Source organism: Lactiplantibacillus sp. 3062 (assembly GCF_055413545.1).
Window position 1 is genome coordinate 1 of the sequence record NZ_JBVAYE010000002.1, and the last position, 115,343, is coordinate 115,343.

General features: G+C 44.9%; 113 protein-coding genes and 1 riboswitch. Of the genes, 96 read left to right on the forward strand and 17 right to left on the reverse strand.

What is annotated here, in order from left to right; translation table 11 throughout:
* The first annotated feature begins 410 nt into the window (after positions 1-410).
* From ACWQAU_RS02985 to ACWQAU_RS03005, 5 genes are all read left to right on the forward strand, one after another.
* Entirely contained in the window at positions 411-1,622 is a 1,212-nt protein-coding gene (locus ACWQAU_RS02985) for an FtsW/RodA/SpoVE family cell cycle protein (RefSeq protein ID WP_003644508.1), read from the forward strand.
* 214 nt (positions 1,623-1,836) lie between these two features.
* Positions 1,837-2,000: riboswitch (M-box (ykoK) riboswitch) on the forward strand.
* 100 nt (positions 2,001-2,100) lie between these two features.
* The gene (locus ACWQAU_RS02990) at positions 2,101-3,843 is read left to right on the forward strand and encodes an ABC transporter permease subunit (protein ID WP_079111800.1); all 1,743 of its coding nucleotides are present in this window, start codon (positions 2,101-2,103) and stop codon (positions 3,841-3,843) included.
* 18 nt (positions 3,844-3,861) lie between these two features.
* A complete protein-coding gene (locus ACWQAU_RS02995) occupies positions 3,862-4,653 on the forward strand; it encodes an ABC transporter ATP-binding protein (RefSeq protein ID WP_003645638.1) in 792 nt (263 codons plus the stop codon).
* Positions 4,654-4,657: 4 nt separating this feature from the next.
* A complete protein-coding gene (locus tag ACWQAU_RS03000; RefSeq protein WP_033098963.1) occupies positions 4,658-5,818 on the forward strand; it encodes an LCP family protein in 1,161 nt (386 codons plus the stop codon).
* 151 nt (positions 5,819-5,969) lie between these two features.
* The gene (locus ACWQAU_RS03005) at positions 5,970-6,542 is read left to right on the forward strand and encodes a helix-turn-helix domain containing protein (RefSeq protein WP_003645636.1); all 573 of its coding nucleotides are present in this window, start codon (positions 5,970-5,972) and stop codon (positions 6,540-6,542) included.
* A gap of 751 nt (positions 6,543-7,293) precedes the next feature.
* On the opposite strand, the gene ACWQAU_RS03010 is transcribed toward ACWQAU_RS03005, so the two are convergent.
* The gene (locus ACWQAU_RS03010) at positions 7,294-8,235 is read right to left on the reverse strand and encodes a glycosyltransferase family 2 protein (protein WP_003640752.1); all 942 of its coding nucleotides are present in this window, start codon (positions 8,233-8,235) and stop codon (positions 7,294-7,296) included.
* Positions 8,236-8,680: 445 nt separating this feature from the next.
* The gene (locus ACWQAU_RS03015) at positions 8,681-9,073 is read right to left on the reverse strand and encodes a hypothetical protein (RefSeq protein ID WP_003644503.1); all 393 of its coding nucleotides are present in this window, start codon (positions 9,071-9,073) and stop codon (positions 8,681-8,683) included.
* A gap of 163 nt (positions 9,074-9,236) precedes the next feature.
* Between ACWQAU_RS03015 and ACWQAU_RS03020 the strand changes: the two genes are divergently transcribed.
* Together ACWQAU_RS03020 and ACWQAU_RS03025 are read left to right on the forward strand one after the other, a co-directional pair.
* Positions 9,237-9,629: a hypothetical protein gene (locus tag ACWQAU_RS03020; protein WP_003640750.1), complete on the forward strand. Its 393-nt coding sequence runs from the start codon at positions 9,237-9,239 to the stop codon at positions 9,627-9,629.
* A gap of 35 nt (positions 9,630-9,664) precedes the next feature.
* A complete protein-coding gene (locus ACWQAU_RS03025; RefSeq protein ID WP_013355614.1) occupies positions 9,665-10,834 on the forward strand; it encodes a hydroxymethylglutaryl-CoA synthase in 1,170 nt (389 codons plus the stop codon).
* 49 nt (positions 10,835-10,883) lie between these two features.
* Here ACWQAU_RS03025 and ACWQAU_RS03030 read toward each other — a convergent pair whose 3' ends face one another.
* The gene (locus tag ACWQAU_RS03030; protein WP_003645631.1) at positions 10,884-11,513 is read right to left on the reverse strand and encodes a hypothetical protein; all 630 of its coding nucleotides are present in this window, start codon (positions 11,511-11,513) and stop codon (positions 10,884-10,886) included.
* A gap of 397 nt (positions 11,514-11,910) precedes the next feature.
* On the opposite strand from ACWQAU_RS03030, the gene ACWQAU_RS03035 reads away from it, so the two are divergent.
* The gene (locus ACWQAU_RS03035) at positions 11,911-12,048 is read left to right on the forward strand and encodes a DNA alkylation repair protein (RefSeq protein WP_228403051.1); all 138 of its coding nucleotides are present in this window, start codon (positions 11,911-11,913) and stop codon (positions 12,046-12,048) included.
* Positions 12,049-12,137: 89 nt separating this feature from the next.
* Here ACWQAU_RS03035 and lexA read toward each other — a convergent pair whose 3' ends face one another.
* Positions 12,138-12,770, reverse strand: a complete 633-nt coding sequence (gene lexA, locus ACWQAU_RS03040) for a transcriptional repressor LexA (RefSeq protein WP_003640747.1) — start codon at positions 12,768-12,770, stop codon at positions 12,138-12,140.
* A gap of 151 nt (positions 12,771-12,921) precedes the next feature.
* On the opposite strand from lexA, the gene ACWQAU_RS03045 reads away from it, so the two are divergent.
* Positions 12,922-13,161 carry a DUF896 domain-containing protein gene (locus tag ACWQAU_RS03045; protein ID WP_003644501.1) on the forward strand — a complete coding sequence of 80 codons (240 nt, stop codon included), beginning with the start codon at positions 12,922-12,924 and terminating at the stop codon, positions 13,159-13,161.
* A gap of 97 nt (positions 13,162-13,258) precedes the next feature.
* Positions 13,259-13,495 (forward strand): YneF family protein, encoded by a 237-nt coding sequence (locus ACWQAU_RS03050; protein ID WP_003640745.1) that lies wholly within the window; start codon positions 13,259-13,261, stop codon positions 13,493-13,495.
* A 56-nt stretch (positions 13,496-13,551) separates the two neighbouring features.
* On the opposite strand, the gene ACWQAU_RS03055 is transcribed toward ACWQAU_RS03050, so the two are convergent.
* Entirely contained in the window at positions 13,552-14,187 is a 636-nt protein-coding gene (locus ACWQAU_RS03055) for a lysophospholipid acyltransferase family protein (protein ID WP_003645630.1), read from the reverse strand.
* Positions 14,188-14,298: 111 nt separating this feature from the next.
* Between ACWQAU_RS03055 and ACWQAU_RS03060 the strand changes: the two genes are divergently transcribed.
* From ACWQAU_RS03060 to ACWQAU_RS03070, 3 genes are all read left to right on the forward strand, one after another.
* The gene (locus ACWQAU_RS03060) at positions 14,299-15,057 is read left to right on the forward strand and encodes a tRNA1(Val) (adenine(37)-N6)-methyltransferase (RefSeq protein ID WP_003644499.1); all 759 of its coding nucleotides are present in this window, start codon (positions 14,299-14,301) and stop codon (positions 15,055-15,057) included.
* Positions 15,041-15,346, forward strand: a complete 306-nt coding sequence (locus ACWQAU_RS03065) for a GIY-YIG nuclease family protein (RefSeq protein WP_003640742.1) — start codon at positions 15,041-15,043, stop codon at positions 15,344-15,346. The genes ACWQAU_RS03060 and ACWQAU_RS03065 overlap by 17 nt, the downstream gene beginning before the upstream one ends.
* 84 nt (positions 15,347-15,430) lie before the next feature.
* Positions 15,431-16,429, forward strand: a complete 999-nt coding sequence (locus tag ACWQAU_RS03070; RefSeq protein ID WP_003640741.1) for a D-2-hydroxyacid dehydrogenase — start codon at positions 15,431-15,433, stop codon at positions 16,427-16,429.
* A 288-nt stretch (positions 16,430-16,717) separates the two neighbouring features.
* Here the strand turns inward: ACWQAU_RS03070 and ACWQAU_RS03075 are convergent, their stop codons facing one another.
* Positions 16,718-17,440 carry an HAD family hydrolase gene (locus tag ACWQAU_RS03075; protein ID WP_003640740.1) on the reverse strand — a complete coding sequence of 241 codons (723 nt, stop codon included), beginning with the start codon at positions 17,438-17,440 and terminating at the stop codon, positions 16,718-16,720.
* A gap of 224 nt (positions 17,441-17,664) precedes the next feature.
* On the opposite strand from ACWQAU_RS03075, the gene rpsB reads away from it, so the two are divergent.
* The 35 genes from rpsB (at position 17,665) to lepA (ending at position 59,313) form a co-directional block, all read left to right on the forward strand.
* Entirely contained in the window at positions 17,665-18,468 is an 804-nt protein-coding gene (gene rpsB, locus ACWQAU_RS03080; RefSeq protein ID WP_003640739.1) for a 30S ribosomal protein S2, read from the forward strand.
* Positions 18,469-18,570: 102 nt separating this feature from the next.
* Complete coding sequence (gene tsf / locus ACWQAU_RS03085) at positions 18,571-19,449, forward strand: translation elongation factor Ts (RefSeq protein ID WP_003644498.1); 879 nt, start codon at positions 18,571-18,573, stop codon at positions 19,447-19,449.
* A gap of 200 nt (positions 19,450-19,649) precedes the next feature.
* Positions 19,650-20,372 carry a UMP kinase gene (gene pyrH / locus ACWQAU_RS03090; RefSeq protein WP_079111798.1) on the forward strand — a complete coding sequence of 241 codons (723 nt, stop codon included), beginning with the start codon at positions 19,650-19,652 and terminating at the stop codon, positions 20,370-20,372.
* 1 nt (position 20,373) lies between these two features.
* Positions 20,374-20,937, forward strand: a complete 564-nt coding sequence (frr, locus tag ACWQAU_RS03095; RefSeq protein WP_003640736.1) for a ribosome recycling factor — start codon at positions 20,374-20,376, stop codon at positions 20,935-20,937.
* Between the two features lie 119 nt (positions 20,938-21,056).
* Complete coding sequence (locus tag ACWQAU_RS03100) at positions 21,057-21,836, forward strand: isoprenyl transferase (protein WP_003640735.1); 780 nt, start codon at positions 21,057-21,059, stop codon at positions 21,834-21,836.
* A 15-nt stretch (positions 21,837-21,851) separates the two neighbouring features.
* A complete protein-coding gene (locus ACWQAU_RS03105; RefSeq protein ID WP_003640734.1) occupies positions 21,852-22,637 on the forward strand; it encodes a phosphatidate cytidylyltransferase in 786 nt (261 codons plus the stop codon).
* 37 nt (positions 22,638-22,674) lie between these two features.
* A complete protein-coding gene (gene rseP / locus ACWQAU_RS03110) occupies positions 22,675-23,952 on the forward strand; it encodes an RIP metalloprotease RseP (protein ID WP_003640733.1) in 1,278 nt (425 codons plus the stop codon).
* Between the two features lie 39 nt (positions 23,953-23,991).
* Positions 23,992-25,701: a proline--tRNA ligase gene (locus ACWQAU_RS03115; RefSeq protein ID WP_003640732.1), complete on the forward strand. Its 1,710-nt coding sequence runs from the start codon at positions 23,992-23,994 to the stop codon at positions 25,699-25,701.
* 493 nt (positions 25,702-26,194) lie between these two features.
* Entirely contained in the window at positions 26,195-30,508 is a 4,314-nt protein-coding gene (locus ACWQAU_RS03120; RefSeq protein WP_003640729.1) for a PolC-type DNA polymerase III, read from the forward strand.
* A 295-nt stretch (positions 30,509-30,803) separates the two neighbouring features.
* Positions 30,804-31,280 (forward strand): ribosome maturation factor RimP, encoded by a 477-nt coding sequence (gene rimP, locus ACWQAU_RS03125; protein ID WP_003640728.1) that lies wholly within the window; start codon positions 30,804-30,806, stop codon positions 31,278-31,280.
* Between the two features lie 20 nt (positions 31,281-31,300).
* Positions 31,301-32,518 (forward strand): transcription termination factor NusA, encoded by a 1,218-nt coding sequence (nusA, locus tag ACWQAU_RS03130; RefSeq protein WP_079111797.1) that lies wholly within the window; start codon positions 31,301-31,303, stop codon positions 32,516-32,518.
* A 44-nt stretch (positions 32,519-32,562) separates the two neighbouring features.
* Positions 32,563-32,862, forward strand: coding sequence for an RNase P modulator RnpM (gene rnpM, locus ACWQAU_RS03135; protein WP_003640726.1), 300 nt, complete (start codon positions 32,563-32,565; stop codon positions 32,860-32,862).
* Positions 32,852-33,157: a L7Ae/L30e/S12e/Gadd45 family ribosomal protein gene (locus tag ACWQAU_RS03140; protein ID WP_003640725.1), complete on the forward strand. Its 306-nt coding sequence runs from the start codon at positions 32,852-32,854 to the stop codon at positions 33,155-33,157. The genes rnpM and ACWQAU_RS03140 overlap by 11 nt, the downstream gene beginning before the upstream one ends.
* A 14-nt stretch (positions 33,158-33,171) precedes the next feature.
* Positions 33,172-35,748 carry a translation initiation factor IF-2 gene (gene infB / locus ACWQAU_RS03145; protein WP_003645962.1) on the forward strand — a complete coding sequence of 859 codons (2,577 nt, stop codon included), beginning with the start codon at positions 33,172-33,174 and terminating at the stop codon, positions 35,746-35,748.
* Positions 35,749-35,770: 22 nt separating this feature from the next.
* Positions 35,771-36,124, forward strand: a complete 354-nt coding sequence (rbfA, locus tag ACWQAU_RS03150; protein ID WP_003640723.1) for a 30S ribosome-binding factor RbfA — start codon at positions 35,771-35,773, stop codon at positions 36,122-36,124.
* A 648-nt stretch (positions 36,125-36,772) separates the two neighbouring features.
* Positions 36,773-38,227, forward strand: coding sequence for an MFS transporter (locus ACWQAU_RS03155; protein WP_003645963.1), 1,455 nt, complete (start codon positions 36,773-36,775; stop codon positions 38,225-38,227).
* Positions 38,220-39,389: a chorismate synthase gene (gene aroC / locus ACWQAU_RS03160; RefSeq protein WP_013355607.1), complete on the forward strand. Its 1,170-nt coding sequence runs from the start codon at positions 38,220-38,222 to the stop codon at positions 39,387-39,389. Before ACWQAU_RS03155 ends, aroC begins: the two co-directional genes overlap by 8 nt.
* A gap of 8 nt (positions 39,390-39,397) precedes the next feature.
* Complete coding sequence (locus tag ACWQAU_RS03165; RefSeq protein ID WP_027821258.1) at positions 39,398-39,925, forward strand: hypothetical protein; 528 nt, start codon at positions 39,398-39,400, stop codon at positions 39,923-39,925.
* Between the two features lie 13 nt (positions 39,926-39,938).
* Positions 39,939-41,237 carry a 3-phosphoshikimate 1-carboxyvinyltransferase gene (gene aroA / locus ACWQAU_RS03170; protein WP_015825651.1) on the forward strand — a complete coding sequence of 433 codons (1,299 nt, stop codon included), beginning with the start codon at positions 39,939-39,941 and terminating at the stop codon, positions 41,235-41,237.
* A gap of 2 nt (positions 41,238-41,239) precedes the next feature.
* Complete coding sequence (locus tag ACWQAU_RS03175) at positions 41,240-42,337, forward strand: prephenate dehydrogenase (protein WP_015825650.1); 1,098 nt, start codon at positions 41,240-41,242, stop codon at positions 42,335-42,337.
* Between the two features lie 2 nt (positions 42,338-42,339).
* A complete protein-coding gene (locus ACWQAU_RS03180) occupies positions 42,340-42,861 on the forward strand; it encodes a shikimate kinase (RefSeq protein ID WP_027821257.1) in 522 nt (173 codons plus the stop codon).
* A gap of 484 nt (positions 42,862-43,345) precedes the next feature.
* Positions 43,346-44,269, forward strand: coding sequence for a tRNA pseudouridine(55) synthase TruB (gene truB / locus ACWQAU_RS03185; RefSeq protein WP_027821256.1), 924 nt, complete (start codon positions 43,346-43,348; stop codon positions 44,267-44,269).
* 12 nt (positions 44,270-44,281) lie between these two features.
* A complete protein-coding gene (gene ribF, locus ACWQAU_RS03190; RefSeq protein WP_003645969.1) occupies positions 44,282-45,283 on the forward strand; it encodes a riboflavin biosynthesis protein RibF in 1,002 nt (333 codons plus the stop codon).
* Positions 45,284-45,994, forward strand: a complete 711-nt coding sequence (gene budA / locus ACWQAU_RS03195; RefSeq protein WP_003640714.1) for an acetolactate decarboxylase — start codon at positions 45,284-45,286, stop codon at positions 45,992-45,994.
* Positions 45,995-46,384: 390 nt separating this feature from the next.
* Positions 46,385-47,428: a heat-inducible transcriptional repressor HrcA gene (hrcA, locus tag ACWQAU_RS03200; RefSeq protein WP_003640713.1), complete on the forward strand. Its 1,044-nt coding sequence runs from the start codon at positions 46,385-46,387 to the stop codon at positions 47,426-47,428.
* Positions 47,429-47,448: 20 nt separating this feature from the next.
* Positions 47,449-48,048 carry a nucleotide exchange factor GrpE gene (gene grpE / locus ACWQAU_RS03205; protein ID WP_003645970.1) on the forward strand — a complete coding sequence of 200 codons (600 nt, stop codon included), beginning with the start codon at positions 47,449-47,451 and terminating at the stop codon, positions 48,046-48,048.
* Between the two features lie 43 nt (positions 48,049-48,091).
* Positions 48,092-49,960 (forward strand): molecular chaperone DnaK, encoded by a 1,869-nt coding sequence (gene dnaK / locus ACWQAU_RS03210; RefSeq protein ID WP_003640711.1) that lies wholly within the window; start codon positions 48,092-48,094, stop codon positions 49,958-49,960.
* A 101-nt stretch (positions 49,961-50,061) separates the two neighbouring features.
* Complete coding sequence (gene dnaJ / locus ACWQAU_RS03215; RefSeq protein WP_003640710.1) at positions 50,062-51,204, forward strand: molecular chaperone DnaJ; 1,143 nt, start codon at positions 50,062-50,064, stop codon at positions 51,202-51,204.
* A 415-nt stretch (positions 51,205-51,619) separates the two neighbouring features.
* Positions 51,620-52,813: a serine hydrolase domain-containing protein gene (locus ACWQAU_RS03220; RefSeq protein ID WP_033607970.1), complete on the forward strand. Its 1,194-nt coding sequence runs from the start codon at positions 51,620-51,622 to the stop codon at positions 52,811-52,813.
* Positions 52,814-52,844: 31 nt separating this feature from the next.
* Positions 52,845-52,994, forward strand: coding sequence for a teichoic acid D-Ala incorporation-associated protein DltX (locus ACWQAU_RS03225; protein WP_003640708.1), 150 nt, complete (start codon positions 52,845-52,847; stop codon positions 52,992-52,994).
* 42 nt (positions 52,995-53,036) lie between these two features.
* Positions 53,037-54,563, forward strand: coding sequence for a D-alanine--poly(phosphoribitol) ligase subunit DltA (dltA, locus tag ACWQAU_RS03230; RefSeq protein WP_003640707.1), 1,527 nt, complete (start codon positions 53,037-53,039; stop codon positions 54,561-54,563).
* On the forward strand, positions 54,560-55,774 hold the full coding sequence (gene dltB / locus ACWQAU_RS03235) for a D-alanyl-lipoteichoic acid biosynthesis protein DltB (RefSeq protein ID WP_003640706.1): 1,215 nt from the start codon (positions 54,560-54,562) through the stop codon (positions 55,772-55,774). Before dltA ends, dltB begins: the two co-directional genes overlap by 4 nt.
* A gap of 23 nt (positions 55,775-55,797) precedes the next feature.
* Positions 55,798-56,040: a D-alanine--poly(phosphoribitol) ligase subunit DltC gene (dltC, locus tag ACWQAU_RS03240; RefSeq protein WP_003640705.1), complete on the forward strand. Its 243-nt coding sequence runs from the start codon at positions 55,798-55,800 to the stop codon at positions 56,038-56,040.
* Positions 56,037-57,314 carry a D-alanyl-lipoteichoic acid biosynthesis protein DltD gene (dltD, locus tag ACWQAU_RS03245; RefSeq protein WP_027821254.1) on the forward strand — a complete coding sequence of 426 codons (1,278 nt, stop codon included), beginning with the start codon at positions 56,037-56,039 and terminating at the stop codon, positions 57,312-57,314. Before dltC ends, dltD begins: the two co-directional genes overlap by 4 nt.
* Before the next feature lie 163 nt (positions 57,315-57,477).
* Positions 57,478-59,313, forward strand: coding sequence for a translation elongation factor 4 (lepA, locus tag ACWQAU_RS03250; protein WP_003640703.1), 1,836 nt, complete (start codon positions 57,478-57,480; stop codon positions 59,311-59,313).
* Positions 59,314-59,418: 105 nt separating this feature from the next.
* On the opposite strand, the gene ACWQAU_RS03255 is transcribed toward lepA, so the two are convergent.
* On the reverse strand, positions 59,419-59,709 hold the full coding sequence (locus ACWQAU_RS03255) for a hypothetical protein (protein ID WP_027821253.1): 291 nt from the start codon (positions 59,707-59,709) through the stop codon (positions 59,419-59,421).
* A 254-nt stretch (positions 59,710-59,963) separates the two neighbouring features.
* Here ACWQAU_RS03255 and ACWQAU_RS03260 point away from each other — a divergent pair, with 254 nt between their 5' ends.
* From ACWQAU_RS03260 to ACWQAU_RS03295, 8 genes are all read left to right on the forward strand, one after another.
* A complete protein-coding gene (locus ACWQAU_RS03260; RefSeq protein ID WP_003640701.1) occupies positions 59,964-60,254 on the forward strand; it encodes a hypothetical protein in 291 nt (96 codons plus the stop codon).
* Between the two features lie 66 nt (positions 60,255-60,320).
* Positions 60,321-60,950: a DNA-3-methyladenine glycosylase gene (locus ACWQAU_RS03265; protein ID WP_003640700.1), complete on the forward strand. Its 630-nt coding sequence runs from the start codon at positions 60,321-60,323 to the stop codon at positions 60,948-60,950.
* 108 nt (positions 60,951-61,058) lie between these two features.
* Positions 61,059-62,009, forward strand: coding sequence for a 50S ribosomal protein L11 methyltransferase (gene prmA, locus ACWQAU_RS03270; protein ID WP_003644481.1), 951 nt, complete (start codon positions 61,059-61,061; stop codon positions 62,007-62,009).
* Between the two features lie 12 nt (positions 62,010-62,021).
* Positions 62,022-62,774, forward strand: a complete 753-nt coding sequence (locus ACWQAU_RS03275; protein ID WP_003640698.1) for a 16S rRNA (uracil(1498)-N(3))-methyltransferase — start codon at positions 62,022-62,024, stop codon at positions 62,772-62,774.
* A gap of 70 nt (positions 62,775-62,844) precedes the next feature.
* Positions 62,845-63,180, forward strand: coding sequence for a hypothetical protein (locus tag ACWQAU_RS03280; RefSeq protein ID WP_003640697.1), 336 nt, complete (start codon positions 62,845-62,847; stop codon positions 63,178-63,180).
* A gap of 80 nt (positions 63,181-63,260) precedes the next feature.
* Entirely contained in the window at positions 63,261-65,528 is a 2,268-nt protein-coding gene (locus ACWQAU_RS03285) for a RelA/SpoT family protein (RefSeq protein ID WP_003640696.1), read from the forward strand.
* 9 nt (positions 65,529-65,537) lie between these two features.
* Positions 65,538-65,984, forward strand: a complete 447-nt coding sequence (gene dtd, locus ACWQAU_RS03290) for a D-aminoacyl-tRNA deacylase (protein ID WP_003640695.1) — start codon at positions 65,538-65,540, stop codon at positions 65,982-65,984.
* A gap of 72 nt (positions 65,985-66,056) precedes the next feature.
* On the forward strand, positions 66,057-66,680 hold the full coding sequence (locus tag ACWQAU_RS03295) for an HAD family hydrolase (protein WP_003640694.1): 624 nt from the start codon (positions 66,057-66,059) through the stop codon (positions 66,678-66,680).
* Positions 66,681-66,787: 107 nt separating this feature from the next.
* Here ACWQAU_RS03295 and ACWQAU_RS03300 read toward each other — a convergent pair whose 3' ends face one another.
* A complete protein-coding gene (locus ACWQAU_RS03300) occupies positions 66,788-67,630 on the reverse strand; it encodes a fructosamine kinase family protein (protein ID WP_003644479.1) in 843 nt (280 codons plus the stop codon).
* 268 nt (positions 67,631-67,898) lie between these two features.
* On the reverse strand, positions 67,899-68,747 hold the full coding sequence (locus tag ACWQAU_RS03305) for an N-acetylmuramoyl-L-alanine amidase (protein ID WP_003640692.1): 849 nt from the start codon (positions 68,745-68,747) through the stop codon (positions 67,899-67,901).
* 390 nt (positions 68,748-69,137) lie between these two features.
* Between ACWQAU_RS03305 and hisS the strand changes: the two genes are divergently transcribed.
* The 7 genes from hisS (at position 69,138) to ACWQAU_RS03340 (ending at position 77,271) form a co-directional block, all read left to right on the forward strand.
* Positions 69,138-70,418: a histidine--tRNA ligase gene (gene hisS / locus ACWQAU_RS03310; protein WP_003640691.1), complete on the forward strand. Its 1,281-nt coding sequence runs from the start codon at positions 69,138-69,140 to the stop codon at positions 70,416-70,418.
* Between the two features lie 41 nt (positions 70,419-70,459).
* Entirely contained in the window at positions 70,460-72,256 is a 1,797-nt protein-coding gene (gene aspS, locus ACWQAU_RS03315) for an aspartate--tRNA ligase (protein WP_003640690.1), read from the forward strand.
* Between the two features lie 80 nt (positions 72,257-72,336).
* A complete protein-coding gene (gene msrA, locus ACWQAU_RS03320) occupies positions 72,337-72,867 on the forward strand; it encodes a peptide-methionine (S)-S-oxide reductase MsrA (protein ID WP_027821984.1) in 531 nt (176 codons plus the stop codon).
* A 202-nt stretch (positions 72,868-73,069) separates the two neighbouring features.
* Positions 73,070-73,945 (forward strand): YitT family protein, encoded by an 876-nt coding sequence (locus ACWQAU_RS03325; protein WP_003640688.1) that lies wholly within the window; start codon positions 73,070-73,072, stop codon positions 73,943-73,945.
* Between the two features lie 373 nt (positions 73,946-74,318).
* The gene (locus ACWQAU_RS03330; protein WP_003640687.1) at positions 74,319-75,479 is read left to right on the forward strand and encodes a CDP-glycerol glycerophosphotransferase family protein; all 1,161 of its coding nucleotides are present in this window, start codon (positions 74,319-74,321) and stop codon (positions 75,477-75,479) included.
* 112 nt (positions 75,480-75,591) lie between these two features.
* A complete protein-coding gene (locus tag ACWQAU_RS03335) occupies positions 75,592-76,488 on the forward strand; it encodes a deoxyribonuclease IV (protein ID WP_011101610.1) in 897 nt (298 codons plus the stop codon).
* A 57-nt stretch (positions 76,489-76,545) separates the two neighbouring features.
* Positions 76,546-77,271: an SDR family oxidoreductase gene (locus ACWQAU_RS03340; protein WP_003640685.1), complete on the forward strand. Its 726-nt coding sequence runs from the start codon at positions 76,546-76,548 to the stop codon at positions 77,269-77,271.
* Positions 77,272-77,413: 142 nt separating this feature from the next.
* Here the strand turns inward: ACWQAU_RS03340 and ACWQAU_RS03345 are convergent, their stop codons facing one another.
* Entirely contained in the window at positions 77,414-78,232 is an 819-nt protein-coding gene (locus ACWQAU_RS03345; RefSeq protein WP_003640684.1) for a pyruvate, water dikinase regulatory protein, read from the reverse strand.
* 232 nt (positions 78,233-78,464) lie between these two features.
* On the opposite strand from ACWQAU_RS03345, the gene rpsU reads away from it, so the two are divergent.
* From rpsU to ACWQAU_RS03420, 15 genes are all read left to right on the forward strand, one after another.
* Positions 78,465-78,653, forward strand: a complete 189-nt coding sequence (rpsU, locus tag ACWQAU_RS03350) for a 30S ribosomal protein S21 (protein WP_003638914.1) — start codon at positions 78,465-78,467, stop codon at positions 78,651-78,653.
* A gap of 41 nt (positions 78,654-78,694) precedes the next feature.
* Positions 78,695-79,138, forward strand: coding sequence for a GatB/YqeY domain-containing protein (locus tag ACWQAU_RS03355; RefSeq protein ID WP_003640683.1), 444 nt, complete (start codon positions 78,695-78,697; stop codon positions 79,136-79,138).
* A gap of 332 nt (positions 79,139-79,470) precedes the next feature.
* Positions 79,471-80,448, forward strand: a complete 978-nt coding sequence (locus ACWQAU_RS03360; protein WP_003644473.1) for a PhoH family protein — start codon at positions 79,471-79,473, stop codon at positions 80,446-80,448.
* 9 nt (positions 80,449-80,457) lie between these two features.
* The gene (ybeY, locus tag ACWQAU_RS03365; protein WP_003640681.1) at positions 80,458-80,937 is read left to right on the forward strand and encodes an rRNA maturation RNase YbeY; all 480 of its coding nucleotides are present in this window, start codon (positions 80,458-80,460) and stop codon (positions 80,935-80,937) included.
* Positions 80,921-81,337: a diacylglycerol kinase family protein gene (locus ACWQAU_RS03370; protein WP_003640680.1), complete on the forward strand. Its 417-nt coding sequence runs from the start codon at positions 80,921-80,923 to the stop codon at positions 81,335-81,337. The genes ybeY and ACWQAU_RS03370 overlap by 17 nt, the downstream gene beginning before the upstream one ends.
* A gap of 40 nt (positions 81,338-81,377) precedes the next feature.
* Positions 81,378-82,286 (forward strand): GTPase Era, encoded by a 909-nt coding sequence (gene era, locus ACWQAU_RS03375; protein ID WP_003640679.1) that lies wholly within the window; start codon positions 81,378-81,380, stop codon positions 82,284-82,286.
* Between the two features lie 30 nt (positions 82,287-82,316).
* A complete protein-coding gene (recO, locus tag ACWQAU_RS03380; RefSeq protein WP_003644472.1) occupies positions 82,317-83,093 on the forward strand; it encodes a DNA repair protein RecO in 777 nt (258 codons plus the stop codon).
* Between the two features lie 322 nt (positions 83,094-83,415).
* A complete protein-coding gene (gene glyQ, locus ACWQAU_RS03385; RefSeq protein WP_003640677.1) occupies positions 83,416-84,315 on the forward strand; it encodes a glycine--tRNA ligase subunit alpha in 900 nt (299 codons plus the stop codon).
* Positions 84,315-86,399 carry a glycine--tRNA ligase subunit beta gene (gene glyS, locus ACWQAU_RS03390; protein ID WP_027821983.1) on the forward strand — a complete coding sequence of 695 codons (2,085 nt, stop codon included), beginning with the start codon at positions 84,315-84,317 and terminating at the stop codon, positions 86,397-86,399. The genes glyQ and glyS overlap by 1 nt, the downstream gene beginning before the upstream one ends.
* Before the next feature lie 256 nt (positions 86,400-86,655).
* Complete coding sequence (gene dnaG, locus ACWQAU_RS03395) at positions 86,656-88,536, forward strand: DNA primase (RefSeq protein ID WP_027821982.1); 1,881 nt, start codon at positions 86,656-86,658, stop codon at positions 88,534-88,536.
* Positions 88,537-88,617: 81 nt separating this feature from the next.
* Positions 88,618-89,724, forward strand: a complete 1,107-nt coding sequence (gene rpoD, locus ACWQAU_RS03400; protein ID WP_003640674.1) for an RNA polymerase sigma factor RpoD — start codon at positions 88,618-88,620, stop codon at positions 89,722-89,724.
* 757 nt (positions 89,725-90,481) lie between these two features.
* Positions 90,482-90,871 carry a GntR family transcriptional regulator gene (locus tag ACWQAU_RS03405; RefSeq protein WP_003645984.1) on the forward strand — a complete coding sequence of 130 codons (390 nt, stop codon included), beginning with the start codon at positions 90,482-90,484 and terminating at the stop codon, positions 90,869-90,871.
* Entirely contained in the window at positions 90,855-91,748 is an 894-nt protein-coding gene (locus ACWQAU_RS03410) for an ATP-binding cassette domain-containing protein (protein ID WP_003640669.1), read from the forward strand. Before ACWQAU_RS03405 ends, ACWQAU_RS03410 begins: the two co-directional genes overlap by 17 nt.
* A gap of 1 nt (position 91,749) precedes the next feature.
* Positions 91,750-92,820, forward strand: coding sequence for a hypothetical protein (locus tag ACWQAU_RS03415; protein WP_013355596.1), 1,071 nt, complete (start codon positions 91,750-91,752; stop codon positions 92,818-92,820).
* Positions 92,817-93,875 (forward strand): hypothetical protein, encoded by a 1,059-nt coding sequence (locus ACWQAU_RS03420; protein ID WP_027821981.1) that lies wholly within the window; start codon positions 92,817-92,819, stop codon positions 93,873-93,875. The genes ACWQAU_RS03415 and ACWQAU_RS03420 overlap by 4 nt, the downstream gene beginning before the upstream one ends.
* Positions 93,876-93,947: 72 nt before the next feature.
* Here the strand turns inward: ACWQAU_RS03420 and ACWQAU_RS03425 are convergent, their stop codons facing one another.
* Together ACWQAU_RS03425 and ACWQAU_RS03430 are read right to left on the reverse strand one after the other, a co-directional pair.
* Positions 93,948-94,700, reverse strand: a complete 753-nt coding sequence (locus ACWQAU_RS03425; RefSeq protein WP_003640666.1) for an ABC transporter permease — start codon at positions 94,698-94,700, stop codon at positions 93,948-93,950.
* Positions 94,701-94,713: 13 nt separating this feature from the next.
* Entirely contained in the window at positions 94,714-95,613 is a 900-nt protein-coding gene (locus ACWQAU_RS03430; RefSeq protein ID WP_003640665.1) for an ABC transporter ATP-binding protein, read from the reverse strand.
* A 580-nt stretch (positions 95,614-96,193) separates the two neighbouring features.
* Here ACWQAU_RS03430 and ACWQAU_RS03435 point away from each other — a divergent pair.
* The 3 genes from ACWQAU_RS03435 (at position 96,194) to ACWQAU_RS03445 (ending at position 97,026) form a co-directional block, all read left to right on the forward strand.
* Positions 96,194-96,607, forward strand: a complete 414-nt coding sequence (locus ACWQAU_RS03435; protein ID WP_003640664.1) for a YjdF family protein — start codon at positions 96,194-96,196, stop codon at positions 96,605-96,607.
* 101 nt (positions 96,608-96,708) lie between these two features.
* Positions 96,709-96,846 (forward strand): hypothetical protein, encoded by a 138-nt coding sequence (locus ACWQAU_RS03440; RefSeq protein ID WP_015380425.1) that lies wholly within the window; start codon positions 96,709-96,711, stop codon positions 96,844-96,846.
* 12 nt (positions 96,847-96,858) lie between these two features.
* Positions 96,859-97,026, forward strand: a complete 168-nt coding sequence (locus ACWQAU_RS03445; protein ID WP_003640662.1) for a hypothetical protein — start codon at positions 96,859-96,861, stop codon at positions 97,024-97,026.
* Between the two features lie 331 nt (positions 97,027-97,357).
* On the opposite strand, the gene ACWQAU_RS03450 is transcribed toward ACWQAU_RS03445, so the two are convergent.
* From ACWQAU_RS03450 to ACWQAU_RS03460, 3 genes are read right to left on the reverse strand one after another with little or no spacing between them, the layout of a single operon-like run.
* Positions 97,358-98,026: a YczE/YyaS/YitT family protein gene (locus ACWQAU_RS03450; protein ID WP_003640660.1), complete on the reverse strand. Its 669-nt coding sequence runs from the start codon at positions 98,024-98,026 to the stop codon at positions 97,358-97,360.
* Entirely contained in the window at positions 98,023-98,460 is a 438-nt protein-coding gene (locus ACWQAU_RS03455) for a MarR family winged helix-turn-helix transcriptional regulator (protein ID WP_027821980.1), read from the reverse strand. Before ACWQAU_RS03455 ends, ACWQAU_RS03450 begins: the two co-directional genes overlap by 4 nt.
* A gap of 58 nt (positions 98,461-98,518) precedes the next feature.
* The gene (locus tag ACWQAU_RS03460; protein WP_003640658.1) at positions 98,519-98,986 is read right to left on the reverse strand and encodes a GNAT family N-acetyltransferase; all 468 of its coding nucleotides are present in this window, start codon (positions 98,984-98,986) and stop codon (positions 98,519-98,521) included.
* A 293-nt stretch (positions 98,987-99,279) separates the two neighbouring features.
* Between ACWQAU_RS03460 and ACWQAU_RS03465 the strand changes: the two genes are divergently transcribed.
* The 7 genes from ACWQAU_RS03465 to ACWQAU_RS03495 all read left to right on the forward strand — a co-directional run bounded on the left by ACWQAU_RS03465 (position 99,280) and on the right by ACWQAU_RS03495 (position 104,978).
* Entirely contained in the window at positions 99,280-99,429 is a 150-nt protein-coding gene (locus ACWQAU_RS03465) for a hypothetical protein (protein ID WP_162854876.1), read from the forward strand.
* Between the two features lie 203 nt (positions 99,430-99,632).
* Positions 99,633-100,520 (forward strand): ABC transporter ATP-binding protein, encoded by an 888-nt coding sequence (locus ACWQAU_RS03470; RefSeq protein WP_003645994.1) that lies wholly within the window; start codon positions 99,633-99,635, stop codon positions 100,518-100,520.
* On the forward strand, positions 100,517-101,287 hold the full coding sequence (locus ACWQAU_RS03475; protein ID WP_027821979.1) for an ABC transporter permease: 771 nt from the start codon (positions 100,517-100,519) through the stop codon (positions 101,285-101,287). Before ACWQAU_RS03470 ends, ACWQAU_RS03475 begins: the two co-directional genes overlap by 4 nt.
* Positions 101,265-102,374 (forward strand): sensor histidine kinase, encoded by a 1,110-nt coding sequence (locus tag ACWQAU_RS03480; protein WP_045351369.1) that lies wholly within the window; start codon positions 101,265-101,267, stop codon positions 102,372-102,374. Before ACWQAU_RS03475 ends, ACWQAU_RS03480 begins: the two co-directional genes overlap by 23 nt.
* A 9-nt stretch (positions 102,375-102,383) precedes the next feature.
* A complete protein-coding gene (locus tag ACWQAU_RS03485) occupies positions 102,384-102,989 on the forward strand; it encodes a response regulator transcription factor (protein ID WP_003640653.1) in 606 nt (201 codons plus the stop codon).
* A 154-nt stretch (positions 102,990-103,143) separates the two neighbouring features.
* Positions 103,144-104,550, forward strand: coding sequence for an FAD-dependent oxidoreductase (locus tag ACWQAU_RS03490; RefSeq protein ID WP_024002753.1), 1,407 nt, complete (start codon positions 103,144-103,146; stop codon positions 104,548-104,550).
* Between the two features lie 179 nt (positions 104,551-104,729).
* A complete protein-coding gene (locus tag ACWQAU_RS03495; RefSeq protein ID WP_003640651.1) occupies positions 104,730-104,978 on the forward strand; it encodes a hypothetical protein in 249 nt (82 codons plus the stop codon).
* A gap of 94 nt (positions 104,979-105,072) precedes the next feature.
* Here ACWQAU_RS03495 and ACWQAU_RS03500 read toward each other — a convergent pair whose 3' ends face one another.
* Both ACWQAU_RS03500 and ACWQAU_RS03505 read right to left on the reverse strand, forming a co-directional pair.
* A complete protein-coding gene (locus ACWQAU_RS03500) occupies positions 105,073-106,017 on the reverse strand; it encodes an NADP-dependent oxidoreductase (protein WP_027821977.1) in 945 nt (314 codons plus the stop codon).
* A gap of 163 nt (positions 106,018-106,180) precedes the next feature.
* Complete coding sequence (locus ACWQAU_RS03505; RefSeq protein WP_027821976.1) at positions 106,181-107,071, reverse strand: LysR family transcriptional regulator; 891 nt, start codon at positions 107,069-107,071, stop codon at positions 106,181-106,183.
* 215 nt (positions 107,072-107,286) lie between these two features.
* On the opposite strand from ACWQAU_RS03505, the gene ACWQAU_RS03510 reads away from it, so the two are divergent.
* The 8 genes from ACWQAU_RS03510 to ACWQAU_RS03545 all read left to right on the forward strand — a co-directional run bounded on the left by ACWQAU_RS03510 (position 107,287) and on the right by ACWQAU_RS03545 (position 114,812).
* Positions 107,287-107,721: a DUF2255 family protein gene (locus ACWQAU_RS03510; protein WP_027821975.1), complete on the forward strand. Its 435-nt coding sequence runs from the start codon at positions 107,287-107,289 to the stop codon at positions 107,719-107,721.
* A 2-nt stretch (positions 107,722-107,723) separates the two neighbouring features.
* Positions 107,724-108,365, forward strand: a complete 642-nt coding sequence (locus ACWQAU_RS03515) for an NAD(P)H-binding protein (protein ID WP_027821974.1) — start codon at positions 107,724-107,726, stop codon at positions 108,363-108,365.
* 138 nt (positions 108,366-108,503) lie between these two features.
* Entirely contained in the window at positions 108,504-109,358 is an 855-nt protein-coding gene (locus tag ACWQAU_RS03520) for an alpha/beta hydrolase (RefSeq protein WP_027821973.1), read from the forward strand.
* Between the two features lie 331 nt (positions 109,359-109,689).
* On the forward strand, positions 109,690-110,403 hold the full coding sequence (locus ACWQAU_RS03525) for a MurR/RpiR family transcriptional regulator (protein WP_027821972.1): 714 nt from the start codon (positions 109,690-109,692) through the stop codon (positions 110,401-110,403).
* 70 nt (positions 110,404-110,473) lie between these two features.
* Complete coding sequence (locus tag ACWQAU_RS03530) at positions 110,474-111,082, forward strand: sugar O-acetyltransferase (RefSeq protein WP_003640644.1); 609 nt, start codon at positions 110,474-110,476, stop codon at positions 111,080-111,082.
* Entirely contained in the window at positions 111,075-111,707 is a 633-nt protein-coding gene (locus tag ACWQAU_RS03535; RefSeq protein ID WP_027821971.1) for an HAD family hydrolase, read from the forward strand. Before ACWQAU_RS03530 ends, ACWQAU_RS03535 begins: the two co-directional genes overlap by 8 nt.
* A gap of 963 nt (positions 111,708-112,670) precedes the next feature.
* On the forward strand, positions 112,671-113,951 hold the full coding sequence (locus tag ACWQAU_RS03540) for a PTS sugar transporter subunit IIC (protein ID WP_027821970.1): 1,281 nt from the start codon (positions 112,671-112,673) through the stop codon (positions 113,949-113,951).
* A 36-nt stretch (positions 113,952-113,987) separates the two neighbouring features.
* A complete protein-coding gene (locus ACWQAU_RS03545) occupies positions 113,988-114,812 on the forward strand; it encodes an alpha/beta hydrolase (protein ID WP_225868065.1) in 825 nt (274 codons plus the stop codon).
* Positions 114,813-115,343 lie beyond the last annotated feature (531 nt).

Consider the following 115,343-nt stretch of genomic DNA (forward strand, 5'->3'; position numbering starts at 1 on the left):
GATTTGAACCTGCGCGCCGGTATTAGCCGGTTCGCCGGATTTCGAGTCCGGTGCATTACCACTCTGCCAACTCTCCATATGGTACTTAATAAGTATAGCATAATTTTCTGCTGGAATAAATATTTATTCAAAAGATTTAAAGGTAGCGTCAAATATTAGATTGACGCTAAGATTTTAAGACGATTAGTCAACAACGTGCAAAATATTAACCGTAATAATGATCAAATGTTGTATCAATTAATTTATCGTGGCTAGCAAGAGGCTTAGCCACGATTATTAAGATTTTAATGCAATATTTAGAATCCGGTTAAATCGATTAATTAAGCATAAAAAAGCCACTTAAAATATAAAATACTTGTATTTACCGCTATACTAAGCCCGGTATAAATTTTATTTATGGGGGGTAACAAATGAATAATAGAGAACTTGGTCGGTGGCAAGAGCATAAACATATTGGCGACTATGGCTGGGGGATTATATTATGTGTCATCATACTCTGTTGTATTGGTATGTGGGCTGTTTACTATGCTTGTCTGCATGATTTAAAAGTGATTGATCCTGTTCGGACGACAATGATGCAGTGTCTCTGGTACCTTGTGGGTGCATTGATAGCGACAACGATGCTTCACCTAAGTGAAAAACAATTGATGCAGTGGGCCCCGATTGGCTATTCAATTGGCATGCTGTTATTGATACTTTTATTGGTCTTCTATAGTCGAGAATATTATGTTCAAACAGGGGCTAAAAGTTGGTTTGCAATTGGTACACTGACTTTTCAACCAGTTGAAGTTATGAAACCGCTCTATATTTTAATGATGGGCCGGTTAATCGTTCAAGATCAACAGTGGGGACCCCACAATAATTTTAATGCGGATTGGCGGTTGACACGTCGCTTAGTTATTTACACTTTTCCAATTATTGTTGCGTTGAAAATCATCAATGATTTTGGAACGACGTTAGTTTTTCTGACAATTTTTATTGGTATGCTCATTGTTTCACCATGCCGGTTTAGTTTTTTGTGGCGTGTGTTATTGGTGGCCGGATCCATTGGGGTTGTTTTAATTTTGTTAGCGACATCGAGCACGGGCCAATCTCTGTTATCTCATATCGGATTTAAATTGTACCAGTTTGATCGCATCAATACGTGGCTTAACCCAAGCAATGGCGTCTCGGATCAAAGCTATCAATTGTGGCAAAGTATGCGAGCGGTTGGGGTGGGTGGATTAACTGGGAATGGTGTAACTCATAACGCTGTTTATGTGCCAGTTAGGGAATCAGATATGATTTTTTCGGTTGTTGGTGAGACAACTGGGTTCATTGGCTGTAGTGTCTTACTTATCGTTTACATGTACTTGTTTTATCTAATTTTTCGCTCAGCATTCGCTAGTCGACGCCGATTTTATGTCTATGTTTCCACTGGAGTAGCCGTAATGCTAGCTTTCCATATGTTTGAAAACATTGGCATGACGATTGGGCTGTTACCTTTAACGGGAATTCCGTTACCTTTTGTTAGTCAGGGAGGTTCGGCCATAATTGGCGATTTTATGGGGGTTGGCTTGGTTCTTGCGACACAGTATCCTAACGTGCGCTCCATTTTTTCGGTACCGAGAATTTTTCACTAAGTAACAGGATTTTTGTGGCAATTAAAGTCCAAATTTCAAGCTAGACAGTACGAGTAATTTGTTTAGAGATAAATAGTTAAGAAAAAGTTACGATTATAAAGGAAACCTAAAAAGTATAAATAATCACTTGTTAATGATTATCATTAGCTGGTTTCTATTGACGGTTAAAGATCTTGAAACTATGATAGCATTGTTGATTACATCAGCAATAAAAATCAGTTGCAATTAGGTGAGGTTACTTTAAGAATATAGGTTATCGCCCAGAAATGTCGAGAGACAGGAATGAGTAAAGCAGAATTTGCCGAATTAAGGCTCTTTCAAGATAACTAGACTAGTTCTTACGTCTTAAAGTGCTAAAACTCAATGAATGCGTCGATGCAAAAATCGTTATCCATTTTAGTTTTTTACCCCATTAGCTGCAATTTGCTAATGGGGTTTTATTTGCCTAAAAACAACTTGAACATGGAAAGGAGTCACCATGACAAGTTTAAAAAGAGGGATTAAAGTACGTTCTGTGGTGGGAACGATGATGTGGCTTGGACTAAGTATTGGAATATTGCTTATGATTGGCTGGTGCATTGCCAAGATGAACCTGCCGCTCAGTCGATTACCCACTCAGGGTTATTTAGATACTACGGGAGGTAAAGACTACTTAACAATGTCACATTTAGTAGCGGCTGCGTTACGAACAACAACGAGACTATTCATTGGAATGGGCTACTCAATATTGTTTTCTTTGATTTTTGGCATATTAGCAGCGCGCTATCGAAGTGCACGCTATGTTATTTTGCCGATTGTTAATTTATTGGAGTCAGTGCCGTTATTGGGATTTTTAACGTTTACAACTGCATGGTTCATGGGATTGTTTCCCAATAATGTGCTGGGTGTTGAGGCCGTTGCTATTTTCGGCGTTTTCACTGCACAGGCCTGGAATATTATGTTGGCTCTCTATCAGTCACTTCGGGTTACGCCCGAAGACTTGATGACAGTGGCTAAGCAATTTGGCTGTAATAGCTGGCAACGATTCTGGCGCTTAGAATTTCTTTATGCGACGCCAAGCATTCTATGGAATATTGTCATTTCTCAATCGGCCGCTTGGTTTGCCCTAGTCGCTTGTGAACAAGCGACGATCGTGGTTCCTAAAAATGAAACATTAGTGCTACCAGGAATTGGATCATACATCCAGATTGCGCTTGATACAGCTAATTTTGGTGCTGTTATTAATGCAGTGATTGCGCTAGTTATCTGTGTGTTATTGGTCAATGTGTTTATTTTTCAACCGCTGATTAAAGGAACGGCACATTATAAATACGGTACGAGTACCGATAGCCAACTACCACAGCAATCGCAAGTCTATGATTTGATGGTTATGGCTAAAGTGCCGCTGTTAGTTAAGCGATTACATCGTCATATCCGGTATTGGTGGTTATATGGTGCTCCAATGCAATGGCAAAAACTGGGCTTTTCACGGATTATACGAATATTAAAAAAATATACGGTATATTGGCGTATTGCATGGTGGCTAGTAATAGCTGTTGGTCTATATCGCTTGGGTGTATTACTAATAAAATATCTTGATTGGATTAATTTGAGTGTTTTGTTTAAATGGACCTTCCTAACAACTAGTCGTGTGTTGATAGCTGTTTTACTTTCGGCGCTTATTTTTATTCCACTTGCCGTATGGGTTGCTAGTAATGCGCGGCGGTTAAAACTGATTCAACCGGTTGGACAAGTTTTAGGATCAATTCCCGCGGATATTTATATTCCAATTGTTGCATTAATGATTACGTTGACAGGGACGACACAGCATTGGTGGGTCATTCCATTGATAATGACTGGAACTCAATGGTACTTTTTTTTCAACATTATCGCGGGGTATCTGGCAATTCCCAGTGATATCAAAGATGTTGTTAATATTTTTCACCTGTCAGGGTGGCGTTGGTGGACACACTTTTTAATTCCATCACTGTTTCCATCGTTCATTACCGCAATTATTAATGCTGCTGGGGCAGCCTGGAATGCTGATATTGCGGCTGAATTGATTAGCTGGGGTACCCACCAGTATGCGGTTACTGGACTTGGTGCTTACATTGCCCAAAATATCAATAATAAGCCTGCAGAAGCAACTGGAGTACTGATTATTTGTGTCATTGTTGGGTTATGCGTTGTGTTGATTTGGCAACCATTATATCGATTTGCTGAACGTCGCTTTCATTATTAATACGAGGAGGAGTTTAAGTTGAAAAAAGCAGTTTTATTAGATGTTGATCACGTTTCAAAGTCATTTATACTTTCAAAACAACGGCAGTCTGAACTGATTTTGGAAGCGGTTAGTTTGCAGGTTCAAACCCACCAGTTTATTAGTATTATTGGTTCGTCTGGTGTCGGAAAATCAACACTATTACGAATGATTGCGGGGATTATTCGGCCCAGCTATGGCGCCATTACTTTTGATGGTAATTTAGTCACGGCTCCTAATCGCCGTATGAGTATGGTATTTCAGAACTTTGCGCTATTTCCATGGTTGACAGTACGTCAAAATATCATGTTTGGCTTAGAAAGTCAGCTTAATTCTGACTGTCAATATGTTGACAATCAAATTGACAATTTAATTAATTTGATTGGTTTAAAAGGGTTGAAAAATGCGTACCCCTATGAACTATCTGGAGGGATGAAACAACGCGTTGGTTTTGCGCGTGCACTTGCTGTTGAGCCAGAACTGCTCCTTTTGGATGAACCGTTTTCAGCACTGGATGTTTTAACAGGGCAGCGGTTAGGGCAAGATTTGATCACATTATGGGAACGCAGGAAATTTAAAATGCAAGCGATTGTTTTGATAACGCACAATATTTCTGAAGCGGTTCGTCTTTCAGACGTCATTTATGTTCTAGGAGGGAAACCTGCACAAATTATGAACACTTATCAGATTAAGACGCCTAGAAATCAACGTACTGAGCAACAAATTTGGGCCAAGACAATGGCAATTACTGATCAGTTTAAGCGCGATATGAATGAAATGCGGGGGGACTGAGTTTATGAGAAGGCGGCAACTACCTAAATGGCAAAGAAAACGACTAATTGTACTAGTAACGAGTTGTATAACCTTTATGTTAGTAGCTTTCACAATTCAAGGTATTCGGTTATTTGACATGTTGCACTCGTTCCATGAGTCACGAGTTATTAAGTCGCATCATAATTTGACCCAGCAACCGGTCAGTACTTTTTTATTGATGGGGTTAGATAATAGTGGCAAGCGCAAATTATCGACAACGCGCACGGATGGAATGATGGTAGTCATTGTAAACCATAAAACTAAAACAATGACCTTATGTAGTTTATTACGGGATACTTTTGTTAAGATCCATTCGCAGCAATATCATGGTTATCAGCGCATTGAATCGGCGTATACCTATGGTGGTGATGCAGCGGCGATAGCGACCGTTGAACATTATTTGAATTTACCAATTGATTATTATCTAACTGTTAATTGGGATGGTTTTATTAGGGCAATCGATGATATTGGTCCCGTTGAAGTTAATGTTGATCGTGATTTTATCGGACAAGATTACTGGGGAAAACCAGAAAAATTTAAAGCAGGTTTGCAATCGATGTCTGGTGCACGTGCATTAGCCTATGCACGCGAAAGACATATTGACAACGATCAACACCGTGGTTTTCGGCAGCAAGCCGTCTTTTACGCAATGGTCAAGCGCTTGAATCAGGAAGGGCTTTCGTCTAAAGGGGCCAAAGTTGTCGGTGATTTGAAAGATCAAATGAGGACTAATTTGACGAATCACGATATGTTAACACTGTTTAAAAGTCGTAAAACTTTTAAGCGATATCGAGTAAAACGATTGACATTTCAGTGGCGAACGTTTGATGTTGCTGGCCGTAGTATGGTAGAGGTTTATCCGGACAGTCGCGTACAGGTGAGTCGGCAACTACAAGCCGCCGCTGGGCTACGGCCAGACTTGCCTTCGCAGACCTTTACAACCAATGGACATTATCGGTATGCCAGCGATGAAAGCGTTGAAAGTAAGGCTGATGAAGCTAAGGCTGATACGCATTATGGCCAATCGCATGTGTACGTAGGTCATGCTGGTAATACTACTATTGGTAAATTACCAGCAGCGGTGCCGTTGAAAAATGGTTTCCGAGTTTCAGATAGGACTGAAACGATGTACACGGTACATTAGATTCCGATAATCGTTAGCAAGTGGACACTATTCAGTAACCAAAACGAGCCAGACAGTTTTAAGTGCTATAGTCCCCTTAAGGTTGATAGATGAAATGATATACTTCATCTATCAATTTTAAGGAGATTTTATTATATCTAGAACCAATTTTATGGTCACAGAAAAATTAGCTATTATTCTGGGTCTTGAAAAAACTAACCTGACTAAATCAACGTGTTTTAAAGCGTGTGGTATCGCTCGAAGTACTTTCATCAGATGTCAAAATTTTTATATGCAGGATGGTCTGGAAGGATTAAAAGAACAGCACAATTGGATTCGATATATCTCAGAGATTAAGCGGCAGGCCATATCAGCGTACTTGAATGATGAAAGTAGTTTGTGGGATATTCAAATCAGATTTGGCCTTAGAAGTACTAGACGGCTGGAGGACCGGATCAGTGAATTGCTGGTCCACATTATGAGTAGAAAAATAACTTTTGAAGAACGCATTAGAATCGTTGAATACATTACGGTGAGTGAACATGCATATTCCCGAGCAGCGAAACATTACAATGTATCTTATCAGCAAATCCGTTTCTGGATGCTCAAAACCACCACCAATGGTTACATCGCACTTAAAGACCGGCTTGGATGGACGAAACCAATTGAAAAAATGACTGAGGTTGAACGACTAAGGCTCAAGAAACGTCAACTTAAGATTCAAATCAAGGAGCAGGAGGTTTGACTTCTTTTTAAAAAAGTCCAAAAAATACAGCACAAAGATTGAATGCACAACATAAATTAGCCTATCAAGGAATCAAAACCGTCGGCTCGGATATTCATGGTGTTCAGGACACCTTGTTTAGCAAGCCAGGTTTGTCGCGCTCAGTCTATAATAAGTGGCTTCATCATGAATCGATTGGTTTTGGGTTTTCAGTTAAACACTTGATATCTGTATCTGTACTCCATCTAAAATGTTAAAGTTGTATTAAGCGGCCTCAACGCATCAAACAAACTAAGTAAGAAATTAAATCAAGTAACTCAGTCTAACCAAGTAGGATTATCCGATTCCACCGAAGTCGTTTATGGGCTAATAACAAGCACAAAGCCCGATTTACGGCTTAAGTCCAGCCAACCAGCGAGGCGGTGGTTGGCGCCTTTACCCAGGCTTTTAAGAACGCTGGTGATGTCCAACTGATGGCTCATACTGATCGTGGGTTAACTTACACGTTTAAGACTTTTGATACTTTAATGAAATCATACGAATAGTACAAAGAAACGGCTCTACCGCATTTGAATACCGCGATGAAGCCGTTTGAAAAGTAATTAAAAATCATATTATTTCATTCATCAACTTGACAAGGACTGATGTCCCCAAAAGAGCTTTTAAATAATAATTTCATTCATAACCTTTAACTTCATCCAGATGCCGAAACGCACACGACCATACCAGTTTCCCGATATGGTCGTATGCGTCTCAGTTTAGGTTGAAAAGTTTACTTCTTTTCCTGCACGATGTAGTGGGGCCGGTGTTTTGATTCGATATAAATCTTACCAATGTAATTGCCGATAATCCCCAGACAGAACAGCTGAATGCCACCGATTAAGAGCATAATCGTGATGGTTGAGGCCCAACCACTGACACTGTTATCAAATAATATTTTACGAATAATAACGACAAATATACTGATAATGGAGATTAGTGAGAGCAAGCCGCCGGTGAAGGTCGCAATCTTCAGGGGTACATCTGAGAAGTCGACGATGGCATCCATTGAATAATTGAATAATTGCCAAATTGACCAGTGTGTCTCGCCAGCGGAACGGGGCTGATTTTCGAACTTCAAATAAGTTGTTCGGAAACCGACCCAGTTGAAGATGCCTTTTGAAAATCGGTTATATTCAGGCAATTCCAAAATAGCATCAACCATCTGACGTGTCATTAACCGGTAATCGCGGGCGTTTGGAATAATTTGTACTTTTGAAATTTTGTTGACAACTGAGTAAAACGAGCGTGATAAGAATGACCGGATCATTGGTTCACCAACGCGATTTTCCCGCATTGTACCGATACAGTCATAGTCACCGGTTTGAAGCATTGCCAGCATTTTAGGCAATAAAGTCGGTGGATCTTGTAGATCAACGTCCATGACGGCGACGTAATCGCCAATGGTGTGCTCCAAACCGGCTAATAAACCAGCCTCCTTACCAAAATTTCGCGAAAAGGAGACATAGTGGACAGTGTCAGGATGGGCGGCGTTTAAAGTTCGTAGTACGTTCAAAGTGTCGTCAGATGAGCCATCATTAACGAAAACATATTCAGTAGTGATATCCTTGAACGACTCTGGATTATCTGCCAAGACTTTTTCAACGGTGTTATAAAATATTTCAATCGTTGGTTCCTCGTTATAGCATGGAACAACAAGACTCATGGTTTTCATAATAATTGTATCCGACCTTTTTATAATTTTTAGATTGATCTATTAATTAGGGCTCCTACTGATTAATAAAGAAAGGAATTTTAAACCAGTATGAATATCATAGCTTGAATTAAGGTATAAAGCAATCAAATATCAAACCACAAAAATTGTAATGATGTCACGATAGCTTGTCAATTACACCACCAATCAATTATGTCGACAGCGATGCGCCATGTTATTTCAAACTTCACACCTGGCAGTGTTGAGTAGTTTGCAAAAAAACAACTCCAACTGGGCACAGTAGCATGGCCCGTTGAAGCTGTTGGAAAAGTGATTATTGTGATTTATCTTTTTGAGATTGGGCGATGGGTGTCAAGGTGGACTTAGAAATATTCACAACCGTCAAATTTATATTTTGACAACCGAAATGCCCAATTAGCGGATATGAATCTATAGCCGTAAACAGCTAATTATTTGCGAGCGAAACCCAATTAGTGGCCTGAATGGTATCAATTCGATAGACAGCAATGGTGACGTCTTTTAAGGATCCATAAAGTGTCCCTACAATTGTTAATGGTGAAACGGAATCGCCCACGCGTACTTGCCAGGTACACTTGTTGTGGAAGTTCGGCCGGTCGATACGCAGTTCAATATGTTGATTGCTCAGCGAATTGATAACGAGACGCGAGGGTGACAGGCTAATGATATCACCATCAATCGGGGCATTAATCACCGGACTGGTCGGTTGTATGGCTAATAGCCCGATTTGTTGGGGTGATGTGGCAGTGGGAATCACCGTATAAGTACCGGCGACGGGTGCCTGAAGACTATTTCGTTTTTGATGATGTGAGAACCACATGTTTACCGCGCTCCTTACTGGGTGCTTGTCTTAATCGCCTTATTTAATAACAGCATAAATTATGGAACCCGTCCCAGGTCAAGCAATTGCGGGCAGTATTTTTGTCGTGAAATGCTATAATAGTTAAGAAATCTTAGGATGGTTAACGAACGGGGTGGTCAAGATGGATTTTGTAGAATTGACACCGATCGCATTGGGGCATACACCGCTTGGCACACGCGGACCGAATCCCCATATTCATGATTGGCAACTCGATTGGCAAAAACTAAGTAGTTTGATTGCTGATAATCAAGACGTGATGATGCAGGTGGACGCCGGACTTGCTGAAGATTGGTTGAATACGCACGGCACCATTTGGGACAATGTACAAGGCTATCACCGCTACCCGAATGACAACCGGGCGTTTGATGACACCGTTTTTTGGGCGGCGTCTACTTGGGCGACACCGGCAATTGTTGTGACTTTTCATAATGAAATTAGTCGGGCTTTCAGCTGCTATCGGGTCGGAACTGACCCTGATTTTCATTACTTAGGGCCACGCGGACGTGCATATTAATCCCTTATTGTCATTAACAAATTGGAGGAAAAGACGTGAAAGTTGGAATCGACAAGTTGCATTTTGCAACTTCACATTTATACGTAGACATGGCGGAACTGGCGACAGCTCGCCAGGCAGAACCTGATAAGTATTTGATTGGTATTGGTCAGTCTAAAATGGCGGTGATTCCGCCGAGTCAGGATGTAGTGACGTTAGCTGCTAATGCTGCCGCACCGATGCTGACAGCGACTGACATTGCGGCTATTGATTTATTAGTCGTCGGTACCGAGTCGGGGATCGACAATTCCAAAGCGAGTGCGATTTACGTCGCTAAGTTGCTCGGTTTGAGTCAGCGGGTTCGAACAATTGAAATGAAAGAAGCCTGCTATGCGGCGACGGCTGGTGTCCAACTGGCCCAAGATCACGTGCGTGTTCATCCAGATAAAAAGGCGCTGGTCATTGGTAGTGACGTGGCACGCTACGGATTGAACACACCGGGCGAGCCAACTCAAGGTGGTGGGGCGGTTGCTATGTTAATTAGTGCGGATCCTAAAGTATTAGTACTGGGTACTGAGTCAAGTCTACTGAGCGAAGATGTGATGGACTTTTGGCGACCGTTGTATCATACAGAAGCCCTAGTTGACGGCAAATACTCGTCTAATATCTATATTGATTATTTTCAAGATGTGTTTAAGAATTACCTGCAAACGACTCAAACTAGTCCAGACGCACTGACGGCCTTGGTTTTTCATTTGCCATATACAAAGATGGGACTTAAAGCGCTTCGAAGCGTGTTACCATTAGTTGATGCCGAGAAACAAGCCCAGTGGTTGGCGCACTTCGAACATGCGCGTCAGCTAAATCGACAAGTTGGTAACTTGTATACTGGTTCACTCTATTTGAGCTTGTTATCGCAGTTACTGACTGATCCTCAGTTACAACCAGGGAATCGACTCGGATTATTCAGTTATGGCTCGGGTGCCGAGGGTGAATTTTATACCGGGGTTATTCAGCCGGATTATCAGACCGGTTTAGATCATGGCCTACCACAACGGTTGGCTCGTCGTCGCCGAGTTAGTGTGGCGGAGTATGAAGCCTTATTCAGTCATCAATTGCAATGGCGGGCCGATGATCAGTCGGTCAGCTATGCTGATGATCCCCATCGATTCGTATTGACCGGTCAAAAGAACGAACAACGTCAATATTTAGATCAACAAGTTTAAACAAAAAAGTCACTTGTTACTAGCAAATTTGCTAGACAAGTGACTTTTCCTATTTGAAGTTATTGGTCATAATTTGACCATCTTGGACACTCAACAGCGTCTTGTCAGTGGTATCTGGTTGTAGCAACTGAATCGTGTAACCAGCGGCAAGATTCTTTTGGAGCGATTTTGACAACGATTTAAAATTCGAAGTAATCGTGGTGATTGCTTTTTGGTTTTGAGATGGATATGATTTAATCGTCTTCAAAGATTTAACGTACTTTTTATTGGTTGGCGTAATCGTATATGTTTTCGTTGACTTGGTGAATGCAACGGTACCAATCGATTGATAGTTAGATTGTAATTGTTTAAGGATATTTTCTTCATTCAACTTAGTCGTTGCGGCCGCGCGTTTGGTGCTGGCTTCGTTAAAAACGACTTGTGAGGAACTCAAGCTCGTTGATTTGGACTTGCTGGTACTAGCGCTAGTACTCGTGCTAGATGATGCTTTGCGCGCCGATTGCTGTGACTGGTTGTATGGCCAGTAAGGCAATTTAACGACCGCGTAGATGGTGACCAGGGCGCTGAGGACCGTAATTAGTGTTAGAAATTTCCAACCACCACCGGTTTGACGTGCGTAAATCACGGAAAATAATGCTAATAGAAAAACAATCAAGCCCATAATGGCTAGGAACAACATGTAACCAACTCCCAATGTTTAAAATAGTATAATCATTATACCATTGAACTATTGGCTGTTCGTCACAGATTTGAAATATTTTGAAAAGAGATCCGACTAATAACCAATTTGACGCCAGCACTTTTTCTGTCGATACATCGGGAGAATCAGGCGCCGCTGATTCAATAGCAATGGTGCTACCACCAAATCACAGTAACGCCACAGTGGGATAGTGTTGATGCCTGGCGCAAGGTTCTTGCAGCGTATCTCTCAGCGCACGGTTGTTTACAACAAGCGGGTGGTATATTTACGAGCTACCGATAAATAGGTGCGACGAGTAGGTATCGCGCTTCGATTAGGCTTGAAAGAGGACGGATTGCCAATTTACAAACGGCGATACTAACGAATCGGGGTGATGATGACTTTTTTTATTCAGAAGGCAATCGGTTGGGCACTACGGGATTATGGCAAGGTGAATCCGGAATGGGGGCGTGCTTTTGTCGCAAATAACGTGCTCTCGTCCCTGGCACGGCGGGAAGGGTGTAAATATTTGTGAGTGGAATCTGTAGGCATGCCATCAACCTGCTCTAAAAACTGGCGAATAAAAAAGATGACAAATTGAATTGTCATCTTGTGGGTGATAGTTTACTGAAACAGCATGTCGCGATATAAACCGACAACTTTGCCTAATACAGAGACGTTGTTCAAGATAATTGGCGCCATCGTGTCGTTCTCAGGTTGTAGTCGGTAGTGATCGGCCTCTTTGAAGAATCGCTTGCAAGTCGCTTCATTTTCATCGGTCATGGCAATGATGATATCACCATTGTCAGCGGAACTTTGACGCCGAACAATGACTTGATCACCATTCATGATACCGATATTGATCATACTTTCGCCACGGATGGTGAGCATGAAAAGGTCGCCACCGAATGATTCAAGTTCCTTAGGAATTGGAAAATAATCCGTCGCTTCCTGTACGGCAAGAATTGGTTGGCCGGCGGTTACCGTTCCAAGTACCGGAATTTGATGTGGCGTAGTTTCGACGCCCAGTGCTTCGAAACCGGCTGGCGTTACCTCAATGGCACGTGGCTTAGTTGGGTCTTTTTGGATGTAACCTTTTTTTTCTAGCCGTGAAATGTGGCCGTGAACGGTCGAAGTCGAAGATAAGTCAACGGCTTCACCAATCTCACGAACGGTTGGCGGGTATCCTTTTTCATTGACACGTTCATAAATAAAGCGAAGAACGGCCATTTGTTTGCTTTCCGATGTTTTACTCATCTTGGCACCTCATTTTTTATTTTCATTATTGGTTAAACCAATTGTAGCATAGCGTTTCATAGCTTTCAAACAAATGTTCGGTTGACAAACACTATTAATTGATTTAGGGTCTAATTTCGTGTATATTTCAAGAGTGAAAGGGGCTGCTGATTTGATTTCAAAAGAATTGCTTGCTCGGATCAATGAGTTAGCTCATAAGGCGAAAGCCGAGGGGCTCACCGAGCTAGAAGAAGCCGAACGTCAAGAGTTGCGGCAAAAATACTTGAAGGAATTTCGCGCCGGTTTTCGGCAACAAGTTGAAATGCTTCAGGTTTATGATAAAGATGGTAAAGAGGTTACGCCAGAAAAGGTCCGTCAAGTGCAACGCGATCGCGGTCTTCGAGATGATTAACCGATTTCAGGAAAATTTGTCAACTGACAAATTTTCCTTTTCTTTTATTGTTAATTTGTGTAGACTAGTTTAATGAAGACTGTAATAAGGGAGGGGAATGACTGTGTCTACAGGAATTTGGATTTTAATCGTCGTTATCGGCGTATTGGTTGGGTTAACTGGTGGTTTCTTCGGTGCCCGGCACTATATGCAAAATTACTTGAAGCAAAATCCACCAATTAGTGAAGAGATGCTTCGTAGTATGATGATGCAAATGGGTCAACGCCCATCCGAAAAGAAGTTACATCAGATGTTGAATTCGATGAAAGCTGCATCTAAAAACGATAACAAGTAGTAAAAAGTGTCGGCTCGCTTTAAATTGCGATCACCGACACTTTTTTATTATCGAACTTAATGTTTCTGACGGGTTGTAGCAGGATCAACGTATTTGAACGTTGGGTCGATTTGACGATCCAAGTCGTCAAAAGCGTGCAACATTTTAGTCTCAATTTGTTTTTGACCAGCTTCATCCAATTTCAGTTTACGATCAATATCAATCGGTTGACCGAAACGGACGGTAACCCGCTGACGGCTAAAGAGTTGTTTGAAGGTCAATGGGCCTTGGTAAACGGTTGGGACTAGTGGAACACCGGCCATCTTAGCGATGACGGTTGCACCGCCCTTAAGTTCTTGTGAGTGGCGCGTTCCTGATGGAAACATGATTAGTGAAAGCTTACCGCTGCGCAAAAATTTGACGGGGGTCTTGATTGCTGAAGGTCCTGGATGTTGCCGATTGACAGGAAAGGCGTTCGCATGAACGAGAATGAACCGCAGAACGGGATTCTTAAATAGTTCTTCCTTGGCCATAAAGCTAAATTTCATTGGGCTGCCAGCCAGTGCATAGTACAACGGGTCAAACCACGTGCGGTGTGGCCCAACTAAGATATAGGCCCCCTCTGGTAGGTTTTCCCGTCCTTGATAGCGGGGCCGACCGTTAATAATGGTGATGATTAGCCGGACTAGTCCGCGCATAAATGAATAAAACATCACGATCTTCCTTTCGTTTAATAACTGCTCACAGTATGACGAAATTTGGCAAATTCTGCAAGTTAATTGTATGATAGCTGTGCGACGAATTGAATGGAGAGGTGGCCGAATATGGCAGACGTCACGTTACACGCCGATGAGCGTATTGATCAATTATATAGTCAAGATATTCAAATCATTCAAAGTTCCCAAGTCTTTGCGTTCTCACTGGACGCGGTTTTATTGGGTGACTTTGCCCAGGTTGCGAAGGGTGCTAAGAGCCAGATTGTGGATCTCTGTGCTGGCAATGGCGCAGTAGGTCTATTCGCCAGTGCCAAAACTCAAGGTCATATTACGGCGGTCGAAATCCAGCCCCGGTTGGCTGAGATGGCCCAACGCAGTGTTATTTTGAACGATTTAACCCAGCAAATGACAGTTCTGAACGAAGACTTATTGGCAATTACGCACCAATTACCGAAGGATTCGGTGGATACCGTCTTGTGTAACCCGCCGTATTTTAAAGATCAACCGCAGAGTGTCAAAAATCCAAATCCTCATTTGGCGATTGCCCGCCATGAATTGTCCGCTAATTTAGATCAGATTCTAGCGGTAACTAGTGATTTGTTGAAAATGAATGGTAAAGCCTATTTTGTGCACCGTCCTGAACGTTTGGATGATTTATTCAGTGCGATGGCGGCCAATCGGTTGGCACCCAAACGGATGCGGTTCGTCCACCCGAAAGCACAACGGGAAGCGAACATGGTTCTAATCGAAATGATCAAGGACGGGAAACGCAACGGTGTTCGAATCATGCCGCCGCTTGTCGTTTATCGTGATGATGGTGAATACGGGGAAGAGGTGCACACGTTACTCTATGGCAAGCACAAGTAAGCCGGCTGCGTCCACGACGGCAATCAAAAAATATTATTTTTATGTACTATTATGTGCTGATCAAACGTTGTATGGTGGTTTTACGGATAACTTGCAGCGACGATTAGCAACGCACAATGCGGGCAAAGGGGCTAAATATACGCGGGTCAGATCACGGCGGCCTTTGCAATTAATTTATCATGAAACTTTCACTGACAAATCAAGTGCGTTAAAGGCTGAATATGCCTTCAAACACCAATCGCGAGCTGCCAAGCTAAAATACTTGTCAGCTCACGATGTGAAAATTTAGCGAAGTTTTCACAATTTATGATTCTATTTCTCGCATTTACTGTTATAATATTTACTGTATCAATATATAGGAGGAATTTTTGTAATGAAAATTATTGCATATGCTGTACGTGATGACGAACGTCCATTCTTCGATACTTGGATGAAAGAAAACCCAGATGTTGAAGTTAAATTAGTTCCAGAATTACTTACTGAAGACAACGTTGACTTAGCTAAAGGCTTCGACGGTGCCGATGTATACCAACAAAAGGACTATACTGCTGAAGTATTGAACAAGTTAGCCGACGAAGGGGTTAAGAACATCTCTCTTCGTAACGTTGGTGTTGATAACTTGGACGTTCCTACTGTTAAAGCACGTGGCTTAAACATTTCTAACGTACCTGCATACTCACCAAATGCGATTGCTGAATTATCAGTAACGCAATTGATGCAATTATTACGTCAAACCCCATTGTTCAACAAGAAGTTAGCTAAGCAAGACTTCCGTTGGGCACCAGATATTGCCAAGGAATTAAACACCATGACTGTTGGTGTTATCGGTACTGGTCGGATTGGCCGTGCTGCCATCGATATTTTCAAAGGCTTCGGCGCTAAGGTTATCGGTTACGATGTTTACCGGAATGCTGAACTTGAAAAGGAAGGCATGTACGTTGACACCTTGGACGAATTATACGCCCAAGCTGATGTTATCACGTTACACGTTCCTGCATTGAAGGATAACTACCACATGTTGAATGCGGATGCCTTCAGCAAGATGAAAGATGGCGCCTACATCTTGAACTTTGCTCGTGGGACACTCATCGATTCAGAAGACTTGATCAAAGCCTTAGACAGTGGCAAAGTTGCCGGTGCCGCTCTTGATACGTATGAATACGAAACTAAGATCTTCAACAAAGACCTTGAAGGTCAAACGATTGATGACAAGGTCTTCATGAACTTGTTCAACCGCGACAATGTTTTGATTACACCACATACGGCTTTCTACACTGAAACTGCCGTTCACAACATGGTGCACGTTTCAATGAACAGTAACAAACAATTCATCGAAACTGGTAAAGCTGATACGCAAGTTAAGTTTGACTAATCTCGATTATCACTGAAAATGGCGTCACTCATCTGAGTGACGCCATTTTTTATACTTTCATCTAATGGGGCCTTTTCGAAGCGTTAACCCCAAGCGTACTTTCAATGCTGTTATTATCCATAACAAAAAGCCCACAATCGAGCTGGTTGCACGACTGTGGGCTTCACAAGTAAGCGATTTTGTTAGCGATAACACAATTAAGTGTTGCTAGGTAAAGGTCTTGCTAGCACGTACTTACCGTGGTTGTTACCAGCATAAGTTGCTCGTAGCTTTAACGCCAGTATGCGTCTATGAAGCGCTGGCGGCTTGAAGAAGTGCTAGCAATAGTTCATTTAGTTCCGCTGGACTCTGGATGATTTGATCAGGAATTACGCTCGGTGTCACCTGGTCATTGCGCCGGTGATTAAACCAAAAAGTTTGCCACCCAGCGTGTTTGGCACTGGTCATGTCGAGTGCTGCATTGTCACCAACGTAAACGGCTTCGTTGGCCTTGATGCCAACCTGATGGGCCCACGTCGTGAAAATCGATGGGTCGGGTTTAGCAATACCCAATTCTTCTGAGATAAAGATGTTATCCGGATGCACGAAATGTTCAATTTGTAATTGATGTAACTTTTGATGCTGAATCGGCGCTGGCCCGTTGGTAATGATACCAATTTTAAATGCGTGACTGAGCTTGGTCAGCGTCGCACTCAGCCCATCGAAAAGGCAAATCTGATTTAGTTCCTGCTGATAGGCCATTTCAAATTGGATAGCCCGATCAGTGCTGATGTGGACTTTGCTGGGTGCTAACGCGTGTCGAATACGGGCGGTTTGCCACGCTTCCAGCGTCATAGTCGTATCAGTGACCTGGTTAAAGGTACGGTCATTAAAATCATGGAACCGGTTAAAAATTTGTGCCAATTCAGTGCTGCTCAAAGCCTGGTTAAAAGTTTTAGTTAAGGCAGCAGTGAACGGTGATTTTTGATCATACAACGTATCGTCAAGGTCAAAAATGATGGCTTTTATCATTATTAAGTGAGCCCCCTATGCGAGATTGTATTTTAACACACTTTCAGGAATTCACAAATTCTTGATGAAATTGCTTGCAAGCACTAGTAATTTTCGGTATACTAATTTTCGGTGTTAAAACCAATTCACACCTACTGCGATAATCATGGCGGTGCTCGGGAGAGTGCCATGATTAGTTGAACGGTGGGGAGGAATAAAACAAATTTTTTGGAGGCACATTTATTATGGCTGTTATTTCTATGAAACAATTGCTTGAAGCCGGTGTCCATTTCGGTCACCAAACTCGTCGTTGGAACCCAAAGATGAAACCATACATCTTTACGGAACGGAACGGCATCTACATCATTGACTTACAAAAGACGGTCAAGATGATCGACTCAGCTTACAACTTCGTTAAGGATGCTGCGGCTGATGATGGTGTTATCTTGTTTGTTGGGACTAAGAAACAAGCCCAAGATTCAATCGAAGAAGAAGCAACCCGTGCAGGTCAATACTACGTTAACCATCGTTGGTTAGGTGGGACTTTGACTAACTGGAACACCATCCAAACACGGATCAAGCGTCTTAAAGACTTGAAGAAGATGGAAGCTGATGGCACCTTCGAACGGTTACCTAAGAAGGAAGTTTCATTATTAATGAAGCAACGTGCCAAGCTTGAAAAGTTCTTGGGCGGTATCGAAGACATGCCTCGGATTCCAGATGTAATCTTCATCGTTGATCCTCGTAAGGAACAAATCGCCGTTAAGGAAGCTCAAAAATTGAACATTCCGATCGTTGCGATGGTTGATACGAACACTGATCCAGATGACATCGACGTTATTATTCCTTCAAACGATGACGCAATCCGTGCCGTTCGTTTGATCACTTCTAAGATGGCTGATGCTGTCATTGAAGGTCGTCAAGGTGAAGACGAAGATGTTACTGAAGATTCTTTCAAGGACAACAAGGACGCTAAGAAGTCCGTTGACTCATTGGAAGACATCGTTGAAGCTGTTGAAGGCGACAACGACGCCAAGTCTGACAAATAATTAATTGAAATAATTAGGCTGCCTAAAAATCGCGGACCATTACGGCCTGATTTTGCGGGCAGCTTTTTATCTAAAATCAAGATACTCAAAGGAGAGTAAACTATGGCAAAGATTTCTGCAGCACAAGTTAAAGAACTTCGTGATAAAACCGGTGTTGGTATGATGGACGCTAAAAAGGCGTTAGTTGAAACTGAAGGCGACATGGAAAAAGCCGTTGACGTTTTACGTGAAAAAGGGGTTGCTAAGGCCGAAAAGAAGAGTGGCCGGGTTGCTGCCGAAGGGATTGCTGCTGTTGCAATCAAGGACAACAAAGCTGCCATTGTTGAAATCAACTGTGAAACTGATTCAGTTGCTTCAACTGACAAGTTCAAAAACTTGGTAACTGAAGTTGCCGACAAGATCGCTGAAGAAGAACCAGCTTCCGTTGACGACGCCTTAGCTTTGAAGACGGCTAACGGGACGGTTAAAGATGACGTCATCGAAACGACTCAAGTAACTGGTGAAAAGATCAGTCTTCGTCGTTTCCAAGTTGTTGAAAAGGGTGCTGACCAAAGTTTTGGTTCATACATCCACAACGGTGGCCAAATTGCAGCCTTAGTTGTCTTAGACGGTGCTGACAGTGCTACTGCTAAGGACGTTGCCATGCACGTCGCTGCTATCAATCCTGAGTATGTTAACCGTGAACAAGTTCCTGCTGACCGGTTAGCTCATGAAAAAGACGTGCTTGTTAAGGAAGCCTTGAATGAAGGTAAACCTGAAAAGATCGTTGAAAAGATGGTTGAAGGCCGTTTAAACAAGTGGCTTTCAGAAATCAGCTTGGATGACCAAGAATTCGTTAAGGATTCTGATCAAACTGTTGCGCACTTTGTCGAATCAAAGGGTGGCAAGGTTAGCTCATTCATTCGTTTTGAAGTTGGCGAAGGAATCGAAAAGAAGGCTGATAACTTCATCGATGAAGTTATGAACCAAATTAAAGACTAATTACTGACTAAGGGATTAGCTAATTGGGGATTACGACGGAAAGCAATTTTCGGCGTAGTCCCTTTTTGTAAAGTAACGGGTTGAAGCCGCTTTAAAAAGAGAATTCGGTTAATTTTTGCGCCGGATTACGGCTGGATACCAAACGCTTATTGAAATATATGGTAAAATGATAGACAGATAATTTCGAGGAGGACAAAACGATGTCGGAAGTTAAATATAAGCGTGTAATCCTAAAACTGAGTGGGGAAGCCTTAGCTGGTGAGAAGGGCTTTGGAATCAATCCCCCCGTCATTAAAACGGTGGCAGAGGAACTTAAGGACGTCTATGACATGGGCGTACAAATTGCAATCGTCGTTGGTGGTGGCAATATGTGGCGTGGCGAAGCTGGTGCCCAGATGGGTATGGAACGGGCCCAAGCTGATTATATCGGCATGTTAGCCACGATTATGAATGCCTTGGCACTCCAGGATAATCTCGAATCAATGGGTGTGCCGACCCGGGTTCAAACATCCATTGAAATGCGACAAATCGCGGAACCATACATTCGGCGGAAGGCAATGCGCCATCTTGAAAAACGCCGGATCGTTATTTTTGCCGGTGGTACCGGGAGTCCATACTTCTCAACGGATACGACCGCCGCATTACGGGCCGCTGAAATTAATGCGGATGCGATTTTGATGGCCAAAAATGGCGTCGATGGTGTTTACTCGGCTGATCCTAACAAGGATGCTAGTGCAGTTAAATTTGATACGCTTACCCATCTCGACATTATCAACAAAGGGTTACAAGTGATGGATACTACGGCAAGTTCCTTATCGATGGATAATGACATTCCTGTCGTGGTCTTTAACTTGAATGAACCTGGAAACATTCGGAAAGTCGTCGCCGGTGAACACATCGGGACAACAGTCAGGGGGAAATAATATGGCAATTACGGAACCAATTTTAAAAGAAGCACAGGAACGGATGAAGAAGGCGGAAGCTGCTTTACAACGCGAGCTCGGTAATATTCGGGCTGGCCGGGCTAACGCATCATTATTGAATCGGATTTCTGCAGATTATTACGGTGCGCAAACACCACTTAATCAGATGGCGGCAATTACGGTACCCGAACCACGGGTCTTAATGGTGACCCCATTTGATAAGAGTGCCCTTAAAGAAATCGAAAAGGCTATTTTAGCGTCAGACCTCGGTATTAGCCCAGCTAACGACGGTTCTGCGATTCGGTTAGTTATTCCACAATTAACGGAAGAACGGCGTAAAGAACTTGCCAAGGACGTTAAGGCGGAAGGTGAACGTGCCAAGGTCGCCGTTCGAAACGTGCGTCGTGATGCAATGGAAGCCTTGAAGAAGGGCCATAAAGATGGTCAATTCACTGACGACCAGTTACATCAGTTAGAAGACCAAGCCCAAAAGTTAACGGATCAAGCGGGTAAGGACGTCGACGCGATCGTTGCGGACAAAGAAAAAGAAATTTTGGAAGGTTAATGACCGACCAATTTATTAAGGCTTGGAGAAATTCAAGCCTTTTTTTGTTGACGAATAGTTAATTAGTGCTTTTTTTGGTAAAATAGTGCATAGTTAAGCTATTTTTATGGAGGTGCGCCTTGTTCGCTTTTTTTAATAAGAATGATCCTGCAGATAACACCGACGTGCAATTGGATCCTGAACGTATTCCAGCCCATGTCGCCATTATTATGGATGGCAATGGGCGTTGGGCCAAAGCACGGCATTTACCACGGGTTGCTGGCCATAAGGAAGGTATGAACACGGTCAAAAAGATTACGATTGCCGCAAGTGATTTGGGCGTTAAAGTCCTGACGCTTTACGCGTTTTCAACTGAAAATTGGAAGCGGCCAACTGATGAGGTTAATTACCTCATGCAACTGCCAGTGAGTTTCTTTGATACTTTCGTACCGGACTTGATAAAAAATAATGTGCGGGTGCAAGTCATGGGCTACGTTGATCACTTGCCAGAAGCAACGCAAAAAGCAGTCCAAAATGCGATTGCAGATACCAAAGATTGTGATGGGATGGTGCTGAACTTTGCTCTCAACTATGGTTCACGGGCCGAAATCGTGACCGGGGTGCAAAAAATTGCCCAGCAAGTGCAAGATGGTCAATTGGCGGTTGGTGATATCGATGATGCAACCATCGACGCAGCACTGATGACGGCACCACTTGCGCCATACAATGATCCAGATTTGCTGATTCGCACGAGTGGTGAAGAACGCATTTCAAATTTCTTAATGTGGCAGATTGCCTACAGTGAACTGGTCTTTACTGATGTGAAGTGGCCGGATTTCACAGCGGCGACCCTTCAAGCCTGTATCGCGGATTTTCAGAGCCGTGATCGGCGCTTTGGTGGGTTGTCGGATCATAAATAAAAGGGAGTTTTTGGTATGAGACAACGAGTCATTACGGCTGTCGTTGCGTTAATTTTATTTATCCCAGTCATTTTTGTGGGCGGGGTAACCTTAGATATTGTGGCCATGCTGTTAGGGGCCGTTGCGATGAGCGAGTTACTCGTGATGCGTAAAAAATTATTGATTTCATTTGAAGCAATCGTAAGCATGCTTGCAGTTATGATTCAAATTGCACCGAATAACTGGTTCAATGGCTTACCAGACCAATTAAACAAGGAGTACGTGGTTTACTTCTTAGTTATCTTGCTACTGTTACACACTGTGTGGTCGCGGAATCGCTTTTCATTTGATGATGCCGGAATGTTGACGTTAGGCGTCCTGTACATCGGGATGGGCTTCAACTACTTCACGGCTGCGCGGGGTGTCAGTGTTTACATGTTACTCTTCCTGATGTTCATTGTCTGGCTGACAGATAGTGGGGCTTACATGGTCGGACGCAAACTGGGTCGGCATAAAGTCACACCGATCAGCCCCAATAAAACATGGGAAGGTTGTATTGGGGGTAGCGTGATTGGTGTGATCGTTGCCAGTGCCTTTGCAATTGGGTTTCACGTCGGCTATGCTAGCGTCATCAGTATGGTACTGATTACTTTAGTCTTATCAGTAGTTGGCCAGTTTGGCGATTTAGTAGAATCCGCGTTGAAGCGTTACTATGGTGTTAAGGATTCTGGTAAGATCTTGCCGGGACATGGCGGTATCCTAGATCGATTTGATAGTATGTTATTAGTTTTTCCAATTGCACATTTATTCGGCCTCTTTTAAGCTGAGTACCCGAAACGCGGGAGAAAGGAGCGCTTAATTGATCGTTACAATTATTACGTTCATTATCGTTTTCGGAATCTTGGTCATCGTCCATGAATTTGGGCACTTTTACTTTGCCAAAAAGGCTGGGATTCTAGTGCGTGAATTTTCTGTCGGGATGGGGCCCAAGGCGGTCGCGTTTCGTCGTAATGCAACAACTTATACGTTACGGTTTCTGCCAATCGGTGGTTACGTACGGATGGCCGGGGTTGCCGATGATGAAGATGAAGAACTCAAGCCCGGAACGCCAGTTAGTTTGCAAATTGGTCCGGATGGTATTGTTCATTCAATCAATGCTAGTAAGAAGACAACGTTGTTCAATGGAATTCCACTGTCAGTGACGGCGACTGATCTCGAAAAAGAACTCTGGATCGAAGGTTATGAGAACGGGGACGAAAGTGAAGTTAAACACTACGCCGTCGATCATGACGCTACGATCGTTGAAAGCGATGGTACCGAAGTTCAAATTGCACCGGTCGACGTCCAATTTCAATCGGCCAAGTTATGGCAACGAATGTTGACGAATTTTGCCGGACCGATGAATAACTTCATTTTGGCCATCATTACATTTGCAATTCTTGCCTTTATGCAGGGTGGTGTTACGAGTACAACGACCCACGTAGCGGCGACGACAGCAGACTCAGTTGCCCGTACGGCCGGTATTCAAAAGGGCGATCAAATCGTGGCGGTTAACGGTAAAAAAATGACGAGTGCCCAATCGATTTCGCTGTTGATTCAAGACAGCCCGAAGCAACGGTTGACTTTGACCATCAACCGGGCCGGTCAGACTAAAAAAATTGCGGTTACCCCTGCTGCCAAGACGGTCTCTGGTAATCGAATCGGTCAAATCGGGGTCCAATGGGCGACTAAGACCGACACGAGCCTGGGGGCCAAGTTAGCATACGGCTTTACTGGTTCGTGGGGAATTACCAAACAAATTTTTCAAGTGCTTGGTCGGATGGTCACTCACGGGTTCAGTTTGAACGATTTAGGTGGGCCGGTGGCAATCTTTGCCACGACCTCGCAAGCCGCTAAGTCCGGGGTGCGCACGGTGATATATTTGCTCGCCGTGCTGTCGATCAACCTTGGAATTGTTAATTTATTACCGATTCCAGCACTTGATGGTGGTAAACTATTATTAAACATTGTTGAAGGCATTCGGGGTAAACCACTACGGGTGGAAACGGAAAGTGTCATTACCTTGATTGGTTTTGGCCTCCTGATGTTATTAATGATTCTAGTAACTTGGAATGATATTCAGCGATATTTCTTCTAAGTGATATTTAATTTGGAACAATAAGGAGAAGATTTGTAGATGAAACAGTCGAAATTGTTAATCCCAACACTCAAGGAAGTGCCTAATGATGCCGAAGCCTTGAGTCATCAAATGATGTTACGGGCGGGCTATATCCGACAAATTTCAGCCGGAATGTACGCTTATTTGCCATTGGCTTACCGCGTATTGACGAATATTGAAAAAATCATTCGGCAAGAAATGGAAAAAATTGATGCAGCGGAAATGCTGGTACCAGCAGTCATTCCAGCTGAGTTGTGGAAAGCAACTGGGCGTTATGAGACATACGGTCCAGAACTATTCAAGCTGAAGAACCGCCATGACCGAGAATTTATCCTTGGCCCCACGCACGAAGAAACGTTTACGTCAATTGTTCGCGATGAAATCAAATCGTATAAACGGTTGCCATTGACTTTGTATCAAATCCAGGCTAAGTATCGTGATGAAGATCGGCCACGTTATGGGTTACTTCGTGGGCGTGAGTTCATCATGAAGGATGCCTATTCATTTCACGCGGATGAGGCCTCATTAGATGACACGTTCCAAGATATGGCGCAAGCTTATCAGAATATTTTTGAGCGGGTCGGCTTGAAGTTTCGTTCAATCATTGGTGATGGTGGGGCGATGGGTGGAAAGGATTCCCGTGAATATTCGGCCATCGCACCGGTTGGTGAAGATACAATTGTTTATTCGGATGCGAGTGATTATGCGGCTAATCTTGAAATGGCTCGGAGTTTATACGTCCCAAAGAAGTCACATGCTTCGTTAAAGGATATGGAAAAGATCGATACTCCCGGAGTGGGCACGATCGACGAACTGGCTGAGTTCTTAAAAGTTGGTGCTGACCAACTGGTTAAGAGTATTCTGTTTATTGCAGACGATCAGCCAGTAATGGCACTGGTTCGTGGCGATCATGAAGTCAACGATGTTAAGTTGAAGAATTACCTTGGTGCGGATTTCTTGGAAATGGCTACGCCAGAACAAGCCCAACAATATTTGGGCGCTAGCTTTGGTTCACTCGGCCCAGTTAACGTTCATGATGACGTTAAAATTGTCGCTGACCAGTATGTGAAGGACATGGTCAACATTACGGTCGGGGCTAACGAAGACGGTCATCACTTCACGAACGTCAACCCTGAACGTGATTTCCACGCGGAAGCTTACGTTGACATTCGCTTTGTTCAGGAAGGTGAGTTATCACCAGATGGTGCGGGCGTCTTGAAGTTCACCAAGGGTATCGAAATTGGACATATTTTCAAACTTGGCACCCGTTATTCTAAAGACTTGCACGCAGAAGTCTTGGATGCCAATGGACGTAATATTCCGGTAATTATGGGCTGCTATGGGATTGGTGTCTCACGGTTGTTGTCTGCCATCGCTGAACAACGCGCTGATGAAAATGGGTTGATTTGGCCAAAAGCAATTGCACCATTTGATGTGCACGTGATTCCGGTTAACCCGAAGAAAGCGGACCAGGTTGAGGTTGCCGACCAAGTTGAAGCACAATTAGAAGCCGCTGGGTACAACGTTTTGTATGATGATCGGAAGGAACGTCCTGGTGTGAAGTTTGCTGATTCCGACTTAATGGGCATTCCTGCTCGGATTACCATTGGGAAAAAGGCCAGCGAAGGAATCGTCGAGATCAAGCTTCGCCAGACTGGTGAGACTTTGGAAGTTAAACAGGAAGAAATCGCCAACAACTTGGCCGTTCTGCTCAAGAATATCGATTAAAATGCTGCAAAACTAAGTTAATAAAAATATGGCAACTACCCGTTGATAGTCGCCAACAACAATCACCTGGTTAGATTCCGTTGACTGGGTGATTTTTGTTTGCCGATTAATCACGTGGCTCAACGGTCAGACTGTGATAAAATAGTAACGTTTCAAGTGAACGATTTGTGCGTTCACTGAAGATTATTTCAGATGCCGTTAATCGCCGAGGCATCACGGTCTCGGTTAAGCAAACTGACAAAGTAGTGCCAACTGTGGACCGCGGCCCTGAGCACTTAATTGGGGTTCTAGTTAATATTAAAAGTCTTGCTTGGCGTTGGGTTAGTTGTTAGCGACTAAGTCATCGTTGAAACGGGATTCTGTTTCTAGTGGGTCACGGTTAGCAGCTTTTGATTTTAAGATTGGATTTGCTTTAATATATATGCAAGCGCAAATTAACAAGTACGGTGCGTGTCTTACTAACTGATTGTAATCAACAAAAGGAGGACCACTGGTGAGTTTAAACCAACAAGAAATGTTCGAGAAGTTACTCGAACAAATTGAAATGCCAACGGGTCCTGAATTTACAGAAGCAGCGATCGATAAATTGACCGTTCATCAAGCTTCCAAGGTTTGGGAATTTCATTTGCATTTCCAACATGTTTTACCTTATACACAATTTATGACTTTTCAAAACAAACTCCAAATCGCCTTTAAAGAAATTGCACGCGTGACCTTTACGATCGTGACTGATGATACCGAGGTCAATGGTCGTGAACTAGCTGAATACTGGGAATGGATCGTTCAGCACAGTGGGATCAAGTCGCCCCTGGTCCAATCATTGTGTAACAGCAACGTGCCGACTTATGAAGATGGTCGGGTCATTTTGTTGGCTGAAAATGAAGTTATTCAAAATTTTCTAACTAACCAAGCATTAGGGCCGATTGAGAGTACCTATCATCGCTTGGGCTTCCCGAAGTTCTCCGTCCACACGATGATTGATGAGAGTGCTTCACAGGCGAAGATCAAGGAATTTCATGAACAAAAAGCGAAGTCTGATCAAGCGTTGGCTCAAAAAGCGGAAGCGGCTATCAAAAAGGCCAATGAGAAACGGCAAAAGCAGGCGGATGCACCAGCACCAATTGATGGTCCTGTCCAATTAGGCAAGCAGATCAACCCGCAAGAGCCGGCTAAACAGATGGTCCAAATTACTGAAGAAGAACGGTCGGTCGTCGTGGAAGGCTATGTCTTCGATATGGAAGTGCGGACGTTGCGTTCCCAGCGGCAGTTATTGATTCTAAAGGTGACCGACTATAGTTCGTCAATGGTCGTCAAGAAGTTCTCACGGAATGCTGATGACGAGGCACAATTCGCGGCACTGAAGCCTGGAATGTGGGTACGTGTACGTGGTTCTGTGCAGGAAGATAGTTTTATGCGCGATTTAACGATCAATGCGTATGATATTAACGAAACGTCGCATGCCAGTCGGCAAGACACGGCGCCGGCAGATGAGAAGCGGGTTGAATTGCACTTGCATTCTAATATGAGTCAGATGGATGCAACCAACAGTGTCAGTGATTATGTCAAACAAGCCGCTAAATGGGGCCATCCGGCGATTGCGATTACGGATCATTCGGGGGCACAGGCGTTCCCAGAAGCGTTTGCGGCTGGTGAAAAAAATAATATCAAAATTTTATACGGTGTCGAAGCTAACATGGTTGATGACGGGGTGCCGATTGCTTATAATGACGCCCACGTTGATTTGAAAGAGTCCACCTACGTTATTTTTGATACTGAAACAACGGGGTTGTCCGCCATTTATGACCGGGTCATCGAATTGTCAGCGGTTAAGATGGTCAAGGGGAACGTCGTTGATCAGTTTGAGGAATTTATTGACCCTGGTTTTCACTTGTCGGAAACAACCACTAATTTGACGAGTATCACCGATGATATGGTGCGGGGCTCTAAATCGGAAGAAGAAGTGTTTAAACTTTTCCGCGAATTTTATGGTGATGCAATCGTGGTCGGTCATAACGTCACCTTTGATATTGGCTTTATGAATACGGGCTATGCCCGGCATCACATGGGGCCGATTACAAATCCAATTATTGATACGTTGACGCTGGCGCGGTGGCTGTATCCGAATTTACGCGGGTACCGCTTAAACACCCTAGCCAAAAAATTCAACGTTAATTTGGAGCACCATCACCGTGCCATCTATGATGCTGAGACGACTGGTCATTTGAACCACCTGTTTTTGAAAGATGCGGAGGACCGTTATCAGGTTCAATTCCACGATCAGCTGAATGATCATATGAATGAAAATGCGGCTTACCGCCATGCCCGGCCATTTCATGCGACATTGTATGCGCAAACCCAAGCGGGGTTGAAAAATCTCTTCCGAATTATTTCCTTGTCGAATGTTGAGTACTATTACCGCGTGCCCCGTGTACCCCGCAGTGTTTTAAACAAATATCGGGATGGCATCCTGGTCGGTTCGGCTTGTTCTAGTGGTGAAGTCTTTACTGCAATGATGCAAAAGGGGAAGGAAGAGGCCCGACAAAAGGCCGGCTACTATGACTTCCTGGAAGTACAACCGAAACCGGCATATTCGGCGCTGATCGAGAGTGGTTTGATTGCTGATACGGATCATTTGGAAGAAATTATCAGCAACATGGTGGAACTAGGCCATGAGATGAATATCCCGGTTGCTGCTACGGGGGATGTGCATTATCTGAATCCTGAGGATAAGATTTATCGTAAGATTTTGATTCATTCACAGCCCGGTAACCCGTTAAATCGGACTGAACGGCCAGACGTGCATTTTCGCTCAACGGATGAGATGCTTAAAGATTTCGATTTCTTAGGTACGGAGACGGCACATGAGGTCGTGGTTGACACGCCCCGCGCGCTTGCTGACCAATTTGAAATCGTGCGACCGGTCAAGGATAAGTTGTATACTCCGCGGATGAAGGGTGCCGAAGCGGAAATCGAAAAACTGACGATGGACCGTGCCCATGCGTGGTACGGTAATCCGTTGCCAGAAATCGTCCAAAAACGGGTGGATAAAGAGCTGAAGAGTATCATCGGTAACGGGTTCTCGGTCATTTACTTAATTGCCCAACGCCTAGTGTTTAAGAGTAATAAAGATGGTTACTTGGTTGGGTCTCGGGGGTCAGTCGGTTCGAGTATCGTAGCGACGCTGTCTGGGATTACTGAAGTGAACCCGATGCCACCGCATTATCGGTGTCCAAATTGTCAGTACTCGCACTTTTATACGAATAACGAGTATGGATCGGGCTATGATTTACCACCTAAGGATTGCCCTGAATGTGGGACTGACATGGTGCGTGATGGGCAAAACATTCCCTTCGAAACGTTCTTAGGATTTTATGGGAACAAGGTGCCAGATATTGATCTGAACTTCTCTGGGGACTACCAACCTATTGCCCATAATTACACCAAAGTCTTGTTCGGTGAGAAAAATGTGTACCGAGCCGGGACAATTGGAACGGTCGCTGATAAGACTGGTTATGGTTATGTCAAGGCGTATGAACGGGATACGAATCAAACACTTCGTTCGGCGGAAGTTGACCGATTAGCAAAGGGAACGACTGGCGTTAAACGGACGACTGGGCAACATCCGGCCGGTATTATTGTTGTGCCGGATTACATGGATATTTATGATTTCACGCCCGTCCAGTATCCGGCTGATGATCAGAGTGCGGCCTGGCAAACGACCCACTTTGATTTCCATTCGATTCATGATAATATTTTGAAAATTGATATTCTGGGACATGATGATCCGACGATGATTCGGATGTTACAAGATTTGTCGGGTGTCCAACCTGAGAGTATTCCACCAGTTGATCCGCACGTCATGAAGATTTTCTCCAGTCCTGAAGTTTTAGGAGTCACAGAAGACCAGATTTTCTCGAAAACGGGGACGCTTGGAATTCCAGAATTTGGGACGCGGTTTGTCCGTGGGATGCTCGAAGAGACTCACCCATCCACGTTTAACGAATTACTTCAGATTTCAGGACTTTCACACGGGACTGACGTGTGGTTAGGAAATGCTGAAGAATTGATCAAGGATGGCACGGTTACGCTGGCCGAAGTTATTGGTTGTCGTGATAACATCATGACCGACTTGATTCACTACGGCATGGAATCTGATATGTCTTTCCAAATTATGGAACACGTGCGGAAGGGTCGGGGGATCCCGGATGAATGGCAACAAGCAATGAAGGATGCCAACGTTCCCGACTGGTACATTGAATCTTGTCTAAAGATCAAGTATATGTTCCCGCGGGCCCATGCGGCAGCCTATATCTTAATGGCGTTGCGGGTGGCTTACTTTAAAGTGTACTTCCCGTTGATTTATTACACGGCTTATTTCTCAGTCCGTGCTGACGATTTTGACCTGGTTGCGATGGCCCATGGTAAAGATGCTGTCAAAGCGTCGATGAAGGCGATCACTGACAAAGGGATGGATGCTAGCGCCAAGGAGAAAAACTTACTGACCGTTTTAGAGTTAGCCAACGAAATGTTGGAGCGGGGCTTTAAATTCTCCATGGTCGACCTTGACAAATCTGATGCTTCGGATTGGCTGATCGATGGTGATACGTTGATTGCGCCATTCCGAGCAGTTCCGGGGTTAGGGTTGAACGTTGCCAAGCAAATCGTTGCTGCCCGAGCGGACAAGCCGTTCCTGTCGAAGGAAGACCTGTCTAAGCGTGGAAAAGTGTCGAAGAGTTTGATCGACTTTATGACTGAAAATGGTGTGTTAAGTGATTTGCCAGATGAAAACCAACTCTCGTTGTTCTAGAAAACACGACAATTGTTAAAGTTTGATGAATTTTTGCGGTGGTTGATGCATTTAACAGCACTCAGACAGATTTATCTGATTTAGGGCCTGTAATGTTGATACACCGGCAATTGTCAGGCTGTTGAAGCGGAAGTTTACCGTGACTTGAAAGCTAACGGCTAAATGCTATAAATGGCGTAAACTTGCGGTTTCAACATAATTGTGCTAATATATGGGTTGTAGTTTAAAACTCGTTAACGAGTGAGCAGCGATGCTCACTCTTTTTATTGGACTAATCTGAATAGGAGGCGCAGCCTTGAGTAGTAATGTTGTTGAAACCATTCAGCCAGTGGCCGCAGCCATTGTCAGTGCTCACCAGTTTGAACTCGTGGATCTTGAATTTGTTCGCGAGGGTCAAAGCTGGTATTTGCGATTATACATTGACAAACCGGGCGGCATTAATATTGAAGAATGTGCAATGGTTAGTGATGAACTTAGTGAAAAGCTAGATGCGATGGAGCCTGATCCCATTCCCCAAGCTTACTTTTTGGAAGTTTCTTCTCCTGGTGCGGAACGCCCATTGAAGAAGGAAGCAGATTTTCAAAATGCTATTGGTAAGTACGTGCACGTTGGCTTATACCAGAAGTTGGATGGCAAGAAAATTTTTGAAGGTGATTTGACGGCGGTGACGCCGACCACTTTGACCATCGATTACTTGGATAAGACACGTCACAAGACGGTGACGATCAACCGAGAACAAATCTCACAAGCCCGCTTAGCGGTAAAGTTCTAAATAAGTAAAGGAGTCTACACATGAGCAAGGAATTATTAGGGGCCTTAGACACCCTCGAATCAGAAAAGGGCATTAAAAAAGAAGTTGTCATCGAAGCCTTAGAAGCGGCACTCGTTTCAGCCTATAAGCGTAATTATGGCCAGGCTCAAAACGTTGAAGTTGACTTTGACCAAATTAAGGGTAATATTCACGTTTATGCCGTTAAAGAAGTGGTTGAAGACGTCTTTGATTCACGTTTAGAAGTTAGTTTGCAAGATGCATTGGCTATCAACCGAGCCTACGAAATCGGTGATGATATTCGATTTGAAGTAACACCGAAGAACTTCGGCCGAATTGCAGCGCAGACGGCTAAGCAGGTCATCATGCAACGAGTTCGTGAAGCAGAACGTGGCATTATTTATGACGAATACAGCCAGTATGAAAATGAAATCGTCACTGGTGAAGTTGAGCGCCAAGATAACCGATTTGTCTACGTTAGTTTGGGCAAAGTAGAAGCGGTCATGGGTCGTTCTGATCAGTTACCTGGTGAAGTTTATCGGATTCATGACAAAATTAAGGTTTACGTCTCGAAAGTTGAAAACGCAACGAAGGGCCCCCAAGTATTCGTTTCGCGGACTGCACCAGATTTGTTGAAACGTTTGTTTGAACAAGAAGTTCCTGAAATTTTCGATGGCATCGTTGAAATCGTTTTGATTGCACGTGAAGCCGGTGATCGGGCGAAAGTTGCTGTTCGTTCAAACAATCCTAACGTTGATCCAGTCGGTACCTGCGTCGGTCCCAAGGGACAACGGGTTCAAACGATCGTCAATGAATTACACGGCGAAAATATGGACATCGTGGAATGGACGGATGATCAAGCCGTATTTATCGCGAATGCATTGAACCCAGCGGAAGTTTTGGATGTTATTTTTGATCCTGAAAATGAGCGGGGTTGTACCGTGGTCGTTCCAGATTATCAATTATCATTGGCAATCGGTAAGCGTGGTCAAAATGCTCGTTTAGCTGCTAAATTGACCGGGTTCAAGATCGATATTAAATCGGAAACCGAAGCTTCTGATATAATGGATGCAAACCCTGATGATGTTGCAGTTGCCGAAACGGAAACGACTGAAGCAGCATCAGACGCGGCAGTGCAGTCCGATACCGGCGAAGATGAGGAACCAGCAACGTCCGACGCAGCCGTGGCGACGCCTGCCTCAGAAACTGCTGTGGATGAATCAGCAAGTGACGCTGAATAAGTTCGTCACTAAGTGAGTGAAGTAACTAAAGGAGGTCTGGGATTATGAAAAAAAGAAAAGTGCCGTTACGAAAGGACATTGTGACGGGTGAAATGCATCCCAAAAAAGACTTAGTCCGGGTCGTTAAGAATAAGCAGGATGAAGTGTCCGTTGATCCGACTGGTAAAAAGCCGGGACGCGGCGCCTACATTGCCTTAGACGTACAAGTTGCACAACGTGCCAAGCAAGAAAAGACTTTTGATAAGGCGTTTGGTATCAAAGTGGGTGCAGACTTTTACGATGAGTTAGTGGCTTATGTTGATCATCAACAAGCCCGAAAGGAACTCTTCGGAAATGACGCCTAAGCAAGCTTGTTTAAACCTACTGGGCCTTTCACGGCGTGCCAGCAAGCAAATTGCAGGCGAAGGGCTAGCCCTGGCTGCAATTCGTAATCAGACGGCTAAACTGGTCTTTATTGCCAGCGATGCCGGTCCCACGACTGCCAAAAAGTTTCATGATAAGGCCCAATCTTATGATGTTCCAGTGATCGATACCTTTACTAAAGCAGAATTAAATACGGCTACTGGTAATAAGCGCACTGTTTATGCAATTACCGATGCCGGATTTGCCAAGAAAATGGTGGCGATCATGACACAGTAAAGGAGGGTGAAGATATGGGGAAAAAGCGAATTTATGAGTTAGCGAAGGAGCTCAACGTCCCAAGTAAACAGCTGATTGCGCAAGCACAGCAGTTGGGATTCTCCGTCAAAAATCATATGTCGACACTCGGTGACAGTGAGGCGCGCCAGTTACAAGGCACGACCACAGTTACCCATCCTAAATCTCAACCGGCTCCAGCTAAAACGAGTCGGGCTACGCAAGCCGTAGCAAAAAATGTGACACGAACTGCTAATCAGCAGCAATCCAACTCGCGTCATCAACAGAGTGGTGATTCTTTGAATAATAATCGTAATAATAACCAAAATAATAGTCAAAGTCGTAATAGTAACGGTAATCGAAGCAATAATGGCGGTAACCGTACTAACAGTAATAACGGCAATCGTTCGGCCAATGCTTCACGGAGCAACAGCGCTCGTAATAACGGTGGGAGCAATACGAACCGGTCTAACAACAATAATAATAATAACCGGTCTAATAATAACAATCGCTCAAATACGAGTAACAACCGTACCAACAGTACCGGTAATCGCACCAATAATGGTGGTCAGAACCGGAACAACAACCGGACTACGACGAACAACAATAATAACAACAGTAACCGGAGCAATGGGTCGAATAATAGTTCGCGTAATGGCAGCGGTCGCTTTGGTGGTAGTTTGAATAGCAACAATAACGGTGGTGGTCGTTATCGTGGCGGTAACAATAATAACCGTCGGCGTAACAACCGGAACAATAAGAGCCGGAACAATAAGAATCAACGGATCCGCCAGGTCAATAATAAGCCAGCGCCAGTTCGTAAGGACAAGCCGTTGCCAGAAACACTGGTTTACACGGTCGGCATGAATGCCCAGGATTTGGGTAAATTATTGCACCGTGAGCCTGCTGAAATTATCAAGAAGTTATTCATGTTAGGTGTTGCAGTTAACCAAAATCAGTCCTTGGATAAAGATACGATTGAAATCTTAGCCACTGATTACGGGATCAATGCGCAAGAAAAGGTCCAAGTTGATGTGACCGATTTGGACAAGTTCTTTGATGATGAAGTTAATAATACCGACAATTTGGCGCCACGGGCACCGGTTGTTACGGTCATGGGACACGTTGACCATGGGAAGACGACCCTATTGGACCAATTGCGGCATACTCACGTTACAGAGGGCGAAGCCGGTGGGATCACTCAGGCTATTGGGGCTTACCAAGTTAAGCATGATGGTAAGGTTATTACATTCCTGGATACGCCAGGACACGCGGCCTTTACTGAAATGCGGGCGCGTGGTGCTGACATCACTGACATCACAGTGTTAGTAGTTGCTGCTGATGATGGGGTCATGCCACAAACAATCGAAGCCATCAACCATGCTAAGGCTGCTAAAGTACCAATCATCGTTGCCGTTAACAAGATTGATAAGCCGGGTGCCAACCCTAACCACGTGATGGAACAATTGACTGAATATGGTCTGATTCCTGAAGATTGGGGTGGCGATACAATCTTTGTTCAGATTTCAGCGAAGTTCGGTAAGAACCTAGATGAATTGTTGGATATGATTTTACTTCAGTCAGAAGTGCTTGAATTAACGGCCAACCCTAAGCAAAATGCTGCGGGATCTGTATTGGAAGCTAGTCTTGACCGTGGAAAAGGTTCTACCGCAACGTTACTTGTTCAACAAGGGACCATGCATGTTGGTGATCCAATTGTTGTGGGGAATACTTACGGAAAAGTCCGGACGATGACCAATGACCATGGTAAGCGGATCAAGGAAGCCGTGCCATCGACGCCAATTGAAATCACTGGTTTGAATGATGTGCCGGATGCTGGTGATCGCTTCGTGGTCTTTGATGATGAAAAGACGGCCCGTGATGCTGGTGAACAACGTGCTAAGCAGGCATTGATGGAAGAACGGAAGCAAACTGCTCACGTCACCTTGGATAACTTGTTTGATTCAATGAAACAAGGTGAACTTAAGGAAGTTGACGTGATTATTAAGGCTGATGTTCAAGGTTCTGTTGAAGCTTTAGCTGGTAGTTTACGTAAAATCGACGTTGAAGGTGTGCGGGTCAATATCATCCATACAGCGGTTGGGGCAATCAACGAAAGTGACGTGGCCTTGGCGGAAGCAAGTAACGCGATTATTATCGGGTTCAATGTGCGGCCAACACCACAAGCCAAAGCCCAAGCCGATACTGACGATGTTGATATTCGCTTGCATCAAGTTATCTACAACGCGATCGATGAAATCGAGAGCGCGATGAAGGGAATGCTCGAACCAACTTATAAAGAAGAAATCACTGGTCAAGCCGAAATCCGTGAAATCTATAAGGTTTCTAAGATCGGTACGATTGGTGGTGGGATGGTCACTGATGGTGTCATCCACCGGGATTCTGGTGTGCGGGTCATTCGTGATGGTGTCGTTATTTATGATGGCAAGTTAGCTAGCTTACGGCGTTTCAAGGACGACGTTAAGGAAGTTAAACAAGGCTTTGAACTTGGGCTTCGAATCGAAGATTACAACGATATTAAAGTCAACGATGTTATTGAAGCTTACGTGATGAAGGAAGTTCCAGTTGAATAACCTTTAAAAGGGGGATTAGCAGATGGCACAACATTATCGAGTTGGTCGTTTGGAACAGGAAATCGAACGCGAAGTTAATGATATTTTGTTAAAACGGGTTCGTGATCCACGGGTTGCGGGTGTAACCATTACCGGTGTAACGGTAACTGGCGACCTTCAACAAGCGACCATCTACTACAGTATTTTGTCAGATAAGGCATCCGATGGTGAAAAGACGGCGGCTGGATTGACTAAGGCGACGGGATTAATTCGTAGTGAATTAGGCTCACGACTTAGCATCTATAAAACGCCGGAATTAACTTTTGAACGCGACAACTCGGTTCAATACGGTAGCCGGATTGATGAATTAATTAATAACTTAAAGCGTCAAGATTAGGCGCTGGAAAAATAGTCGTTGTGAATCCAGATGGATTGACAGCGACTATTTTTGTGTTCAAATTGAATGGAGCCGTTCGCTGTCAATCACTGAGGTTAAGCGGTTTAGATGGTGCTGATTGTAGGGTCACACTAGTCATTCACACACTGCTTGAACGTTGTCGGTAGACTGACTAATCAAGGTAGCCTGCTCGCGACCGTCGCAAACAATTGGTTTAATGAGTAGTCGTACTGAAGACGATTTTTGTAAATAGTAGTAGGATGAGGCGAATTACGCATCGTGGCGCTTTTACAAGCGAAAATGATTTCTTAATTGCAAAATTAAAATGAAATTAGGGTTGACGAATCAAAATGAGAATGTTTTAATATAAACAATCAATGAAACGGAAAGGATAGATGATTATGACGACGTTAGCATTCAACGCAACTTATTATTATGGCTTTGCTTATTTTAGGTAGCGCCCGTGTTGGAACCTTAGATACGGACGGCACCTACGTTCGTGTCTAAGCGAAGTCAATTCATCTTGGCCAGCTAGACACCGTGAGTCTAGCTGGAATAATATCATCAATTAGGATTAAATTTTGATGAGCCGGCTAGATTTTCATAATCTAGCCGGCTTTTTTTATTTCCACGAAGGAGTTGTTATTCATGCGTCAGCACCAATTATCAATCAGTCTTTACTTAAACTACTTTATTCATGGTATTGGCTTAATTATTTTAACGCAAAACATGCAAGCGTTAAGTCAACACTGGCAGACCCCGTTAGCGACGGTTTCCTATGTCATTTCTGGGATTGGCATTGGGCGCTTACTGGCCTACTTTATTCTGGGAAATTTATCAGATCGTTTTGGCCGTAAAGTCTTCGTCAATCTTGGTATGGCTTGCTACTTCACGTTCTTTGTGGGGATGGCATTGGTCACTAATATTCAGCTGGCATACGGTTTGGCGATTTTGGCCGGTATTGCGAACTCCGCGTTGGATGCGGGAACCTACACGACGTTTATTGAAATGGGTGGGCGGCAAGGCTCAGCCAATGTCTTGTTAAAGGCCTTCATGTCTGCCGGTGAATTCTTATTACCACTGCTCGTTGCCAACTTTGAAGCACAACGAATCTGGTATGGCTGGTCATTTATCCTGGCCGCGGCAATCCTAGTGGTCAACAGTATCCTGTTGAACCGGCAGCAGTTTCCACTAAAAAATCAAGTTGCTCAAGCCGGAACGGGCGTATCCCAGCAACCACTTAAGAACCGGCGCTGGTTGGCGACAGTTGGTTTAGCTGGTTATGGGTATACTTCGATGGCACTTATGATCCTCTACACGCAGTGGGTCAGCTTGTTTGCCACTACGACGTTGCATTTTTCGTCAGTGTTAGCGCACTGGTTGCTTTCACTTTACAGCATTGGGTCAATCACCGGCGTTATTGTGATTTTCTGGTTGTTACGTCGTGGGGTGGCAGAAACCAAATTGTTGTTGGCAATGAATGGCGGCTCGCTGCTGGCGTTAGCGGTTATCTGTTATAGTCCAGCGGCTGGGCTGTCCATGCTGGCGGCTTTCGGGTTTGGGTTTACTGCTGCGGGTGGCGTGATGCAGGTCGGCCTCAATTTATTTATCAAAGGCTATCCCCACATCAAGGGCCGAATCACAGGAATTTATTTCACGTTTGGCAGTATTGCTTCCTTCACGATTCCGCTCGTGACTGGGTGGCTGTCAAAGCAAAATATTGCGACCGCGATGCGCTTTGATTTAGTTATTGCTGTCAGTGGTCTCGCCTTTGTCGGCCTAGCTGTATGGGCGCTACATGTCCCAACCACACTTAGTCAAGAACGCCAACGTATCAATCATATTGACCAGCAAATCGTCCGATTACTCAATCAACGTTTTGAGACGGTTACAGCCATCGGGGAGTTGAAGCAACAACAGCAACTTCCGGTATTAGACCAGCAACGTGAACAACGGGTGTTACAACAAGTTGCGGTGAAGAGTACCCAGACCGCGCATACCCCTTATTTACAAGCTATTTATCAAGCAATTATGCATAACTCACGCGCATATCAGACGGATTTACACACGAATTTACACAAGGAGGATATTGATCATGATTAATTACGTTACGGCAGGCGAATCGCACGGGCCTCAATTGACAGGGGTGCTGACCGGTATTCCGGCTGGCTTACAGCTAGACATTGATGCCATTAATACAGGCCTCGCAGCCCGGCAAGGTGGGTTTGGCCGCGGCAATCGCCAGCAGATCGAACATGACACCGTCCAAATCACTGGTGGCGTGCGGCACGGTGTTACGCTAGGTTCCCCGATTGCATTAACGATTATGAATCGCGATCACGCGCACTGGGCAGCAATCATGGATCCGGTAAGTCCAGCTACGGCAACCAATACGTTGCGGCAAGTCACTCGTCCACGTCCGGGGCATGCTGACTTAGTAGGCGGAATGAAGTATGGTCATCGCGATCTACGAAACGTGCTAGAACGTTCCTCAGCTCGTGAGACAGCCATGCGAGTGGCTATCGGTCAGATTTGTAAGCAATTATTGGCGCAGCTAGATATTCACCTAGTTGGCTACGTTCAACAAATTGGCCCTAAGCAAGTGACGGCCGATTTAACACTATCCGTTGATCAATTACAAGCCCAAATCGCGCAAAATGATTTGCGATTACCAGATGCGGCCTTGGTTCCCGAAATCCATGAGCTGATCACAGCAACGAAGAAGGCCGGGGATACCTTGGGTGGTGTTATCCGGGTCGTTGCCGAAAATGTGCCGGCTGGTTTGGGCAGTTACACGAACTGGGATACCAAATTAGATGGACAGTTAGCCGCAGCAGTGATGGGAGTCAATGCCATGAAAGGTGTTGAAATTGGTGATGGATTTGCGGCTGCCAGCCATTATGGTAGCCAAGTAATGGATGAGATTAGTTGGGATGAACACGCCGGCTGGTCACGGCTGACCAATCATTTGGGCGGCTTTGAAGGTGGCATGACTAACGGAATGCCGATTGTTGTTAAGGCCGCCATGAAGCCGATTCCAACACTTTACAAACCATTACAAAGTGTGGATATCGCGACCAAAGTCAGCCAAAAGGCAAGCGTAGAGCGTTCAGATACGACGGCCATCGTCCCTGCCTCGATTGTGGTTGAAAGTGTGGTAGCGATTGAATTAACGCGAGCATTGACGGCAACGTTTGACGGGAGTAACTTAGCTCGCCTCCAGCAAACAGTGACGGCATACCGCGAAGAACTCCGGCAATATTAGGAGGGCCTATGCAGATTCATACTTTAGGCCCGACCGCCACGGATAGTTACGCGGCCGCGCAAGTTTATAATCATCGCAACTGGCAGGACCAAGCGGTGATTGTCGAACACCCGAGCTTTGAAGCCATTTTAACTGATTTAACGGCCTATTCTGGTGACCAACTGGTGATACCAGCTGCTTTCAAATCAGACACACTGAATGCCAGTTGGGGGGATATACATTACGCATTATTGTCCCAATTAACGTTGACCAGTTGTTTTATGACCCAGCTCGATCCACTCGTCGTGCTCCAACGAGTAAATGCCGATAATCAAATTGGTTACACGCATGCAGCGACCGCCCAATTGTTGACGAGGGTCGTGCATCAGGTCGTGGTGCAAACAGTCGCCAGTAAGTATTTAGCGTATCAGGTTTATCAACGTAATCAGGCGGCCTACGTGCTAACTAATGAGAAAAACGTGACACTGACGACTCATGAACGTGAACTTGCACGTTTGACACCTTCGATGGTGTGGTGCGTCTATCAAATAAATTAGGTGATGATGATTAATGATAAAAAAACTAAGTATTCAACCAGCTAGTGGGTTACAAGGTGACTTAAGTGTACCAGGCGATAAAAGTGTCTCACATCGAGGCTTGATTTTAGGGGCAATTAGTCAAGGGACGACGACCTTGCACCACTTTTTGCCAGCCGCCGATTGCTTATCGACTTTAACGGCGCTGCAAAAGTTAGGGGTGCCAATCAAGCGTGTCGATACGACCGTTACTATCAGTGGCCGCGGCTTACGTGGGTTGACCCAACCACAACAACCATTAGACATGGGGAATGCGGGGACGGCCACTCGCTTATTAACTGGGTTGTTAGCCGGTCAACCGTTTGAGACGACCTTGGTCGGTGATACGTCCCTTAGTCAACGGCCGATGGAGCGAGTGCGTCAACCATTACAAGCCATGGGGGCGCAGGTACAATTAACAGCCGGGCACTTACCGATGACGATCACTGGTCGGACTTTACATGGTAGTTGTACCGAGATGCAGGTCGCTAGTGCACAAGTTAAGAGCGCCTTGATTTTAGCAGCCCTGCAAGCCGATCAGGCAAGTACGATTATTGAAAAATTACCGACTCGTGACCACACTGAACGGTTGTTGCAACAATTTGGTGGTCAAATTGAAACGGCGCCTGATCAACGAACAATCACGGTCCAACCGCAGCCAGCCTTGGTTGGTCAGTCACTAACGATTCCTGGCGATTTTTCCTCGGCTGCGTTTTTCGTGACAGCCGCGACGATTATTCCAAATTCACATGTCCGGTTAACGAACGTGGGACTGAATCCGACACGAACGGGTTTCTTAAACATTTTACGACGGATGGGTGGTCAAGTGACGGTCGATCATGAACACCGGATGGGCGAACCAGTTGGCACGCTTGACGTGCGGTTTGCACAACTGCATCCGGTCCAAGTCACTGCTACTGAAATTCCTGCCGTAATCGATGAACTGCCACTAGTTGCATTGTTGGCTGCGACTGCGAATGGTATTAGCACAATCAGTGGGGCTGCTGAATTACGAGTCAAGGAAACCGATCGCATTGCAACGATTGTGACCGAGCTTCGAAAACTTGGTGTGCAGATCACTTCGCAACCGGATGGCTTCGTGATTGATGGTCGCAAGTCTTGGCGGCAGCCGACCGAGCCATTAGCCAGCCATGGCGATCACCGAATCGGTATGATGATGGCAATTGCAGCGTTGCGATTAGCCGCTCCCGCCGAACTAGAGTCCGCCGAAGCTGTGAACATTTCATACCCGACGTTCTTTGAAGATTTAGCACGTTTAAGCCAGGGGGTGTGAAGATGACAACTGTATTGATCAAAGGTTTGGGGCTAATTGGCAGTTCGTTGGCACTAAGCATTAAGCAGGCCCATCCCACGGTGCACATTATTGGGATTGATCGTGACGATGTCAGCCTGAGTTATGCGCGTCAACAGGGTATGATCGATGCTAGTGGCACTGATTTGGCCGCGGTCGCGAGCGACGCTGATGTGATTATTTTAGCGGGGCCAGTTGATGTGATCGTTGCTGATTTGCACCGACTGGCTATGATGCCACTCAAGGCAGGGGTGCTTGTGACGGATGTCGGGAGTACTAAACAAGTGGTGATGCATGCCGCGCTTGCCATACAACAGCACGGTGTGACTTTCATCGGCGGTCATCCAATGGCGGGTTCACATAAATCGGGTGTGACGGCTGGCCGCGCCAACTTATTCGAGAACGCCTTTTACTTGTTAGTGCCGGGCCGGACTAATCGAGCAGCCGTTCAACGGCTGCAAGCATTGTTACAAGCGACTCACGTCAAATGGTTGACGGTCACTGCAATACAGCATGACCGGATTGTAGGACAGTTAAGTCATTTGCCACATATTGTCGCTGCGGCATTAGTTGATCAGACTCAGGTGGCTTTGGCAGATTCAGCACTCGGGTTGCGATTAGCGGCTGGTGGGTTTAAAAGTATTACTCGGATTGCCAGTTCGGACCCCACGATGTGGGCGGCCATCCTGATGACTAATGCTGAACTAATAACCAATCAATTGCAGGATTATATTGAACAACTGTTGCGCATCAAGACAGCTATTAGGGTGCATGATCAAGCAACATTGTACGAATTTTTTGCGACAGCTAAGGTGACGCGTGATCACTTGGGACCGGAACAGTTGGGAGGACTACCAAACTTTTATGATTTGTTTTTGAACGTCCCCGACCGTGTTGGTGCTCTCGCGGATGTCACTCAGCGGCTCGCACAGGCTCAGCTGAGCTTAGTCAATATTCATATTTTAGAGATTCGCGAAGAGATTGATGGTGTCTTGCAACTGACATTTAGTGATCTAAAGACGAGAACGCAAGCATCGTCGTTGTTAGCTGATGCGGGTTATCAGATTGTAAGGAGGAATTAAGAATGCGAGCAATTTTAATTGGATTTATGGGTAGTGGGAAAACAACGGTCGGTCGGCTTTTGGCGGCCGGGTTAGCAACTAAACATGCTGATTTAGATGATTTGATTGTTCAGCGGGCGGGACGGTCGATTACGACTATTTTTGCGGAGCAAGGAGAGGGGTACTTCCGGCAATTGGAGCATCAGACTTTGCTCCAAGCACTCGAAACACCCGGGATTTTATCGACCGGTGGTGGTACTCCGACCATTGCAATGAATGCAATTAGCCTGAAACAAAGCGCGGTGCCAGTTATCTGGTTGACGGCTAGTGATCAAACCACTATTAACCGTGTTAAAAATGATACTAGCCGACCACTTGTCAATGAATTGGATACAGGGGCACTGATTGCGTTGAAGCAGCGGCGCCAAGCCTTATATGCTGATGCGGCCGATTTGACGATCGCAACCGATCAACTGACACCCCATCAGATTGCCCGTCAAATTCAGCAGTGGTTGAATCAGCAGCCAGTTGCGCTCCAAGCTTGAAGAACCATGTAGCTGTCAACTGCGGTTAGCGTGCCGGTTGCATTTTAAGACGATAACATTGAATAAGCGTACATCAGCCACACTAAGGCCGTTGCACGCTTTTTTGATGGCAGCATATGTTGAAAGTCATCGGCGTAATTAGGGACGGTCCCGCGCGGTATCCTTTTGATAAGGGGACTAATTTGTGCGATTCTTGTTTTTCAGTCGTTTTATTTGACTAATAGGGATTAAGCTCACGGTTTTCTGGATCAATGAGTTAAATACAGCTTTGCCAGGCACATACGTGGTCGTCAGTGGCACCGGACCAGCGTGTCGATTTGGGGTATCTTAGTTGCGGTGCTCAGGGCCTTGAATTCTGTGATAATCCGCTTACATATTTGTGAGGTGTGGTATACTGAAAACCGTCGATTAAGAACGATCGAATCCGTGGCACGGCGATTGGCTGCCACTAGAAACCGAATTTAAATGATTGAAGGCGTTTTTTATGTTGAACGGGATTCTACCATTATATAAACCTCGTGGGATGACGAGCTTTGACTGTGTCGCTAAAATCCGACGACTCTATCAGACCCGCAAAGTAGGTCATTCAGGGACACTGGACCCAAATGTGGATGGCGTTTTACCGATTTGTATTGGGAATGCGACTAAAGTTGTGCAATTTTTAGTGGCTTCTGGCAAAGAATACCAAGGGAGCATTACCCTCGGATTTGCAACGACTACTGAAGATTTAGATGGTGAGGAGATTGCGCGCCAAGCGGTCACAGAGCCGTTCACAAGTGACCAAGTTGATGCTGCGCTGGCACAGATGACGGGGGCCATTACGCAAATTCCACCGATGTTTTCAGCAGTAAAAGTAAATGGGCGGCGTTTATATGACTATGCGCGCAGTGGTGAAACTGTCGAGCGCCCAGAACGGCATGTCACAATTAGCAGCTTCAAGCAACGGCAGGCATCTACCTATGACTCGGCAACCCAGACTCAGACGATCTATTTTACGGTCGCTTGTAGTAAAGGGACTTATGTTCGCACGCTAGCGGTGGATGTCGGCAAAGTGCTCGGGATACCCGCTGTGATGAGTGATTTGACCCGATTAAAGAGTGGCGGCTTTACTTTAGATGAAACCGTGACCTTTGAGGAAATCGCGGCCCACGTCGATGCTGGAACGGCCGGAGCATTATTGGCGCCAATTGATAAAGCTTTAAGTCAGTACCCGCGAGTCACGTTAACGGATGAGCAGTGGCAACGGGTCAAGAATGGGGCCTTTATTACGGCGGCAGAAGGGCAACAAACTGATCCAGATGCGAACACGATGGTTGCGTTAGTTTACCAAAACAGCCTAAAATGTCTATATAGTTATCGACCGGACGAACAGCGGTACAAGCCGTTCAAAATGTTTGCGGTCAATTAAGGAGTTTTTGTCATGCAGGTGATTAATTTAAAGTATCCCGTGGCGTTTAGTCAGATTCCCGAAGGACCAATCGTATTGGCCTTAGGATTTTTTGACGGCGTTCACCGTGGACATCAGCAAGTCGTTGCAACGGCACGCCAGGCCGCTCAGGCGCAACACGCCAAACTAGCGGTGATGACGTTTGACCAGCATCCGTCAGTTGTTTTTAAACACACTGATCCGCAGCAAGTCCGTTATTTAACGACAATTGATCAAAAAACGGCATTGATGAGTGAGCTCGGCGTTGACATCTTATATGTACTTCACTTTGATGCCACGGTCGGTGCCATGCCACCCCAAACGTTTGTCGATCAGTTAATTGTTGGATTACACGCACAAACGGTGGTTGCTGGTTTTGATTACACGTACGGGCCAGCTGAAATTGCAAATATGCAGCGTTTGAATGACTATGGTCATAACCGGTTTGAAATCATTGAAGTTCCTAAGGCGGAATTAGATGCTGAAAAGATCAGTTCCACGCGGATTCGCCGCGCTTTGGACGCGGGAGATATCGATACGGCTAACCGGTTACTGGGCTATCAATATGAAACTGCCGGCGAAGTAGTTCATGGTGAAGCGCGGGGCCGAACGCTCGGCTTTCCAACGGCCAACGTTGCTCACGGGCCCAATACCCGGGTTCCCGGAATTGGCATTTACGCGACGATGGTGCAGATTGGGACACGCTGGGTTATGGGAATGGCCTCAGTTGGACGAAATGTCACGTTTGGTGATCACCGACCAATCACGGTTGAAATATACTTATTAGGTTTCCAAGGAGATCTTTATGGCCACAATTTAACGGTGCGTTGGGGGCACCGGATGCGCGGTGAAATTAAATTTGCTGGGGCGGATGCCTTGGTTGCGCAATTAAAGCGGGATGAACAAAACACCCGTGACTATTATGTGGCGCATCCCTTTGTGGTCACACCCCGGATTCAAGTTGCACAACAATCAAATCGTTTGGAGGCACAATGAATGGACACAACAACAATTTTTCAACACGGCACATTAGGCTTACTTGTTCCCGGATTATTTGACGGGACGATTACGGCTGGTGAACTCTTAACCCATGGTGATACGGGTATTGGGACGTTAGACGGTCTCAATGGTGAAGTGATTATTCTAGGAGGTCACGCCTATCAAGCACGTGAGGATGGTCAAATTCGGGAAATTCAGCCCGAAGAGACGTTACCATTTGCATCGGTGCACTTTGAAAAGCCTGATATTAGTGCGCAATTAGCTGCAATCACACAAACTGATTTCGAGCAACAAGTGGTTCATGACTATCGTTTGACCAACGTGTTTGCGGCTATTCGCGTCGATGGGACCTTTGCAAAAGTCAAGACGCGAGTCGCGCCTCGTCAGGAGCCACCGTACAAAACATTAGTCGCGGCAACGGCAACACAACCGGAATTCACCGGTGAACATGTTGACGGAACGATTATTGGCTACTACGCACCGCATTTGTTCCAAGGCGCTACGGTCGGTGGCTTTCACTTACACTTTCTAAGTAAAGACCATCAATTAGGTGGACACTTGCTGGGGTTTGAAGTCGAACAAGCGACGCTGAAAGTTCAACATTTTGCTGACTTTCATGTGCACTTGCCAATCGACAATGAAGCGTACTTACAAGAACAATTTGATAATGAAACCATTGATCATGCCATTAATAAAGCTGAACGTTGATTAGTTTGAAAGCTGATTACCGTTAAGGCCAGGTTTCACTAGAATGTCTGTTGGCAATGTACATCAGGCTAGTCAAAAATCTCGAGAGTCTGTAACTCTTGAGATTTTTTTGTTGTGGCTGGTGTGCTGAGTAATGGCAGCAGAAAAGCGAGTAGTCTGCTAGGCACCATGCTTGCATTGTGAAGGGTGAGGGTGTATATTAGCACTCGTAAGTAAGGAGTGCTAATTGGGGGCGACGGTCAAATAAGTCCAGTCATAGTGGGACTGGGGTCCTAATAATTTAAGCATTCTTTTCTAGAAATACTTTGTCTTTCCTTGACTTTCATCAGGGTGGTTGTTATATTAGTAATTGTGTTAGCACTCCATTAAGTTAAGTGCTAAAAAGAGGTGATGATCACGTTAACTGAACGACAAAGCCTAATTTTAAAGGCCATTGTCCGTGACTATACCGAGGGCGGTAATCCAGTTGGATCCAAATCGCTAGTTCAAGAACTACCGATCAAGGTCAGTTCAGCGACAATTCGTAATGAAATGGCCCGACTAGAAGATTTAGGATTAATCGTCAAAACGCATTTGTCTTCAGGGCGAATTCCATCGATTAAGGGGTATCGGTACTATGTTGACCATATCCTAAAGCCTGAAAAGGTGGACGGCAAAGACTTGAAGGTGATTCAACATTCATTAGGCGGTGAATTTCACAAGATCGATGAGATCGTTGCTCAGTCGGCGGATATCTTGTCGCAACTGACAAGTTACACGACCTTTACATTGCGACCTGAACTTAAAGATAGTCGGTTGAGTGGTTTCAGACTCGTTCCGTTGGGGAATCATCAAGTAATGGCGATTCTAGTGACGAATAATGGTGACGTTGAAAACCAGACGTTTACTATTCCTAGTGACATTACCGGCGATGAGCTGGAACCGGTCGTTCGTTTCATCGACGATCAACTGGTTGGCCTGCCGTTACAAGACGTCCTCCGCCAATTAACGCATGAGATTCCGTTAAAACTTGCACAGTATTTGCAAGATCCAGATGGTTTCTTAGATATTTTTGGCAGTGTGTTGTCCAAGGCAGCTTCCGAGCGCTTTTATGTTGGTGGTAAGTTGAATTTGTTCAACTATACGGACCAGCAGAGCCCTAAAGAGTTACAGTCATTGTACTCGTTACTCGACCAAACGGACCGGTTAGCTAACGTGATTGGTCCACCCGGTCAACGGATTCAAGTCCGAATCGGTAATGAGATCACCAACGATTTGTTGAAGAACTACAGTTTAATTACCGCGACTTACGATGTTGATCAACACGGACAAGGTGTGATTGCCTTGCTCGGGCCGACCGCCATGCCGTATTCACGGATGATTGGACTGATGGGTGCGTTCCAACGAGAATTAGCCCGCAAATTATTAGATTATTACCGGTACTTTGACGAGTGACGGACAGGGAGATGAAAACATTGGCAAAGAAATCAACGCGGACGACGCCGGAAGATTCACAAGCGTCAACAACTGATTCAGCAGCAATGTCAACTGCCAGTGAAGCGACACAGGCAGCGACGAGTGCGACTGATGATCAAGCTGAGCAAACGACAGCGGTCGATCCGACACAACAAATTACTGATCTCAAAGCGCAATTAGATGCGAAAGATGACCAGTTATTGCGTGCACAGGCGGAGATCGTCAACATGCAAAACCGCAACAAAAAAGAACAAGCGGCGCTGTTGAAATATGACGGTCAAGCACTTGCAAAGGATGTCTTACCAGTTCTGGATAACTTGGAACGGGCTTTGGCAACGCCAGCTGACGATGAAGCGGCCCAACAGTTGAAGAAGGGTGTCGAAATGGTCTATGGCCATTTACAGGATGCTTTGAAAAAACATGGGGTCACCGAAATTGCGGCTGCGGGCGAAAAGTTTGATCCCAATATTCACCAAGCTGTTCAAACGGTGCCAGTTGATGATGATCATCCAGCTGATACGGTAGTACAAGTCTTACAACGGGGTTACCTATTGAAAGACCGGACCCTCCGTCCAGCAATGGTTGTTGTGGCACAGTAATTAATCAATAAAAATACTAAATTAAAAAGAGGTTTGTTAATTTATGGCAAGTAATAAAATTATCGGGATTGACCTCGGGACTACTAACTCTGCGGTAGCGGTTCTTGAAGGTAATGAACCTAAGATTATCACCACTCCTGAAGGTGGCCGGACGGTTCCTTCAGTTGTGGCATTCAAAGATGGCGAAACTCAAGTTGGTGAAGTTGCCAAGCGGCAAGCAATCACTAACCCGAATACGGTAGCTTCAATCAAGCGTCACATGGGTGAAGCTGGTTACAAAGTTAGCATCGAAGGTAAGGACTACACCCCACAACAAATCTCAGCAATGATTTTGCAATATATCAAGGGCTTTGCTGAAGATTACTTGGGTGACACGGTTGAAAAGGCCGTTGTGACTGTTCCAGCTTACTTTAATGATGCCCAACGGCAAGCAACTAAGGATGCTGGTAAGATTGCCGGCTTAAACATTGAACGGATTATTAACGAACCAACGGCGGCAGCTTTAGCCTATGGTTTGGATAAGACCGACAAAGATGAAAAGATTTTAGTCTATGACCTTGGTGGTGGGACTTTTGATGTTTCCATCTTGGAATTAGGCGACGGGGTCTTCGAAGTATTATCCACAAATGGTGATACCCACCTTGGTGGTGATGACTTTGACCAAAAGATTATCGACTGGTTAGTTGATGGCTTTAAAGCTGACAACGGTGTTGATTTATCAAAAGACAAGATGGCCTTACAACGGTTAAAGGATGCTGCTGAAAAGGCTAAGAAGGACCTTTCAGGTGTTTCTGAAGCTCAAATTAGTTTGCCATTTATTTCCGCTGGTGCTAGTGGCCCATTGCACTTGGAAACCACGTTAACACGTGCTAAGTTCAATGAATTAACTGCTGACCTAGTTGAAAAGACGCGCATTCCTGTTGAAAATGCCTTGAAGGATGCTGATTTATCGGCTAGTGACTTAGACGTTGTCATCTTGAATGGTGGGTCAACTCGGATTCCAGCTGTTCAAGAAGCTGTTGAAAAGTGGACTGGCAAAGAATCTAACCATTCTATCAACCCTGACGAAGCGGTTGCTTTAGGGGCCGCTGTTCAAGGTGGTGTGATCACTGGTGATGTTAAAGACGTTGTTTTGCTCGATGTTACGCCACTTTCACTTGGTATTGAAACCATGGGTGGGGTCTTCACTAAGTTGATTGACCGTAACACGACGATTCCAACCAGCAAGTCGCAAGTATTTAGTACGGCGGCTGATAACCAACCAGCTGTTGACATTCACGTGCTCCAAGGTGAACGGCCAATGGCAGCGGATAACAAGACGTTAGGTCGCTTCCAATTAACGGATATTCCGGCTGCACCTCGTGGTGTTCCTCAAATCGAAGTTAAGTTTGACATCGATAAGAACGGGATCGTTAACGTATCTGCTAAGGATATGGGAACTAATAAAGAACAAAAGATTACCATCAAGAGTTCATCGGGTCTTTCTGACGACGAAATTGATCAAATGGTCAAGGAAGCCAAGGAAAACGAAGAAGCCGATAAGAAACGTAAAGAAGAAGTTGACTTGAAGAACGAAGTTGACCAATTGATCTTTACTACCGACAAGACTTTGAAAGATCTTGAAGGCAAGGTTTCAGAAGATGAAGTTAAGAAAGCCAAAGATGCTCGTGATGCTTTGAAGAAAGCTCAAGATGATAACAACATTGACGAAATGAAGGCCAAGAAGGACGATTTGAACAAGATCGTTCAGGACTTATCAGTTAAGTTGTATCAACAAGCTCAAGAAGCTCAGGGTGCACAAGGCGGTGCCGACAGTAATGCTGCTGGCAATGCCGACTCAGCCAAGGGCAGTGATGACAACACGGTTGACGGTGATTTCGAAGACTTGGATAAAGACAAGGATAAGAAGTAGCACCGGCAGAACAAAAAGGCCAAGGCCACGTGGCTTTGGCCTTTTTGCTTTAAATATGCTAGTATTAATGAGACTTAATTAAGGTTCATTAGGAGGTTACAATGGCAGAGCAAGACTTATATAAGGTTCTGGGTGTTGAAAAGGATGCCAGTCAGGACGAAATCAAGAAGGCGTACCGCAAGCTTTCGAAGAAGTATCATCCTGATTTGAATCATGAACCTGGCGCGGAAGAAAAGTTTAAAGCTGTCAATGAAGCGTACGAAACGTTAGGCGATGCCCAGAAGCGGGCACAGTATGATCAATTCGGATCGACTGGTGGCCAACAAGGCTTCGGTGGCGCCGGCGGTTTCGGCGGTCAAGACTTTGGTGGCTTCGGCGGCGGTGGCGGCTTTGAAGATATTTTCAGTTCCTTCTTCGGTGGTGGCGCTGGTGGTTCACGGCGTTCTAACCCAACGGCCCCGCAACAAGGCCGAGACTTACAGTATGAGATGACACTGAAGTTTGAAGATGCGATCTTTGGTAAGAAGACGACCATCACCTACAATCGTGAGGAACAGTGTGAGACTTGTGGTGGCTCTGGTGCCAAGCCAGGAACGTCACCAGTGACCTGTTCGAAATGTCATGGTGCTGGCTATATTCAGGTACAGACTAATACGCCACTCGGTCGAATGATGAGCCAACAAGTTTGTGACGTTTGTCATGGAACTGGTAAAGAAATCAAGGACAAGTGTGCCACTTGTGGTGGCTCTGGTCATACTGAACAAAGTCATTCCATCAAAGTGACGGTTCCTGCTGGAGTTGAAGAAGGCCAACAAATGCGGCTTCAAAATCAAGGTGAAGCGGGAACGAATGGTGGCCCTTATGGTGATTTATTCATTATCTTCAGAGTTGAGCCAAGTAAGGACTTTGAACGGGATGGCGCGACGATTTACTTCAAGTTGCCGATCGACTTCGTTCAGGCCGCTCTTGGTGATGAAGTTCAAGTTAAAACGGTTCACGGGGACGTTAAGTTGAAGATCCCAGCTGGTACTCAGACGGGGACAACTTTCCGGTTACGTGGTAAAGGTGCACCACGATTACGTGGCAATGGCAACGGCGATGAACGCGTTACCGTTAATATTGAAACGCCAACGCACTTGAACAAGGGTCAAAAAGAAGCTTTGAAGACCTTTGCTAAAGCTAGCGGCAAATCAGTTGCTGGCAATGGCAAGAGTTCGTTATTTGACAAGCTTCGGGGTGTTTAACCGAGCGAACTAATTCCAGAAATATACAAAAAGCTGGGCGATGCCCATCACAAAAATGTGATGAGGATTGTTCAGCTTTTTTTAGTGTCAATCAAGCACTCCGGCCTGTTTATTAAGTGACCTTTCAGTAACACGGTTTTTGTGCAAACTGTTTCGTTATCCTGTCGTCCGGGGATTAGTGAGTGCTAGAATTAGTCAAGGAGGTGAAGTAATACGCTGCTAGCTTACGGGGGACGTAACGTTGATGTTACAAAACCGTTACAAATATGTCGTATCAGCGAACGAAAATGCAGGATTTTGATCTTTTTGAGCCGGCCTAACCGTTATTGGTCGGTAGGTTGTTACACTATAACTTGAACTTACGTCCTATTGGCGGCGTAGCTAATATCACCAATCGGTTCGTAATTGATAGCTAATGGGGAGGTCAATCATTGTGAAGCAAAGCAAACTTTTAGTAACAGTTTTGCTTGGACTGCTGATTGTGGGTGCTGGTGGCGGCTACTATGTTTATCATACAGAGCGGCAAGCAGCGATTGCTAAAAAGCGTCAAACTGACAAAGCATTGAATAAGAAAGCGGCATTAAAAAATAGCCAGCTTAGTCGTAAGATTAACCAGACAACGTTTTCGAATAATAAGAACACGGATGAGCAAGTGACTAAGGCTTTAAAACTAAGCCATTTTGTGGGGTCAGCATTAGTTGTTAAGAATGACCATGTCATTTATAATCGTGCCTTTGGTTACGCAAACAAGGCTAAAAATCAACGTAATAAAGTCAATTCAAAGTATCAAATTTTATCGATTCAAAAGTCAATGACGGCGGTTGGCATTATGCAGTTGGTGCAGGCGGGGAAAGTTAAGCTGACTGATCCGATTTCGAAGTATTATCCAACTTTAAAGCATGGGCGTCAGACAACGCTTCGCCAAATGTTAGATATGACAACAGGGTTCCGTTTGAAGAGCGGTTCAAAAGAATTCTTACCAGAAAATCAAGTGATTGATTTTGCGGCTCACAATGTTTTTTACTACCCAGATAAAAATGGAATTTATAATTATTCATCCGTTAATTTTCTGTTGCTAGCTGGCATTATTCGCAAGGTAACTGGTCAATCATATCAGCACTTCTTTACAACACATTTTATTGACAAGTTGAATCTGAATGAAACGGGCTTTTTGATTCATGGTCAAGGTCAAGATGCGACAACTGGTTACCGAGCGCTTGCAGACCAAACACTTCCGAATTATGATCAAACAATGCCAGAAAGCAAATCACAAATGGCCAATGAGTTAGGTACTGGGCAAGTTTATATGAGTACCGCGGATTTATTTACCGTTGAAAGTGCCATTCTTAAAGGGCAGTTGCTGTCAAAAAAAAACGTTGCAATTTTGCACACGCGCACAGCCACAGGTGAATATGGCGGTGGTGTTTATAACATGAGTAATGGTATTCGGTCACACGGACTTGGTTATGGCTATGAATCCAGCATCTTCCTCTCACCGGATGGGAAGACTGGTGTTGTATTAATGAGTAACTACTATCGCAAAGCTGCTGGTATTCAAGCAACAGCCAACAAGATTTTTACGGAATTAATGAAGGGTGATATTAAGTAACTGACATTGGGTTAGTGGAGGAGGTGATGGCATGTTTGCAAAGTTGAAAAGCTGGTTTCAACGTCCGGTCGTTCAATTCATTGCACTTACAGTATTTTACTTTGCTGTCATGCTCGCCTTGGTTTATCTTTACGGTTATAGTGGGATCAACCAAGCGAAGTTTATTTACAACGAATTTTAAAAATGGATGCAGTAACACTATTGTTTGGGGGGAGTTTTAATTATGATTAAGAACATCATTACAACGATTGATGATTATGCACGGACGCAACCCAATAACGTGGTTTATGATGTGCAAGGTGTAACGCACACTTATGCGGAATTAAAAGCTTATTCAGATGCCTTGGCGGCGCATCTTGACACGCTCGATTTACCAGCCAAGGATCCAATTATTGTGTTTGGTGGTCAGACGTTTGAAATGATTGCGACTTTCTTAGGAGTTGTTAAGTCAGGTCGGGCGTATATTCCAATCGATACACATTCACCAAATGAGCGGTTAACAATGATTAATGAGATTGCTAAGCCAGCTGCCGTTATTGCTGTTGCTGATTTGCCAACCGGTGTCGGGACAACCCCCGTGATTACACCAGATCAATTGGCGGCTATCTTTGCGACTCCCGTTGATTATCAAGCGGATCATGTCGTTAGTGGCGATGATAATTACTATATTATCTTTACTTCTGGTACCACTGGGATGCCAAAGGGGGTCCAAATTAGTCATGATAACTTGGTCAGTTACGTTGACTGGATGTTGAGTGATGACTTCGGATTGCCTGACCAGCCGAACTCGCTGTCGCAACCACCATATTCATTTGACCTATCCGTGATGGACGTTTACCCAACCTTAGCGTTAGGTGGGACACTATACGCATTACCGAAGGCCGTGACAGATGATTTCAAACAATTATTTGCTGCGTTGCCGACGTTACCAATCAACGTTTGGGTCTCAACACCATCATTTATGGACATTTGTTTGCTAGAACCAAAGTTTAATGCTGAAAACTTGCCAACTTTGACGCACTTCTTGTTCTGTGGTGAGGAACTCACACATAAGACGGCGGCGACACTCAAGAAACGGTTCCCAGATGCCCGGATCTTCAATACGTACGGGCCAACTGAAACCTGCGTCGCGGTAACTCAAATTGAAATTACGGATGCCGCATTAGCGCAGTATGATCGGCTACCAATTGGTTATGCCAAAGCTGATACGCGGATACTTGTGGTTGATGAAAATGGTGAGGCGGTTCCAAATGGCACGGAAGGTGAACTGATTATCGCCGGACCATCCGTTTCGAAGGGGTATTTGAACAACTCTGAAAAAACTGCCAAGGCTTTCTTTGAATTAGACGGGCAACCCGCCTATCATTCTGGTGATATTGGCACGATGGATGCGGACGGTCTGTTCCGTTATCGTGGCCGCGTTGATTTTCAAATTAAAATGCATGGTTACCGCATCGAACTAGAAGAAGTGGATCACTTCTTAGCACAGCAACAGCATATTAAACAAGCCGTTGCCGTTCCAAAATACGATAAAGAGCACAAAGTAACGCAAATGATTGCGTACGTGGTACCAAAGCCGAATGACTTCGAAAGTGACTTTGCTTTGACCACTGCAATTAAAAAGGACCTACAAGGAATGATGATGGAATACATGATTCCACAACGGTTCGTCTATCAAACGAGCTTGCCATTAACGCCTAACGGTAAGATTGATGTCAAGTCGATCATTAAAGAGGTTAACCCAGAATGATTTCTTTTGACCCATATGGTAACCCAACGTACTTTGTGCTGCTCTTTATCGCGTTGTTACCGTTAATGATTGGTCTGTTATATGGTCGGCGATCCCATTGGTATGAATCATTGATATCGTTTATCTTCTTAATGCTGACCTTTGGCGGTGTTAAGTGGCGCACTGGGATCGCGTTAATTATCTATTTGGTCTATCAGATCACACTAGTTTGGTTGTACTCAAAGTATCGACAACGACCAGATTCACCTAATAAGGGCTGGGTTTTCGTTGTCAGTGTGATTTTAGCGATTATTCCACTAGCTGTCGTTAAGATCACACCAGCCGTGGCACATGGTGCTAATTCAATTATTGGTTTCTTAGGAATTTCCTACCTGACTTTCAAAGTGGTCCAGATGATCATGGAGACCCGTGATGGGGTGATTAAAGAATTCCATCCGGTACTGTTTGGCCAGTTCTTGCTGTTTTTCCCAACGATCTCGTCTGGGCCGATTGACCGGTATCGGCGGTTCGTTAAGGATTACGATAGTGTCCCGACCCGTGAAAAGTATCTCGGGTTAGTTGAAAAAGGGGTCCGCTACATTTTCTTGGGATTCTTATATAAGTTCATTTTGGCTTATATCTTTGGTACGCGGATGCTACCTGTCGTTGAACACGCGGCCTTGCAAGCTCACGGCATGTCATGGGCGTTAGTCGGTGTGATGTACGTCTATAGTATGGATTTATTCTTTGATTTTGCGGGTTACAGTTTGTTTGCCGTCGGTATCAGTTACCTGATGGGTGTTGAAACTCCGATGAACTTCAATCAACCGTTTAAGTCAAAGAACATCAAAGACTTCTGGAATCGTTGGCACATGACGTTGTCCTTCTGGTTCCGTGATTTCATCTACATGCGGTTGGTATTCTTTATGATGAAACACAAGGTCTTTAAGAGCCGGATCACAACGGCCAACGTGGCATACGTTATTAATATGTTGATCATGGGGTTTTGGCACGGGGAAACATGGTATTACATCGTTTATGGGCTATTCCATGGTTTAGCAATGGTTGTCAACGATGCTTGGTTACGGTACAAGAAGAAACATCAAGCGCAGTTGCCGTCTAATAAATTTACGGAATACTTTGCGATTTTCCTAACGTTTAACGTCGTTTGTTTCAGTTTCTTGATCTTCTCAGGATTCTTGAACACGTTATTCTTTGGAGCCCGGCCATAATATAATTACAATAAGGGAGCGTAATGACAATGGATGATACAAAAGCAACGGTTTTATCAATTTTAGCAGACTTAACGGGGGAAGATGTTTCCAGTAACATGGACGTTAACCTGTTTGATGAAGGAATCTTAGATTCAATGGGTTCCGTCCAACTTTTATTGGAACTTCAAAATCAATTAGGAATCGAAGTGCCGGTCTCTGAATTTCAACGGTCAGAATGGGATACACCGGCTAAGATTGTTGCAAAGGTTGAGAACTTGCAATGAACGTTGCCAAACGCCTTTTTAAGATTTTTGGGCCAATTATTTTGGCAGCCGTCTTATTATTGGCCGTACTGCTTTCACCGTTCTCATTTGGATTAAACCATATTTCTAAGGATACTGAGAAAAAAGCGGCCGTTTCCTTGTCAGCCAACGTATTAAAAGGTCGGTTAGTTAAACGACAGGCGCTGGATGATGGCTATGTCCCGTTCTTTGGTTCTTCAGAATGGTCACGATTTGATCCAATGCATCCGTCCGTACTGGCAACAAAATATCACCGCAATTACCGACCATTTCTACTCGGTGCGCGGGGGACCCAGTCGTTGACGCAGTATTTCGCGATGCAATCGGTGACAAAGCAGATTACAAATAAGAAGGCCGTCTTTGTAATTTCGCCACAATGGTTTGTGCCACAAGGAACGCGGAAAGATGCGTTTTCGTACTATTACTCACCACTGCAGACCATTGATTGGTTACAGGATGAGCAGAATACGGCAATGGACCGGTATGCCGCTCAACGTTTGTTACAGATGCCATCGGGTTCTTCTGATCGCATTTTGGAAGGCGCCCTGGCACGTGTGGCAGCTGGGTTTAAACCAACGAGCGCACAAATGACGTATATTAACTATAAGGCACGTGTCCTTGGCAGTGAGGATGAGTTCTTCTCACGTTTTGGAATTGCGGGCAAAAATTTACGGACTGTCAATGCGCAAGCTAACAAGTTACCAGCGACATATAACTTTAATCAGTTAAACCAATTAGCCGGTAAAATCGGTGCGGCGCAAACGGACTCGAACAGTCTTGAAATCAGCAATCAATTTTGGAACACGAAGTTAAAACGTAATTACAAGCGACTCAAAGATTCACAGCGACACTTGAATTACACGAAGTCACCAGAATTTGCCGATTTTCAACTGGTTTTGAATCAGTTTGCAAAGACACACACCGATGTCTTGTTCATCATTCCACCAATCAATCAGCGCTGGTCTGCTTATACCGGACTGTCAATGAAGATGATTGCTCAGTTTGACAAGAAGATTCAGTACCAGTTGAAGAGTCAAGGGTTTAATAACGTCTTGGACCTGACCCAGGACGGTGGTAAGGACTACTTCATGACTGATACGATTCATCTTGGCTGGCGTGGTTGGTTAGCCGTGGATCAAAAGGTTGATCCATTCTTGACTAAGAAGACGAAGCCGGTTCATTATCAGATTAATGACGACTTCTATTCAAAAGAATGGCAATTACTCAAACCCAGTGAAATCAAGGATTTTGAATAACCTACTAAAAAGTACAGGCCATATTGGCTTGTACTTTTTTGTTACGTCATTTATTCAGTGGCGCAGCGGGGTGTCTGGAGCGGTCTGATAGAAAAATTGTGCTTGTGCCACTAACTTGGTATAATTGTAGGGATTAGGATTTAGGAAGAAAGTAGGAAAATCAATGGATAAAGCGACAATGCAAGACCGACAACAACATATTCGGAATTTTTCAATCGTCGCCCATATTGATCACGGCAAATCGACGTTGGCGGATCGTATTCTGGAACTAACTGATACGATTTCCAAACGTGAGATGCAAGACCAAGTGTTGGACTCAATGGACTTGGAACGTGAACGTGGGATTACGATCAAATTGAATGCGGTAGAGTTACACTATCAAGCAAAGGATGGGGAGACTTATATCTTCCACTTGATCGATACACCTGGACATGTTGACTTCACGTATGAAGTCTCACGGAGCCTCGCAGCCTGTGAAGGGGCGGTTTTAGTCGTGGATGCGGCGCAAGGGGTCGAAGCCCAGACGCTAGCCAACGTGTATTTAGCCATTGATGATGACTTGGAAATTGTCCCGGTGATCAACAAGATTGACTTGCCATCGGCTGAACCTGAAAAGGTGCGCAAAGAAATTGAAGATGACATTGGGATTGATGCGGAAGATGCTGTTCTAGCTTCAGCGAAAGCCGGTATTGGTATCGAAGATCTGCTCGAGCAAATCGTGCATAAGATTCCGGCTCCTCAGGGGGATCTTGATGCGCCACTCAAGGCCCTAGTGTTTGATTCCGTCTATGATGATTATCGGGGCGTGGTGCTGAGTGTTCGGATTCATGAAGGCATCGTTCGTCCAGGAGATCGGATCCGGTTGATGAACAGTGGTAGTGAATATGAAGTGACGGAAGTCGGCGTTAATTCACCGAAACCGTTAGCACGGGATTATTTGATGGCGGGGGATGTTGGTTACATTACGGCTAGCATCAAGGATATTCAGGATACCCGAGTAGGTGATACGGTCACGAACGCGAAAAATCCGGCCGAAAAGCCATTGGCGGGTTACCGTGAAATGAATCCGATGGTCTACGCTGGGATTTATCCGACTGATAATGCCAAATTCACCGATTTACGGGAAGCGTTGGAAAAATTAAAATTGAACGATGCCGCATTGGAATTTGAAGCGGAATCATCACAAGCACTGGGCTTTGGGTTCCGGTGTGGATTCCTGGGACTGCTACACATGGACGTCATTCAGGAGCGCCTCGAACGGGAATTTAATCTTGAACTAATTACCACGGCGCCGTCCGTAACGTATCATGTGCGGATGACTGATGGCACGGAGAAAAAGGTGGAAAACCCGGCTGAAATGCCTGAGGCGTCTGCAATCAAGGAAATTCGTGAACCGTATGTGAAAGCTCAGATTATGGTGCCTAATGATTACGTTGGTGCGGTCATGGAATTAGCCCAGCGTAAACGGGGCGAGTTTGATACGATGGAGTACTTGGATAGTAATCGGGTCAACGTGGTTTATCACATTCCGTTGTCCGAAATCATTTTTGACTTCTTTGATAAATTAAAGTCGAACACGCGCGGCTATGCCTCGTTAGATTATGATTTAGACGGCTACCGTGCCAGTGACCTCGTTAAGATCGATATCTTATTAAACGGTGACCAAGTTGATGCTCTGAGTTTTATCGCACATCGCGACTTTGCACCTGCGCGTGGACGCGAGATTGCCGCCAAGCTCAAGACGATTATCCCCCGGCAAAACTTTGAAATTCCGGTACAGGCAACGATTGGTTCTAAAGTCATTGCTCGGACGAATATTAAAGCTTACCGTAAGGACGTGACGGCCCATCTGTACGGTGGTGACCGGACGCGGCGGATGAAGCTACTTGAAAAGCAAAAAGCTGGTAAGAAGCGTATGAAGGCTGTCGGTAAAGTCGAAATCCCGCAAGAAGCGTTCATGGCTGTTCTGAAAACCGACGAAGACGAAAAGCCGAACTGATTAAGTTTATAAAAAATGGTAGCGACATCGATTGATGTCACTACCATTTTTTGCGTTATTGTTTAGATGCAATTGTAATCTGATTAAGATGGTTGTAAGCACCAATTAACCCCAAACATCATCCATATGCGGTAGTTGTAATAAGCCATCGCTAGTCGGGGCAGTTGTGCCGATGGTCTTTAAATGCCAAGTGCCCTGATCGTCCTTGGTCGCAACGACTTTTTTGCGTTTGCCTTCTTGATTTTTGTAGAAGCAGTTTTCACTATCCGCACCGATTTCGCGGGCGAGGACTTCGTTGGATGTGACATAACCGTCATTGGTTTGAAATTTTTCGATTTGGTCGACCGTTGTCAACTGTTCATGACCACGACGATAAATTCTTTCGATGAGTATCATCAGTAAATTCCCCCTAATATTGATAACCTTACTAATTTAATCATATTTTACCATACTCGGATACGCGGCAAAAACAATTCTGAAATGGTTAGCAAATTTATAAGAATTAAAGTTCGATACTTGCTAAACCAATGGCAAATTGGTACACTACTTGTTTAAAGTCTGCTATAATAATAGCTAGATATGAAAATATACTAACGATAAATTAATTTATTATTTAATCAATTTCACATTGTGAAGGAGAGATCAACGACATGTTAAAACGCACGAAACAGTTTCTGCGATCAATACATTATGACTACGATAAAACATATATTAGACCGCTGATGGTGCCCGACAGCGTTTACGTGTTGAAATTCGGTAAGGACCATCGCAACAATCGGGTGGTCGTTAAGTACAGTCATACTTGGACCGGGCGAATCAAAATCAATGAGATCGCGGTTCGGTTGCACAAGCAAAAGCACCCGCGGATCTTTAAGCATGAAGCCGACATGATTAAGTATTTGAATAAGCATCTAACCAAAAAGACCGCAAATAATGATTAAATGAACATGAGGACGGACTAGCAAGGTGGCTAGTCCGTTTTCTATTAGGGGCGAGTAAAACAAGTTATGATAGCAATCGAACGATTTTTAAGCACACGTACGACACCTGAAATTGCGGTGAGCCTACTGGGTAAACAGTTGCGCTTACAGACATCTAGCGGTGTATTGACCGCCTGGATCACAGAAACAGAAGCGTATCTTGGTGCCCGTGATGCAGGAGCTCACGCGTATCAGAACCACCAAACGCCGCGCAATCGCGCACTCTGGCAATCAGCGGGAACAATTTATATTTATCAAATGAGGGCCTGGTGCTTACTGAATATTGTGACACAAGCTGCCGGTACGCCAGAATGTGTCTTGATTCGCGGAATTGAACCAGATGCGGGGCTTGAACGAATGCAACAGCAGCGGCCAGTGCCCATTGCGAACTTGACCAACGGACCGGGCAAGCTAATGCAGGCGCTTGGGTTAGATAAAACGTTAAATGGACAAACGCTGCAACCGGCGACCTTATCATTGGATTTGAGTCATTATCGCCAACCGGAACAAGTTGTGGCGACTCCGCGAATTGGAATTGTCAACAAGGGTGAATGGACAACGGCACCATTGCGGTACTTTGTGGCCGGCAATCCATTCGTATCCAAGATTTCTCGCCGGACCATCGATCATGAACATCATGGTTGGATGACCAGGTGATTGTCAAGTTAATCAGGCTTGTTATATAATTGTTACTAAGAAAAACGTGATAGTCTTAAGCGATGGCGCTTGGCGCTCTAGCTTTCGATGGGAGGAAAATATAAAGATATGAAATGGACTGAAGTAACGGTCAGTACTTCTAATGAAGCTGTCGAAGCGGTGGCAAACATTTTAATGGAAGCCGGGGCCAGTGGCGTCAAAATTGATGATGCCTTGGATTATCAGAATTTAAAGCCTGATCGGTATGGTGAGATCATCGATTTGGCGACGATTCCACACGTTACCAGTGGGGCGAAGATTTCTGCTTATTATCCTGAGACGGTGTTTGTACCGGAAGTCATTCCAACGATCAAGCAGCGGGTTAGTCAGCTGACTGATTTTGGGTTGAATCCAGCACCTAATGAAGTCAGTATGACGGCTTTATCGGATGAAGACTGGGCGACGGCCTGGAAAAAATACTATCACCCCGTCCGGGTTACGCGCTATTTGACGATTGTGCCAAGTTGGGAACAGTACCAACCAGTGCAATCAGGTGAGCTTGTGTTGCGACTAGATCCTGGTCAGGCTTTTGGTACCGGAACGCATCCGACAACCAAGCTCTGTTTGCAGGCGCTTGAAACTGTGATCAATGGTGGTGAACACTTGATCGATGTGGGTACTGGGTCCGGGGTATTGAGTATTGCGGCCAAAGCGATGGGCGTCGGTGCAGTAGAAGCTTACGATCTTGACGATGTCGCTGTGGCATCAGCTCAAACGAATTTGGACTTGAATCCAGTTGCCAAAGATGTTCACGTGGCTGCCAATGATTTACTAGCTGGGATTGACACGCAGGCTGATATTATCGTTGCCAACATTTTGGCTGAAATTATTATTCCGTTGGTACCACAAGCCCGTCAAAACTTAAAACGGGGCGGCTATTTCATTACCTCTGGCATCATCGATGATAAGTTCCAGGTCGTCATGACGACAATTAAGGAAGCGGGCTTCCAAATTACACAACATACGCAAATGGGTGACTGGCACGGTATCGTGGCTTATCTACCAACAGCTGAAGATTAGTGGAGGACTGAAATGCAACGATACTTTTTATCAACACCGATTACGACAACGATTGGGCAAACGTTCACTATCACGGGTGAGACGGTCAAACACTGGGTCAAGGTGATGCGCGCACAACCGGGGGACACTGCGGAATTTGTTACGACGACACATCAAGTCGTGCTGGCGGATTTGGTGAAAAGCGATGGTCGAACAGCTACAGCGACAATCACGGCCGTTACGACGCCCCATGTTGAATTGCCGTTGCCAGTGACTATTGCTTGTGGGTTGTCTAAAGGCGATAAACCCGAACAGATCGTACAACGTGGTACTGAATTAGGTGCGAGCGCCTTCGTGTTTTTCGATAGTCAGTGGGCAGTGGCTAAATGGGCAGCGAATAAGCGGGCCCGCAAGTTGGCCCGCTTGGCGAAAATTGCGCAGGGCGCGGCTGAACAGTCACACCGGACGATGATTCCTAGTGTGAGCTACGCAACGGATTTAAACCAGTTGTTAGCACACGTGTCATATGATACCGGGGTCGTAGCGTGGGAGGAATCAGCCAAACAAGGTGAGAGCAGCCAACTGGTGCAGACGTTAAAAACGATGACCGCACCACAACGACTGCTGGCGATTTTTGGTCCTGAAGGGGGCTTGGCACCACAAGAAGTGGCGACATTACAAACTGCTGGTATCGCGGCAGTGGGCCTGGGTCCACGAATCATGCGGGCCGAAACGGCACCCCTCTACTTACTAAGTAGCGTTTCTTTTTGGTGCGAACTAGTGTAATTTTGCGGTCGGTGGTGTACAATAAATAATCATAGTCATTTAGCAATAAAGCGTAAGCGAGGGAGTTAGTTTGACGGAAAAAATTCGTAAGTTTAATGGCCAGTATTGGCTGATTGCGCTTGTCGTTGGGGTGATGATACCATGGTTGCTACGATTTACGAGTATTAGCCGGTTTCATCAGATTGTATGGCTACTCTTTGTAGTTGACTTTGTGCTGGCAGCAGTCGTTGGCTGGTGGATTCGTCGGACTGAACGGACGGGCTGGTTAGTCTGGCTATTCCCAGTGGGCTGTTTTGTCGGGCTCTATCTATTTTTCCCAACGTATGTCTATTACTTAGCGTTAGTTGATTTAGGCATATCCTACTTAGCATATGGGTTAACTGGTCCCCGCGCGAGTTTGCGTTAAAACGGTTGTCAAGGCACGTTGGGTGGGAACCTCACGTGCCTTTTATTAAATAGAATCTTTGTGGAAGTCGTGGTGATAAAATGCCCAAACAACCTACCTGGACTGCCCAGGATGTCCTGGACATGGTTCAAAAGTATATGAATAGTGATCACGTCGCGTTAGTTAAACGGGCGTGTGATTTTGCAACTTATGTGCATAAGGATCAGTATCGCCAATCTGGTGAGCCGTATATTATGCATCCGATTCAAGTTGCTGGTATCTTAGCTGAATTGAAGATGGACCCTGAAACCGTCGCTTCGGGTTTCTTACACGACGTTGTGGAAGATACTGGTGTTACTTTAGGAGACGTTGAAGAACTGTTTGGTCATGACGTGGCCGTTATTGTTGACGGGGTCACCAAGCTGGGTAAGATTCGGTACAAGTCCAACAAAGAACAGCTTGCTGAAAATCACCGTAAATTACTGTTGGCGATGTCTAAAGATATTCGAGTCATGATTGTCAAATTAGCTGATCGCTTGCATAATATGCGGACATTGCAGCATCTGCGGCCCGATAAACAGCGGCGAATTGCAAATGAAACGTTGGAAATTTACGCCCCCATTGCCGATCGATTAGGGATCAGCACGATTAAATGGGAACTAGAAGATATTTCACTACGTTATTTGAATCCTCAACAGTATTATCGCATTGTCCACTTGATGAATTCGCGGCGTGAGGACCGTGAAAAGTACATCGAGATTGCCATTCAAGACATTCAAAAGGCGCTCCATGATCTGGAACTACCAGAAGCTGAAATTTATGGTCGTCCGAAGCATATCTATTCAATTTATAAGAAGATGCGGGACAAACACAAACAGTTTAGCCAACTTTACGATCTGCTGGCAATTCGGGTGGTCGTGGATTCAATCAAGGACTGTTATGCAGTTTTAGGTGCGATTCACACACAATGGAAGCCCATGCCGGGGCGTTTTAAAGATTATATTGCGATGCCCAAGGCCAATATGTATCAATCTTTGCATACCACGGTGGTCGGTCCTGAAGGTAAGCCCCTCGAAATACAGATCCGGACGTTTGAAATGCACCGGGTCGCTGAATACGGGGTCGCAGCACACTGGGCGTATAAGGAAGGTAAACGCGACGAGGTCCAAGAGACTCAGTCGGGCAACAAGTTGAACTTAGTCAAAGAAATCATTGAGCTACAGGATGAAAGTAAGGACGCTGCCGACTTTATGGAGGGCGTCAAGGGCGACCTCTTTAGTGACCGGGTCTATGCTTTTACGCCCAAGGGTGACGTGACAGAATTACCAAAGGGCGCTGGACCACTGGATATGGCATATTCGATCCATACGGAAGTGGGTAACCATACGACTGGTGCGAAAGTCAATGGCAAGATCGTTCCATTGGATTACCAAATCAAAAATGGTGATATCGTGGATATTTTAACGTCCACTAGTTCAACTGGTCCTAGCCGTGATTGGCAGAAATTAGTCTATACGCGGCGGGCCCGTAATAAAATCAAACAGTTCTTCCGCAATGCTGACCGTGAGGAAAACATCATTACGGGTCGTGATTTGCTTGAGAAGCAGCTACGTGATTTAGAGTTTAATCCAAAAGAAATCATGACTAAGGACAAGGTGACGGCGGTCGCTCAAAAGATGCACTACGGTAGTGAGGATGATTTGTTCGCGGCCTTGGGGTTTGGTGACGTCCAACCGGTAGGGATTGCTAACCGGTTAACGAGTGATGTTCGTAAACAGCGCGAGGCTAATCGGCAGCGTGAACGTGAGGAGGCCATTTTGGCAGACTCTACGGAAGCGCCAGCGAAGAAGAAATCGAAAGATCATCATAATGAGGATCAGGAGAAGCAGGATCGGAAGCGGCAAAAGGTCTCATCTTCTGGTGGGGTGATTATTCAAGGCGTCGACAACTTACTCGTACGTCTAAGTCATTGCTGTTCTCCAATTCCGGGTGATGAGATTGTTGGTTATATTACGAAGGGGCGCGGTGTTTCGGTTCACCGTGTTGATTGTCCGAACGTTAAGAGCGCAGAAGCAAATGGTGAACGGTTGATTGATGTTCAGTGGGAGAATCCCGAGGGTGACCGAACGAACTACAATTCTGATTTGGAAATTCAAGGTTATAACCGTAATGGCATGCTCAACGATGTGTTGAAAGTTATCAATAATCACACGAAATTTTTGACTAATGTCAACGGTAAGGTCGATCACAACAAGATGGTCATTATTAGTGTTTCGTTGGGGGTTCGCAACTTGGAACATCTCCAACGAATCATTGACAGTCTGAAAAATGTTCAGGATCTTTACGTTGTCGAACGGAAAATGTTTTAGGAGGCTTCTATGCGAGTCATTGTTCAGCGGTCACAGCAGGCACAAGTTAGTATTGATGGGAAAGTTCGAGGCACGATTGACCACGGTTTCGTCCTATTGGTTGGTTTTCAAGATGGCGACGGTCAAGCCGAATTGGATTACATCGCGCATAAGATTTTAAACCTCCGCGTTTTTAGTGACGCAGATGGAAAAATGAATTTGAATATTCAACAAGTCGGTGGAGCAATCTTGTCGATATCGCAGTTTACGTTATACGCGGAGACGCGCCATGGTAATCGACCAAGTTTTACAGCGGCGGGTAATCCTGAATTGGCTAGCAAATTGTATGATACATTTAATCAGCAATTAGCTGCCAGTGGCGTGACCGTTGCGACTGGTGAATTTGGTGCCGATATGCAAGTTTCCTTGGTTAACGATGGGCCGGTCACGATTTGTTATGATACTGATCAACGTTGAAGTAAAAGCTGAAAGACCAATCCGGTACTTTCAGCTTTTTGGCTATTACAATTATTAGCGGGAGTGAATGAGATGCGTGAGTTTTTATGGGACCTCGATGGAACCTTGTTAGATACTTATCCAGCCATGGTCCAAGCTTTCCAAAAAGCAGTTGCCGAGTTAGGTGGGACTATTCCGGCTGATACAACGTACCAGCTGATGCGGCAACAGTCAGTTGGTTATGCGGAAAGAATGGTTGCGGCTCAGTATGGTTGGGATTGGCATGATTTACGGGCGGGCTATCAACGTTGGGAGCCACAATTACAGCATGCACCGGCCGCCTTTGCGGGTGCTCAAGCGGTGCTTGAAAAAGTTATCGCAGTTGGTGGTCACAATTATTTGATGACCCATCGTGACGAAAGCGCACAAGCCTATTTACAACGAGCGGGTTTAGCCCAATATTTCACAGATGCGGTCACGGCTGCTCAGCCATTCCCACGTAAACCTGATCCAGCTGCGTTGAATTATTTATTGAATAAACACCAGGTCGACCGTCAACGCGCCGTTATGGTGGGTGATCGCAACTTGGATATCGATGCCGGTCACAATGCTGGGATTGCCGGATATTTATTTGATATTGACTGCCTGATTACGGTGACTAGTGCCCCGGAAGTTCAAGTTACGGATTTAAACGACTTATTGACCTTTGTCGACTAGTCTAGACACTCGAAATATTGTGATAGCTGATGATTGTAGCTAAAAAATTGTATACAAGCCTCGTGACCGAGTCCTCTCAATGAGCTGCACGGGTCGCGAGGCTTGTATTAATATTGCATGAGAATTCGGTCAACGGCTGGTCCGTATGTTTCACCAAACAGGTTCAGGTGGGCCAGTAAATAATAGAGTTGGTAGCTTGGTAGGCGGTCTTGCATACCGGGCGCAACCGGGTAGGCTGCTTGGTAAGCCTGATAAAAATCAGTATCAAAACCACCAAAAATCGTCGTCATGGCCAGATCCATCTCTCGGTCACCGTAAAACACGTCGGGATCGATCAAAACGGGCGTACCGGTCGTGTCAAATAAGTAATTACCTGACCACAAATCGCCATGTAACAGGCTTGGTTTTACCGTATGCATGTGGGAATCTTGCAACAGTTGTTGTCGTAAGCGGTGATAATGCATTTCACGCGTTTCTGACCATAAATGGTGTTCCTTAGCCAAATTGACTAATACATCTAAACGTTGTTGTGTATAGAAAGTTGCCCAATCAGTCTGCCAATGATTAATTTTCGGTAACTTGCCAGCTGTGAAGTCGTGGTCAAGACCAAATTGGGCGTGGTGTTGATGGTGAACTTTGGCGACAGCCGCTCCCAGTGCGGACTGACTGCCAGTCCCGGTCGCTAGCCAATCTAATAAGAGATAACCGTCTGTGGCAATCGTGCCACTGGCGATGACACGCGGTGTCTTAGTCACTGCACCAAGTAGTCGCAATCCAGCGACTTCGTGGTCAAAGAAAGTAACGTCGTTGTGCGGCTGAACCTTCAAAAAATATTGGTGATGACGGGTGATGATTTGAAAGGCCGCGTTGATGTCGCCACCGCTCACTGGTTGCACTTGCTGAATGTCAGTGAGTGGTAGTTGTGCGAGCCAAGTTTTTGTTAAGTGCATGTTAACTCCTCCTTGCTGCGATGTTAAATACGGTTACCATCACTGTAACGCAATTAATTGTTATTAACAATTAGTGGCGTTGATCCGTAAGAGTGTGAAATGAGGTTAGACGTCCGGTACGGAGCTAAAGTGCAGGCAAATAGACGGTTATTTAGGTAAACCGCGTCAGTTGATATGCGATTCATCGATTGAGTAGTCGCGAAAAGTGGCCGTTATCCCAGTCACTGGAATAACGGCCACTTTCAAAGACTTCATGCTGACTGCATTATTATTGATTGGCGAAGTAGGTACTCAATCCGGCGTAAACCGCGTGCGCTACTTCTTGAGGGTACTTTTTAGAACTGATCGTCTTGAAGTCCGACTTATCATTAATATAACCCAGTTCCATCAATACGGATGGTCGTGAATTATCACGAATGACCAGAAAGTCACCGAAGTCCGTTCCTTTACTAGGAATTGGCAAGGTCGAGACGTTATTGTTTAACGCCTTGGCTAGTGCTAGTGAGGTTGACTTATGATAGTAATAGGTCGTGATCCCAGAAGCCGTGTTTTTTTCTGGTGAGCTGTCAAAGTGGAAGCTGATGAAGGCGTCTGCATGAAGCTTGTTTGCGATTGCGGGACGCGCACTCAGGCCGACGTATTCATCTGAATCACGGGTTAAAACAACGTGTGCGCCAGCAGCCCGGAGCTTTTTAGCTACAGCTTTAGCGACCCGTAACGTGTACGTTTTTTCCATCTTGCCCTTGCTCGAGAGCGCCCCGGAATCAGAACCGCCGTGTCCGGGATCTAAAACGATGGTGGCTTCAGAGATTTTGGTGGTTTTAGTCAACTGACTGTTATGTTCGTTGACTAACCAACTAGCAATCCAGCCGAATTTATGATCCGCATAACGGACGTATAGCCAATTATTTTTGCGTTTCATAATGTGGACCTTGGTGCCCTTAGACGTAGCGTCCTCGATCGCGTAACTCATGCCTGGACCGCTACGAATATTGACGTTGGCAATGTTAACAGTCGCAGTGTTATTAGTCGCTAATAGCACTACAAAGCCAATCACTAGGCCAATAAAAATAACCGTGACTGTGATTTGACGCCAAAATTGTTTTAAAACTTGCATGCTTTGTCACCAACTAGATTTAAGATAATTGCAATTTGAAGTGCTGCAAATAGTATACCAAAAAAACAGCTGGCCGACGAAATCTTGAGATAATTTTAACTAGAATCGTTGACTTTTAAGTGATTTTCGTGTAACTTTAACCATATATTAATCAATCGACCGCAGAGAAAGTAAGAGCATTGTACGCCACTATAACCAGAGACCGGTAAGTGCTGAGAATTCCGGATAGTGCGCAATGAGGAGACGCTTTTGAGGTGAACGGCAGCGTTCCGCCTGTGATTACAGACGTTATCAATTAGTACTCAAAAAGGTGGTACCGCGCTAATAGCGCCCTTGGTAAATAATCAAGGGCGCTTTTTTTGTCGATTGCAATCAAGGGAGGAACTATTAATGAGATATCAACGGCCTAAAGGCACCGCCGACATTTTGCCTGGCGATAGTGAAAAGTGGCAATACGTTGAAGCAACGGCTCGTGCCGTCTTCAAGACTTATCAATTCAAAGAGATCCGGACACCGATGTTTGAAAACTTCGAGGTCTTCTCACGTTCAGCGGGGGATACTTCTGATATTGTAACGAAGGAAATGTACGATTTTCATGACAAGGGTGACCGGCACATTACGCTCCGCCCAGAAGGAACTGCCGGCGTCGTCCGGGCGTTCGTTGAAAACAAGTTGTACGGTCCGCAAGTTCTCAAACCATACAAGGTTTATTACATGGGACCAATGTTCCGTTATGAACGGCCCCAATCAGGTCGGTTACGTGAGTTCCACCAATTAGGCGTGGAAGCTTTTGGTAGTGAAAGTGCTGCCCTAGACGTTGAAGTAATTGCAATGGGCTATAACTTACTTAAAACCTTTGGCTTGACTGATTTGAAACTGGTCATCAACACGTTGGGTGATCAACAAACGCGTGATGATTACCGACAAGCCTTGATTGATTATTTGGAACCACACTTTGATGAATTGAGTGATGACTCCAAGGAACGGTTACACAAGAATCCATTGCGGGTTTTAGATAGTAAGGCACCGGAAGATCAACAATTTGTGGCCGATGCACCATCGATTTTAGATTACTTGTCTCCGGAAGCTCAAGCGCATTTTGATCAAACTAAGACGTATTTAGATGCATTAGCAATTCCGTACGAGATTGATGCCACGATGGTCCGGGGATTAGATTATTATAACCATACGATTTTTGAAATTATGACCCACTCAAAAGCGTTAGGCAAGGGCTACACGACGATCTGTGCTGGGGGTCGTTACAACGGATTGGTTAAGGAATTAGGTGGCCCTGAAGTTTCGGGTGTTGGCTTTGGCCTAGGTGTTGAACGACTATTAGTGTTGATGGATGCTGAAAACATTGCGGTACCAACTGATGATCAGTTGGACGTCTATGTTGTGGGAATTGGCGACACTGCTAGTGCTACGACTTTGAAGCTGGTACAGGCATTACGGGCAGCCGGTTATAAGGCCGAACGGGATTACTTGGATCGCAAGCCTAAAGCTCAGTTCAAGAGTGCTGATCGCTTGAATGCCCGTTACACGATGACGGTGGGCGAAACCGAGCTGGCTGATCAGGTCGTTAACTTGAAGGCTATGGCTACTGGTGAGGAAACCAAGGTTGCGATGGCGGACATCTATCAAGATGCTCATCAAGTTTTAGATAAGTAGTGTGAACGGCAAGTTTGCAGATTTATAAGGAGGAAGCGTTTATGAAACGGACCACATATGCGGGTCTCATCAATGAGGATTATTTAGGCCAAACGGTCACTTTACAAGGTTGGGTACAAAAACGCCGCGACCTTGGGAGTTTGATTTTTATTGATTTACGGGACCGTGAAGGAATTGTGCAATTAGTCTTTAGTCAGGAATTTTCAGCGGATGCTTTGGCGGTAGCAGATCAGTTACGGGGCGAATACGTCATTGAAGTGCAAGGAACCGTTGTTAATCGGAATGCTGACGCTGTTAATGACCGCATGAAGACTGGTAAAGTTGAAGTTGAGATTCACGATGCCAAAATCTTAAATAAGGCGAAAACCCCGCCATTTTATATTCAAGATGACATTAACGTATCAGATGAATTGCGCTTGAAGTACCGTTACTTGGACTTGCGTCGGCCAGAAATGCAACGTGGATTGAAAATTCGTAATGGCATCACCCAAGCAGTTCATAGCTATTTTGATGCCAACGGGTTCTATGATATTGAAACGCCGTTCTTAACGAAGTCGACGCCAGAAGGGGCCCGGGATTACTTAGTGCCTTCGCGGGTCTATCAAGGGCATTTTTACGCGTTACCACAATCACCACAACTCTTTAAGCAATTGCTGATGGGGGCCGGTTTTGATCGCTACTATCAAATTGCACGCTGTTTCCGTGATGAAGATTTGCGGGGTGACCGTCAGCCTGAATTTACCCAGATTGATATGGAGACATCCTTCTTAACGGCTGAGGAAATTCAGTCCTATACTGAAGGCTTGATTAAGCAAGTCATGAAGGACGTCAAAGGTGTTGACATCAAGACGCCGTTTACGCGGATGACTTGGCAAGAAGCTATGGACCGTTTTGGTTCTGAAAAGCCGGATGTGCGCTTTGGTATGGAACTCAAAGACATGGGCGCGGCCGTTTCTAACGCCGGTTTTAAAGTCTTTGATAATGCACTCGCTAATGGTGGCCTGGTCAAGGCGATTGCAGTTCCTGGCGGTGCTGATCAATATTCTAGAAAGCAAATCGATGCGTACACGGAGTACGTTAAACGGTTTGGGGCTAAGGGCTTAGCTTGGATGAAGGTCACTGACGACGGCTTTAGTGGTCCCGTTGCGAAATTCTTCAAGAACGATGGTGACTTTGAAGCCATTACGAGTGCTGCTGCTGCTAAACCAGGCGACTTATTATTGTTTGCTGCCGACAGTTTCAAAGTAGTTTCTGACACGCTGGGTTACTTACGGACCGCGATTGCTAAGGAACTTGACTTGATTGATCAAGATCAATACGCTTACCTATGGGTCGTTGACTGGCCATTGTTTGAATATGATGAAGGCATCGAGCGCTGGGTACCAGCTCACCATCCATTCACAATGCCCAATGAAGAAGATGTTCATTACTTGAATGATGGCGAAGATCCACACAAAGCCCATGCACAATCATATGATATCATCTTGAATGGTTATGAACTCGGGGGCGGGTCGATCCGGATTCATACCCGCGAATTACAAGAAAAGATGTTCAAGGCATTGGACTTCACTAAGGAACGAGCCCAAGAACAATTTGGGTTCTTACTGGATGCCCTTGACATGGGCTTTCCGCCTCATGGTGGCTTAGCAATCGGGTTAGACCGGTTCGCGATGTTATTATCAGGTAACGACAACATTCGTGAAGTGATCGCCTTCCCTAAGAATTCCAAGGCGTCAGAACCAATGACCAATGCACCATCGCGGGTTTCTGACCAGCAATTAGCTGATTTGGATTTGAATATTACCAATCCCGTAACGGATGATGAACCAACCGAATAAAAATATTAAGAGCGTCCAGGAATGGACGTTCTTTTTAATTAGTGTTAAATTTATATTAATATTTAATTGGAGGAATTCTCATGGAAACAGCAATTTTTGCGGGTGGATGTTTTTGGTGCATGGTTCAGCCTTTTGATAGTCAACCCGGAATCGACAGTGTTGTCTCGGGTTATACTGGTGGACACACGAAAAATCCCACTTACGAAGACGTCAAAGCGCATACGACGGGTCATACTGAAGCTGTCAAAATTACGTTTGATCCCGATATCATTAGTTACACGGAATTAGTCAATATTTATTGGCATCAAACGGATCCTACTGATGCAATGGGGCAATTTCAAGATCGTGGTGATAATTATCGGCCGGTCATTTTTGTGAATGGTCCGGAACAACGGCGGATCGCGGAAGCGTCTAAACGGGCATTACACGTGAGCGAACGATTTAGTAAACCAATTGTAACGGCGATTGAGGATGCCAAACCATTTTATCCAGCCGAGGCACGCCACCAACGCTTTTATAAAAATAATCCAGTGGTATTTGCGGAACAAGAAGCGGGTGGCCGCGCTGATTTCATCGCCGAGCAGTGGGCCGATGCACCTAAAGTGGACTAAGCGTGAGTTGCTGGTCATCGCGATAGGTGTGATCTAACAATAACTATCGTAGCGGGGCTCGTTCTGGAATTTAGTCGGATTGATTAATGGGAGTTTGCTGAGAAACGTGAGACTTTTAGCAGAATACTGCAAAAGACCGGCCGTTTGCAAATCGGCGTGTTACAATAACGAAAGCAAAAACGTAAAGGAGCACACTTAATTCATGGATGATTTTCAGCAGTTATCCAAACACCATCGTGATGTTGTGAAAGCGTCAACTGCTTTTATATACGCCATTTTAGTTTCCATTGCCATGAACTACTTTTGGACGCCGGGGCATATTTATTCTTCAGGAATCACTGGGCTTGCACAATTGATTAATAGTTTGATGAGCAAGTTTCTTCCCGTTCAGATTTCAACTGCGGCGTTACTGTTTATTTTGAATGTTCCAATGTTTATTATTGCGTGGCGATCGATTGGGCATAAGTTTACGTTGTATACGTTCTTAGCTGTTACGCTATCTAGTATTATGATCAAACTGATTGCCCCAGTTGGTTTGACCCATGACCCCATCATTTGTGCGATTTTTGGGGGTGCTGTTAATGGTTTCGGGACCGGAACGGCCCTCAAAAATGGGATTTCAACCGGTGGCCTCGATATTATCGGTATCGTGTTACGCCGTAAAACGGGTCGCAGTATTGGGACGATCAACATGGCGTTCAACTCGATCATTGTCATTGCGGCTGGCTTTGTTTACGGGTGGCCATATGCCTTTTATTCCGCACTCGGGTTGTTTGTAAATGGTCGGGTCATGGATATGACGTATACGCGCCAACAGAAGATGCAAGTGATGATTATTACGAGTCGCCCTAAAACGGTGATTGATAGCGTTCAAAATCGGATTCGTCGTGGCGTTACCATCGTACACAACGCTGAAGGTGCTTATCAACATGATGATAAAACGATTTTATTTACAGTCATCACGCGTTACGAAATGGGCGAATTGAAGGCGGCCATGGCCGAATCTGACCCGCACGCTTTCGTTAGTATTTCAGATACGGTCAAGATTCTCGGTCACTTTTATGAACCGAAGCCTTGATGAATTTATCAGATTAAAAGTGTTTGCAAACAGGACTTTCGGGACTTGTTTGCAAGCACTTTTTGATTAGGCGTTCGGGGACGACTTTTACACCACTATTAATAGTGACCCGACTAGCCGAAGTGTGGGCATCTGTTATATAATACAAGCATTGTGTTATTGCTGGATCATAAGTCCATATCAGTTAGACCCAGAGCTAATGAACAACTAATGGGGAACAGACTTGAAAAATAGTTGTTTATATTTAGTGGACGAAGGCAGACGGCTCAAGTAAGTTGACGCCAATCTGAACTTTTTAAGCGTAATTGAGCTGGCACATTTTTGATTGTCACGTAGGGCACGCTTTACCAATAATTAATGATGAAATGAAAGGATGGCCAGTGTGAAGAAAGTAATTTATGTCTGGCTGGTGCGAGTTGTATCGTGGCTAGCGCACTTTAGCAAAAATGATCAGGTGATTTATTTGATGAGCTTTGCGGACAATTTGGATTTTATTCAGCAGTTGAACCAGCGCGTTCCCGGGCGCTTGACTGTTTATTACTTGCCGAGTGCAGCCACCGGGGCGGCACAACTGGCACAGGCGGGAATTGCGACACGGCCGTTTCATGATTCAGTTCGATTTGCCTTGACGGGAATTCCCGTCATTACCCGGGCAGCGGACGTTTATCTTGATAATTATTATGGCTTTACCGCTGGCTTGACGCGGCAGGCCCCACAACGACTGATTCAACTCTGGCATGCTGCTGGCGCGGTCAAAACATTTGGTTGGGGTGATCCACAGACGGCACAGCGGCCCGCAGATGATCGGCGTCGGTTTCAGACCGTGTATGATCAGATTACTGATTACGTGGTTGGTTCTGAGAAGATGGGAACGATTTTTGCAGCGAGTTATCACGTCCCACAGACGCGGATGCGGGTCTTGGGATATCCTCGTTCGGATCGGTATTGTAAGTCCGACTGGGTGATGCAAACCGCAACGGCCATTTATCAGAAGTATCCGGCGTTTAAACAACAGGAAGTTATTTTGTATGCGCCGACTTATCGAGCCGGTGTTCAATTTGCGTTGCCGGCTGATTTTAAGCAATTAAAGTTGCGGCCCGACCAACACTTGATTATTAAGTTACATCCCCATTTGGCCGAGCAGGAACGTGATTTGCAAGCCCGTTACCCGGACCTAGTGACATTGGTACCTGAGTTTAGTACCGATGAATTGTTGACGGTCGCTAATACTTTGGTCAGTGACTACTCCTCAGTTGTGTTTGACTACGCGTTGTTACCAAATTGTCAAAAAATCGTTTTTTATGTCTTTGACTGGGACCACTATGAGCAAGAAGTGGGCCTGCAAGCTGATTTTAGGGACTGGGCGCCGGGACCATTAGTCCGGACGGTGGTGGACTTGAATCATGTCCTAGCAATGCCGGGTGCGCCGTTACAGTTAACCCAGTTTAATCAGTTATGGAATACGCGTAATGACGGTCATGCGATTGAGCGGACCTTGGCGTACTTTTATCCACGGGTGACCACAACCGCTTAGAATAACTTGACAGATTTATTTGGATAATGAGTGATCATGCCGGTATCATATGTATCCGGCAACTTTAAGGTATGACAGGAATTAGTAAACTTGCGAAAAGGATGGGACTACAATGCTTAGATTAGGTTCACATGTTTCGATGAAGGCACCCGACATGTTGCTCGGATCTGCCAATGAGGCGGCAAGTTACGGCGCCAACACATTTATGATCTATACGGGCGCACCCCAAAATACACGGCGTAAACCAATTGACGAACTGAAAATTGACGAAGCACAGCCGATAATCGAGGCTCATGACCTCCGGCAGATCGTCGTACATGCCCCATACATCATTAATTTAGGTAATACGAAAAAGCCGGGTTATTTTGAGTTTGCAACGGACTTTCTCTATCAAGAGATCCAGCGTGCAGATGCCGTTGGCGCAACACAATTAACGCTCCATCCGGGAGCACATATTGGTGCCGGAGCGAATGTTGCCATTACGCAGATCATCAAGGGACTGAACGCGGTTATTCGGCCAGAGCAGCACGTTCAAATCGCGCTAGAAACGATGGCTGGCAAAGGAACTGAAGTTGGCCGGACGTTTGAAGAACTCGCGCAGATGATCGATGGGGTGACTTATAATGAAAAGTTATCGGTTACCTTTGATACTTGTCATACTAGTGATGCCGGTTACGCGATTAAGGACGATTTCGACGGTGTCCTGAATGAATTTGATCATGTGATTGGGCTGGATCGTTTGAAAGTGATCCATCTCAATGATTCTAAGAATCCTCAAGGTGCTCACAAGGACCGGCACACGAATATCGGTATGGGAACGATTGGCTTTGATACTTTGAATAAGGTCGCCCATCATCCGCAATTGCCAGACATCAGCAAGATTTTAGAAACGCCGTATGTCGGGGAAGATAAGAAACATCAATTGCCACCTTATAAGTATGAGATTGCAATGCTTCGGGCCGGGCAGTTTAATCCGCATTTGATTGAAGATATTGAACAGCAACGTTAATGAGAATTGAACGATAATCGCTAGTCGGTTGTCGTTTTTTGTTTTAGAAGGAGGAAAATGACGATGCAATTGAAAAAACAGCGGCTATTAGTGATTGGTGGTACTTCGGGTTTCGGCATGGCAATTGCTCGCCAAGCCTTACAGGAAGGCGCCGATGTCCATATTATCGGTCATACGGCGGCGCACGTAACAGCTGCCATCACCCAATTAGGCCCATCAGACCATTTGACTGGAACGGCGTTAGACGCACAAAATCTGGCGCAACTAAAAACTTTTTTTGCAGCTCAGCCCGCATTTGACCACGTCGTCTCAATGTTAGGTGGTGCAATGGGTGGGGGGTTCTTGGACAATTCGATTGCAGCGATTCGGCAGACGGTTGAAGATAAATTTTTTGCAAATCTGCAAGTGGCCCAATTAGCCAGCCACCATCTTAACCAACACGGTTCGCTGATTTTTACTTCGGGTGCTGGTGGGCGGCCAGATAATGCCTCCGGAGCGATTGTTGGCAATCAAGCCATTAATACGATGGTCGTTGGACTTGCCGTAGAGTTGGCGCCTGACTATCGCGTCAATGCAGTTGCACCGACTTGGACGCCGACTGGTCTTTGGCGCCAACTATCGGACGCACAATTGGCGGCCCAGGCTGCGACCGTCAGTGCTGGTAATCCCTTGAAACGCGTGGCAACGCCCGCCGAAGTCGCGTCGGCGTATGTTTATTTGATGCAAAATGAGTTTATGACTGGGCAAGTGTTGCACGTTGACGGTGGTGTCGAGCTCGTGTGAGTGACACGACTGATGATTAGTAGCTGACCTGATTAATGATAAGAAAAATGATGCAAAAAAGCGCGCGCTGACCGTTAGAAGGTGGCACGCGCTGATTGTCAGGAAAACTTAGGCGGTATCGGTGAGTTGGCAATTAGTGATACTAGCCATTGTTAGTGTCGTCAGTATTCAAGCTTTCGGTAATTAAAGTGGCGGTTTCTTCGATTGACTTATTAGCGACATTGATAACTAAACACCCAATCTTTTTGAAGATCTTGTCGGCGTATTCCAACTCGGCTTTAATTTTATCCGTGTTGGAATACATGGTGTCGGGATTAAGCCCATATTGGACCATTCGCTGCCGTCGAATATCGTTTAACTTTTCAGGATCGTTAGTTAGGCCAAAAATCTTTTTCGGATCAACTTTCCAAATTTCGTCAGGAATTTGAGCCTGAGGAACTAGTGGCAAGTTGGCGACTTTCAGGTTACGATTAGCTAAGTAGAGTGACAGGGGAGTCTTAGAGGTCCGGGAGACACCCAGTAAGACCACGTCGGCCTCTAAAAAGCCACTCGGATTCTTACCATCATCGTAAGTGACCGCAAATTCGATCGCGTTGATCCGGTCGAAGTAGTTGGTGTTTAACGCGTGTACGGTACCGGGGTGATTGGACGGTTGGACGTGCGTAATCTGTGAAAAAGTATCTAAAGCTGGTGTAATGACGTCATAATAAGGCAACTCGTGCGCTTCGCAAAATTGGTTAACGATTTGGCTGAGCCGGCGATCGACAAACGTATGAAAGATGGCGGCGTGTTCCTTCAGTGCCTGCGACAAAACCGTCTGGAGCAGTGAGTCGGTGCGGACAAATGGGAAACGCTGATAGCGAATGTCATAGTCGGAGAATTGTGCAGCGGCAGCTAAGGCCACGTTATGAGCTGTTTCACCGATAGAATCAGATAAAATAAAGACTTTAATTGCTGACATAGAATAACCTCATTTCGGTTCGATAATAGTCTTAGTGTAGCATAGCTGGCGGGGGATGAAAACGATTTACTGTCCGAACTGACGTTGCTCTTAACGATTTATTTTAAGGAAATTGTAAACTTTGGTTGACGGCCTTTTTCAATTTATGTATAATTTACTAGAACAGTTGCGTTATGTGTAAGTATGCATAATTTAACGGTTACTTTTTGAGCTCGGAGGGAGGGAATTTAACATGGCAAAAACAGTCGTTCGTAAAAACGAATCTCTTGATGATGCTCTTCGTCGCTTTAAGCGTACCGTTTCAAAGAGTGGTACTTTACAAGAATACCGCAAACGGGAATTCTACGAAAAACCAAGTGTGAAGAAGAAGTTAAAATCTGAAGCAGCACGTAAGCGTAAGAACCGTCGTCGTTTCAAGTAATTAGTATTGATTACTAATGACCTAACGAGGAGGGAAAACCAATGAGTTTAATCGATACACTCAATGGTGATCTAAAAGCTGCGATGAAGGCACGCGATAAGCAAGCCCTCAGCGTTATACGGATGCTTAAGTCAGCATTGATGAATGAACAAATTAATGTTGGCCATGATTTAACGGCTGATGAGGAAGTAAGCGTGCTCTCACGTGAACTGAAACAACGGCGCGAATCATTAAGTGAATTCGAAAATGCGGGTCGTCAAGATTTAGTCGACGGCGTTAAAGCAGAAATTGCAATTGTTGAGCAGTACATGCCAAAACAATTGTCGGACGAAGAAGTTCAACAGATTGTTGCTGACACCATTCAACAAGTCGGAGCTACTGGTAAAGGTGACTTTGGCAAGGTGATGGGGGCAGTGATGCCAAAACTTAAGGGTCAGGCGGATGGCAAGCTGATCAACCAAACAGTTAAATCATTATTGAATTAACGGTTAACCGGAGAAATTTTTCTCCGGTTTTTTTGTTTCTTCTGGTTGATCAGAAATGCAGTACCGGTTGTTCGGATTAAGTATCAGCAATGGGTGCAGGGACTGATCTAACTGGGCTTACGTTGATTGATAGCGTGCCAATTTAATCGCTCGAAAGAAAAATGCTGTTCAGAAAATCGTTGTCGAATGTCGAGGCGTCCTTGTACTGGTTCGATGGGGGCTTTTATGCTATGATTAACTAACAAATACCTGCTGAAATCAGCGTGGTTATCACGCTAACTGCGGGTGCCATTATTAAATAATGGTGATTAAATCTGTCAATAAAGGAGTCCATGTTTTTGACCGAAAACTCAAAATATGAACAAAAATTTCTCATTGCTGATCCGGCCCAGTCAGTCGCGTTATTAGGACCAGAAGACGCCCACTTAGCTTTGCTTGAGGATGGATTACACGTTCAATTGCACGTGTTTGGGGATCAAATGACGATCAGCAGTGATGACGAGGTTGCTGTTCATAATACGCAAGCAGTACTAGATAATTTAACGAGTTTAATTAAACAAGGTATTCAGATTGGGGCGCCAGATGTTATTAGCGCTATTAAGATGGTCAACCGGGGGACTTTGGATTACTTTAAAGACCTCTATTCAGAGACCTTAATTAAGGACAATCGTGGACGGCCCATTCGTGTCAAAAACTTTGGTCAGCGGCAGTATGTGCAAGCCGTTGCTAAAAGTGATATTACGTTTGGTATTGGTCCAGCCGGGACTGGGAAGACCTATCTTGCCGTTGTGATGGCAATTGCAGCCTTAAAACGGGGCGATGTCGAGAAGCTGATTTTGACGCGGCCAGCGGTTGAAGCTGGTGAGAGTCTTGGCTTTCTACCTGGTGATTTAAAGGAAAAAGTCGATCCGTACCTGCGGCCAATTTATGATGCGTTGTACGATATTTATGGCGCTGAACATACGCAGCGCTTAATGGATCGTGGTATCATCGAAATCGCACCGCTGGCTTATATGCGGGGACGGACGCTTGACCATGCGTTCGTCATCTTGGATGAAGCACAGAATACGACGAATGCCCAGATGAAGATGTTTTTGACGCGGCTAGGTTTCGGTGCCAAGATGATTGTTAATGGTGATATCTCACAAATTGATTTACCACACCATACTAAGAGTGGCTTGATTCAAGCCGAACAGATTTTGGGCGGCATTAGCAATGTCGCGTTCGTTAAATTTACGGCGGATGATGTGGTCAGAAATCCGGTCGTTGCCAAGATTATTACGGCGTACGACCGTGTGGAACAACGCTAGGGGGCACTTATGGATTTAGAATTATACGACCAAACAACAACGGGAGCGCAGCCAGAACAGTTGCAATTGATTCGGGATTTAATTGATCTTGCTGGTCAGACGTTAAAGTTACGGGATGATACCGAGGTCTCGGTGACCCTGATGAATAACGATGCTATTCAAAAAATCAATGAACAGTATCGGGGTGTCGATCGTCCAACTGATGTTATTAGTTTTGCGATGCACGACGATGACGAGGATGATTTGATTGTGATGGATCCGGAGATGGCGGCGGAAATGCCACTAAATCTCGGGGATATTATGATATCAGTTGATAAGGTTAGCGAACAAGCCGCTTTTTTGAACCATTCGGAGGCGCGCGAGCTAGGTTACTTGGTCGTTCACGGCTTTTTACATTTAAATGGGTATGATCATCTTCAGCCAGCGGATGAAACCGAAATGTTTACATTGCAACGCCAGATTCTGGACGCTTATGGCCTCGAAAAATAGACCAGATCGGCTACAGGTTGGCAAAAATCACTCGTTTTGGCAGTCCTGGCTACACGCGTGGACTGGGCTTAAAACGGTTGTGATTGAAGAACGTAATATGCGAACACACCTTGTACTGGGGGCGGTGGCCTTGTTTGCTGGCTGGTGGGTTCACTTGAGCGTTAACGAATGGCTGTGGCTAGCATTAGCGATTTTTCTGGTCATCTTATGTGAAATTAACAATACGATTGCAGAAAATCTGTCCGATATGATCACTGGGCCTAATTTCAGTCCCCTAGCTAAAAAAATTAAGGACATTGCGGCTGGTGCGGTAGTGTTTGCCGCGGCCTTTGCCGTCTTAGTTGGGTTAGTGTTGTTTGCACCTAAAATTTGGAACTTAATTGTCAGTTGGTTAAACTAGTAATTGGTTAACGATTGGACAAGATTGAAAGGAATTAATTATGGCAGAACAACAAGCATTTCATTCCGGCTTTGTGGCGATTATTGGTCGTCCCAATGTCGGTAAATCAACACTATTGAATCGGGTCGTTGGGCAAAAAGTCGCCATTATGTCTGACAAAGCCCAAACGACGCGGAACCGTATCCAGGGGATTTATACCACTGCGGATACGCAGATGGTCTTCATTGATACCCCTGGGATTCACAAACCGCATAGTCGATTAGGTGACTTTATGGTCAAGTCCGCCTTGTCAACTTTGGGTGAAGTGGATGCCGTACTATTCATGATTAATGCGGACGAACGGCGTGGTGCCGGGGATAACTTTATTATCGATCGTCTTAAAACGGTTAAACAACCGATTTATTTAGTGATTAATAAAATTGATCAAGTCCATCCAGATCATCTCTTGGAGATTATGGATCAGTATAAAGACGCTTTGCCGTGGAAGGAAGTTTATCCAATTTCCGCGCTTGAAGGAAATAACGTTGATGAACTACTGACGACCTTGAAGGGCCAATTGCCGGAAGGACCGCAGTATTATCCGTCCGACCAAATTACGGATCATCCAGAGCGGTTTATCATTTCTGAATTGATTCGTGAAAAGGTTCTTGAATTGACTCGTCAAGAAGTTCCCCATTCAACGGCGGTCGTGATTGATTCGATCAAACGTCAAGATGAAGAAAAAATTCACGTTCAGGCCACGATTATTATTGAACGGTCTTCGCAAAAGGGCATCATCATCGGTAAGGGTGGTAGCATGCTCAAGAAGATTGGCTCGTTAGCTCGGCGTGATATTGAACACTTACTTGGGGATAAGGTCTACCTTGAGCTCTGGGTAAAAGTCCAAGAGAACTGGAAGGACCGTCAAGACTTGCTAGCCAGCTATGGCTATCGGCAAGATGACTATTAGAATCGCTAGGTGATCCGGATGGCCCAACAAATGGTCACGAATTTTAACGGCATTTTGCTCTTTCGCCGGGACTACCGGGAACGCGATATGCTAATCAAGTTTTTAACTGCCGAGTATGGCAAGAAGATGTTTTTTATCCGCGGTGCGCGTCGGCGTGGCTTCAAAATGGCGGCGGAGTTATTGCCGTTCACGATGGGGGAATACGTTGGTGATTTACGTGATCAAGGTCTCTCGTATATTAATAGTGTCAAGTCAGTGCAGTATCTTGAACATATTAGTCAAGACATTGCTCTGAACGCTTATGCCACGTACGTTATGAACTTAATGGACGTCGCTTTTCCAGATAATCAACCGGTGGGGCGGTGGTACCAACAGTTGACCAGTGCGCTGCAACTGATTGATCAAGATGTGGCCCCCGCGCTGGTGGCTAACGTGGTCGAAATTCAGTTATTGCAACCGTTTGGGGTGGCCCCAGAGTTGCGTTGGTGTACGGTTTGCGGTCGAAGTGATTTACCGTTAGATTATTCTGAAAGTTACGGCGGTTTGCTCTGTCAACAGCACTGGCATTTGGATCCCCACCGCTTGCATGCTAGTCCAGCAGCGATCTTTTATCTACGTCAGTTTTCCGTGTTGGATTTGGCTAAGGTTCATTCGATCAAGGTCAAACCGCGGACAGCGGCGGAGTTACGCCGGATTTTGGATGAAATCTATCAGAACTCAGTGGGCGTTCGATTGAAATCTAAACGCTTCATCGATCAGATGGGCAGTTGGTACCAACCGTTGGCGCCCCGGAAGAATGAGGATTGACAAACGAACGACCATCAGCTATGATGATGAAGAACTGAATAGTTAAGTGTTGATGAGAGAAGGTTAACGGATTCGACTTACAGTGAGACCGTGATGGTGAAAAACGGTCAGTCAAAGTCGTTAATTGGCGCTTTCGGAGCTTTAATACCGTGTAATTAAGCTGCTGAGGTTACTCAGAAGTAGGGTGGAACCGCGAAACCAATCGTCCCTATGTCGTTATTGTCGACGACAGGGGACTTTTTTTGTGCCATAAGTCTGGGAATAGCGATGCCCCTGTTTCAAAGCCATCAGCCGTTCAGTCACTAATTTTGGGAGGATACTAATGAGCAAAAAGTTATCAGTGCAAGAGATTATCTTAACCTTGCAAAAGTTTTGGTCGGATCAAGGTTGTATGTTAATGCAATCATATGATACAGAAAAAGGGGCCGGAACGATGAGCCCCTACACGTTCTTACGGGCAATCGGTCCCGAACCATGGAACGCGGCGTACGTTGAACCTTCACGTCGGCCTGCTGATGGTCGGTATGGTGAGAACCCCAACCGGTTGTACCAACACCACCAATTCCAAGTGGTCATGAAACCCTCACCAGAAAACGTGCAGGATTTATACTTACAAAGCTTGGAAAAACTTGGCATTAACCCGCTAGAACACGATATTCGTTTCGTGGAAGATAACTGGGAAAACCCATCAATGGGTTGTGCCGGTGTTGGTTGGGAAGTTTGGCTCGACGGGATGGAAATCAGCCAATTCACGTACTTCCAACAAGTTGGTGGTCTTGAAGTTGATCCCGTCACTTCTGAAATCACCTATGGTTTGGAACGACTCTCATCTTACATTCAGGATGTAAACTCCGTATTTGACCTTGAATGGGGCGATGGCGTGAAGTATGGCGACATCTTCTTGGAACCAGAATTTGAAAATTCTAAGTACGCTTTTGAAGATAGCAACGAAGAATTATTATTAATGTTATTTGATGAATATGAAAAGGAAGCCAAGCGGCAAATTAAGAACGGCTTAGTTCACCCCGCGTACGACTACTGTCTTAAATGTAGTCATACCTTCAACTTGATGGATGCTCGCGGTATGGTTTCAGTCACGGAACGTGCCGGCTATTTAGATCGAATCCGAAACATGGCGAAGTCGATTGCCAAGGAATTCGTGGCGCAACGTGAAAAACGTGGCTTCCCGTTATTAAAACACGCACAGGAGGAGACGAAATAATGGCGAAAACTTATTTACTTGAAATTGGTTTGGAAGAAATGCCGGCCCACGTCGTTACACCGAGTGTGTTACAACTTAAAGAACGAATGGTCAAGTTCTTAAAGGATGCCCGGCTTGATTTTGAAGATGTTAAAACCTTCTCAACACCACGCCGGTTAACGGTTCAGGTGTTAGGCTTAGCTGACAAGCAGGCTGATGTGAAAAAAGAAGTTCGGGGTCCAGCTAAGAAGATTGCTCAGGATGCGGATGGCAACTGGACAAAGGCAGCGATTGGTTTTTCTAAGGGCCAAGGGGCGTCAACTGATGACATCGTCTTTAAAGATGTTAAGGGTACCCCGTATGTCTTTGTACAAACCTTTACGGCCGGTAAAACGGCGGCCGAAGTGTTGGCGGCCGGAATCAAGGATGTTATCACCAAGATGAATTTCCCAACGATGATGAAGTGGTCGACGTACAGTTTCAAGTATATTCGGCCGATTCGTTGGATCGTGTCATTATTAGATGACGAGGTTGTGCCGGTTCAAATTCTGGACGTTGCGGCTGGCCGTGTTTCACGAGGCCACCGTTTCTTGGGCCATGACGTTGAAATTGCTACTGCTGCGGACTATGAAGCTGACTTAGCTAGTGTTCAAGTTATTGCGGATGCCGCTAAACGTAAGGCAACGATTCGTGAACAGATCGCAGCCTTGGCGAATGAACGCGACTGGCAAATCAAAGTTAATGAAGACTTGTTGGAAGAAGTTAATAACTTGGTGGAATATCCAACTGCATTTGCGGGAGATTTTGATACCAAATACTTAACGATCCCGGATGAAGTCTTGATTACTTCGATGCGTGATCATCAACGGTTCTTCTACGTAACGGATGCCGAGGATAACTTATTACCACACTTTGTTTCCGTTCGAAACGGGAACACGGATCACTTGGAAAACGTGGCTTTAGGTAATCAAAAAGTATTGACGGCACGCTTAGAAGATGCAGCTTTCTTCTATCATGAAGATCAACAACACTCGATTCAAGAATATGTGGAACGACTCAAAAAGGTTAGCTTCCATGATAAAATCGGGACGATGTATGAGAAGATGCAGCGGGTCATGGTTATCAGTGATTTTTTGGCTGATCGGTTTGGTTTGACTGAGACTGAAAAGAACCAACTCCACCGGGCAGCGCAAATCTATAAATTTGATTTAGTGACAGGGATGGTTGGCGAATTCCCTGAATTACAAGGGGTCATGGGTGACAAGTATGCTGTCTTGAAGGGTGAAGATCCAGCAGTCGGTCAAGCTATTCGTGAGCATTACATGCCAATCAGCGCTGATGGCGACTTACCTAAGTCCAAGGTCGGCGCGGTGTTAGCTATTGCGGACAAAGTTGATTCCATTACGAGCTTCTTTGCCGTTGGCTTGACTCCTAGTGGCTCTAATGATCCGTTTGCTTTGCGTCGTCAAGCGTTTGGAATCGTACGGATCGTACGGGAACAAGGTTGGGATTTCCCAATTCGTCAACTCGAGGCCGATATTCAAAAGGAATTAGTGGCCCATGATGCTACGTACAACTTAGACTTCGAAAAGCAAACGGCACCAGTTGCTGATTTCTTAACGGATCGCGTCAAACAATGGTTTAACAACCGTAAGATTCGCTACGATATCGTCGATACGGTTATCAAAGGGAGTCGTCAGGATATCCGTGAAATGTTCAAAGCAGCCGGTGTGCTGAATGCGCATCAAGATGATCCGCAGTTTAAGGACACAATTGAAGCCTTTACTCGTCTGTTGCGGATCACGGCGAAAGCTAAGCTGGCAGCCGGTGATTTGACTGTTGATCCAAGTTTATTTGAAAATGAAGCGGAACAACACTTGTACGATGCTGTTCTTGAATTGCAAAAGCAATTTACCCCAGCGATGAGCATGGAGGACCGTTTCAAAGCCCTGGCCGCCTTACGACCATTGATCGTCGATTACTTTGAACAGACGATGGTGATGAGTAAGGATGAAAAGGTGCGGGATAATCACTTAAAGCAACTCTTGACGATCGCCCAAATGATCAACGTGATGGGTGACTTGAATCAATTAATCGTTAAATAAGCACGGACTGTGGATAATCAAAAGAAGTTACAGCAAGCGCGCTGTAGCTTCTTTTTTAGCTTGCTGACAAACAAATTTGACAAATGTGTCTAATAAGGGCAACTTATTATTGCACTGCTGTCAAACTTGTGGTAATATATATTCTGTAAAAGTTTGCACGCACAAAGTCGCATCCAAATTTCGTGATGCGGCTTTTGATTGCGGCAATGATTTGGTTGGTTTGTCAGACTTTAGTTAGTAGAAATGGGGTGGCAAAGTGGCCAATCGAATTCCCGAGGAAAAGGTTGAGCAAGTCCGCTCAGCAGTCAACATTGCGGATTTTATTGGACAATACGTTCAGTTGAAGAAGGCTGGTAAGAATTTATTTGGCCTGTGTCCCTTTCACGAAGAGCGCACGCCATCCTTTTCGGTCAATGAGCAAAAGCAGATTTTTCACTGTTTTAGCTGTGGCCGTGGGGGCAACGTGTTCAGCTTCATTATGGATCTCGAAAACTTGTCTTTTCCGGAAGCAGTCGTCAAGGTGGCCGATTTTGGGCACATTGACTTGCCGGCGAGCTATACGGCGCAGTCACAACCGGCCGCACCTAAGGATCAGCAACAAGCCGATCTGTTAAAGTTGTACGCGGATAGCGCTAAGATGTATCAACATATTTTAGTGAATACTGAACTGGGTGAACCGGCGCTTAAGTACTTGCACGAGCGCGGGCTGGATGATGAGACGATTAAAACATTTGGTATCGGCTATGCACCTGCTAATCAGCTCTTGTTAGATTTTTTTAAAGAACACCAGACCGACTACCAACTACTACGGCAGTCGGGACTGTTCATTGAAAATCAAGCGGGTGACTTACGTGATCGCTTCGTTGACCGGGTCTTGTTTCCGATTAAAGACGCGAGTGGTCGGGTGATTGCTTTCTCAGGTCGAATCCTCAAAAAATCACCTAATGAACCTAAGTATTTGAATAGTCCGGAAACGAAGCTGTTCAACAAGCGTTCAGTATTATTTAACTTTGACTTAGCACGGGGCCCCATTCGACAACAAAAGTCAGTGGTGCTGTTTGAAGGCTTTATGGATGTGATTGCGGCTTATCGTTCTGGTATTCAGAACGGGGTCGCATCAATGGGGACGAGCTTAACTGATGAGCAGATTTACATGCTTGAGCGCGTTACCGACACCTTATATGTCTGTTACGATAGCGATATGCCGGGGCAAAAGGCGACTGATCGTGCTCTGAAATTGCTAGGTGGTAACAGTCGCCTTAATCTGGGTGTAATCCAAATGCCTGATGGGATGGATCCCGACGAGTATTTGCGTGCTCAGGGGCAGGAGAAGTTTGTCCAAGTATTTGAAGACGGTAAGCAAACGCCCACTGCATTTGAAATGCAGTATTTAAAACATGATTTGAACTTGCAAAACACGCCCGATCAATTGACTTATTTACAGGCGGTTTTGCAACAATTAGCACAACTGTCCTCTAGTGTCGAACAGGATTTATATTTAAACCAATTAGTGGCGGAGTTTGATCTTGATAAGGATGATTTAAAGCAACAGTTACGATCACTGGTCGGTCAGCAGGCCGTTCGACGTGGTGGTGGTCACTCGGATGAAACGCAAGTAGCTCCGCCACCAGCACCTGCGCCGCTAGGGCCTCCCCCAGCCACGGTGGATGGCAGTACGAACAGTGGCCCGTTAAGTCGGGTAGAGAAAGCGGAGCGGTTGTTACTGTACCGTTTGTTGAATGACCACGATGTTTGGTTACGAGTGATGGCGATTGCTGGTTTTCATTTTGTTCATGATTCGTATCAACAAATCTTGGTGTATGCGGAGGCTTATTTTAAAACGCATAATCAATTTGATTTGGGCAACTTTACGGATTTTATGACGGATTCAGATTTACAGCCTGTCGTCACGAGTTTGGAATTTATGGACGTTGCCAATGAATCTTCCAAGGAAGAGATTGCTGATCTAGTCAATGTGATCATGAATCAACAGCCGCTGGTAGAACAAATCAACAGTAAGAAGGCCGAGTTAATGGCAGCCAAGCAGATCGGTAATCGTGATTTGGTTCAGCAGTTAACGTTGGCATTAATTGACCTATATCGGCAACAACAGCAGGTCCAACGAGCTGATAACTAGGCGTGAAAATGATATACTTAAGGTTGGCTCGGTATTGCAACCGATCAGCTGGTAGATGCATACTAAATAGGAGGCTACTACATGGCAAAGGCAAAAGCAACGACGGAATACGACAAAGCCGTTAAAGCATTAATTAAGGAATATAAGAAAACTGGTAGCATTCAATATGATGAATTATCAGATAAATTAGCAGCGCCTTACAAACTAGATGCTAGTGGCATTGATAAATTATTACAAAAGGTTGAAGATGCTGGGATTAGTGTTGTTGATGAAAAAGGTGATCCTGATGCTCGAGCGGTCAAAAGTGTCAAAAAAGTTTCTAAGAAGGAACTTAGTGACGCTGGCTCGGCTTCTGGAATTAAAATCAATGATCCCGTGCGGATGTATTTGAAAGAAATTGGTCGTGTCGACTTATTAACGGCTGACGAAGAAGTCGCTTTAGCACTCCGAATCGAACAAGGTGATGAATCTGCCAAGCAAGAATTAGCCGAAGCCAACTTACGGTTGGTCGTTTCGATTGCCAAACGTTACGTGGGTCGGGGAATGCAATTCCTTGATTTGATTCAAGAAGGTAACATGGGGCTAATGAAGGCCGTTGAAAAGTTTGATTACCGTAAAGGATTCAAGTTCTCAACGTACGCGACTTGGTGGATTCGCCAAGCAATTACGCGGGCAATTGCTGACCAAGCGCGGACCATTCGGATTCCAGTGCACATGGTCGAAACTATTAACAAATTAATTCGAATTCAACGGCAACTGTTACAAGATTTAGGGCGCGAACCAACTCCTGAAGAAATTGGGGCTGAAATGGACATGCCAACGGAAAAGGTTCGTGAAATCTTGAAGATCGCACAAGAACCCGTTTCATTGGAAACGCCAATTGGTGAAGAGGACGATTCACACTTAGGTGACTTCATCGAAGACCAAGACGCAACCTCACCAGCGGATGCCGCGGCTTATGAATTGTTGAAAGAACAACTGGAAGGTGTCCTTGATACCTTGACGGACCGGGAAGAAAACGTCTTACGCTTACGGTTCGGACTTGATGATGGTCGGACCCGGACACTGGAAGAAGTTGGAAAAGTCTTCGGTGTGACCCGTGAACGGATCCGCCAAATCGAAGCCAAGGCGCTACGGAAGTTACGCCACCCATCACGTAGTAAACAGTTAAAAGATTTCTTGGAATAATCACCAGATGATGACGTCTGACTAACCAGCTAAAGGTGCTGATTGGTCAGGCGTTTTTTTTGCTTATGTAGATGTTAAAACGTGGTGGACACTGATTTAAGCCGCAACCCACGTCTTAATGCCATATTGACGAAACGTGTTCGGGTCCGATGAGCCTTCCGGGTAGCGACGCGATGAGTTTACCGCTTAACGCCTTAGTTGGGCTAATCCTCAGTCTCAAGCCGTCTGAACCACACACTCTGGCAGTGCTGAGCATTGGCCGAAATGCCTTCCAGTTGGGAAGGTATTCGAATGGCTGACAGGGATGTCCCCAACTTTTGCTGGCTTGGTCGTTGCTATTTTAGAGACAGCAATTTTATCAGTAACTGTCAGTTTGATAATCGAACTGTGATTCGTTCATTAATTCTCAGTCACCATATTATGACTGAGATTCCAAACAACTGAGACCACATTAACGTTTGTTCAATGTTCCAAGCAGTAATTGAATTCGGCGACCAATTGCACTAAGTTGAGTGGCCGTTCATCTGTCATGCGAGCAGGGGTCCCGGAGGTCGGAATAGGATGAACAAGCACTGATGAACTGGCAACCAAATTTAAGACTCTTTTCAGTAATTTGGCATACTGTAATGATGTCGCACTCACGTTTGAGGTAATCATTTTGTGCCAGGAATATGATTGTTGAGTTGTCAAACTCAAATTAGTATGTTAGTGTACTAGTTGTAGTAATACACGTAGTACACAATACCGAGGTGATAAAATGCCGTTTGCAACTAATGGGGCACCGTATTACGAACAGTTAGTTATGCAGATTAAGCAGCAGATCGTTCAGGAAGTCTTACGACCAGGGGATCAATTGCCTTCAATTCGAGCAATGGCGTCAGAAATGCACCTTAATCCGAACACGGTCAGTAAGGCTTATCAAATCTTGGAGCATCAGCGAGCCGTGTATACTGTAAAAGGTCGGGGGACGTTTGTGAGTGAATCGAGTCAGATTGCAACTGATTCGAATGCGGTTGATGATCTTCAGACGCGCTTACAATCACTGTTAACGGAAGCACAATTTTTAGGAATCAGTGCGCAGCAAGTTCAGGCGTGGGTGACCACGGCTTATCAAAAGGGGGAGTCACGGGATGAGTATCCAAGTTAAAGCATTAAGTAAGCGGATTGATAATCGTGAAATATTAAGGGGGATTACTTTTACTTGGCAGCCAGGTCGAATCGTTGGGTTGGTCGGGCGGAACGGCGTTGGAAAGACGACGCTCTTTCGGACGATGGCTGATCACTATTTGGCGGACGAAGGCGAATTAGTGATTGAGGGGCAGTCGACTTTGCAGCAACCATACTGTCGGCAAAAATTATTTTATATTGATACACAACGTCACTTTTTTGGTGGTCAACGGTTGCGACAGATCATAACGACATACGCGTTGGCTTACGATGACTTTGACCAATCGCAACTAACAGCGTTATTAGCGGCCGAGCATTTATCAACCAAAAGCTACTACCAGCGGTTATCAAAGGGTCAGCAGATGTTATTTCAAATCTTGCTAGCGTTAGCGAGTCACGTGCCATATATTATTTTGGATGAGCCGTTTGATGGTTTGGATATCATCGTGCGCGAGCGGATTGTAGCCTATATGGTTGAGGAGGTCGCCGAACACGGCGTCAGTTTCTTGATTTCATCACATAATCTTGATGAACTTGACGGTTTATGCGACCAAGTGCTGTTTTTGCAACATCATGAATTAGTTGCTGATTACGACCTAGAAAGTTTACGGGCAACGGCCCGCAAGTTTCAGCTTGTTTTTGCAGATAAGCATATACCAGCGGTTGTGAAAGAGCATGGGCAGCTGATTAAAGTTTACGGTCGGGTCTTAGAAGTGTACTTTGCGGACTACACGCCGACAATTGAGACAGCGCTCCAACAAAATCAACCATTGATGATGGCCGTCCAGCCGTTGACCATTACAGATGTTTTCCGAGTTAAATTGGGCGACCGGCAAGCTGTTTGGGGTGGTGTGTAGAATGGCAACTGTAAAATTGAGACGGTTATGGTGGCAACAAAATCGGCCTTGGGTGCGACTTGTGACGGCAACGTGTCTGTTAGTGAGCTTATTAATGGCAATTAATGTGACACATACTTGGCAGGTGGAACATGCCCGGAGTGTACGTGGTGAACGGATCAACGCTGCGGATTTTGTTAAACACCCGAAAGACTATAAAGTTGCCGGTCGTCCGGCGGTTAGCCTGCATGTTTATTATGAACATCTTGACCAGTTTTTTTGGCCTGGCGAATACACTTCTACGGATCCCAATCAGGCAGTGCGGGCCCAACAACCCAACCGTTTGTATTATGTTTTGGGACTCGTCAGCGGTTTGCTGCTTGCATTCTGGGGTCGTCGCACACACCGCTTCGAGTTTATGGCTAGTTTAGGTGTTACGCGTTGGCAAATTTGGTGGCAACAGCTGCGGCTCGGGCTGCTATTAATGGTCACCGTTTTTGTAAGTCAAGTGATTTATTATGGCTGGATCACGGCTGCAATCCCCCAAGTTTATCAGCAATACCGTAACGGGGCCGCCCTCTTGGGAAGTAGTGTGGCAGTGACGATGGTCAGTGGGTGCCTAATTATGCTTGCTTGGCTGGTGGGGAGCTTTAATCAGCGGTTATGGTTAGCAATCCTGATCAGCACTCTGACCTGGCGTTGGGCGTCGGGAATGTTAACGCGGACAAATATGTGGTTGCGGTGGTTTCACATTCAGTCGTTGCCTAGTATCTGGTTACATGTTCACTACGGGGTAGCGGCAATCATGGCATTAGTGGGCTTGCTGATGCTACTAGGATTAACTTGGATGGCCTGTCGTCAATGGTCAGCGGATATCACCACATTGCGGCAACAATCGCTATTTAATGGGGTTATCGCCAGTGCTTTGATTAGTTTGAGTATTGGCTCAACACTTGGGGACATCCTACTACTGCCTTTGATGGGAACAATTGCGCCGTGGTATGAATTGGTCGGAATCGTGCTGACTATGATGGCAATGCTCGTCTATCGTGCTGGCCGTCGTTACCATCAACTGGGGGAAGTTGTGAGATGAATAAAAAATTGGGGCACTTGATTATTTGGCAGCATGCGCCACTTCTCATTGGTATGCTGATTTTGTTTATAGCACTGGGGGCGTGGACTGGCTTCAGAATGAATCAACACTGGCAAATGCTAGATCAGAATCATGACATGCTAATTTCAGGTCTTAAATACGACCACCGGCGGCAACAGTATCAGGATGTAGATGGCTTAGTAGCACCTTCGAAACAGCAGTACTTGAATCAATATTTACAAGTTTATCATGCTGATCGGCGGGGATTATTGGCGAATTTGCGCGTTGGGAGTAATGTTGAACCAAATGATTTTCTATGGGGAATCAGTATTTTAGTGGGCATAGCACTCATTGCCATTCCACGTTACCGGCATCAGAATGAGTGGTTACAGAGCTTAGGATTTCGCCGAGCAGCTATTTTTGGTGCGACGTTTTTGAGCTATAGTTTAACGACGATCATTGCGTATAGTTTGGCGAAATTAATGGTTCTGCTGGTGCTGGTACAGAATATTCCCGGAATTTATTTCGCGCAATTCAATTGGTGGGTCTGGGGCGGCAATGTAATCAGTACCACGCTCGTTGCACTGATTTTGATGACCGCTTCTGCATTAGTGTTATTGGTCACGCCTAACCTGGTAATGGCAATGCTCGTCGGCTATGCAGTCGTTAAACCAATCAGTTGGTTTGTATTGATACGGTCATTCGGTCAACCTGGTAATTATTTGTTGGCGTTCCTCAATCAACACTGGTTGTTGGGTATCGCAATTGGATGTCTAGTCTGGGGCTTGGGCGGGATACTTGGTCGGTATTTGAGCGCCCAGCAAATCACGGAGCGTGACCACCAAGCGATTTTGTTACCGGCTTGGCGGGTACCAATGCTGATAGGGTTGAGCATCATACTGACTAAATTGATTACCGACGTTATGCTGGCACCACAGACGAGTTGGTCATATGTAGCAGTAGTTTGGTCAGCAACATTAATTGGTCTGATTGCTTGGATTTATCAACCGCGCTGGAGTTGCTACTTTTGGCAAGTTGTGCGACAGTTACGCTAATATGATGAAATTAACAATTAATCGATAAAGCATCCAGCCGGTCAGTAATCTTATTTGACCGGCTGGATGCTTTTAAACGTTACGGGTTTGAAAAGAATAGTTGGCAAGCGTTAAGAATAACAGTAGATAGGCGATATAACCAATCGCCAGCGTGGATAGATTTAGTCGGGTTAATTGTTGTAGTTGTGGTGTTTGGATTTGCTCGCCTAGATTGATCATGTTGAGCGGATTCCACTTTAACCAGCTGACTTTGGCGTATAAATAAAAACAAAGTTGATTGAAAATGGTCACAATAAAGTACCCAATGATGCCGGTCAGAATGGCTGGTGTTGAACTGGTGAATAGGGTGCCCAATAGTAAGACGACACTCATTAAAAATAGTAGGGTCAGTCCTGTTGATAGCATGTTCAGACCCCAAGTGTGCCAAATTGTACCGTAATTAGGTAAGCGCCGAAAGAAGCTCAACTTCAGTCCGAGACTCATGAGGGTGCTAAAGCCAGATAAGCCAATCATCAGACCGAGTATCGTGAGCCATTTGCTGACTAAGACTTGGGTCCGCGAATAACTGCGATAAAGTAGCGCTCGTAACGTGCCATTTTGCCGTTCATTCGTTAAATAAGTGCTGCCAATTGTGATTGCCAAAAATAGTAGCGGAATAAAGCCGTAGTCGTTGTTTACAAATGCATCATATGGCGTTAGTAGCTGTGGGTAGTGAGCGGCATATATCGCAATTATGAATTGAAAAATCATTATAAATGGAATAAACAGTTGAATCACACGATGGTGCATTAATTTTCGATTTTCTTGTCGTAACAATGTGAACATTAGATTGACCTCCTTAGTGGTTGACCGTTTTCAGCATGGTTAATAAGGATGATTCTAAGTCTTCAGTGTGGGGTTGAATCCGCTGTAACTGAATCTGATTGGTCAAAAGTAGTTGCAGTAATGGATTAAGCTGAAATCCGGGCGTTATTAAGACACGAATTGGTGTTGCTGCAACTAGGTGGTATCCAGCAGAACGCAATAGCTGATAAGCCCGTTGATCTTGATTAGTTACTAATTCATAAGTGGGGCGCTGTTGGGCAAGAAACGCTGGCATGCTCATATTGGCGATCAGTTGCCCGTGATCAAGAACTAAGACGTCATTGGCGACCCGTTGCAGTTCACTCAGGAGATGACTTGAAATTAAAAAGGTGGTGCCTTGAGCTTGCGCCCATAAAATTAAATCGCGTAATTCTTTTGTGGCCTGTGGATCAAGACCATTCATGGGTTCATCTAAGATGACTAGTGCGGGCTGATTGAGCAAAGCCAAGGCTACACCCAATTTTTGCCGCATACCGAGTGAGTAGTGTTTCGTTAGTATATCGGCAAATGCTTGCATGCTAAGTGCTTCAATGATTTTGGTAACGCGTGCTGTACGATTGGCACCGGTTGCGAACAGTGAGAGTTGTTGCCGGCCAGTCAAGAATGGGTAGAGTCCGGGATATTCAATTAGGGCGCCCACAGCGCTTAAAGCTTGGTGATGGCATGGCGTAATTGACTGACCATTTAAATAAATCTGACCAGTAAAGGAAGTGAGCCCTAAGATTGATTTCATCAGTGTCGTTTTGCCAGCACCATTTGCACCAACTAAGGCGACGATATGCCCCTTTTGAATGGTGAAGGTCAGGGCTTTTAAAATGTGCTGGTGACTGAAGTATTGATTTAATTGCGTGACGGTCAGTAGTGGTGTGTTCATATTGGAATCCCCCTAAACCTTAAGCGGCTAATAATAACCACTTCAAGGTATTTTACAAACAAAGTATACTATTAATCATGGTGTAATAGTGTGGTATTACACTATTTAATATAATCTTAATTATTACTTGTTGTACTCGTTATTATTTAGCAATAACTATGGTTAAAACGTCTTGATTTTAAAATTCAGCAACTGCCGGCTTGGATCCACCGGAAACAGTTTGAGTTTGCACCAATTTTCGGTGGATTCTTACCACGCTAACTGGAGGCATAATTATCAGCCATTCGAGTGGTTGACCGATGGGAGCGGCAGGGTGACAGTGCTCAGTAGCCCAAGCTGACGAGCAGGAGTCTGATTGACTGTCACGTTTTAATCATGATTCATGTCGGATTAACTAAGTGCATTAATTATTCCATTGATACATAAGTGCTAATTTGACAAACTGACTTAATCTGACATACTAATTATTAGCGAAATTAAAAACACGGTCTGGTCGGTAGTCCAGACGCAGCAACGGCTGTCAGTAACCTGCCTTCCTTGGTTGTCCGAATTTCGTTAGTGAAATTAAGGAGGGGTTAATTTGATTAACCGATGCAAATTAACGGTGTTTTTTGATCAACAATTTTATCAGGGTGTTTTTGAGCGTTGGTCGACGGACGGGTATCAAGTCGCCCGAGTGACCTTTGGGACGCAGAATCCTAGTGAACCCCAGATTAGGTTGTTAATTCAAGATCGGTGGTCAACGCTGCAATGGACGACGGCTAGTGCGGTTGCTCAGCAGCAATTGGTTCGCGAGTATCGTCGTGCGGCACGACAATGTCGTCAACATCACGTTCGATTCAAACCGACTAGAGCAATGCAAATGTTGAAGTTAGAACATCAGCGTAACTTGGTAATGAAGAAGCGGCAGCAGCGTCGTGCCCGACATGACCATGCTCAGTTGATACGAGCAAAGCGGTTGGCAAAACATCGTGCTCAACATCGTGGCCATTAGTTGACGAGACACTCACTTAGCTAATTTTAGTTAAGTGAGTGTTTTTTGACAGCATCAAAATAAAATCAATCAGTTTTGAACCGCTTCGAGATTTGATACCAATGATTCCGGGCTTTGAGGACGGACTACTGATTGGTGCCAATGGGGCGTTAATTGCAGATAATCGGCAAATCAAACCAGTTGCATCAATACGGTCGCATGATTTACAGCTCGTGACTGAGATGGTTGCTAGCGATTGAGTTATATTGCGGATGGCTGCTGAGATTGTGCGGCTCAAGTCGATTTTCAACCAGCTTGATTCTCGACACTTGCCACAAAGAGTTGGACTGCCGAAATTGGATGAAGTGATTAAAGTTATCTTATTGAGGGTTGATGAAGATGCAGAGTATGCGCTTAAGTACTTAACTGCTGGCAACTGAGATGTTGATGACTGTTCAGCATACCACAGAAGGTAATCTTGATTTGATTGCTATTAGGGTCAATAAATGGTCCGCCTGTAACGACTGGGGATCCAGCGCTAAGTGGCGTTTGGTAGCGATGAAAATGATCGACAATTACTACAACATGTAATAACGAGCATGTGGGTCCAAAGTAAATCAATTAGGAGAATAATTAACGGATAGCCGATGTTCACCTGCATTAGTGGCTGAAAGAATTCGGGCACTGGCAGACTAACGAATTGGCGTGAACACAAGCCAAAAAACACGATCACCAGCCAGTGACCGTGTTTTTATTTGATAATTCTGGAAATTAGTTGTTCGCGTCAGCGGCTGGTGTCATCCAAGCAACAAATCGATTTGCATGTTCGGTAAAGAAATTTACGAGTCGCCCAGTTAAAAAGGCTGCAATGAGGGTACCTTCCCGAACCCCCGCTAAAGAATGAGTAAAGCTGAGTGCCAGGACTAGTGAAATGCCAATCAGAATGAAATCATTATAAACTTTGACTTTGGCAAACTTGAGTTGATGCATCAGTGCGATGGCGTTCGGAAGTCCTTCACCAGGCATGATAATGGCGTGTGAATTGACTTCTAAAAAGACACCTAACGATAAGAGCACCGTTCCCATTAAGACAAGTCCGAGTTGCTCGATGTATGTTTGATTAGGAAGACTATGGAAAAACCGCACAAAAGCATCGATGAACCAACCGAACAGGCTACCCGGAATTAATTGCAATAAGTTTTGCCAGGAGAACTGCCGGCGCAAAACGATGGCTTCTAGTAGAACTAAAATGAAAATAAAAGCAATTGTCAACTGGCCAATTGGAATTGCCGTAATATTGCTAATGACATTCGGAATACTTGAAATTGGGGACGTTCCTAATAAGGATAATTTAGAGAGTGCGACGCCAGCTGACATGCACAGGATACCAATTACGAGGACTCCAAAGTGTTTAATGAATTTTTTCAATGACGATTTCAATCTCTTTTCTCTTGTAAGGCGAGGTAAACTTGTTGTAATTGGTTCGTAAACACTTGCTCGTTGACTTCTGGATGAGCAGCGAAGAAGTCATGCCACCAGTCAATCAATGTTTTCTTAATGGCGATAGCGATTTGTTCACCAGCCGGTGTCAAGCTAATTCGTAGACTACGCTGATCGGCAGGATCACGAAACCGGATGACGAGTTGGCGTTGCTCAAGTTGACGAACAGTTCGAGCTAATAAACTAGGATCGAGCATCAGACTGGCAGCCAAGTCCTTTTGAGTTTGGGCCGGGTGATCGTAAACAACCAGTAATAAGTCACTTTCGGTCGCCCGAATGTTCAGCGCCTGTAGTTGGGTGTTGATGCTGTTTTTGGATTCGCGGTAAATACCCGCAATATATTTAGTTAGACTAAAATACTCGATAGTCAGCACTCCTTTTTTATAAATAGTGGACAAGTCCATTATTTATAAAAAAAACGACCTTGTCAAGTCAGTCGTTTAACGGGTCACAGTTGTAAGTCATAGTTAATAGTGGATATGGACGGCCCTGATCATCAGTTGGTTGGCGATTAGTGACTTGGAAACCACGGTGTTCATAAAATTGACGCGCCCGTGGGTTTTGTTCATTCACTGTAAGCGTTGTGGCACCATAATCCTGAATACTAGTTTGCAGTAAGGCGGTTCCAATACCAGCGCCACTAGCGGCTGGGGCGATAAAAAGCATGGCTACTAGTGAACCATCAATACCGATGAAACCAGTTGGGGTATTTTGATCATCCACTGCAACGAGCAGTTGTGGAACGGTTCGTAATGCTGTGGGGACTTCGTGCTCAATGGTTGTGATTTCAGCGGGCGTTAGAAAGTGGTGACTGGCGTCGACGGACTGTCGCCAGAGTTGAGTTAATTGGCTAATCAATTGCGGAGTTCGCTCGGCAGGCGGGAAAGACTTAATTAACAATGGTCGACCTCCTTATTTTCGTTGTGATTGATTAAGTTTAACATAAGAGCCGGTGTCAGTGCCAAAACTAATTTAACGGTTGGAATGACCTTTGAATGTATTGAACTTTTGATGGACTAATCATTTTCCAACTGGAGAATGGCGGCTTAAAGACATACATACGTAGGCGAGTAACAACTAAACGAAGTGAAATCACAGTTAATCAGCGACCACCCTCAGTTAGGAATGGCAGATCAATCGACATTGTATTGGCTGGCTCGTATACTAGCGAAAAGTGGATTGGATGTGTTGGAATGAAATTTGTAATTTTTGGCGGTGAATTACTGGTGTTAGCTGCCTGGCTCATTTATGGTCGAACACTGCCATTGAGTTTGCGTATCATTGGTGTTATTGGAATCGTTATCGTTTCGCAATGGGCACATTGGGTATTGAAAGCACGGTAACTAGCGTTATTAATTGTGATTCAAATGAGCTTTTGATGTAAATCCAGAAGCTCACTTTTTGTCTGGGTTATTTTCTAAAGAATTATGCTAACTTATCAATACTGTTGAAATAATGACATTTGTCACCTGATCATTATGACAAACGCGACTACTCGACCCGATTACGTTGGCGTACACTATAGTCATTAAAGGAGGCGGGGATAATGACACCGTTGATTGAAGCAACTAAGGTCGCATTTAGTTATGGTCAACAGTCAGTTTTGACTGATATTAATATGACGATCATGCCGGGCGAGATTGTTGGCTTGATTGGTGAAAATGGGGCCGGCAAAACGACGTTGTTAAATTTGTTATTAGGAATCAAACGAGTTCAGCAGGGCCATCTCAAGGTGTTCGGGCAAGCGGCCGGTAGCCTGGCGGCGCGATTAAAGATTGGGTCAATGATGCAGGGTGATATGACAATTCAAGGCGTGACGGTGCGTGATATGTTAAGGCTAGCTGCGGCACAACGTCTGCCTGAATTTGATTGGCAAGCATTATTAGCCACCTTGAAACTACAAGACATAGCCCAGCAGCGCTTGACGGCGTTATCTGGAGGACAGTTACGACGAGTCACCTTTGCTTTGGCACTGGTAGGTGATCCCGATTTGTTATTTTTAGACGAGCCGACCGTTGGCATGGATACCAATGCGCAACAGACATTTTGGCAACAGATTAGGCGCTTGAAGGCCGCTGGTAAAACCATTATCATTACCAGTCATTACCTACCGGAGATTGAAGCCATCGCTGATCGAATTATGTTGCTGAAGGACGGGCGCTTTGTCTTTCAAGGCTCGTTTGCCGTGTTGCAAAAACAATATCAACAAGTGGAGATTCGTTGCCAAACGAGACTGCCAGCGGATCGGTTTACAAATTTAACGGCAGTAACTGCGGTTACTAAGCAAGGCGACGAACTACGCATGAGTAGTGAAGACGGTGACGCTACGCTGCAAGCGATGATGCCCATAATCAGTGAGTTGCATCAAGTCTCAATTAGTCGTGAATCATTGACGGATATTTTTGTTCATCTGACGAAGGGAGTCTCAGCATGAAAATTTTAATGGCTCAACTGAGATTTGATGCACGGCGTTTGATTATTCGAAACGCAGCGTTTCAGTTTTTTGCCTTGGTGATGCCAGCAGCTTTTTACTTGTTATTTACAAAAGTAATGGTTACCGGTGGCACAACGGCTCAAATCGCACTTTTTAATCGGTCTTATATGGGCAGTATGATCGTTTATAGTGGGACGATCAGTACGCTGTTCAGTATTGCCCAGATTCTAATGCATGATCGGGAACGGGGACTATTACGGTGGCTACGGTTAACGCCACACGGGGTAGTACCGTACTATCGTTCGATTGGCATGATGAGTTTGGGAATGAATGCGTTAATGGTCGTTATTTTAGGCGCGCTTGCGGTCGTTGTGAACCACGTTGATTTAACCGTGTTTCAATGGCTAGGGATACTTGGAATTGCCCTGATTGGTCAATTGCCGACATTGCTTATGGGCGTTGGACTCTCATTTTTGAATCGTGCCGAAACGTTGAGTGTCGCTAGTAATTTAATTACCTTTCCAATGGCCATTATTAGTGGTCTATGGTGGCCCATTAGCCTATTACCAAGCTGGCTACAGGTGATTGGTAAACGACTGCCAACATATTATGTGAACGATTTGTTGGTCAACTGGGGCACCCATGGTACACTAAAATTAATCGATTTGCTTGGTATCGGGCTGTGGGTGTGCGGCCTATTAGTGATTGTTAGTTGGGTGATTCAGCGGGTACTTAAACGGGGGAATGGCGTTGTTGACGCATCATAAAAATAAATTGAAGACGATTGAATGGACGAGCTACGTGTGGCTCGCCTATTTGCCGTATACAATTGCGGCTTATATACCCGTTAAATCTTGGCATGATTGGTTTTGGCTAATGTTAGTTGGTGGCTTTCTTGTATTGTACATCTTGGTTGTTGAGAAGCCGCATTGGCGTGCAGTGACGATGCCGGCGGAGTTAGTTGTGACGGGACTGTTTGCGGTATTTGCGGCTAACAATTTTATGATCATCTTTCCCGGCTGGCAAGTGAGCTTTTTACTTGGTCGTCGTCCTAAACGAGAATTTTATGGTTTTGCTTTAGGGTATTATGCCTTTTTAATTGGTGGCTGTATACGAGACTATTTACAATATCCTGGTGTGTTTGGGTGGCATAATGGTGACGTGATGGGCTTAGTTTTTCCATTGTTATCACCCATACTCGCGTATACCTTTTCGCGGTCAGTTGAACGACAGCGCCAACTCAACCAAACTAACCGCCGATTAAAAACAATTGTGGAACGTAACGAGCGTGAACGAATCGCGCGTGACTTGCACGATACCCTTGGACAAAGCTTTTCAATGATTACACTCAAAACGGAATTAGCTAAAAAATTACTCGTCAAAGCACCGGAGAAAGTGGCACCAGAATTGGACGAAATCGAACAAACCAGTCGCCAAAATTTACAGTTAGTTCGCGAAATCGTCAATAATTTGCATGAACAATCGCTCACAGAAGTCCTATTGGCCCAAACTCGTAATCTAGCAGTGGTTGGTGTCTGGACGACGACCACTGGTGAGACACAGGCAACCAAGTGGCCGACAACGGTCCAAAGTTGTTTTGCGGCGGTGTTAGTTGAAGCCATGACCAATGTGATGCGCCACGCACACGCGCACGAGGTGCGGATTGATTTTGTCGAGACGGCAAAAATTTATCAGATTAAGCTGAAAGATGACGGTAAAGGTGGAACCTTGATTCGTCAGGGCGCCAACGGGATTGCCGGGATGCGAACCCGCTTGCAAGCTAAACAGGGCACCTTTGCCATCACGAGTAGTCGGCGCGGCACCCAGTTGATCTTAACTTTACCAAAGGAGTAGTGAGTCAGCATGATAACTTTATACTTAGCAGAAGACCAAAGCATGTTGAATTCTGCCTTGACCCAATTACTGGAATTAGAAGATGATCTACACGTGGTGGGTAGCGCAGTAGACGGCATAAACGCCTGGCAGGAGTTGCAAGAACTGCAACCGGATGTCGCAATTCTGGATATCGAAATGCCAGGGATAACCGGCTTGGATGTTGCTGATCGATTGGCCAGTTCGCAGCTAGCCACGAAAGTAATTGTTTTGACGACTTTTGCGCAACGCCGTTATTTTGAACGAGCAGTTAAAGCCAATGTCGCGGGATATTTGTTAAAAGATAGTCCGAGTGATGACCTAATTGATGCAATTCGAGCTGTGATGACCGGCCGCACCATCTATGCGCCCGAGCTAGTCACGAATATGTTGTCAGCAGACAACAATCCATTGACCGAACGGGAACTAGCAGTTTTGGTCGAAGCTGAGAAGGGGTTGCCCACGAAGACGATTGCGGCCAATTTATACTTGTCAGCGGGGACGACCCGTAATTACTTATCCGCCATTTTTAGCAAATTGGGGGTTCACAATCGATTAGAAGCGATTCGTGTGGCGAAAGCTAATCAGTGGTTGTAAAGCTAGGCTGTTTGAACGAGGGGCCAACTAGGTTTATTTTTATCAACACATATACAAATGATTTGGTGCGCGATATAATTAATTGAATAGTGGTTAATGTTGAGCCCACTTACTAATTACGTGGCAAATCTGGAAGAATGGAAGATCCGGTAAGATGAAAGTAATGATCATCGGTAGTACCCACGCTGGTACGGCAGCGGCACGCGAAATTTTAACACGTCATCCGGAGACGGCGGTGACGATTTACGAGCGGAATGATAACGTTTCGTTTGTTTCGAGTGGGATTTATTTGTACTTAACGGGTGTCATCCAACACCTGGAAGACATGTTTTACACCTCGCCGGCTGACTTGAAGCAGTTAGGCGCTCAAGTTAAGACCCGCCATAATGTTTTACGAATTGATACGGGCCATAAAACGGTGCAGGTCGCCAATATGCAGACTGGCGAAGTCTTTGATGATACTTATGATAAGCTGATTATGGCAACTGGTTCATCAGTTATTGTGCCACCAATTATGGGTATCGATCATGAGAAAGTATTACTGTGCAAAAACTACGAGCAGGCGGAACAACTTTATCAATCTCTACAAGCCAACCAACGCGTTGCAATTGTTGGGGCCGGATATATGGGGACCGAGTTAGCGGAAAGCTATGCTAGTATGGACCAACAAGTCATGTTATTTCATTCGCATTCACATATTTTGAATAATTATCTTGGTCCCCAAATGGCGGATGCTGCAACTAAACTCTTACAACATCACCAGGTCGATATCCACCTCAATGAACGGGTGACTGGATTCGCAAGCGGTTCGAATGATCAGTTGATCGTTGAAACCGCGCAGGGTGATTATGAGGTTGATCTGGCCGTCGTTTGCGCGGGATTTATGCCGAATACGGAATTGTTACGCGGGCAGGTCGCTATGGACCGCCATGGTGCTATCTTGATCAATGATTATGTTCAAACCTCTGACCCGGATATTTATGCGGCTGGGGATGCTTGCGTGGTCAATTATAATCCCACGGGACAGCCGGCGTATACACCATTGGCAACTAACGCACTGCGCCAAGGTGCGTTGGCGGGGATCAATGTTTTCGGAGATTTACAGCCGTACATGGGAACGCAAGCCACCTCAGCCATGCAATTATTTGATCACACGATGGCCACAACTGGGTTGACCTATCCAGCCGCGCAAAGACGAGAACTACCAGTACGACACGCCGTCTATCAAGGCAATTGGCGGCCAGCTTATATGCCAACGACGGCCAAAGTCACGATTGAACTAGTTTATAATTATCAGAATCGTCAGCTTCTCGGCGCGCAATTCTGGAGTCGTCACGACATTGCCCAAGCTGCAAACACGATCTCAGTAATGATTCAAAATCAGAATACGATTGATGATTTGGCTTACGTGGATATGTTCTTTCAGCCGAATTTTAATCAACCGTTTAACTATTTAAATTTGGTGGGGCAACTAGCCGTCAAACAAGAATATCAGCGAGGCAATCAAACACCACGAATTACAGCTCGTGGTAACTGGTCGAATAGTAGTGATAAGCATTGACCTAACGTAAAGCAGCACAGGCGCATTAAATCACAGACTTGGGGTCATTTCCCAAGTCTGTTTTTATGCCATCCAAATGATGAAAGCACTGTTCGTCATCCCATAATTGGTGAAAAAGCCTGATTTGCGCTGACAGGAACCCTGTATAATAGATTCCAGTCAAAAGTAGGAATCAGGACATGCAAGTAAAAGTGAAATGGCTGTCGGGGTTGCTAGTGGTTTTGCTAGTACTGGGGCTCAGTGGATGTATGGCACAACAACACCGCATGAAGTATGTACAGTCAAATACGCCTACGTTATTTTTCCACGGTGGCGGTAATAGGTATCACGCCGAGGCACAGATGGGACAAGCGGCTGAAAATGCAGGGGTGACAACTAGCGTTATTCGGGCGATGGGGCTTAAAAAAGGGCGCTTCAAGAATTCGTAGTGGATTCTTGAAGCGCCCTTTTAAGGCTTTAATGCGTCGTTTGACAGTCAATGTGGCGATTGGTCAATTGGCTGAGGCTGGAGCCGATACCGTATTAAGCTTCAGTGCCGACGTTGATGATGAGCTTACCAGCACTGTGACTGTTTTCGCTATACCGGTGGGCGGCTTGGAGACCAGCCGTACTAAACGGAAAGACTTGGTCGATGATGACTTGTAAGTGTCCTTCAACGGCGAGCTGCCCCAAGATGGCTAACTCCCGGCCGTTGGGTTGTAACCACCAGCTGGAGACAGTGGGGCCTTGGGATTTTTGAGCCGCTGTTGGTTGCCCATCAATCGTCACGAGTCGGCCAGTTGGCTTTAAGATTGCCAAGCCCTCATCAATGGCGTCAATGGTATCAAAGACGGCATCGTAGTCTGTAAGGACATCTTGAACAGCCGTCGTGTGGTAATCAATGACGTGGTCAGCGCCGATTTGCTTCAACAGCGTATGGTGATTGGCGCTCGCAGTAGTCGCAACCTCGGCACCGAGGTACTTAGCAATCTGGATGGCATTTAAACCAACCCCGCCAGCACCGGCTTGAATTAAGACTTTCTCGCCAGCTTGAATCTTTAATTGGTCATGAATGACTTGGTAAGCAGTTAGCCCCGCTAACGGCAAAGCGGCGGCTTGTTCAAAAGAAAGACTGGCTGGTTTTAGAGCTAACTTGTCTTCTTTGACTGCGGCATATTCAGCGTAGGTCCCGCGCCGGCCATCCGCATAAATGTCTGGGCGGGCAAAGACTTCATCACCAACCTTAAAGTTGGTCACGGCCGCGCCAGCCTCAACAATGGTCCCAGCGACGTCCCAACCAAGGACAACTGGCATTTGCCAGTCAAACATGCCTTTAAGCAACCCTTGACGAGCTTTCCAATCGATGGGGTTGATACTCGTTGCCTGAACGGCGACTAAGACCTCGTCCTGATCAATGCTGGGACGTTCGATAGTGGCCATCTGGAGTTCTTCGGGCCCACCGTACTGATTAATAATGACTGCTTTCATTTTAAATAATTCCTCCCTGAAACTGAATAACCTAGCTTAGCATTTTAATTGTGCTCAATTCAATTATTTAGTTCGGACTAGCGTGAATTAGATGCGCGTCGTCTTCAGCAGCCATCAATTGGGCAGTGTGTTGTGGTGATTGGTGAAAGCTGAGTCGATAGTGTCAGTCAGTAGGTATTTGTTGCTGCAGGTCTGTCGCCAATTGCGTTAAAAAGGTTTTGGCGGCTTCCGACAAGCGTTGTCCCTTAGTCCAGACTAGGCTAGTGCGGGCGGTTATTCGAGGTGTTAGTGGGATGAAAATCAAATCGGATTGGTTCGTATTGATGATGACATCAATCCCCAACGCGTACCCGACGCCCGCAGAAACTAGTAACGAGGCATTATAGAGTAAATTATAAGTGGCGACGATGGTGAATTTTGGCGTGCTTTCACCATACCAATCCTGAAGTTGATTGATCGTACCGTGTTGTGCAGAAACAATGATCTTTTGGCCTTCAAGATCAGCTAAGCTAATGTAATCATGGTCAGCTAGCGGCGAATGCCGCGGAACCAGTAATCCCCAGCGACTTTCGCCGGGTAGATGGATAAAGTTTAAGTCGTGTTTGTCAGTTGGTTCCGTGACGATTCCAAAGTCAAAGTTCCCGGTTTTGAGGTTGGTTCGAATCTGATTCGCATTACTACTCGTCACGTTGATCCTGATTTTCGGATACTGTTGTTGTAGTTTCTTAATCGACTGAGCAATCGTCAAAAAACTGCGCATCTCGGCACTCCCTAATTCAATCGTGCCACTGATTTCTTTGGCTGTATTAATGTTGGCAAGCGTCTTATCGGCTAAGGCGATGATTTGGTTCGCCTGCGTGGCAAAGTATTCGCCACTACTCGTGAGACTGATATGACGGCCATTGCGTTCAAATAGGGTCACGCCCAGTTCATCCTCTAAATCCTTTAATTGTCGTGAAATTGTTGGCTGCGAGACGTGTAAGCGTTCAGCGGCCCGACTGATATTTAACTCGGCGACCACTGCTTGAAAATAACGTAGAACTCGTAATTCCATCTAAAACACTTCTTTCTATTACAATTAAGTATAATTTTAAATACCATATAAGCATTCGACATGGTTGCTGTCAAGCTTTAAGATGAAACTTGAGGTTAGTGCAGAATAGTTGGTTATTCAGAGAATAACGTGTCAAGCATCAAGGCAGGGCACCATTTAACCGAAGTGCTCTGAATTAAGCATCACTATTTTGCCAGAATGGAGGAATGTTAACGATGAACAAAAGTAATCAGCCCGTAGTGTCAACCACTGTAACCACGATGCAGTGGTCCAGAGCACAGTTAGCCGCTTTTAGCACGGCGGATGATTTTCAAGTCTCCCCATTTTACAGTGATGGGCAGACATACGGGACACCGACCTGGATTTGGTCGGTCGTGGTAGGGCAGCAACTATTTATCCGTGCTTGGAACGGTCCGCGCTCACGCTGGTATCGATCGGCCGTAACCCAAAGGGCTGGCCGGATTCACTTGGCCGAGAGCAATCATCTGGTGAATTTTGTGCCCATTTGTGATGAGCAGTTAAATAACCAGATTGACCAAGCTTATCGACAAAAATATGCCGGTAGTCCGTATTTAATGCCGATGCTAGCAAGTGGACCGCGGCAGGCGACGGTCCAAGTGATACCACGAATATCTAAGAAAGGTGAATAGAAATGACTAAAATAATGATTATTGGTGCTAATGGTGGGATTGCCAGGAAGCTGACGCAACGGTTATTAGCAGAAACTGACGATGAACTGGTATTGTTCCTACGTCGAGCGGAACGTTTAGCCCAGTATCGGGAGCAACCACGGGTCACGCTGATTGATGGCAACGTGCTTGATACGGATGAACTTGCCACAGCAATGGCACCGGTGGACATAGTCTATTCCAATGTTGGTGGGACTGATCTAGCAGCCCAGACGAAGAGCATTTTGGCCGCAATGGTCCGAACTCAGCGGCAACGGTTGATCTTCATTAGCGCACTCGGCGCCCATCATGAGGTGCCAGGAAAATTTGGCGCGTGGAACGAACAAGCCATTGCCGATTTCCTACCCGGTTTTCGAGAAGCAGTGAGGTTGCTTAGTGCTTCCAAACTGGTTTATACGGAGATCCGACCAGCCTGGCTAACGGATGTTGCCGAAATTGATTATGAATTGACGACTGGCGCAGAACCTTTTAAAGGAACTGAGGTATCACGAGCAAGTGTTGCCGATTTAGTCTTTAAATTAATGGCGCATCCTGAAAATTATCAGCGTGTCAGTTTAGGGGTGGATAAACCTGGTACGGCGGGTGACCGGCCTAGTTGGTTGTAATTCCTGTCATGAGCCTTGATTGAATGCTAAAATAGGCGTTAACGCTCAGACGACAACGCCTTCCGATGCGGGGTGGCGCAAATTCAAATGACGAACTAACAGTGAATAGATGATTAAATAGAATTCAGGGGGAAGTTATTGAAAAGAATACGCTTATGGGGGCTGATGGCAGGCCTGCTGTTATTATTAGTTGGTTGTGGTCGTGCAGAGACGACCGGGGTGACTAAACCGGTTACGACTCAGGGGCATCGCTACATTCCGACACTGTTTTTCCATGGGTGGGGCAGTAGTTACCATGCTGAGACGCACATGGCAGATGCTATCGTTAAAGCCGGCAAAACACAAACTATTGTACGCGCGATGGTTGCTAAAAACGGGACGGTGGCTTTGAAAGGCCACTTTAGATCAGGTGATTATCGACCAATTGTCGAAGTGAACTTTGCTAATAACCGGTCTTCAGATTATCCAACCGTGGGCCGCTGGGCAAAAAATGTGGTGGTGGCGCTCCAACGAACTTATGGCATCACGTCGTTTAACATGGTTGGTCATTCCATGGGTAATATGGCGATTACCTATTATCTATTGGCGAATGCGCAAAATGAGCGGTTGCCGCAGCTCAGGCGACAAGTCGCAATTGCTGGACATTTCAATGGTATTTTAGGCATGGACGACAGCCCTAACCAGATGACGTTGAATGCTGCGGGACGACCGAATAAATTGCGACCGGCCTACCGCCAGTTATTAGGATTGCGGCGGGGTTATCCACGTCAGCAAGTACGAGTCCTTAATATTTATGGCGATAAGGGCGATGGGACGCATTCGGATGGGTCCGTCAGTAACGCTTCATCACGCTCTTTACGGTACTTAGTTGCGGCGCGTGCGCGTTCTTATCGCGAGGTTAAGATTACTGGGAAACATGCGCAACACAGCCAGTTGCATGAAAATGCGCAGGTCGACCGGTTACTGATTGATTTTTTATGGCCCACACATTAAAGTGGGGCAGCCTGATGGACAGGCACTGGCGAGTTCGCATTTTTAAAATTGACGCTAAAGAAACTGGGGTAGTCAGCTGACGTTTGTCAGTGATTAGCCTAGTTTTTAGGTTGCTACCAACTTGTAATGACGGGGTATTCGCGCTTAAATAGATAAAGACTGATTACTGGTAACGGTGTTGGTCGTTTGCTAGCGCGATCAGAGTGGCTGATTATAGTAGGCTATTGATAGTAGTTGCGCGTCCAATCGATTGTATGACTAATGAGGGTCGAACAAACCAGGTCATTATGGTGACCAAGCAACGGATTATTGGAGTGGGGGGTAGTGGCGGATGTTTAGTTATGAGCAGCTCGAAAAATATAATGAAACTGATGTGGAAATTTACAGGTACGTTATTAATAATATGGATAGGGTCGGCTACATGAGCATTCGTGAGTTAGCTCACGAGTTGCACGTGTCGACCTCGACGATTTTGCGTTTTTGTCTTAAAAATGGGTTCGAAGGCTATCGTGATTTTAAACGGGCACTTAAAAGTGAACAACAACAGTTGACCACCTACGAGCCCAAGAGCGACGTCAGTGAGCTAGCACACTTTTTTGCAAAAACTAATTCTAGCGCGTATGAACGTAAGTTGATGCCAGCGCTCACGTATTTGCGTCGAGCCACGCTGGTTATTTTTGTCGGCATTGGTTCCTCAGGAAGTTTGGCCCGCTATGCCGCGCGCTGTTTTACCAACGCTGGTAAGGTTGCGTTTGGACTTGAGGATAGTAATTATCCAGTGAATACTTTTGAGATTCACGATACGGTCGTTTTTGCGTTATCTGAGAGTGGCGAAACCCCAGAACTAATTGCACTTGTTCAGCATTTTCAACAACGCCGGTGCGCAGTCTTAAGCATTACTAACCAGTCCCAATCCACGCTAGCGAAGCTTTCCGATTGGAATTTTTCATATCAATTGGCTCACCAGAGAATTAATGGTAATTATAATATAACGACCCAGGTCCCCGTGGTCTATGTGATTGAGACCTTAGCGAAACGACTATAACTAAAGAAACGAATCGTGACTTGAATAGTAACGATTCGTTTTTTAAGCTTGGAAGTGAAAGGGGTGCTTAATGATGGATGAACGACAGCGGAGTTTGAGCGGTCAGACCTATGATGCACACGCACCAGTATTTTTAGAGCTAAAACGGCGTACACGGCAACTTTTAAGCCAGTATAACCAGCTCGCCTATGACCAAAAAAGTGAGAAACGTACGATATTGCAGGCTATGTTTGCCAAGATTGGATCGAATGTTTCGGTGGGGAGCCCATTTATTTGTGACTACGGGTGTAATATTTCGATTGGTCAGAATGTTTCAATCAATATGAACTGTACCTTGATCGACTGTAATCGGATTACCATTGGCAATAATGTCTTGATTGCCTCAAATGTTCAAATTTATACGGCTACCCATCCGGTCGAACTGCATGAACGTTTACGTGCGGACTGGCAGCCAGATAGTGATCAGTATTTTTGCCAGACGTTAGCGCGGCCAGTCACAATCGAGGATGGCTGTTGGATTGGCGGTGGCGTGATTATTATTCCCGGCGTGACAATTGGTCGGGGATCCGTGATTGGTGCCGGTAGTGTGGTCGTCAAAGACATTCCAGCTAATTCGTTGGCGGTAGGCAATCCTTGTCGTGTGATTCGGCAGATTAATCAAGGTGAACCGCATGCTTAAGATGATCGCCTTTGACTTTGACGGCACGCTCGCGCCGACGATTCCAATGGTGATTGACGTCTTTCGTCGTAGCGTTGCACCGTACGTTGAGCACGAACTGACCAAGCAAGCTATCGTCCAGACGTTTGGGCTAAATGAGGTTGGGATGGTCAAAGCAGTGGCTGGTCAACGGTGGCCGGTCGCTTTGGCCGCCTTTTATCAAGAATACGCTCGCGCACATTTACGGGTGTCAGCACCGTATCCGGGAATCGTCACACTTTTAGAACTGTTGCAGCAGCAAGGGGTGGCGCTAGCTCTGATTACGGGTAAGGCGGCTAAGAGTTGTCAAATTTCCTTGGACGTGACTGGCCTGACGTCCTATTTCCCCACGCGGTTGTATGGTTCTGAGTGTCAACCTAATAAAGCTGACAATCTGCGACAATTGATGCGCACTAAGTCGTTAGACGCCGCGGAACTCTTGTACGTTGGCGATACTCGCTCAGATTTTGAAGCAGCTGATACGGCCGGGGTGCAATGTTTGACGGCGGCGTGGGATCCTAATCAGCCAATTGTTGAAGCCGGTGATCAGATCGTGTTTACTTCGGTCGAGCAGTTGTGGGTCTACTTGCAACGGCGACTTGGTTGAAGCAGTTAAATAAACAGGATAATTAATAATCGTGGTAACAAACAAATTAAAAAGAGTGGCGTGATAAGTCGCATCGTTATATAAGGCCAATTAATAACAGGGCATGACTTTAGTGTTTTTAAAGTTGCGCCCTGTTATTAGTGTTTTTTAATCTATTGATGGGTGTATTAGGATTATCAGTATGTGGTCAAAGCGTAAATCAGTTGAGACGATCGCAGTCAGTTAGAATTAAATCTTCTAATCATAGTAATTTGCAAAATAACCTAGTCGCACGGCGGATTACGACCACAGTGAAGGGGCACCAACTGGCCTGCTTATTTGAATCGTTCCAGTGCTGTTTAAGCAATTGCACGTGAATTGTCAAACGGTCACACCGGTAATCAGGGTGAAATTGGTTATGTTGACGAGCATAACTATTATCAAATTATTCAGCGCATGGGTAACCATGTGCAAATTCGAATTGCGCGGGCGAAATAACGTGACGACACGTTATGACTGTCTAAATTTTAAAAACTAAATCTTTTTGCACTTTACTAAAATCTTAGAAGTTTAAAAACAACGTGTATATCTAATCTTAACGTGTATCTTTAAGAGGAGTCTGGTTTGCAAGTTTAATTTTGAATTAAACAAAGATAAGAAACTAACTTGTATTGAATAAGTGCCATTTTCAGGGATTTTGCGGTAGCCAATCGTGTAATATTCCATTTCGATATTTTATAATAAATTCTATTAAAGTATGAAATATATTGTCGACAGAACTAGTATTATTACGTATAAGTTAAATAATATGTGGTGTTTTTTTGTTGAGATTTAGCTGCGCCTGACTCTTTTAGTGGATACTATTGAAAGGGTATTGAGAAATTTCTAGTCAATAAAAAAGTAAGGTATTGATGGAGTGATATGCTACATTGAGCTAACTTGGGAAAATGAAACTTTTGTATGATTTAAATGGTGAAACAATCAATGAAGAAATATAATATTCAGTCCATAATTGATTGGCTTTACAGAATCAGTACTTTAAAATGGTTTAATTATTTGCAAGACGCATTAATAGCTGCTTTTCCAATAATTGTTGTTAATGGTTTTCTTGAAACTATCTTACAAGCCTTAATGACTGACAATGGATTTTTTGTCGTTATCTTTCACTTAGAACACTTTGTTGCAAGTAATGCTGTTTTGATAAATCAGCTGACTGTATTAGTTCAGCTATTACAAGTTTTTGCCAACACAATAATTGCTGTCCAGTTCTCAAGAAATGTGATCAAATCTTTAGATAATAATATAGCTTGTGGTGCAATGGCTGCATTCTCTTTTATTATTTTGAGCATTAAGTTAGGCCAGAACCATGAATTGATTTTTCTAATTCATGGTGTTACTTTTGCTTTGCTGACGGGCCTAGGAGTTAGTAAATGTTTTGATTTTTTTAGAGTCGAAGTCAATAAGGACGATAATGATTATCAAAACGCTTTAATTGCGACATTGACAAACATCAAGCCTATTCTCTGTATCATTTTTTGTGTTTTAATTTTAAAAATATTAAATTTTGAAATTGATTCAAATGGAATAAACGCTCATCTGCATAGCATAATTCAAACAGCCCTAACCGATAATCACTACAGTTTGATACCAGTGTTACTAATACTTTTTCTAAGAAGTATTAGTAAATTTATGGGGATTAATGCGGATTCTCTTTTTAGTTTTAGTACCCGAGCGCAATTGGTAAATTTAAATCGTGCTTTGAAATTTGCACATCCTGTTGCTGCTGTTCATCCAACTGCTTACTCGACGTTATATTCTTGTTTTGCCCATTTGGGTGGCGATGGCATGTTACTCGCATTGATAATTGTCGTGCTCATCATAGGAAAAAATCAACATTTGAAAAGGTTATTGACTTGGTCGTTCATACCGACGTTTTTTAACTTCTCAGAGCCAGTGATGGTTGGTTTTCCAATCATGTATATGCCTATTTATCTAATTCCTTTTATAATGAGTCCTTTAGTAACGACAGTCATTGCTTATCCGTTTTTAAAGTACAATATTGTCCCAGCGCCTGTTTATCCAGTGCCTAATGGTACGCCAGGACTGTTGAAAGCTTTTATTGCCACTGGGGGCAACATTCCGACCCTACTATTAGCACTTCTTTGCTTAGTTGTCTCTTGTTTTATATATTTACCGTTTGTTAAAGCAGAGATGAGACTAATTAATCTAGAGCATGCGAAAATTAGATCTTCTTTTAAAAGATAAATTTTGAATTTGTGAGTCTAGAGGATAATAGACGGAGTGATTAACTTGCGAATCTCAAAAAAAATTATTATTTCAATAGGCCTATTATGCTTCCTTATGACGTTAATTTTTTTGTCCGATAAATGGACTAAACAGAATATTTCAAATTTGAAGATTCAACGAAACTCAGTTACTGAACCCATAGTTTTGGTTCCAGGAAGTAATGCGACACAATATAGATTTGATCCGCTTATAAGAGACATTAATAAAAGGGAAAAAACACCTCATTCTTTGTTAAGAGTGTTAGTGCATAAGAATTATACAATTTCCTATAGTGGTGCAATAAAAAAAGGTGAAAGACAACCCTTTATTGTTATTGCTTTTGAAGATAATAAAGATGGTTTTAAAAATATAAAGAAACAAGCTATCTGGTTAAAATACGCCTTAAAATATATATCACAACAATATGAATTTCGAAAGATTTCATTAATTGGCCATTCGAATGGTGGGCTGATTATCACGTATGCACTTGAACATAATTTGACTAGCCATTATCTAACTGTACAAAAGGTTATGACTATTGCTGCACCGTACAATTTGAACGATTCTTCTGTTAGAAGTGAGACTGAGTTGTTAGAAAACTTGATTGCAAACAGAAAATATATTCCAAACTCAATCGATATGTATTCTTTAGCTGGCACTCAAAGTTATAGCAATGACGGCTTAGTTCCGTTGTACAGCGTATTGGCGGGTCGCTATATTTACCAAAAGCAAGTTAAGCATTATACGCAAATAACTGTTTCGGGTGTTGGAGCGGAACATTCGGACTTACCACAGAACCAACAAATAATAATGGCCATTGAACAATATATTGAAAAGTAGAAATTTTTTCTGCTTTTTCCTTTAATTACTTATCCTAATTTATATTCTGAAATAGTTCGTATATTATCTGTTTTATGTTATTTTAAAAAAAGTACAAGTGCAGTTCTAGTCAATAATTCATATCTTGCAAGAAGGTAAGCAGATGAATAAGCATAACTTCTCAAATAAACGTAGCTATGCAAAAGCTTACAGACAGTGCATGCGGGAAGATATTCTAGGTCAATATGCGGTAGCTACGTTTTGGTATCTGTATTAAAAGAAAATACCATGATGTGTGATACGTGCGATACACGTTTTACATGGATCCTTTTGAACGAGAAAGAATGATTGTTGTTCCTAATACTTTCAAAGAAATTGACAGAAGGGTGACTTTTGCCGACCCGTTAAAATTTTCAGACCATACTAAAGGGGCACAGATGGACACTGAAGGGTATGGTATTTAAAGAAGTGAATTGGAAAAATTGAGGGGATTGAATTTATAGACTGTCATTTTAGAATGAGGCGCATGGCTACAGTTGCTGGCAGCAAAAC

Bases quoted from the DNA above. Each gene is read 5' to 3' on its own strand.
- ACWQAU_RS02985 (WP_003644508.1), top strand. From the start codon at position 411: ATGAATAATAGAGAACTTGGTCGGTGGCAAGAGCATAAACATATTGGC.
- ACWQAU_RS02990 (WP_079111800.1), top strand. From the start codon at position 2,101: ATGACAAGTTTAAAAAGAGGGATTAAAGTACGTTCTGTGGTGGGAACG.
- ACWQAU_RS03000 (WP_033098963.1), top strand. From the start codon at position 4,658: ATGAGAAGGCGGCAACTACCTAAATGGCAAAGAAAACGACTAATTGTA.
- ACWQAU_RS03005 (WP_003645636.1), top strand. From the start codon at position 5,970: ATGGTCACAGAAAAATTAGCTATTATTCTGGGTCTTGAAAAAACTAAC.
- ACWQAU_RS03010 (WP_003640752.1), bottom strand. From the start codon at position 8,235: ATGAAAACCATGAGTCTTGTTGTTCCATGCTATAACGAGGAACCAACG.
- ACWQAU_RS03015 (WP_003644503.1), bottom strand. From the start codon at position 9,073: ATGTGGTTCTCACATCATCAAAAACGAAATAGTCTTCAGGCACCCGTC.
- ACWQAU_RS03020 (WP_003640750.1), top strand. From the start codon at position 9,237: ATGGATTTTGTAGAATTGACACCGATCGCATTGGGGCATACACCGCTT.
- ACWQAU_RS03030 (WP_003645631.1), bottom strand. From the start codon at position 11,513: ATGTTGTTCCTAGCCATTATGGGCTTGATTGTTTTTCTATTAGCATTA.
- ACWQAU_RS03035 (WP_228403051.1), top strand. From the start codon at position 11,911: ATGACTTTTTTTATTCAGAAGGCAATCGGTTGGGCACTACGGGATTAT.
- lexA (WP_003640747.1), bottom strand. From the start codon at position 12,770: ATGAGTAAAACATCGGAAAGCAAACAAATGGCCGTTCTTCGCTTTATT.
- ACWQAU_RS03050 (WP_003640745.1), top strand. From the start codon at position 13,259: ATGACTGTGTCTACAGGAATTTGGATTTTAATCGTCGTTATCGGCGTA.
- ACWQAU_RS03055 (WP_003645630.1), bottom strand. From the start codon at position 14,187: ATGTTTTATTCATTTATGCGCGGACTAGTCCGGCTAATCATCACCATT.
- ACWQAU_RS03060 (WP_003644499.1), top strand. From the start codon at position 14,299: ATGGCAGACGTCACGTTACACGCCGATGAGCGTATTGATCAATTATAT.
- ACWQAU_RS03065 (WP_003640742.1), top strand. From the start codon at position 15,041: ATGGCAAGCACAAGTAAGCCGGCTGCGTCCACGACGGCAATCAAAAAA.
- ACWQAU_RS03070 (WP_003640741.1), top strand. From the start codon at position 15,431: ATGAAAATTATTGCATATGCTGTACGTGATGACGAACGTCCATTCTTC.
- ACWQAU_RS03075 (WP_003640740.1), bottom strand. From the start codon at position 17,440: ATGATAAAAGCCATCATTTTTGACCTTGACGATACGTTGTATGATCAA.
- rpsB (WP_003640739.1), top strand. From the start codon at position 17,665: ATGGCTGTTATTTCTATGAAACAATTGCTTGAAGCCGGTGTCCATTTC.
- tsf (WP_003644498.1), top strand. From the start codon at position 18,571: ATGGCAAAGATTTCTGCAGCACAAGTTAAAGAACTTCGTGATAAAACC.
- pyrH (WP_079111798.1), top strand. From the start codon at position 19,650: ATGTCGGAAGTTAAATATAAGCGTGTAATCCTAAAACTGAGTGGGGAA.
- frr (WP_003640736.1), top strand. From the start codon at position 20,374: ATGGCAATTACGGAACCAATTTTAAAAGAAGCACAGGAACGGATGAAG.
- ACWQAU_RS03105 (WP_003640734.1), top strand. From the start codon at position 21,852: ATGAGACAACGAGTCATTACGGCTGTCGTTGCGTTAATTTTATTTATC.
- ACWQAU_RS03115 (WP_003640732.1), top strand. From the start codon at position 23,992: ATGAAACAGTCGAAATTGTTAATCCCAACACTCAAGGAAGTGCCTAAT.
- nusA (WP_079111797.1), top strand. From the start codon at position 31,301: ATGAGCAAGGAATTATTAGGGGCCTTAGACACCCTCGAATCAGAAAAG.
- rnpM (WP_003640726.1), top strand. From the start codon at position 32,563: ATGAAAAAAAGAAAAGTGCCGTTACGAAAGGACATTGTGACGGGTGAA.
- ACWQAU_RS03140 (WP_003640725.1), top strand. From the start codon at position 32,852: ATGACGCCTAAGCAAGCTTGTTTAAACCTACTGGGCCTTTCACGGCGT.
- infB (WP_003645962.1), top strand. From the start codon at position 33,172: ATGGGGAAAAAGCGAATTTATGAGTTAGCGAAGGAGCTCAACGTCCCA.
- rbfA (WP_003640723.1), top strand. From the start codon at position 35,771: ATGGCACAACATTATCGAGTTGGTCGTTTGGAACAGGAAATCGAACGC.
- ACWQAU_RS03155 (WP_003645963.1), top strand. From the start codon at position 36,773: ATGCGTCAGCACCAATTATCAATCAGTCTTTACTTAAACTACTTTATT.
- aroC (WP_013355607.1), top strand. From the start codon at position 38,220: ATGATTAATTACGTTACGGCAGGCGAATCGCACGGGCCTCAATTGACA.
- ACWQAU_RS03165 (WP_027821258.1), top strand. From the start codon at position 39,398: ATGCAGATTCATACTTTAGGCCCGACCGCCACGGATAGTTACGCGGCC.
- aroA (WP_015825651.1), top strand. From the start codon at position 39,939: ATGATAAAAAAACTAAGTATTCAACCAGCTAGTGGGTTACAAGGTGAC.
- ACWQAU_RS03175 (WP_015825650.1), top strand. From the start codon at position 41,240: ATGACAACTGTATTGATCAAAGGTTTGGGGCTAATTGGCAGTTCGTTG.
- ACWQAU_RS03180 (WP_027821257.1), top strand. From the start codon at position 42,340: ATGCGAGCAATTTTAATTGGATTTATGGGTAGTGGGAAAACAACGGTC.
- truB (WP_027821256.1), top strand. From the start codon at position 43,346: ATGTTGAACGGGATTCTACCATTATATAAACCTCGTGGGATGACGAGC.
- ribF (WP_003645969.1), top strand. From the start codon at position 44,282: ATGCAGGTGATTAATTTAAAGTATCCCGTGGCGTTTAGTCAGATTCCC.
- budA (WP_003640714.1), top strand. From the start codon at position 45,284: ATGGACACAACAACAATTTTTCAACACGGCACATTAGGCTTACTTGTT.
- hrcA (WP_003640713.1), top strand. From the start codon at position 46,385: ATGATCACGTTAACTGAACGACAAAGCCTAATTTTAAAGGCCATTGTC.
- dnaK (WP_003640711.1), top strand. From the start codon at position 48,092: ATGGCAAGTAATAAAATTATCGGGATTGACCTCGGGACTACTAACTCT.
- dnaJ (WP_003640710.1), top strand. From the start codon at position 50,062: ATGGCAGAGCAAGACTTATATAAGGTTCTGGGTGTTGAAAAGGATGCC.
- ACWQAU_RS03220 (WP_033607970.1), top strand. From the start codon at position 51,620: ATGGGGAGGTCAATCATTGTGAAGCAAAGCAAACTTTTAGTAACAGTT.
- ACWQAU_RS03225 (WP_003640708.1), top strand. From the start codon at position 52,845: ATGTTTGCAAAGTTGAAAAGCTGGTTTCAACGTCCGGTCGTTCAATTC.
- dltA (WP_003640707.1), top strand. From the start codon at position 53,037: ATGATTAAGAACATCATTACAACGATTGATGATTATGCACGGACGCAA.
- dltB (WP_003640706.1), top strand. From the start codon at position 54,560: ATGATTTCTTTTGACCCATATGGTAACCCAACGTACTTTGTGCTGCTC.
- dltC (WP_003640705.1), top strand. From the start codon at position 55,798: ATGACAATGGATGATACAAAAGCAACGGTTTTATCAATTTTAGCAGAC.
- dltD (WP_027821254.1), top strand. From the start codon at position 56,037: ATGAACGTTGCCAAACGCCTTTTTAAGATTTTTGGGCCAATTATTTTG.
- lepA (WP_003640703.1), top strand. From the start codon at position 57,478: ATGGATAAAGCGACAATGCAAGACCGACAACAACATATTCGGAATTTT.
- ACWQAU_RS03255 (WP_027821253.1), bottom strand. From the start codon at position 59,709: ATGATACTCATCGAAAGAATTTATCGTCGTGGTCATGAACAGTTGACA.
- ACWQAU_RS03260 (WP_003640701.1), top strand. From the start codon at position 59,964: ATGTTAAAACGCACGAAACAGTTTCTGCGATCAATACATTATGACTAC.
- ACWQAU_RS03265 (WP_003640700.1), top strand. From the start codon at position 60,321: ATGATAGCAATCGAACGATTTTTAAGCACACGTACGACACCTGAAATT.
- prmA (WP_003644481.1), top strand. From the start codon at position 61,059: ATGAAATGGACTGAAGTAACGGTCAGTACTTCTAATGAAGCTGTCGAA.
- ACWQAU_RS03275 (WP_003640698.1), top strand. From the start codon at position 62,022: ATGCAACGATACTTTTTATCAACACCGATTACGACAACGATTGGGCAA.
- ACWQAU_RS03285 (WP_003640696.1), top strand. From the start codon at position 63,261: ATGCCCAAACAACCTACCTGGACTGCCCAGGATGTCCTGGACATGGTT.
- dtd (WP_003640695.1), top strand. From the start codon at position 65,538: ATGCGAGTCATTGTTCAGCGGTCACAGCAGGCACAAGTTAGTATTGAT.
- ACWQAU_RS03295 (WP_003640694.1), top strand. From the start codon at position 66,057: ATGCGTGAGTTTTTATGGGACCTCGATGGAACCTTGTTAGATACTTAT.
- ACWQAU_RS03300 (WP_003644479.1), bottom strand. From the start codon at position 67,630: ATGCACTTAACAAAAACTTGGCTCGCACAACTACCACTCACTGACATT.
- ACWQAU_RS03305 (WP_003640692.1), bottom strand. From the start codon at position 68,747: ATGCAAGTTTTAAAACAATTTTGGCGTCAAATCACAGTCACGGTTATT.
- hisS (WP_003640691.1), top strand. From the start codon at position 69,138: ATGAGATATCAACGGCCTAAAGGCACCGCCGACATTTTGCCTGGCGAT.
- aspS (WP_003640690.1), top strand. From the start codon at position 70,460: ATGAAACGGACCACATATGCGGGTCTCATCAATGAGGATTATTTAGGC.
- msrA (WP_027821984.1), top strand. From the start codon at position 72,337: ATGGAAACAGCAATTTTTGCGGGTGGATGTTTTTGGTGCATGGTTCAG.
- ACWQAU_RS03325 (WP_003640688.1), top strand. From the start codon at position 73,070: ATGGATGATTTTCAGCAGTTATCCAAACACCATCGTGATGTTGTGAAA.
- ACWQAU_RS03330 (WP_003640687.1), top strand. From the start codon at position 74,319: ATGGCCAGTGTGAAGAAAGTAATTTATGTCTGGCTGGTGCGAGTTGTA.
- ACWQAU_RS03335 (WP_011101610.1), top strand. From the start codon at position 75,592: ATGCTTAGATTAGGTTCACATGTTTCGATGAAGGCACCCGACATGTTG.
- ACWQAU_RS03340 (WP_003640685.1), top strand. From the start codon at position 76,546: ATGACGATGCAATTGAAAAAACAGCGGCTATTAGTGATTGGTGGTACT.
- ACWQAU_RS03345 (WP_003640684.1), bottom strand. From the start codon at position 78,232: ATGTCAGCAATTAAAGTCTTTATTTTATCTGATTCTATCGGTGAAACA.
- rpsU (WP_003638914.1), top strand. From the start codon at position 78,465: ATGGCAAAAACAGTCGTTCGTAAAAACGAATCTCTTGATGATGCTCTT.
- ACWQAU_RS03355 (WP_003640683.1), top strand. From the start codon at position 78,695: ATGAGTTTAATCGATACACTCAATGGTGATCTAAAAGCTGCGATGAAG.
- ACWQAU_RS03360 (WP_003644473.1), top strand. From the start codon at position 79,471: ATGTTTTTGACCGAAAACTCAAAATATGAACAAAAATTTCTCATTGCT.
- ybeY (WP_003640681.1), top strand. From the start codon at position 80,458: ATGGATTTAGAATTATACGACCAAACAACAACGGGAGCGCAGCCAGAA.
- ACWQAU_RS03370 (WP_003640680.1), top strand. From the start codon at position 80,921: ATGGCCTCGAAAAATAGACCAGATCGGCTACAGGTTGGCAAAAATCAC.
- era (WP_003640679.1), top strand. From the start codon at position 81,378: ATGGCAGAACAACAAGCATTTCATTCCGGCTTTGTGGCGATTATTGGT.
- recO (WP_003644472.1), top strand. From the start codon at position 82,317: ATGGTCACGAATTTTAACGGCATTTTGCTCTTTCGCCGGGACTACCGG.
- glyQ (WP_003640677.1), top strand. From the start codon at position 83,416: ATGAGCAAAAAGTTATCAGTGCAAGAGATTATCTTAACCTTGCAAAAG.
- glyS (WP_027821983.1), top strand. From the start codon at position 84,315: ATGGCGAAAACTTATTTACTTGAAATTGGTTTGGAAGAAATGCCGGCC.
- rpoD (WP_003640674.1), top strand. From the start codon at position 88,618: ATGGCAAAGGCAAAAGCAACGACGGAATACGACAAAGCCGTTAAAGCA.
- ACWQAU_RS03405 (WP_003645984.1), top strand. From the start codon at position 90,482: ATGCCGTTTGCAACTAATGGGGCACCGTATTACGAACAGTTAGTTATG.
- ACWQAU_RS03410 (WP_003640669.1), top strand. From the start codon at position 90,855: ATGAGTATCCAAGTTAAAGCATTAAGTAAGCGGATTGATAATCGTGAA.
- ACWQAU_RS03415 (WP_013355596.1), top strand. From the start codon at position 91,750: ATGGCAACTGTAAAATTGAGACGGTTATGGTGGCAACAAAATCGGCCT.
- ACWQAU_RS03420 (WP_027821981.1), top strand. From the start codon at position 92,817: ATGAATAAAAAATTGGGGCACTTGATTATTTGGCAGCATGCGCCACTT.
- ACWQAU_RS03425 (WP_003640666.1), bottom strand. From the start codon at position 94,700: ATGTTCACATTGTTACGACAAGAAAATCGAAAATTAATGCACCATCGT.
- ACWQAU_RS03430 (WP_003640665.1), bottom strand. From the start codon at position 95,613: ATGAACACACCACTACTGACCGTCACGCAATTAAATCAATACTTCAGT.
- ACWQAU_RS03440 (WP_015380425.1), top strand. From the start codon at position 96,709: ATGATTCCGGGCTTTGAGGACGGACTACTGATTGGTGCCAATGGGGCG.
- ACWQAU_RS03445 (WP_003640662.1), top strand. From the start codon at position 96,859: ATGGCTGCTGAGATTGTGCGGCTCAAGTCGATTTTCAACCAGCTTGAT.
- ACWQAU_RS03465 (WP_162854876.1), top strand. From the start codon at position 99,280: ATGAAATTTGTAATTTTTGGCGGTGAATTACTGGTGTTAGCTGCCTGG.
- ACWQAU_RS03470 (WP_003645994.1), top strand. From the start codon at position 99,633: ATGACACCGTTGATTGAAGCAACTAAGGTCGCATTTAGTTATGGTCAA.
- ACWQAU_RS03475 (WP_027821979.1), top strand. From the start codon at position 100,517: ATGAAAATTTTAATGGCTCAACTGAGATTTGATGCACGGCGTTTGATT.
- ACWQAU_RS03480 (WP_045351369.1), top strand. From the start codon at position 101,265: ATGGCGTTGTTGACGCATCATAAAAATAAATTGAAGACGATTGAATGG.
- ACWQAU_RS03485 (WP_003640653.1), top strand. From the start codon at position 102,384: ATGATAACTTTATACTTAGCAGAAGACCAAAGCATGTTGAATTCTGCC.
- ACWQAU_RS03490 (WP_024002753.1), top strand. From the start codon at position 103,144: ATGAAAGTAATGATCATCGGTAGTACCCACGCTGGTACGGCAGCGGCA.
- ACWQAU_RS03495 (WP_003640651.1), top strand. From the start codon at position 104,730: ATGCAAGTAAAAGTGAAATGGCTGTCGGGGTTGCTAGTGGTTTTGCTA.
- ACWQAU_RS03500 (WP_027821977.1), bottom strand. From the start codon at position 106,017: ATGAAAGCAGTCATTATTAATCAGTACGGTGGGCCCGAAGAACTCCAG.
- ACWQAU_RS03505 (WP_027821976.1), bottom strand. From the start codon at position 107,071: ATGGAATTACGAGTTCTACGTTATTTTCAAGCAGTGGTCGCCGAGTTA.
- ACWQAU_RS03510 (WP_027821975.1), top strand. From the start codon at position 107,287: ATGAACAAAAGTAATCAGCCCGTAGTGTCAACCACTGTAACCACGATG.
- ACWQAU_RS03515 (WP_027821974.1), top strand. From the start codon at position 107,724: ATGACTAAAATAATGATTATTGGTGCTAATGGTGGGATTGCCAGGAAG.
- ACWQAU_RS03525 (WP_027821972.1), top strand. From the start codon at position 109,690: ATGTTTAGTTATGAGCAGCTCGAAAAATATAATGAAACTGATGTGGAA.
- ACWQAU_RS03530 (WP_003640644.1), top strand. From the start codon at position 110,474: ATGATGGATGAACGACAGCGGAGTTTGAGCGGTCAGACCTATGATGCA.
- ACWQAU_RS03535 (WP_027821971.1), top strand. From the start codon at position 111,075: ATGCTTAAGATGATCGCCTTTGACTTTGACGGCACGCTCGCGCCGACG.
- ACWQAU_RS03540 (WP_027821970.1), top strand. From the start codon at position 112,671: ATGAAGAAATATAATATTCAGTCCATAATTGATTGGCTTTACAGAATC.